Genomic DNA, 111,083 nt, shown 5'->3' on the forward strand with positions numbered 1-111,083 from the left:
GCTGGGCATCGGGAACGCGAACGAACTCGACGATAAAACGGAAGATCCCATAGAACAGGGCGAACATCCCCGAAACCGCCATGGTCGGCCGTGGCTTGCGCGAAAACAACCACAGGATGACGAACAGCGCGACACCTTCGAGGGCGAACTGGTACAGCTGCGAAGGATGACGCGGCAACTGCGATGGGTCGCTGAACGGCGGGAAGATCATGGCCCACGGCACGTCGGTCGGCTTGCCCCACAGCTCGGCATTGATAAAGTTACCGATACGCCCGGCGCCCAGGCCAATCGGCACCATCGGCGCGACAAAATCCATCAATTCGAAGAACGACTTGTTGTTGCGCTTGCCGAACCACCAGGCCGCCAGCATCACGCCGATAAACCCGCCGTGGAACGACATGCCGCCCTTCCACACCTCGAAAATCAGCGTCGGGTTGGCCAGGTACGCATTCAGGTCGTAGAACAGCACATAGCCCAGACGCCCGCCGACAATCACCCCCATGGACAGCCAGAAGACCATGTCGGAGAGCTTCTCCTTGGACCAGGTCGGGTCGAAACGGTTGAGCCGACGCGAAGCCAGCAGCCAGGCGCCGCCAATGCCGATCAGGTACATCAGCCCGTACCAGTGGATTTTCAGCGGACCGATGGCCAGCGCCACCGGGTCAATCTGCGGGTAAGGCAGCATTGCGACTCCTCGATACAGTAGAAAGTGCCAGCCGGGCCGCGATCTGTCGCAGCCCAGGCTGGTGGAACAGCCTGCTGTCCCACCATTAAGCCAATGTTGCGTGCGGGGGTCAGATCAGAAAGTTCAAACCAACGCAGAACAGCAAAGCCGCGAACAGCCGCTTCAACAAGCGCGGCGACAATTTATGGGCCAGGCGAGCGCCAAAACGTGCAAAAAACATACTGGTCAGCGCAATCCCCAGCACCGCCGGAAGATAGACAAAGCCCAGACTGTGGGCCGGCAGATGCGGGTTCTGCCAGCCCAACACCATAAAGCTCAAGGCACTGGCCAGGGCGATGGGCAGACCGCAGGCCGAGGACGTCGCCACCGCCTGCTGCATCGGCACGCTACGCCAGCTGAGAAAGGGCACGGTCAGTGAACCGCCGCCGATGCCGAAGATCGCCGAGGCCCAGCCAATCACCACGCCCGCCAGGGTCAGGCCCGGTTTGCCGGGTACCGTGCGACTGGCCTTGGGCTTGAGTTCGAAGGCCATCTGCGCAGCGATCACCAGGGCAAAGACGCCAATGATTTTCTGCAAATGCGGGCCGGCGATGGATTTGGCAGTCAGCGCGCCAAAAGCGGAGCCGATCAGGATCCCCAGGGTCATCCAGGCAAAAATCGGCCAGCGCACCGCGCCCTTGCGATGGTGCTCGCGGATGGCATTGATCGAGGTAAAGATAATCGTCGCCAGCGAGGTCCCGACCGCCAGGTGGGTGAGGATCGACGCATCGAAACCCTGCAAGGTGAAACTGAACACCAGCACCGGCACGATGATGATCCCACCGCCGACGCCAAACAGCCCAGCCAGCACGCCTGCACAGGCGCCCAGCAGCAAATAGAGCAGAAATTCCATGGATAGCCCCCAGACAAGACCGGCATGGTAACGGATGCATGGCCCCCGGCTCCACTGCACGGCGATGGATACCCGTCCGTTCTCTGAGTAAAGTGGGCAAAAACACAGAAGGACGACCTGATGTGCCTGATCGTTTTCGCCTGGCGTCCCGGGCATTCGCACCCTCTGATCGTCGCGGCCAACCGTGATGAGTTCTACGCCCGCCCCAGCCTGCCCCTGGCGCCCTGGCCGGAGGCGCCCCAAGTCCATGCCGGGCGCGATCTGGAGGCCGGCGGTAGTTGGCTGGGCGTCGGCGCCAACGGCCGCTTTGCCGCCCTGACCAACATCCGTGACCCGCACCAGCCTCCTGCACGGCGCTCACGGGGTGAGTTGGTGGCACGTTTCCTGAGCGGCGCCACGCCCATTGATGAGTACCTGGACGATATCGCTGGCCGGGCGCTGGAATATGCCGGCTTCAACCTGCTGCTCGGCACCGGCGGCGAGTTGTACTACTTCAACTCCCAGGCAACCCAGCCACAGCGCCTGGATGCGGGGGTCTACGGGCTGTCCAATGCCGGCCTAGACACGCCCTGGCCAAAATTGCTCAAGGCCCGCGCAGGTCTGGCCGCCCAGCTCGAAGATCCACAGCCCCAGGCCTTGCTCACGCTGTTGAGTGACCCACAGACCGCACCCTTTGCCGAACTGCCGGATACCGGCGTAGGCCTAGCGACCGAAAGCCTGTTGTCGAGCGTCTTTATTGCCAGCCCCAGCTATGGCACGCGCGCCAGTACCGCCCTGATCGTCCATGCCGACGGCACACGGCATCTGGTCGAACGCAGCTTCGGGCCCTATGGCGGGCGTCTGGGAGAGGTGGAACTGAAGGTCTGAACCTGCTCGCGCTGGATGGCGCGAGCAGGTGGACGAGGCTAGGGCTTGACCCCCGCCGGATTGATCATCCGCGACAGGCCGAGGTTTTTCAGGGCCAGTTGCAGGGTGCTGTGGATAACTTGCGGGTTATCGATGGTCATCACCTGCCCCAGCAACTCACGGGCCTTGCTCAGATTGATCTGGCGCAGCATCCATTTCACTTTCGGCAAGTTGGTGGCGTTCATCGACAGGCTGTCAAAACCCATCGCCATCAACAGCACTGCCGCGGCCGGATCACCCGCCATCTCACCGCAGATACTCACCGGCTTGCCTTCGGCATGGGCATCGCTGACCACGGTCTGCAAGGCCTGCAGCACCGCCGGGTGCATGTAGTCGTAGAGGTCGGCAACCCGTGGGTTATTGCGGTCCACGGCCAGCAGGTACTGGGTCAGGTCGTTGGAACCGACCGACAGGAAGTCCACCTGGCGGGCCAGCTCCTTGGTCTGATAAACCGCGGCGGGGATTTCGATCATCACGCCAATCGGCGGCATCGGTACGTCGGTACCTTCGTCGCGCACCTCGCCCCAGGCACGGTGGATCAAGTGCAGGGCCTCTTCCAGCTCGTGGATGCCGGAGATCATCGGTAGCAGGATGCGCAGGTTGTTCAGCCCTTCGCTGGCCTTGAGCATGGCCCGGGTCTGGACGAGGAAAATTTCGGGGTGGTCGAGGGTGACGCGAATACCACGCCAGCCGAGGAAGGGGTTGTCTTCTTTGATCGGGAAATACGACAGTGCCTTGTCGCCGCCAATGTCCAGGCTGCGCATGGTCACCGGTAGCGGATGGAAGGCAGCGAGTTGCTCGCGATAAATCGCCAGCTGCTCCTTTTCGCTTGGAAAGCGCTGATTGATCATGAAGGGCACTTCGGTGCGGTACAGCCCGACACCTTCGGCGCCCCGTTGCTGGGCCCGCGCTACATCCGCCAGCAGGCCGGTATTGACCCACAGCGGCATGCGGTGGCCGTCGAGGGTCACGCAGGGCAGTTCGCGCAGGGCATCGAGCCCCTGGGACAACTGTCGCTCTTCCTCGACAACCTCACCGTACTGTTTGCGCAGCACCTCGCTGGGGTTGGTGTAGACCTCGCCATGGTAGCCGTCGACGATCATCTCGATGCCGTCGACCTTGGAATATGGCAGGTCGACCAGGCCCATCACCGTCGGAATCCCCATGGCCCGGGCCAGGATCGCGACGTGGGAGTTGCCCGAACCCAGTACCGAGACCAGGCCCACCAGCTTGCCCTCGGGCACCTCGCCGAGCATGGTCGCGGTCAGCTCTTCACTGACCAGGATGGTGTTGTCTGGATAGACCAGCGTCTGCTGGCGCTCCTCCTGCAGGTAGGCCAGCAGGCGCCGGCCCAGGTCCTTGATATCCGAGGCCCGCTCGCGCAGATAGGCATCGTCCATCAATTCGAAACGGTTGACGTGGTCACTGACCACCTGGCGCAGCGCGCCCTGTGCCCACTGGCCGGTCTTGATCACTTCCTTGACTTCGCTGCCCAGGGACGCGTCATCCAACATCATCTGATACACGTCGAACAGCGCACGCTCTTCCGGACGCAGCTGGCTCGCCAGCTTGGTCGAAAGGGTGCGCATATCGTTGCGCACACCTTCCAGGGCCGTCTTGAACAGCGCCAGCTCGGCGTCGATATCGACAACGCTCTTGTCCGGCACCACGTCCAAGTCAGCCGGCGGCAGCATGACCACCGCCGTACCGACCGCCGCGCCGGGCGAACCTGGCACGCCGACAAACTTGGCCTCCTGGATACCCTTGCCCTGGCGCCCCAGGCCGCGGATCGAACCAGTGGCCTCGGCGTGGGCAATCACCCCGGCCAGTTGCGCACTCATGGTGACGAGAAAGGCTTCTTCGCCCTCATCGAACTGACGGCGTTCCTTTTGCTGGATGACCAACACCCCGACTACACGGCGGTGGTGGATGATCGGAGCACCCAGGAACGAGGCGTAGCGCTCCTCGCCGGTTTCGGCGAAGTAGCGATAGCGCGGGTGGTCGGCAGCGTTTTCCAGGTTCAACGGTTCTTCACGGGTCCCCACCAGGCCGACAAGGCCTTCGTTGGGTGCCATGCTGACCTTGCCGATCGAGCGCTTGTTCAAGCCCTCGGTGGCCATCAGGACAAAACGGTTGGTTTCGGGGTCGAGCAGATAGACCGAGCAGACCTGGCTGCCCATAGCCTCTTTGACACGCAATACAATAATCCCCAACGCCGCCTTGAGATCCTTGGCGGAGTTAACTTCCTGGACGATCTTGCGCAGCGTATTGAGCATGGCTCGGGGTCGAACTCCGTGTCAGTCGCGCGCTAAAAGGCGCGGGGCAAGCTCTTTGAGCGCGCGACGGTAGACCTCGCGCTTGAATGTGACCACCTGGCCCAACGGGTACCAGTAACTGACCCAGCGCCAGCCATCGAACTCAGGCTTGCCGGTCAGGTCCATCCGCACCCGCTGCTCATTGGAGACCAGGCGCAGGAGGAACCACTTCTGTTTCTGGCCGATACACAGCGGCTGGCTGTGCGTCCTGACCAGGCGTTGCGGCAAACGATAGCGCAACCAGCCCCGGGTACAGGCCAGAATTTGCACATCTTCGCGTTCCAACCCTACTTCTTCGTTCAACTCACGATACAGAGCGTCTTCCGGCGTCTCGTCAGGGTTGATCCCCCCTTGTGGAAACTGCCAGGCATCCTGATTGATACGGCGAGCCCACAGCACCTGGCCGGAATCATTCGTAAGAATGATCCCAACATTAGGTCGGAAACCATCGGGGTCGATCACGGCAACAACCTCGCAAACGCATGTCGCCGCATTGTTCCACAAAGCTTGTTAATGCAGCAACGAGGCTGCTTACCTTATGTGCACTCTTGTTAAAAGACCGTATTCTGAAGGCCTTTTTTACTGACTTTTCAGCGAGTAACCACGATGCGCCTGGCTTTATTCGACTTGGACAACACACTTTTGGGCGGCGACAGCGACCACGCCTGGGGCGACTACCTGTGCGAACGAGGCATTCTCGACCCCATCGCCTACAAGGCGCGCAACGACGAGTTTTACCAGGACTACCTGGCGGGCAAGCTTGACAATGCGGCTTACCTGAACTTTTGCCTGGAGATCCTTGGTCGTAGCGAAATGGCCCAACTCGACGAATGGCATCGCGACTACATGCGCGACTGCATCGAGCCCATCATGCAGCCCAAGGCTATTGAATTGCTGGCCAAGCACCGGGCCGCCGGCGATCACTTACTGATCATCACGGCCACCAACCGCTTCGTCACGGCGCCAATTGCCGAGCTTCTGGGCGTGGACACGCTGATTGCCACCGAATGTGAGATGCAGGACGGCCGCTACACGGGACGCAGCACCGATGTGCCGTGCTTTCGCGAAGGCAAAGTCACGCGCCTCAAGCGCTGGCTCGATGAGACCGGCCACAGCCTGGAAGACAGCTATTTCTACAGCGATTCGATGAACGACCTGCCTCTGCTGGAGCAGGTCAGCCATCCAGTGGCCGTGGACCCGGACCCGAACCTGCGGGCCGAAGCCGAGCGCCGTGGCTGGCCGGTCATCTCGCTGCGCGACTAGGGCCCAATGGCGGTCAAACCGGCTTGACCGCCATCAGCAGCCCAATCACCACCAGGGCCAGGCCACTGAACAGCGCCAGGCCCAAGGTCAGCTTCAGGCTGGCCGTGGGGGCGCCGTCTGCACGCAGACGATTGAGCCGTACCAGCAACCAGGCCCAGGCCAAGGCGGCAAAGACAAAAAGACTATTGGCCGCCAGCAGCCAGGTCTGGCCCAACGACCAGCCTGCGGTGTGAGCCAGCCACCAGGTCAGCACCGGCTGCGCCACCAGCCCCACGGCCATCAGCAACCAGGCAAACAACCACGGCCGCTGCAGCGTGCGGGCATGGATCGTCGTATCACCCGCCCGGCGTGCACGCCAGACGCCTATGCCCAAGCCCAGCGCACTGCCCAGCACCAGGAAGGTGGCCAGGCCGTAAAGCAGATTCAAGGTGGTCAAGGTGTCCATATTTATCGCTTCCTTACAGATTGACCCTCAGCGTAGCAGCCATCCGCCCGGCATTCAGCCGAGGAACAGACGGTACGCCGGGTTATCGCTTTCGTCCCAGTACGGGTAGCCGATCTTCGCCAGCGCCTGGGGCACCAAATGACGCTCGTCGGCCGGCACCTGCAATCCGGCGACCACCCGGCCATCGGCCGCACCATGGTTGCGGTAGTGGAACATCGAGATATTCCAACGCCCACCCAGCTTGTTGAGGAAGTTGAACAGCGCGCCCGGACGCTCCGGGAATTCGAAGCGCAGGATCACCTCATCGCTGACTTGCGCCGCGCGCCCACCGACCATATGACGGATATGCAGCTTGGCCAACTCGTTGTCGGTCAGGTCGGTCACCGGAAAGCCCTGCTCGCCAAGGCTGGCGATCAACGCGCTACGCGGATCACTCTCCGGGTGCGTCTGCACACCGACAAAGATGTGTGCCTCGCTGCCGGTGTTGTAGCGGTAGTTGAATTCGGTGATCTGGCGCTTGCCGATGGCTTCGCAGAACGCCTTGAAACTGCCCGGCCGCTCCGCAAGCGTCACCGCGAGAATGGCTTCGCGGCCTTCGCCCAGTTCGGCACGCTCGGCCACATGGCGCAGGCGGTCGAAGTTGACGTTGGCGCCCGAGTCGATGGCGACCAGAGTCTGCCCGCTCACGCCGCGCAACTCGACATACTTCTTGATCCCAGCGACGCCCAGCGCCCCGGCAGGTTCGGTAATCGAGCGGGTATCGTCATAGATATCCTTGATTGCGGCGCAGATCTCGTCAGTGCTGACGGTGATCACTTCATCGACGTAATCCTTGCAGATATCGAAGGTGTGCTGGCCGATCTGGGCCACTGCCACGCCGTCGGCAAAGATCCCCACGGCCGGCAACACCACGCGCTCGCCGGCGGCCATGGCGGCCTGCAGGCAGTTGGAGTCGTCCGGTTCGACACCGATGATCCGGATCTCCGGCCGCAGGTATTTCACGTAGGCGGCAATCCCGGCGATCAAGCCGCCGCCACCGACCGGGACAAAGATCGCATCCAGGCGGTCCGGGTGCTGGCGCAGGATCTCCATCGCCACGGTGCCCTGCCCGGCAATGGTGTGCGGGTCATCATAGGGATGGATATAGACATAGCCCTTCTCATCGACCAGCTTGAGCGAATAGGCCAGCGCCTCGGGGAAGGAGTCGCCATGCAGTACGACCCTTCCACCGCGCGAACGCACGCCCTCGACCTTGATTTCCGGCGTGGTCTTGGGCATCACGATCGTTGCCTTGACCCCCAGCACCTTGGCCGCCAGGGCCAGACCCTGGGCATGATTGCCAGCCGAGGCGGTCACCACGCCACAGGCACGCTCAGCGTCGCTCAGTTGCGTCAGCTTGTTGTAGGCGCCACGGATCTTGAACGAGTACACCGGCTGCAGATCCTCGCGCTTGAGCAGGATCCGGTTGCCCAAACGCTCGGACAATTGACGGGCAGGTTGCAGCGGGGTTTCTACGGCAACGTCGTAAACGCGCGAGGTAAGGATCTTCTTGACGTACTGTTCGAGCATCGGAAGGCATCGCTGAGCGGGAGGACAGAGACCGGGGAGTCTACCCCAGCGCCGCGCCCGCCCACCACAGCAAGTCCCGGCTTTTGGCCCGTCCGGCGGCCCGGGGCGCTGACTCGCGAAGGTGCCTCGCCTGACATCGCCCCGGGGCCTATAATGCCGGCCTTTCGCCCCTCGCCCGTTCCGGAGCCCGCATGAACCAGGATCAACTCAAACAGGCCGTAGCCCAGGCTGCCGTCGACTTCATCCTTCCCAAGCTCGACGACAAGAGCATCGTCGGGGTGGGCACCGGCTCCACCGCCAACTGCTTTATCGATGCCCTGGCGCTGCACAAAGGTGCATTCGACGGCGCCGTGGCCAGCTCCGAAGCCACCGCTGCGCGCCTCAAGGGCCATGGCATTCCAGTCTACGAGCTCAACACCGTCAGCGACCTGGAGTTCTACGTCGACGGCGCCGATGAGAGCGATGAGCACCTGAACCTGATCAAGGGTGGCGGTGCCGCCCTGACCCGCGAAAAGATCGTCGCGGCCGTGGCCAAGACCTTTATCTGCATCGCCGACGCCAGCAAGCTGGTCCCGGTCCTGGGGGCCTTCCCGCTGCCAGTCGAAGTGATCCCCATGGCCCGCAGCCACGTAGCCCGCGAACTGGTGAAGCTGGGCGGTGACCCGGTGTATCGCGAAGGCATAGTGACCGACAACGGCAACATCATCATCGACGTCTTCAACCTGCAGATCACCAACCCGGTGGAGCTGGAGCGCCAGATCAACGCCATCGTTGGCGTCGTCACCAATGGCCTGTTCGCGGCCCGCCCGGCCGACCTGCTATTGCTGGGCACCAGCGAAGGGGTAAAGACCCTCAAGGCCTGACCGCCGCCAAGCTCGCGCTACCACCCTTGGCGTTGTAGCCGCGAGCTTGCTCGCAAGCCTTGATCAAGGCTTGCGAAACACATAAAACAAATTCGGCTCGCTGACCAGGTACACCACTCCCGCGTCATCCATGGCGATCCCCTCGGCCTGCGGTACGCTGCGCTCCAGGCCATGACGGCCCTTGCGCAATGACAGGCTGCTCAGCGGCCGCCCATCGATATCCAGCTCCAGCACCAGCCGCGACTCATCGGACAGCGCCAGCAAATGCCCACTGCGCTCGTCGAACTGCAAACTGGAAAGATCGCGCACGAACAACCCGGCATCGCGCCTGGGGTTGTTGATCACATGCACCGAATAAGTGCGTCGCTCACCGTCATGGGGAAACCCCTGCACCTCGTAGATCACCATGGGATCACGCTCCTTGGCGACAAACAGGCGTTTGCCCCGCGCATCATAGGCCAGCCCCTCGAAACCTTTGTTGCCGCCCTGGTTCAACCCCAGCGTCAGTTGCTCGGCGTCCGCCGCATCGAGGAACCGGGTGCGTTCATCCAGATGAACCTTGATCAGGCGCTGGCCGCGCTCATCGGTGATGACATAAATGCCCTCGCTGATGAATTCCACCGCTTCCGGATCACCAAACCCGATCAATGGCACACGCCGCAGGATTCGCCCGTCCAGGGAGAGCTCGATCAATTCGGGGCTGTTGTTGGTGACGGTAAACAGGCTGTTGCGTACCGGGTCGAAGGTTAGCGCCGAGACATCATCGACCAGCCCCTCGATCACCCTGGCCTCAAGACTGACCCGATAGCCATCCAGGCCGATGGACTGCCCGTTTGCCGGTTGCCACAGACTCTGCCAGTTGAACCAGGCACGCTCGAACAGGCGATAGTGCTGCCCGGCCAGCAGCAGGCACGCGACCAGCAGGGTCGGCAGGGCAACAGTCAGGGAGCGACGCAAAACAGGGTGCATGACAGGCGGCTCACAGCAGAAACAGGACGCGCAGCTAAGCATGGGCGCATGAAGCCAAACTTAATCGGCCCTGGAATCAAGCTGGAGCAGGGATGGCCGGGTTATTTGCTCTTCTCGAAGCGATAAAACAGGTTCGATTCGCTGACCATATACAACACGCCCTGCTCGTCCATGGCCACGCCCTCGGCACGCGGGATCGTATCCGCCAGGCCATTGAAACCACCCAGCAGGGTCATGAAGCTGACCTGATCGCCGGTCTCGTCGAGTTCAAGCAACATATGCGAATCGGCTGACAGCACCAGCGCGTGGCCGGTCCGCGGGTCGATACTCAGGGCCGAAAGGTTGCGCAAATCGAGTTCATCGCTCGGCAGCCGCTGCTTGTCGCCCTTGAGGGTCCGGCTGCCATCGCTGCTCCAGGTAAACAGCGCCGGCGGGCGCTCCTCGCCCAGGATCAGCCGCTGATTGCGTGGGTCCCAGGCAACCGCCTCGAACGCCTTGTTCTGGTTCTTTGACGGACCAAGGTCGTACCGGGGAAAGTCAGCGATATTCAATTGGTGGGTATCGGCGGTCAGCGTGACGATCACCAGCAAATGCTGGCGCTCATCGACAATCGCGATCAGACCGTTCTCCAGCACTGCCACGCCTTCAGGATTGGCCCAGCCAACCAGAGGAATTTTGCGCAGCACGTCGCCCTGCAGGGTCAACTCGACCAGGAACGGGTTTTTACCCATGACCGCAAACAAGGTTTTGCTCAAAGGGCTATAGGACAGATCCGAAGCCTCGTCCTTCTCCATGCCGGGTAACCGCTTGGCATCGATCACCACCCGGTAGTCCGGCAACCAGATACTTTCCTGGCGCTCGACCGGCGTTTCGAAACGTTCGAGGACCCATAGGGCCCCGCGATCATCCCAGTGCATCAGCCAGGCCAGGCCATAAACCGCCATTCCCACCAGCAATAGCCAGGAATACCAGCGCAGCGCAAAACGCGACCGGCGGGCGGCATGGGGCTTGGAGATGAGCTGAGTGACCATGTAAGAAAGGCTCGTGGTTTTTGTCAGATTTAATAACACACAATATTCGCGAATATGCACCGCCAAGCAGCGAATTATCCGGATAAAGTGTAAAAAATATGAAAAAACAGAACCATTTCACCGGCAGGACTTCCCCGTTAGGGAGCCCGCCAGTGAAGGAGAAGGGCTAGCGTACGCGGCTGCTGAAGCGGCTGACACCTGGCAGTTCGAGCACCAGTTCATCGCCCACATTCAGCGGACCCACGCCCACCGGTGTACCGGTAAGAATCACGTCGCCGGCCTGCAGCGAGAAGCAGGCCGCCATGTGCTGGATCATCGGTACGATGGGGTTGAGCATGATGGCGCTGTTGCCATCCTGGCGCACCTCGCCATTGATGGTCAGGCGAATACCGATATCCGTCAGGTCGGGAAAGGTACTGCCCACTACAAAGGGCGCCAGAACGCAGGCACCATCAAACGACTTGGCGATTTCCCACGGCAAGCCTTTCTCTTTCAGCTTGGCCTGAACGTCACGCAGCGTCAGGTCCAATGCCGGGGCAAAGCCGGAAATGGCATCGAGCACCTCTTCCTGACTGGGCTTGGTCGACAACGGTTTGCCGATCAGTACGGCAATTTCCGCCTCATAGTGCACTGCACCCCGCTCAGTCGGAATACTGAAACCGTCCTCGATCGACACCACGCAACTGCCCGGCTTGATAAACAGCAGGGGCTCGCTAGGCACCGGGTTATCCAGCTCCTTGGCGTGCTCCGCATAATTGCGCCCGATGCACACCACCTTGCCGAGAGGAAAGTGGATGCGCGTGCCGTCGACATACTGGTGCTGATAGCTCATTACCGACTCCTGGTCTGGTCAATCGTCAGGTGCAACAGGTTCAAACCGCGAAAATCTTGCCCGGGTTCATGATCCCGTTCGGATCGAACACCGCCTTGATCGCCTTCATATATTCGATTTCAGCCGGCGAACGGCTGTATGTCAGGTAATCGCGCTTGGTCATGCCCACGCCATGTTCGGCGGAGATAGAGCCGTTGTATTTCTCGACCGTCTCGAACACCCACTTGTTCACCGTGGCGCACTTGGCAAAGAACTCGTCCTTACTCAGGTTATCCGGCTTGAGGATGTTGAGGTGCAGGTTGCCGTCGCCGATATGACCAAACCAGACAATTTCGAAATCCGGATAGTGTTTGCCGACGATATCGTCAATTTCCCGCAAAAATGCCGGCACTTTCGACACAGTTACCGAAATGTCGTTCTTGTACGGCGTCCAATGGGAGATGGTTTCGGAGATGTATTCGCGCAGCTTCCAGAGGTTCTGCAATTGCTGCTCGCTCTGGCTCATGACGCCATCGACTACCCAACCCTGCTCGACGCAATGCTCGAAGGTCGCCAGGGCATCGTTAGCCACTTCTTCGGTGGTCGCTTCGAATTCCAGCAGGGCATAGAACGGGCAGTCGGACTCAAACGGCGCAGGCACATCACCGCGCCCGAGGACCTTGGCCAAGGCCTTGTCGGAGAAAAACTCGAACGCAGTCAGGTCCAGCTTGCTTTGGAAGGCGTGCAGCACCGGCATGATCGAGTCGAAATCGGCCGTGCCCAGCACCATCGCCGTCAGGTTTTTCGGCGCCCGGTCCAGGCGCATGGTCGCCTCGACCACGAACCCCAGTGTGCCTTCACCGCCGATAAACAGCTGGCGCAGGTCATAGCCCGTGGCGTTCTTGATCAGGTCCTTGTTCAGTTCCAGCAGATCGCCCTTGCCGGTCACGACCTTCATGCCGGCCACCCAGTTGCGCGTCATGCCGTAGCGAATAACCTTGATGCCGCCGGCATTGGTGCCGATATTGCCGCCAATCTGACTGGATCCCGCGGAAGCGAAGTCTACCGGGTAGTACAGGCCCTGCTCTTCGGCGAGGTTCTGCAACTGCTGGGTGACCACGCCCGGCTGGCACACCACCGTACGGTCGGTCGCATTGAATGCGAGAACCTGGTTCATATAGTCGAACGAGACGACCACTTCGCCATTCGCCGCGACCGCGGCGGCCGAAAGCCCGGTACGACCGCCCGACGGAACCAGGGCGACCTTGTGCACGTTGGCCCAGCGGACGATAGCCTGGACCTGCTCGGTGGTCTTGGGGAAGACAATCGCCGTCGGGGCCGGCGCAAAATGCTTGGTCCAATCCTTGCCGTAAGCGTTCAGGGAGTCGGCATCGGTCAACACCTTGCCAGGCTCAACCAGGGTCTTCAGCTCATCAATCAAGGCGGGGTTGGTCATCGACAGAACTCTCGAACGATTCATGGTCACCCTGAGAACGCTTCACGTCGCAGGTATGGGTGTTTAGCGGGGCGCATATGCTAGCATACCGCCCCCGCAGGACAGACCCCCAAGGCGCTCTGCGGCGACGGCTGTCATGCCGCTCGGGTCAGCGTCTGCTGGCCACTTCCCTGCCATTTTTCTCCGGGACACAGGTTTACGCAGATGAGCAAGACTTCTCTCGATAAGAGCAAGATCAAGTTCCTTCTTCTCGAAGGCGTCCACCAATCGGCTGTCGACGTCCTCAAGGCCGCCGGGTACACCAGCATCGAGTACATCACCAGTTCTCTGCCGGAAGCCCAGTTGAAGGAAAAGATCGCCGATGCTCACTTCATCGGCATTCGCTCGCGCACCCAACTGACCGAAGAGATCTTCGATCACGCGAAGAAACTGGTCGCGGTCGGCTGCTTCTGCATCGGCACCAACCAGGTTGACCTCAACGCGGCGCGCGAACGCGGTATCGCGGTGTTCAACGCGCCGTACTCCAACACCCGTTCGGTGGCCGAACTGGTGCTGGCCGAGGCGATCCTGCTGCTGCGCGGCATCCCGGAGAAAAACGCTTCCTGCCACCGTGGTGGCTGGATCAAGAGCGCAGCCAACTCCTTCGAAATCCGCGGCAAGAAGCTGGGTATCGTCGGTTACGGTTCGATCGGCACGCAATTGTCGGTTCTGGCCGAAGGCCTGGGCATGCAAGTGTTCTTCTACGACACCGTGACCAAGCTGCCACTGGGCAACGCCACGCAGGTCGGCAGCCTGAACGAGCTGCTCGGCATGTCCGATATCGTCACCCTGCACGTCCCGGAAACAGCGGCGACCCAGTGGATGATCGGCGAGAAGGAAATCCGCGCCATCAAGAAGGGCGGGATCCTGATCAACGCCGCGCGCGGCACCGTGGTCGAGCTGGACGCCCTGGCCGACGCGATCAAGGACAAGCACCTGATCGGCGCCGCCATCGACGTGTTCCCGGTAGAGCCACGCTCCAACGATGACATCTTCGAAAGCCCGCTGCGCGGCCTGGACAATGTGATCCTGACCCCGCACATCGGCGGTTCCACTGCCGAGGCCCAGGCCAACATCGGTCTGGAAGTCGCGGAAAAGCTGGTCAAGTACAGCGACAACGGTACGTCGGTGTCCTCGGTCAACTTCCCGGAAGTGGCCCTGCCGGCTCACCCTGGCAAGCACCGCCTGCTGCACATCCACGAGAACATCCCGGGTGTGATGAGCGAGATCAACAAGGTTTTCGCGGAAAACGGCATCAACATTTCCGGTCAGTTCCTGCAGACCAACGAGAAAGTCGGTTACGTCGTCATCGACGTGGACGCCGAATACTCCGATCTGGCGCAAGAAAAGCTGCAGCACATCAACGGCACTATCCGTTGCCGCGTGCTGTTCTGATAAGCGCAGCTACGAGCGGCCAGTTATAAACGGCAAAGCTTCACCTGCCGCTAGAAGCGCGAAGCTGGCCGCTATGAAAAGGGAGCCCCGACAGGGGCTCCCTTTTTTTATTCCACCGTGACCGTGATTTTCTTGGACACGATGACCGGGTCGAACGGAACGTGGTTCTTGTCGCCCAGCTCCAGTTGCAGCGTGTGCTTGCCCGGGGTCAGGGTCACTTCGGTTTCGGTCTGGGCCTTGCCGAAATGCAGGTGCTGGGCATCCATCGGAATAGGCAGGTTTTCCGCCGGCAGCTGGTCGACATCGATCAGCAAGTGGTGATGGCCGGTGGCCGGGGTCTGGTCGCCTGCCGGGGCAAGGTTCATGCCTTCGACGCCAAACTTGACGGTAAAGGTCTTGCCAACCTTGGCGCCGTCGGCCGGTGACAGGATCGCTACACTGGCCCCAGCAGGCGCCGCCGTACGCGGCATCCCTTCTGCGGCGTGAACCAGCATCGAGCTGCTCAGGACAAGGGTGGCCAACGCTGCACGCGAGAATAGGCTTTTCATTTATTTCTCCAGTTTTTTCGCAAAATCTGTGTGGTTATGACAACTTGAGCGACAACTTAAGGTCTGTTCATAGTCCAAGCCAACGGCCAACCGGGCTGCCCCTATAAAACAAAACGAGTGGCCCTCGGGCCGCTCGACTGAATCACTTAGGAGAGACCATGCGCATTCTGCCTGGCCTGTTACTTTTATTGCCCCTGGCAAGCCCCTTTGCTCAAGCCGAATTGATAGACGATGTAAACGATCGTGGCGAACTGCGTATCGCCCTGGAGGCCAATACGCCGCCCTTCAACTACAAGGAAGGCGACGCCCTGACCGGGTTTGAAGTGGAGCTTGGCGAGTTGCTGGCCCAGGAACTGGACGTCAATCCTTCGTTTATCACCACCGACGCAGCTGACATGCTCGCCGGCGTGGAAAGCGGTAAATACGATGTCGCCATTAATCACATAGCACTGACCCCGCAATTGCGCGAACGTTTCGCCTTCAGCGAACCCTATAGCTATTCCTCGGCCCAATTGATTGTGCGCCAGGAAGAAAAACGCCCCCTGGGCACCCTTGAAGCCCTCAAGGGTCAGGCACTGGGCGTGGCCCAGGGCAGCCAGTTCGTCGATCAGGCACGCGCAGTGGAAGGCATAGACCTGCGCAGCTACGCGGACGCCCAGGAGCCGCTCAAGCAAGTGGCTGACAACCGCCTCGACGCCGCGCTGAGTGATCGCTTGCTGATTCCCTTTGCGATCCGCAACAGCCAACTGGCCGTCAAGGAAGGCGCCGACGTCGGACCGACGCTGAGCCTGGCCATTCCCTTCCAGAAGGGCAACCCAGCCTTTCAGACCAGTCTCGACGCGGCGCTGCAACGGATAAAGGCCGACGGAAGGCTTAAAGCCCTGTCGGAAAAATGGTTCGGCATGGATGCCACGACACCGCCGAGAACCTGAGCACGCTAGCCAGGATCGCTCTGGTCGAGGCGTTCCAGGGTTGCGGCGGCTTCCACCAGCTCCAGCTCGTTGAACACCTGGACCCCGGCCTGCTTCAACAATGCCGCCGTCACCCCTTCGCCATTGACCTTCACACCGCTGAAGGTCCCGTCGTAGGTCAGCAGATTGCCGCATGAGGGGCTGTTGGCCTTGAGCACCGCGACGCGAATGCCCTCGCGCTGGACCAGCGCCAGGGCCTGCCGGGCGCCATCCAGAAAGGCCGCGCTGACATCCTCGCCATCGCTGGCAATCACCCGGGCTCGCCCTTCCAGCACGTCACGACCCTGACCACCGGGGATTTCCGCCGCCGCCCGAGGTGTCGGCAGGCCGCCGGCCACCTCCGGACACAGCGCGACCACTCGGCCCTGGCCCTGCCACTCGGCCAGTTGCCCGGGGTGCCCGCTGCTGTTGCCGTCATATCGCACCCGATGCCCCAGCAGGCAGCGGCTGACCAGCACTTTATGGATCATCAGAACAGCTCGTTGCCACGGCGCCGGAACCAGCCGGTCACGGACAACCGATCCCGGGTCGCCGGAAGGACTTCATGGGGTAGCTCGCCCGACAGAAACACCACCAGGCAACCGCCCACCGGCAACACGTCGTGCTCGACCTCCTGCGCCAGAAACATGCGCAGTTGCCCTCCCTGCTCGGGCTCCCAGTCCTGGTTGAGGTAGATCACCGCTGAAACCGTCCGCCGGTCGTCGTCGCGAAAACGGTCGACATGCCGCCGATAGAAGGCACCTGGGGGATACAGCGCAAAATGGCTCTCGAAATCCTCGAGCCCCAGAAACAGCCCGCGGTTCAAGGCTTCGCGCAGGCTTTCCATCACCGCCAGATAGCGGTCGCACGGTTCGGCCTGGCCGGGTTCCAACCACTGGATATGATCGCCGCGAATCCCCTCGCGCACCTCCTGCGTCGGCCCGCGCCCCACGGCCGCAGGCGCAAGTTCACCCTCGGCCGCTCGGCGGCGACACTCGGCGGCCAGCTCCAGGGTCAAGGCCTCGGGCAGGAAAATATTCTGCTGCGACCAGCCGCAGGCGGCCAGGTCGTCGACAATTCGTAACAGCAGCGGGTGATCTGAGGGTATGTGCATGCCGCGCATAGTATCGACCCGCCTGGAAATCCGACAGAGCCACCTGTAGCGTCGATAGGAATTCTCGACAAGTCCCCCGCTCGCCGGGACAATGGCGACCTGCCGACAGGAGTCCTTATGCGTCGCTTGCTTTTTTCATTACTGATCTTCTGTTCGATTCCCGCCTGGGCAGATCCCCACGACCAGCTCTACAAGGTCGCCGGCTGGCCGGACCAGCGCGCGCACTTCAATGATGCCCTGAGCGCGGCCCAGCAGCGCTATCGCAACAGCTTGCCACCGGCGGTCTACCAGGCCCTGGTCGACAATAGCAGCCGGCGTTTCGCGCCCGAGGCCATGGACCAGCGTGCCGAGGCCAACCTGCGCCAGAACCTCGCCAACCCGACTCCCGCCCTCGCCTTCTTCCAGTCACCACTGGGCCGCAAGATCGTGGCCGCGGAACTGCTGGCCACCCGCCGTGACCAGTTGGCCAAGAATGCCAAGGGCCTGCCGCGTATCGAAGCCAGCGCCACGCGCAGCCTGCTGATCAATCACCTGTCCAATGCCTTGCCGGCCCGCGAAGCCGGGGCCGAGGTCAGCCTGGCCATCGCCGGGATCGCGGCCGACAGCCTCAGCTCGATGATTCCCGGCCTGCTCGGTGGCGGCCAGGCCCAGGGCCTGCTCAATGGCCAGCGCGAACGGCTGATGCAGCAGATCGGCAACGACCTGGACAACACCCTGCTCTATGTCTATCGCGACCTGTCCGACCCGGAGCTGGAGGAGTTTGTGACATTCGCCGAGTCGGCGGATGGCAAGCAGTACTATCAGGCCGCCCTGGCGGCAGTCCGCGCCGGTCTGGCGGTGGGCCAGGATACGTCCACCCTGGCGCCGTGAGCGCGCCTCACGACTCGGCGAGAGCGCGGGTCAGGAAGTCGAAGTAGCGCTCGCGCAAGGCTGGGATTTCATTGGCCAGATGATGCCGCGCCTCGGGCAGCAACAGCACTTGGGTCTCGGCGAACTTGCCCTGTAGCACCTGCAGGTTGTGCCGCCAGTCCACCGTCATATCCGCCTCGCCCTGGACAACCAGCGGACGCCGCTCGCTGCTTCCCGCCGCCTCGATGCGCGTGATCCAGTGTGCCAGCGCCCCGACCCAGGCCGTGGGCAGGCGTTGGGGCTGGAGCGGGTCGGCCAGTAGAAACGGCAGGAAGGCCGGATCGTTAGTGTTCTCGCTAAACCGGCGGGCAATCCCGCTGGCAAACGGGCGAACCAGGTAATAACTGAGCTTCGACCAGCCCCAGGCCCGTGGCCGGACCAACGGCGACAGCAGGATGGTCTGGCCCTGGGCCGGACTCTGCGCACCGTGGTTAAGCAGATGGTCGATGACAATCGCCCCACCGGTGCTCTGCCCGCACAAATGCCAGGGCTGCGGCAGATCCAGGCTGGTGGCTTCGGCAAACAGGCCCTGGAGCATCGCCTGGTACTCGGCGAAATCGCCAATGCTCGCCCGCGCACCACTGGACAGCCCATGCCCCGGCAGATCGCAGGCAATCACCACAAAACCGCGGTGCAGCGCCCACTCGATCACATGCCGATACAGGCCCATATGGTCGTAAAAGCCGTGCAACAGAAACAACGTCGCCACCGGCTTGGCCGGCCACCAGACCTGACTGACCAGCGTGTAGCCGGCCGCCTGGAAACACCCCAGACGCGAGGGGGCCAGGTCCAGGCCGTAGAAACGCTGGTACGCCTGCGCTTCGGCCGACAACGGCTGGGCCGCGGCCAGCGGTCGCAGGGTCGGGCGCAGTGAATCGGCGGCAAAGGCTTCAGGCATAAGGGTTTCCAGGCAACGGCGGATCAAAGGCGAACAAACATCACAGGGCTGCGATATTCATCTGTCGGCGCGGGCATGGCAAGCTACGCGCCCCTTGAGGACCCATCACCATGTTTCAGTCCTACCACCGCACCCTATTGAGCGGCCTGCTGGCCGTCATCTGCGCCATCGGCCTGTGGCAGGCCTATGACTGGTTCCAGGGCCGCTATATACGCGCGTTCAGCGACCAGACCGCGCTGTTCGCCGGCGATAGCCTGCAACTGCCCGCCCACCTGGCGGGCCCCGGCGCTATCCGCCTGGTGCATTTCTGGGACCCGGCGTGCCCGTGCAATGTCGGCAATCAGCAACACCTGGCCGAGCTGATCGAGCACTTTGCCCCTCAGGGCGTCGAGTTCTATGCCGTGCAAAAAACCGGCACCCATGGCCAACTACCCGCCACCCTGGGCGCCATCAAGCCGTTGGCCACCCTGCCCGGCGCCGAGCACCTGAGTGTCAGCCCGGCGGTGGCGATCTGGGACCGCCAGGGCCGGCTGGCTTACTTCGGCCCTTACAGCCAGGGGGCGACCTGCAACTCGAGTAACAGTTTTATCGAGCCGATCCTGCAGGCATTGAGTGAAAATCGTCCGGTCAATGCCACCCACACGATGGCCGTAGGTTGTTACTGCGCCTGGCAAAACACTGAACAACACTAAGGCAATTCGGACTTCCTGCGGATCTCACTCCCGGTGACGATTCCGGTCTGCGCGGGCCTGTGCTACACATTGGGTCGGGCCTCGCAGGTCGGGCCTCAGAGGCCCGATCTGCGAGGCCCGACCCATTGGACATCATCACCAGAACAAGGAGTCCTGTATGAAACGCCGCCTGAGCGTACTCGCCCTGCTGATCGCCGGCACCCTGGCCGTCGGGGGCTACGGGTACGTGCAGAGCAAGCAGCCGACCCGCCAGGGCCAGGTCACCCTCCCCAACCTGCAGGGTCCGGTCACCGTACGCTACGACGAACGCGGCGTGCCGCATATTCGCGCCGAAAACGAACTCGACCTTTACCGCGCCCTGGGCTACGTACAGGCCCAGGACCGGCTGTTCCAGATGGAAATCCTGCGGCGCCTGGCTCGCGGTGAATTGGCGGAAATTCTCGGGCCCAAGCTGGTCGACAACGACAAACTGTTCCGCAGCCTGCGCATCCGCGAGCGCGCCGATCAGTACCTGGCCAGCCTGGACCGCCAGTCACCGGCCTGGAAAGGCCTGCAGGCCTATCTGGACGGGATCAACCAGTATCAGGCGCAACATGCCAGCCCCATCGAGTTCGATGTCCTCGGCATCCCCAAGCGCCCGTTTACCGCCGAAGACACCTTCAGTGTCGCCGGCTACATGGCCTACAGCTTTGCCGCAGCCTTTCGTACCGAACCTTTGCTCACCTACGTGCGCGATCAATTGGGCAACGACTACCTGAAGGTCTTCGATATCGACTGGCATCCCCAGGGCGTACTGGCCACCGCGCCCGCGCTGACGACCGCTGATTGGCGCGGCCTGGGCGCCCTGGCCAAAGCCAGCGAAGCCGCGTTGGAGCACGCCGGGCTGCCGCAATTCGAGGGCAGCAATGCCTGGGCCGTGGCAGGTACACGCACCCAAAGCGGCAAGCCGCTGCTGGCCGGCGACCCGCATATTCGCTTCTCTACACCGGCGGTCTGGTACGAGGCCCACCTGTCCGCGCCAGGCTTCGAACTCTACGGCTACCACCAGGCACTCAACCCCTATGCATCACTGGGCAACAACCGTGATTTCGGCTGGAGCCTGACCATGTTCCAGAACGACGACCTCGACCTGATCGCCGAGAAGACCAACCCGGACCACCCCAATCAGGTCTGGTATCGCGACCAATGGGTCGAGATGAGCCACAGCCAGGAACAGATTGCGGTCAAGGGTGAGGCTGCAGTGACGCTGGACCTGCGCCGTTCGCCCCATGGCCCGATCGTTAATGACGCTCTGGGCAAGGCCGCCGGGCCCACCCCGATCGCCATGTGGTGGGGTTTTCTGGAGTCAGCCAATCCGATCCTCGAGGGTTTCTACGCCCTCAACCGCGCCGACACCCTGGCCAAGGTGCGCAGCGCGGCCGCGCAAATCCAGGCCCCGGGGTTGAATCTGGTCTGGGCCAATGCCAGTGGCGATATCGGCTGGTGGGCCGCCGCACAACTACCCAAACGGCCAGTCGGCGTCAACCCGGCGTTTATTCTCGACGGTGCCAGTGCCCAGGCCGATAAAGACGGTTTCTACCCGTTCAGTGCCAACCCCCAGGAAGAAAACCCGGCGCGCGGCTATATCGTCTCGGCCAATTTCCAGCCCCTGTCCCCCACAGGCATGGCGATCCCCGGCTACTACAACCTGGCCGACCGCGGCCAGCAACTGGACCGCCAACTCAGCGCACCGGGTGTGAAGTGGAATCTGGAGAACAGCCAGCCGCTGCAACTGGGCACGGCCACCGCCTATGGCCCGCGCCTGCTCAAGCCGCTGCTGCCGGTATTGCGCGAAGTGGTCAGCGATCCGGGCGAGCTCAAGCTGGTGGAACAACTCGCCACCTGGGCCGGCGACTATCCATTGCCATCGACCAGCGCCACCCTGTTCAACCAGTTGCTCTTCGACCTGGCCGATACCGCGATGCGCGACGAGTTGGGCGACGACCTGTTCGACACCCTGCTTTCGACCCGAGTGATCGATGCCGCGCTACCGCGCCTGGCCGAGTCGGTCGACTCGCCCTGGTGGGACAACCGCACCACCGAGGCCCGGGAAAGCCGCGCCGACACCGTAAAACTGGCCTGGCAGCGCAGCCTCGCCCATCTCAAGAGCCTTTACGGTAACGACCCGGCGCAATGGCGCTGGGGCCAGGCCCATACCCTGACCCACGAGCACCCGCTGGGCCGGCAGAAGCCCCTGGACCGGCTGTTCAATGTCGGCCCGTTCGCCGCACCCGGCAGCCACGAAGTGCCCAACAACCTGTCGGCCAGGATCGGCCCGGCTCCGTGGCCCGTCACCTACGGCCCCTCGACACGCCGGCTGATCGATTTCGCCGACCCGACCCATGGCCTGACCATCAACCCGGTCGGCCAGAGCGGCGTGCTGTTCGACAAACACTATGGCGACCAGGCCGAAACCTATATCGAGGGCGGCTACGAGCAGACGCATCTGGACGAAGAGGAAGTGAAGGCCAATACCCGCAGCCTGCTCAAACTGCTGCCACGACTTTGACCGCTGCGGCAGTGGCGCCGATCAGCCTGTTGAAATCGATGGCACCAAGGCGGCCTATCGCCCGTCGGACGACGGCAAGGAGCCGGTAGGGCTGGCAATTGCCCCAGCACTGCACCCGGCCGAGGCTCTGGTGACGACCAGGATCGCAAGGGACGTGGACTACTACACGGCCTTTCCCGGCGCCCAGCGCAAAGCGGTGGTGCATGCGCAGCCACGGCGAGAAGGATTCAAGGAGTGCTTTATCTGCGCATTTACCGACGGCTTGCGCCACCGCCCGCAGACCACGTTCGGCGCGGTGAAGGCCAACGTGCTCAAGGACCCGATGGCGAGCGTTACGCCGATCAACGTCGTCGACGTGATCTGCTGCTCGCCCTGGGCCCGGTAAAACCGGGAAGCCCTTGCAGGAGCGAGCGTGCTCGCTCCTGCATTCGGGATGGACTCAGGCCGATGCGCGACGCGGATCGGGTTGTTTCCACGAGTCCGCGGCGCTTTCCTCGATGGCCTGCTGGATGGCTTTCTTGCGACGCTCTTCGGCCTGGCGGCTAAAGTACCAGACCAGGAACGTCACCAGGGACACCACCAGCAGAATCAGGCTGGCCACGGCGTTGATCTCGGGCTTGACCCCCAGGCGTACCGCCGAGAACACTTCCATCGGCAGGGTCGTCGAGCCCGGCCCGGACACAAAGCTGGCCAGTACCAGGTCATCCAGCGACAGCGCAAAGGACATCATGCCCCCCGCGGCCAGCGACGGCGCGATCATCGGGATGGTGATCAGGAAGAACACCTTCCACGGCTTGGCACCCAGGTCCATGGCCGCTTCTTCGATGGACAGGTCCAGCTCGCGCAGACGGGCCGAGACCACTACCGCCACATAGGCCGCGCAGAACGTCGTGTGCGCGATCCAGATGGTGACCAGGCCGCGTTCCTGCGGCCAGCCGATCATCTGCGCCATGGCGACAAACAGCAGCAGCAGCGACAGACCGGTAATCACTTCCGGCATCACCAGCGGCGCCGTGACCAGGCCGCCAAACAGCGTACGGCCCTTGAAGTGGGTGATACGGGTCAGCACAAAGGCCGCCAGGGTGCCCAGCGCTACCGCCGCAATGGCGGTATAGCAGGCGATCTCCAGGGAACGCATCACCGAACCCATCAGTTGGCTGTTGTCCAGCAGGCCGACGTACCACTTGATCGACCAGCCGCCCCACACCGTCACCAGCTTGGAGGCGTTGAACGAGTAGATCACCAGGATCAACATCGGCAGATAGATGAACAGCAGCCCTACCACCAACATGAAACTCGAAAAACTGAAGCGCTTCATGCTTTGCCCTCCAGCTCTTTGGCCTGGCTACGGTTGAACAGGATAATCGGCACGATCAGGATCGCCAGCATCACCACCGCCAGTGCGGACGCCACCGGCCAGTCGCGGTTGTTGAAGAACTCTTGCCACAGCACCTTACCGATCATCAGCGTTTCCGGACCGCCCAGCAGCTCGGGAATCACGAACTCGCCCACCACCGGGATAAACACCAGCATGCAGCCGGCGATAATGCCGTTCTTGGACAGCGGCACGGTGATTTTCCAGAAGCTGTTGAACGTGCTCGAACCCAGGTCCGAAGCGGCTTCCAGCAGGCTGGTATCGTGCTTCACCAGGTTGGCGTAGAGCGGCAGGATCATGAATGGCAGGTACGAATAGACCACGCCGATATAGACCGCCAGGTTGGTATTGAGGATCTGCAGCGGCTCGTTGATCAGTCCCATGGACATCAGGAAGCCGTTGAGCAGCCCGTTGTTGCTGAGGATACCCATCCAGGCATACACGCGGATCAGGATCGCGGTCCAGGTCGGCATCATGATCAGCAGCACCAGGACGGTCTGCATTTCCTTGCGCGCCTTGGCAATGGCATAGGCCATCGGATAGCCGATCAACAGGCACAGGAGCGTGCTGAAGAACGCCATCTTCAACGAGCCGAGGTAGGCGGCGATATACAGCTCGTCGCCGGCCAGCATCGAATAGTTGCCCAGGTTGAGCAGCACCTGGATTTTCTCGTCGACGTAGCTATAGATCTCGGTGTACGGCGGAATCGCGACGTCCGCTTCAGCGAAGCTGATCTTCAGCACGATGAAGAACGGCAGCATGAAGAACAGGAACAGCCAGAGGAAAGGGATCCCGATGACCACATGACGGCCACCGGGCGTTATTCGTTGCAGCCGGCGTTTGAGTTTTCGCATGTTCATGAGCGCAGTACCACGCCGCTGTCGTCTTCCCACCAGACAAAGACCTGGTCATCCCAGGTCGGTCGCTGCCCCTGGCGCTCGGCGTTGGCGACAAACGACTGCACCAGCTTGCCGCACGGCAGCTCGACGTAGAACACCGAGTGGCCGCCCAGGTAGGCGATGTCATGCACCTTGCCGCGCGACCAGTTGTACTGGTACTCGGGCTGGGTGGTGGTGATCAGCAGCTTCTCGGGACGGATCGCATAGGTAATGCGCTTGTCCTGGACCGCCGTGGTCACGCCGTGGCCCACGTAGATATTGCGCTCCAGCTCCGGGCTGGTAATCAGCGCATGGCCTTCGGCGTCGTCCACCACTTCGCCTTCGAAGATGTTGACGTTGCCGATGAATTCGCAGACCAGGCGGCTGGTCGGCGTCTCGTAGATGTCGATCGGACTGCCGATCTGGGCGATCCAGCCCAAGTGCATGATCGCGATACGCTGGGCCATGGTCATGGCCTCTTCCTGATCGTGGGTCACCATGACGCAGGTCACACCCACGCGTTCGATGATCTCGACCAGTTCAAGCTGCATCTGTGAACGCAGTTTCTTGTCCAGTGCGCCCATGGGTTCGTCGAGCAGCAGCAGCTTCGGACGCTTAGCCAGGGAGCGGGCCAGGGCCACACGCTGGCGCTGGCCACCGGACAGTTGGTGCGGCTTGCGCTTGGCGTACTGGCTCATCTGCACCAGCTTGAGCATCTCGGCCACGCGGGCGTCGACCTCGGCCTTGGGAATCTTGTCTTGCTGCAGGCCGAAGGCGATGTTCTGCGCCACGGTCATGTGGGGGAACAGCGCGTAGGACTGGAACATCATATTGATCGGCCGCTCGTAGGGCGGCATATCGGTGATATCGACGCCATCGAGGAAAATCCGCCCTTCGCTTGGCCGCTCGAAACCGGCGAGCATGCGCAACAGGGTGGACTTGCCCGAGCCCGAACCACCGAGCAGGGCGAAGATCTCGCCCTTGTTGATTTCCAGGGACACATCGTCCACGGCAATCGTCTCATCGAACTTTTTTGTGACCCGATCGATCTTGACCAGCACCTGTTTAGGTGACCGATCGCCCTCGAGGGCTTTTTTGTAGGCGCCGGAGGCAACTGCCATTTACGAAACTCCCAACAGAATTTAGCAGCCCGGCCCTTTCGGCCAGGCTTCGGATAGTTTGACCCAGGGCTATTTGCCCGACTTGACCTTGGTCCAGCTGCGGGTCATCAAACGTTGTATTTTCGGTGGTAACTCTGAGTTGACGTAAAGCTTGTCCACTACCGCTTGCGGCGGGTAAACCGCCTCGTCGGTACGCACTGACGGGTCCATCAGTTCCCCAGCCTTGGGGTTCGGGTTGGCGTAGCCGACGTAATCGCTGACCTGGGCAATGGCCTCGGGTTGCAGCAAATAGTTGATAAAGGCGTGGGCTTCCTTGACGTTGCCGGCGTCCTTGGGAATCGCCAGCATGTCGAACCAGAGGTTGCCGCCTTCCTTGGGAATCACGTAGGCGATATTCACGCCCTTGCCGGCTTCGGCGGCGCGCGCCTTGGCCTGGAAGACATCGCCGGAGAAACCGGCGGCGACGCAGATCTCGCCATTGGCCAGATCGGAAATGTACTTGGAAGAGTTGAAGTAGGTCACATAAGGACGGACCGCCAGCAACTTGGCTTCGGCCTTCTTGTAGTCTTCAGGGTTCTGACTGTTGGGGTCCAGGCCCAAGTAGTTGAGCACTGCCGGTAGCATCTCGTCAGCGGAATCGAGGAAGGCCACGCCACAGCTCGACAGCTTCTTGATGTTTTCCGGTTCGAACAGCATCGCCCAGGAGTCGATCTTGTCGACGCCCAGCGCCGCCTTGACCTTCTCGACGTTATAGCCGATGCCGTTGGTGCCCCAGAGGTAAGGCACGGCGTACTGATTGCCCGGATCGTTTTTTTCCAGACGCTTGAGCAGTTCAGGGTCAAGGTTGGAATAGTGGGTCAGCAGCGCCTTGTCGAGCTTCTGGAACGCCCCCGCCTTGATCTGCTTGCCCAGGAAATGGTTCGACGGCACGACCACGTCGTAACCGGTCCGACCGGCCAGCAGCTTGCCTTCCAGGGTTTCATTGGAATCGAAGACGTCGTAGATCGGCTTGATGCCGGTGGCCTTCTCAAAGTCGACCAGGGTGGTCTGACCGATATAGTCCGACCAGTTATAAATGTGCACGGTAGGTGCTGCCTGCACGCTGATTGCGAGCGTCAGGCCTGCTCCCGCGAACAGGGCCTTGCGAAACAAAGAAGTAGACACGTGGAGGTCCTCTAAATAATTGGGCCCGAGTTGCCCGTGTCCCGCGGCAGTGACCTGCCCGACGACAAAACCGGCGCGCAACTTACCCTCGATAAACCGATCCAGCAAAACTTTCTAATAAAAAGTTGCCCTGTAGCCGCCGCCGCAGGCTGCGATAGGGCTCCAAGAGCCCTCCTGCGGTACCGAACACACGGGCCCCAAAGGCCCGACCGCCGTCTCGCAACGGCGGCTACAGAAGCGATCCGGCTTACTTACCAGATTTGATCTTGGTCCAGCTGCGCGTCAGGATCCGCTGGGTCGCGGCCGGCAAGTCGGCAATCGCGTAGAGCTTGGCCTGCACATCCTCAGGCGGGTAGATGCCCGGGTCGCTGGTGATTTCCTTGTCCACCAGCGGGGTCGCCGCGGCGTTACCGTTCGGGAAGCGTACGGCGTCGGTGATTTCAGCCATGATTTCCGGCTTCATCAGGAAGGTCATGAACTTGTAGGCGCCGTCGACGTTTTCAGCATCCTTGGGGATGGCGACCATGTCGTAGAAGCTGCCTGCACCTTCTTTAGGAATGTTGTAGCTGACCTTGACCTTGTCACCGGCTTCAGCGGCACGGGCCTTGGCCTGGTAGATATCACCCGAGTAACCGACGGCTACGCAGATATTGCCGTTGGCCAGGTCGGAGATGTACTTGGAGGAGTGGAAGTAGCCAATCGATGGACGGATCTTCAGGAACAGCGCCTCGGCCTCGGCCAGTTGCTTCTTGTCCTGGCTGTCGGTCGGGTAGCCCAGGTAATGAAGCGCGACCGGGATCATCTCGGTCGGCGAATCGAGGAAGCTGATACCGCAGGACTTCAGCTTGGCCGCATTTTCCGGCTTGAACAGCAGGTCCCACGAGTTGGTCGGCGCGTCAGGGCCGAAGGCCGCCTTGACCTTCTCGGCGTTGAAGCCGATGCCGATCGAGCCCCACATGTAGGGGAATGCGTGCTTGTTACCCGGGTCGCTGACCGAAACGGCCTTGAGCAGCGACTCATTCAGGTTCTTGTAGTTAGGCAGCTTGGACTTGTCCAGCTCCTGATAAACGCCAGCCTTGATCTGTTTGGCCAGGAAGTTGTTCGACGGCACGACGATGTCGTAGCCGGACTTGCCCGCCAGCAGCTTGGCTTCGAGGGTTTCGTTGCTGTCGAAGACGTCATAGACGACCTTGATCCCCGATTCCGCTTCGAATTTCTTGATGGTGTCCGGGGCGATGTAGTCGGACCAGTTATAGACGTGCAGGACTTTGTCATCAGCCTGGGCCGCGCTCGCCATCGCGCCCATCAGCGACATGGCGAGGAGGGTCTTGCCAGCGAACTTCATACCTAATGCCTTCATGCGTAATGCTCCAATTATTCTTCTTAACCACCTTGTTCAGCGGCCGGTTACCGGGCAACCAAAACGGTGGGTAGTCTGGCAAGTTCCGAGGCTGGCTTTCAAGGAAAGTCAGTCCTTTCTGATCTCGCTGTACGAAAGTGCCAATTTGGCACTTCCGTCCAGAGCCTAGCACTTAGCTTTGTAGCGCACTCAACGTCAGATCCAGACACTTACGTGCCTTGGCAACCAGCTCATCGATCTCCGCCGGGCTGATGACCAGCGGCGGCGCGATGATCATGGTGTCGCCTACGGCGCGCATGATCAGCCCATTGTCGAAGCAGAACTGCCGGCAGATCATGCCAACGCCCTTGCCCTCGTAACGTGCACGGGTTGCCTTGTCCTTGACCAACTCGATGGCACCCAGCAGACCCACACCGCGAACTTCACCCACCAGCGGGTGATCGTTCAGTTCCCGTAGACGCTTTTGCAAATACGGTGCCGCTTCGTTATGGACGCGCTCGATAATTTTTTCGTCGCGCATGATGCGGATGTTTTCCAGGGCCACGGCGGCGGCCACCGGATGCCCGGAATACGTGAAACCGTGGTTGAAATCGCCGCCTTCATTCAAGACCGCGACCACTTCATCGCGCACGATCAGGCCACCCATGGGGATGTAGCCCGAGGTCAGGCCCTTGGCGATGGTCATCATGTCCGGCTTGAGGTCGTAGAAATCGCTACCGAACCACTCACCGGTACGCCCGAAGCCACAGATCACTTCGTCGGCGACGAACAAGATGTCGTACTTGGCAAGGATCTCCTTGATGCGCGGCCAGTAGCTGTCCGGCGGCACGATCACGCCACCGGCGCCCTGGATCGGCTCGGCAATAAAGGCACCGACATTGTCCACGCCGATTTCGAGGATCTTTTCTTCAAGCTGGTTGGCCGCCCAGACACCGAACTCTTCGGGGCTCATGTCGCCACCTTCGCCAAACCAGTAAGGCTGGGCGATGTGAACGATACCCGGAATCGGCAGGTCGCCCTGTTCGTGCATATAAGTCATGCCGCCCAGGCTCGCACCGGCCACGGTGGAGCCGTGGTAGCCGTTCTTGCGGCTGATGATGACTTTCTTGTTGGGCTGACCCTTGATCGCCCAGTAATGGCGAACCATACGCAACATGGTGTCGTTGCCTTCGGAACCGGAACCGGTGAAGAACACGTGGTTCATGCCGGCCGGGGCGATATCGGCAATCGCCTTGGACAGTTCGAGCACCGGCGGGTGAGCGGTCTGGAAGAACAGGTTGTAATAAGGCAATTCGCGCATTTGCTGGCTGGCGGCTTCGGCCAGCTCGTCGCGGCCATAGCCGATGGCGACACACCACAGGCCCGCCATGCCGTCGAGGATCTTGTTGCCTTCACTGTCCCAGAGGTAGACGCCCTTGGCAGTGGTGATAATGCGTGGGCCTTTTTCTTTCAGTTGCTTGAAGTCACTGAACGGCGCCAGGTGATGGTCATTGCTCAAGGCTTGCCATTCACGGGTTTGCGGATTGTTGCTGGTCATGCGGATCTCCTTGCTAAGTGGCGACGCGGCGGCTGCAACCGCCGCGTCCGGCGTATCAGACAGCGAACAGTAGGAATTCCCGTTCCCACGAGCTGATAACGCGCTTGAAGTTTTCATGCTCGGCGCGCTTGACCGCGACGTAACCGCTAATGAATTTCTTGCCCAGGTACTTCTCGATGGTGGCGCTGTTTTCCATACGCTCCAACGCATCCTCAATGGTCAGTGGCAGGCGCAGGTTGCGGCGCTCGTAGCCACGGCCCACCACCGGTGCGCTCGGATTGATGCCCTCGACCATGCCGATAAAGCCGCACAGCAGGCTTGCGGCAATCGCCAGGTAAGGGTTGGCATCGGCACCCGGCAGGCGGTTTTCGACACGACGGTTCTGCGGGCCGGCATCCGGTACACGCAGGCCCACCGTGCGATTTTCTTCGCCCCATTCCACGTTGACCGGCGCCGAGGTATCGGGCAGGAAGCGGCGGAACGAGTTGACGTTGGGGGCGAACAGCGGCAGCAGCTCGGGGATAAACTTCTGCAGGCCGCCAATATGATTGAGGAACAGCTGGCTCATGGTCCCGTCTTCATTGGAGAAGACATTCTTGCCGGTCTCGATATCGATGATGCTCTGGTGCAGGTGCATGGCACTGCCCGGCTCACCCGTCATGGGCTTGGCCATGAAAGTGGCGGCCACATCGTGCTTGAGCGCGGCTTCACGCATGGTCCGCTTGAACACCAGGATCTGGTCGGCCAGGGACAGGGCGTCGCCGTGACGGAAGTTGATTTCCATCTGCGCCGTGCCGTCTTCATGGATCAGCGTGTCGAGGTCCAGCTCCTGCAGTTCGCACCAGTCATAGACGTCTTCGAACAGTGGATCGAATTCGTTGGCCGCTTCAATAGAGAAGGACTGGCGACCGGTTTCCGGACGGCCGGAACGCCCGATCGGCGGTTGCAGCGGGAAGTCCGGGTCTTCGCAGCGTTTGGTCAGATAGAACTCCATCTCCGGCGCGACGATCGGCTGCCAGCCCTTGTCGGCGTACAGCTTCAGGACTTTCTTGAGCACGTTGCGCGGCGACAGCTCGATGGGGTTGCCCTGCTTGTCGTAGGTGTCGTGGATCACCTGGGCCGTTGGCTCGATGGCCCAGGGCACCAGAAACACGGCGTTCTGGTCGGGACGACAGATCATGTCGATATCGGCCGGGTCCAGGAGTTCGTAATAGATGTCGTCTTCGACATAGTCGCCGGTGACCGTCTGCAGCAGGACGCTTTCGGGCAGGCGCATGCCTTTTTCGGCAATAAATTTGTTGGTCGGCGAGATCTTGCCCCGGGTGATACCGGTCAGGTCGCCAATCATGCATTCGACTTCTGTGATCTTGTGGTCTTTCAACCAATCGGTGAGCTGGTCGAGGTTGTTACTCATAAATGCCTCTGGGCTGAGTTTTCCGACTTATCTATATAAGTCGGGCGTTGCTTGACGCATCCGCGTCGCGTTGGGCGGCCCGCTTGCGGCAGGCCTCACCAAATGCCTGGAATACTGCCAGGTAATGAGGGTTGGACTGTACCTGCCATTCGGGGTGCCACTGCACACCCAAAGCAAAAGTCTTGCCTTGTGTAACCGAGAGCCCCTCGATCAAACCGTCAGGTGCTACCGCCTCGACACGCAGGCCCGGCGCCAGCCGGTCGATACCCTGGGCATGAATCGAGTTGACCTGGATCTGCTCCGGCAGGCCCAACCCGGCCAGCACGCCGCCCGGCATGATCTGCACGGCGTGGGCCGGCCCGTACTGGACCTCCAGCGGCTGGCTATCGTCCTCACGATGATCCATAAAGGTTCCAACCTCGTGAACCTTTTGATGCAGGCTGCCGCCGAAGGCCACATTCATCTCCTGGAAGCCGCGGCAAATGCCGAGCACCGGCACGCCCGCCGCAATGGCAGCGCGTAGCAGGGGAAGGGTGGTGGCATCGCGTGCAGAATCATGAGCAGTGCCCGGCGCGCTGGCCGGTCCGCCATACAAATGCGGTTCTACGTTGGAAGGGGAGCCGGTAAAAAGAAGACCGTCCAGACCGTCAAGAATATCGAGCGGATCCAGCAATGGAGCCAGTGACGGAATGATCAATGGCAAGCCCTTGGCAGCGACGGCCACTGCACGGACATACTTGTCGCCACTGATGTGATAAGCATGCAGGCCGATCTGCTTGGAGCAGGCGGTGACGCCGATTAACGGCAGGCGAGACATGAAGCACCCCGGTATTATTGCTGTTATGGGTTTGAATCGAGCTTAGCCTTGTTCATTTTTTTCCACAACACCCCCGTAAAAAATACAACACGGCCCGCTCAAGCCCGCGAGAACCAGACCCGAACGGACGGAAAAACCGCGCCAATTTGCCGCAAAAATGCCATCGCGGCGCTTTTTTAGGGCAAAAAAGCCCTCGCTTGACTTCGGCAGGCCGTTCGGGTTGACTGAAACCCGAAGAGTTCAATGATTGATATTTTTAACAACAAAGGTGTTGCATCATGTCGGTACCCCCGCGTGCCGTTCAGCTTAACGAAGCGAACGCGTTCCTTAAGGAACATCCTGAGGTTCTGTACGTTGACCTTCTGATTGCGGATATGAATGGTGTGGTGCGCGGCAAGCGCATTGAACGCACCAGCCTCCACAAGGTTTACGAGAAAGGCATCAACCTGCCAGCCTCACTTTTTGCCCTGGATATCAATGGCTCGACGGTGGAAAGCACCGGCCTGGGTCTGGATATCGGTGATGCAGACCGAATCTGTTATCCAATCCCCGACACCCTGTGCAATGAACCCTGGCAAAAGCGCCCCACCGCGCAACTGCTGATGACCATGCACGAACTAGAAGGCGAACCTTTCTTCGCCGACCCCCGCGAAGTTTTGCGACAAGTCGTAACCAAGTTCGACGATCTCGGCCTGACCATCTGCGCCGCCTTCGAACTGGAGTTCTACCTGATCGACCAGGAGAACGTGAACGGTCGCCCTCAACCACCGCGCTCACCAATTTCCGGAAAACGCCCGCACTCGACACAGGTCTACCTGATCGACGACCTCGACGAATATGTCGACTGCCTCCAGGACATTCTGGAAGGTGCCAAGGAACAAGGCATCCCGGCTGACGCCATCGTCAAGGAAAGTGCCCCGGCGCAGTTCGAAGTGAACCTGCACCACGTGGCCGACCCTATCAAGGCCTGCGACTATGCAGTCCTGCTCAAGCGCCTGATCAAGAACATCGCCTACGACCATGAAATGGATACCACCTTCATGGCCAAGCCTTACCCGGGCCAGGCGGGCAACGGTCTGCATGTCCATATCTCGATTCTCGACAAAGAAGGCAAGAACATCTTTGCCAGCGAGGATCCCGAGCAGAACGCCGCACTGCGTCACGCGATCGGCGGTGTGCTCGAGACCCTACCAGCGCAGATGGCGTTCCTTTGCCCGAACGTCAACTCGTACCGGCGTTTCGGCGCGCAGTTCTACGTACCGAACTCGCCGTGCTGGGGCCTGGACAACCGGACCGTGGCAATTCGCGTCCCAACCGGTTCCTCCGATGCCGTGCGCATCGAACACCGGGTCGCCGGGGCCGATGCCAACCCGTACCTGCTGATGGCTTCGGTCCTGGCGGGCGTGCACCATGGCCTGACCAACAAGATCGAGCCAGGCGCTCCGGTCGAAGGCAACTCCTACGAGCAGAACGAACAGAGCCTGCCGAACAACTTGCGCGATGCCCTGCGCGAGCTCGACGACAGCGAAGTCATGGCCAAGTACATCGATCCGAAATACATCGATATCTTTGTCGCCTGTAAGGAAAGTGAGCTGGAAGAGTTCGAACACTCCATCTCCGACCTCGAATACAACTGGTACCTGCATACCGTGTAAAGCGGTTGTCGACCGACCAAAAACGCCGCCGGCCTCAAGCCGGCGGCGTTTTTTTTTGCAACGGCACCCGGCGCTAGGTCGCGTACAATGCCGGCTGCCTTTTCAGGAGACGGCCATGTCGCGCCCCGCCCCCATTCGCAAACCCCGTGCACGCAGCCAGGCCAGGATCGACTCCATCCTTGATGCGGCCCGCACGCTGCTTGCCGCCGAAGGCGTGGCCAGTCTATCGATCTACAGTGTGGCCGAGCGGGCGCAGATCCCGCCGTCGTCGGTCTATCATTTTTTCGCCAGTGTCCCGGCGCTGCTGGAAGCCTTGACCAGCGACGTGCACGCGGCCTTTCGCGCCTGCCTGCAGGCGCCGATCGACCATGGACAGTTGAGGGGCTGGCAGGATCTCTCGCGCCTGGTGGAACAACGCATGCTGCAGATCTATGGCGAAGATGCCGCTGCCCGCCAGTTGATCCTGGCCCAGCACGGCCTGACCGAAGTCACCCAGGCCGACCGTCAGCACGACATTGAGCTGGGCGACCTGATGCACAAGCTGTTTATCCGTCATTTCGAATTGCCGGTGCTGCCCGCTGATGTCGATGTCTTTGCCCTGGCCATGGAGCTGGGTGATCGCGTCTACGCCCGCTCCGTGCAGTTGCACGACCAGATCACGCCACGCATGGCCGAAGAAGGCATGCGGGTTTTCGATGCCTACCTGGGGCTGTATCTGCCCCCTTATCTGCCAAAACGCGAACGACCTCTCTAGCGCCTAAAAAGACCGCGAGCACGCCCACGCCAGCAGGCCTGGGCGGCCGTTAGAACGGCGCATCCCCGAGGATCGTCGCCCGATGCATCACCCGCCGCTGCGGCCGGTAATCATCGACCGCGTAATGCTGGGTCACGCGGTTATCCCAAAACGCCACGTCGTCCTGCTGCCAGCGCCAGCGAATGGTGTATTCAGGACGCGTCGCGTGGTTGAACAGCAGCCGCAGAATCGTCTCGCTCTCGCTTTCCGACAGTTCGTTGATCCGCGTGGTAAAGCCTTCATTGACGAACAACGCCTTGCGCCCACTGACCGGGTGCGTGCGGACCACCGGGTGGGACAGCGGCGGGTTGGCCTTGCGCGTCTGTTCCCAGCGCGCCAGGTCTTCGGCAGTGCTGCCAAAACGCTCGACGGGAAATGACCGGGTGAAATCATGGCGCGCCGTCAGACCGTCGAGCAACACCTGCAACGGCTTGGAGAGCCCTTCGAAGGCCGCGATGCCACTGGCCCACAATGTATCGCCGCCAAAGGCCGGCAGTTGCTTGGCGCTGAGTACCGAACCCAGGGCTGGCGTGGCCAAAAAGGTCACATCGGTATGCCAGATCGCGTTGTCGCGGACATCGGTCACGGCCGTATCGAGTACCAGCACCTCGGGCTGCTCCGGTACATTCGGGAAGATCGGATGGATATGCAGATCGCCGAAGTTGGCCGCGAACCGTGCCTGAGCCTGAGGCGTCAGCGGCTGCTCACGAAAGAACAGCACCTGATGCTCAAGCAGGGCCTGTTCGACTTGGTCGCGCTGGGGACGGGTGAGGGACTGGTTCAGGTCGATCCCCTCGACCTGCGCGCCAAGGGCGCTGCTCAGGGGGGTGATGATCAGGCTCATGCTTTTTATCCACTGGGGCGCCGAATCGTCGGCGTGGTCAATTAGATTGGGTTCAATGCTTCGGTCAGTGACTCTGGCCGTGCCAGGGCACCAGCTTGCGTTGCAGAGCACGCAGGCCCATTTCCATGGCAAAGGCGATCAGGGCAATCACCAGGATCCCCAGCAGCACTACATCGGTAACCAGAAACTGCGCCGCCGACTGGACCATAAAGCCCAAGCCACTGGTGGCCGCGATCAGCTCGGCTGCCACCAGGGTCGACCAGCCCACACCCAGGCCGATGCGCAATCCGGTCAGGATCTCCGGCAAGGCACTGGGCAGGATCACATGGCGAATCAATTGGGCCCGGCTGGCGCCCAGCGACTGCGCGGCACGGATTTTCGCCGGGTCAACGGTTCGCACGCCGGTGGCCGTCGCGATGGCAATGGGGGCGAAAATCGCCAGGTAGATCAGCAGGACTTTCGACAACTCGCCAATTCCGCACCAGATCACGATCAGCGGCAGATAGGCCAATGGCGGGATCGGCCGGTAGAACTCGATCAACGGATCGAGGATGCCGCGGGCAATGCGGTTGCAGCCGATGGCGATACCCACCGGCACCGCAGTCAACACGGCAAAGCCCAATGCCAGGCCAATTCGCCCCAGGCTCGCGCCAAGGTGCTGCCAAAGCGTGGCGTCCATGTAGCCCTGGGTTACCAGTAGCCAGCCCTTGGCCAGGACCGCCGACGGCGGCGGCAGGAACAGCGGCTCGATCAGTTGCGTCGCAGTCACCGCCCACCACAGGGCAAGTAATGTCATCAGGGTCAGCACGCTGATCCAGCGCGTGCTCAACGCGCGACGCTGCGCCGCCTTGGGCGCGGTGGCCGACGTGGTCGCCGATGCGGCCGGCAAAGGAAAACTGCTCATGCGGACTCCTGCCGTGCTGCACTGCTACGTTGGGAAAAGACCCGCGCCAGCACATGCTCGCGAGTTTCAATAAACTGCGGATCGGACTTGATCGCCCGAGCCGATTCGCCCGCGCTGTAGCGCCGACCGAAATCCAGTTGCAGATGCTCCACCACCCGCCCCGGCGTCGGTGCTAGCAACACCAGATCGGTGGCCAGGAACACCGCCTCTTCAATATCGTGGGTAATCAAAAATACCGGCTTGGCCGTGCGCCGCCACACCTGCAGCAGCAACTCCTGCATCTGCTCGCGGGTAAACGCATCCAGGGCGCCAAAGGGCTCATCCATCAACAGCACTCGCGGATCGGCGGCCAGTGCACGGGCCAAGCCAACACGCTGTTTCTGGCCACCGGATAATTGCCAGATCCGACGGCTGTCAAAGCCTGCCAGATCGACCAGGGCCAACATCTCCTGCGCGCGGATCTCGCGCTGCTGACGCCCGACACCGGCCAACTCCAGACCAAAGGCGACATTGGCCAGCACGTCCTGCCAGGGCAACAGCGCATCGTCCTGGAACACCACGCCACGCTCGGCACTCGGCCCTTTTACCGCGACGCCATCCAGCGTGATGCGCCCCGCACTGGGCTCGACAAACCCGGCAATCAGATTGAGCAGCGAGGTCTTGCCACTGCCCGACGGACCGAGTGCAACCAGCAATTGCTCGGGGCCCAGACTGAGGGAAATATCCGTGAGTACCGGTTCGGCGGCGCCGGGGTACTGTGCGCTGATGCGCTCCAGTTGTAACAAGGCCATGGCCGTGTGCTCCGTAGGCTGAATCAGTTGGCAATAAACTTCGCGCTGACATACGGCGCGTAGTCCGCCAGCACCGCGTCGACTTTGCCCTGGGCCTTGAGGAAGGCTGCGGTATCGGTAATGGCTTGTGTCGTCGGCGCACCCAGCACGCTCACCTGATCGGCTGCCAGCGGGTAGACGTTGCCCTGCAGCAGCAGAGGAATATCTGCCGCCTTGGCCCCGGACAGCTTCACCACCTTGTCGATGTTCGCCTGATTGGCCAACCAGGCCTGGGGCGCCTTGGCGTAGTCGGCGTAGGCATCGAGCGTGACCTTGGCAAATGCCCGGACAATTTCCGGATGCTTGGCCGCAAAATCCTTACGCACGATCCAGGCATCGAACGTGGGCGCACCCAGCTTGCTCAGCTCGCCGGAAGTAATCAGTACCTGACCGTTTTCCTTGGCCACGCCCAGGGCCGGGTCCCAGACATAGGTCGCATCAATATCGCCACGCTTCCAGGCGGCAATAATGGCCGGCGGCGCGAGATTGAGAATCTGCACCTTCGCTGGATCGATATTCCAGTGTTTCAGCGCCGCCAGCAGGCTGTAGTGGCCGGTGGAAACGAACGGTACGGCAACCTTCTTGCCGATCAGGTCCTGAGGCGTCTTGATCCCGGAACCGTCACGGGCCACCAGCGCCTCGGCAGCGCCGATCTGCGTTGCGATCAGGAAGGTTTCCACCGGCACCTTGCGGGTGATGGCGGCGGTCAGCGGGCTGGAGCCGAGGTAGCCGATCTGCACATCGCCCGAAGCAATGGCGGCAATGACATCGGCGCCATTATCGAACTTGCGCCAATCGATCTTGGCCTGGGTGGCCTTTTCATAGGCGCCGTCAGCCTGCGCGACCTTTGCCGGGTCGACAGTCGTCTGGTAGGCGACCGTCAGATCGGCCGCCTGGGTGAAAAAACTGGCCCCGGCCAGGGTCAGGGCCGCCAGCAGGCGGAGTGGGGAAGGCAGATTCATCAGGGAAACTCCTCAACAGGATGGCCGGGGGATCGGCGTGTTGAAGAGACTAAATGATCTAAGAAATACAAAATAAATAACTTATTTGCATTAGCTTATGAGCTTGAGTTGGGCAACCCGACGATCGCGAGCCCGCTCGCGCCTACCCAGGATGCCAGCGGGCCCGACTACTACTTGAGGAGGTACGTTAAGGAGGCCTTGCCTGGCTACGCAACCCCGCAAGCATTGATCTGTGCCGAAACAATAAAAGCCATGACCGGTAAATTACCCGCCAGCGTCAACAGGCAATCACCTTGGGGAACGCGCCTGCGAAACCGAACCGGCCGAAATAGAGAACTCATGATTTGACGACGCAGGAGCCCTTTGGACATGATGCGCCGCTTTCGAAGAACCGTTTGAGCCCCCCATGCTCGAACGCCAAGCGCTCATAGAAGCGCCGAAGCTTTCCCCAGGCTCCCGCCAGTGAGCACTTTCGCTGAGGAAAGGTGATTTTTTACATATTCATTTAAAGTATTAAAACAGAATAAATAATTCTTTTTGGATTTAAGAAAAAAGCCATTACCCTGCGAAAACCTAAATCGCGGCGGTTAGACAAAGGTCGTAGAAACGATTGGTTACGATTGACTTATCGGTCACGGTCTGGCGCTAATCGCGCACCCAAGGCAGTGGAGCGCAGACCCCACGCCCGGCAATACAAAAATTAGAAATGAGAGGAGCGAAACAATGAAGAAGTCCACCTTGGCCCTGGCTGTGGCCGTAGGGGTTTTGACCCAACAAGCAAGTGCTGCCGGTTTTGTCGAAGACAGCAAGGCAAGCATCACCGCACGTAACTTCTATATCAACACCGATAACCGCGACAATCTGGCGGGGTCGACCAACAACAAGCCGTCGAAGCAGGAAGAATGGGGCCAAGGCTTTATCTTCAACTTCACTTCCGGCTACACCGAAGGCACCGTAGGCTTCGGTCTCGACGCCATCGGCCTGCTGGGGATCAAGCTGGACTCCGGTAAAGGTACCGCCTACAACAAGGACAGCGTCGCCAAGGGCGGTACTGTCTTCCCAAGTGATAGCGACGGCCGCGCTGTCGACGACTTCAGCAGCCTGGGCCTGACCGCCAAGGTCAAGGTCTCCAAGACCGAAGCGCGCCTGGGTACCCTGCAGCCAAAGCTGCCGGTCGTGACCACCAACGACGGTCGCCTGCTGCCACAGACCTTTGAAGGTGGCCAAGTCACCTCCAATGAATTCGACAACCTGACCCTGGTGGGCGGTAAGCTCGAACACGCCAAGGGCCGGAACTCGACCAACGATGACTCGCTGACCATTGCCGGCTCCAACGGCAACCCGGCCACCGCGAAAGCCAACCGTCGCAGCAACGCCTTCTACTACGGTGGTGCGGACTACAAGATCAGCAAGGATCTGTTGGCTCAGTACTACTACGGCAATCTGGAAGACTTCTACAAGCAGCACTTCCTGGGCTTGACCCACAGCTGGGATCTGCCAGTCGGTAACCTGAAGTCCGATCTGCGCTACTTCTACAGTGATTCCGATGGCAAGAACGGCAGCCAGGAAGGTCGCATCGCGGGCTACCGTGCCAGCGGCTATCAGAACAATGGCGGCGAAGTGGACAACCGCACCTGGAGTGCGAAATTCACCTACAGCCTCAAAGGCCATGCACTGACCGCCGGCTACCAGCGCGTCAACGGCACCAGCGACTTCCCGTTCCTGAACCAGGGCGACGGTGCCAGCAGCTACCTGATCACCGACGTGCAGATCGGCAAGTTCCAGCGCGCAGGTGAACGCACCTGGCTCGCCGGCTACGGCTATGATTTCGCTGCCATCGGCGTGCCAGGCCTGACCACCTCCGTGCTGTACCTCAAGGGTGACAACGTCAACGCTCCTGGCTCCGATCGCTCCGAGTGGGAACGTGACTTCTCCGTGGGCTATGTCGTTCCGGAAGGCACCTTCAAAGGCCTGGGCCTGGCCTGGAAAAACGCCAGCCTGCGCTCTGATGCCGTCAACCAGCGCGATCAGGATGAAAACCGTCTGATCGTCAGCTACACCCTGCCGCTGTTGTAATAGCGGTCATGACCCCATCCGCCGCAACGGCGGGTGGGTTTTTTATTTCTGACAGAATCTTCATCTTTATCCTGCATATCTCTGCCAATCCCTCCTACAACTCCCCTTGAAATCCCGTCCTAGAATCCTGTGCGTGCTGCCCAACCCCCTGGTGCGACCGATCACTCTTCATATTCAATAAAGCTATAAACAAATCCTTATTTATTCTTTTTAAATAGTCCAGTATCCGGGCAGAGTAAGCCCATTACGCACTTATCGCGCACTCATCAGGAGCCACACCATGAGCATCAGACTCGGCGACATCGCCCCCGATTTCGAGCAGGACTCCAGCGCCGGCAAGATCCGCTTCCACGAGTGGCTCGGTGACAGCTGGGGCATCCTGTTCTCCCACCCCGCCGACTTCACCCCGGTGTGCACCACCGAGCTGGGCTTCACCGCCAAGCTCAAGGATGAGTTCGACAAACGCGGCGTCAAGGCCATTGCCCTGTCCGTCGACCCTGTGGATTCGCACCACAAGTGGATCGAGGACATCAATGAAACCCAGCACGCAATCGTCAACTTCCCGATCCTGGCCGACGCCGACCGCAAGGTCTCGGACCTCTACGACCTGATCCACCCCAATGCCAGCGACACCCTGACCGTGCGCTCGCTGTTCGTGATCGATCCGAACAAAAAGGTCCGCCTGACCATTACCTACCCCGCCAGCACCGGGCGAAACTTCAATGAAATTCTGCGCGTGATCGACTCTCTGCAACTCACCGACAACTACAAGGTGGCCACTCCCGCCAACTGGCAGGACGGTGACGAGGTCGTGATCGTGCCGTCGCTCAAGGACGAAGATGAAATCAAGCGACGCTTCCCCAAGGGCTACCGTGCGGTGAAACCTTACCTGCGCCTGACGCCACAGCCCAACCGTTAACTCAAAGGCCTTGCAGGAGCGAATGTGCTCGCGCCTGCAAGGCCGTATCCACCTCCACAAAGCAGGGGTTTCGGGCCGTTTCGACGGCCTATTTTTTTGCCCGCAAGAAAGCTATTCGCATATTCTATTAAGGAATAAACAAATGAATAAATATGATTTATAGATATATAAATCTACTGATAAGGTCTCCTCCATCACCGCGAGATCGCAGCCCGCGAATCGCTGACACAACGCTTAAGGAATCGTCCCATGCTGGTCGTGACACTCGGAGGAAGCCCCAGCCAGCGATCACGCTCCGGGGTATTGCTGGAACGGGCCAGGCACTGGCTGCAGCAACAAGGCGTGGAAGTGGTGAGCTACCAGGTCCGCGACTTTCCCGCCGAAGACCTGCTCCATGCCCGCTTCGACAGCCCGAAGATCATCGACCTGCTGCAACAGGTTGAACAGGCCGATGGCCTGGTCATCGCCACACCGGTGTACAAGGCCTCCTTTGCCGGTGCCTTGAAAACCGTGCTCGACCTGCTGCCCGAACGCGCCCTGAGCCACAAGGTGGTACTGCCCATGGCCACCGGCGGCAGCATCGCCCACATGCTGGCGGTCGACTACGCGCTCAAGCCGGTGCTGTCGGCGCTCAAGGCCCAGGAGATGCTCCACGGGATCTTTGCCGAAGACAGCCAGATCGCCTACGGCGAAGGCACCGCCCAGGCCCAACTGGTCCCGGTACTCGAACAACGCCTCAACGAAGCGCTGGAACAGTTCTACAGCGCCCTGGCCCGCCGGCCCAAGCCGCTGGACCCAACGCTGCTGAACGAACGCCTGCTCAGTGCTCGCTGGAGCATCTGAGTACCCACTCAACGTTTTCGCTTTACCCACCTTACTCGACCGCTAACGGCCAAGCAGGTGCAACCCGAACCCAAGCAAAAAGGAGAGCGCTATGCGCACTGTCATTTTGCGTCGCGGTCTGGTCGCGCTGTTTGCTGCGGCTGTGTCCTTCGGCGCCATCACCCAAGCCCAGGCCGTCTCGAACCCGCAGAGCACCCTGCGCATCGGCTATCAGAAATACGGCACCCTGGTACTGCTCAAGGCCAAGGGCTCCCTGGAAAAACGCCTGGCCGCCCAGGGCGTGCAGGTGCAATGGACCGAATTCCCCGGCGGTCCGCAGTTGCTCGAAGGGCTGAACGTCGGCTCCGTCGACTTCGGTGTGACCGGCGAAACACCACCGGTGTTTGCCCAGGCCGCCGGCGCCGACCTGCTCTACGTGGCCTATGAACCACCGGCACCGACCAGCGAAGCGATCCTGGTGCCCAAGGACTCGCCGATCAAGTCGGTCCAGGACCTCAAGGGCAAGAAAGTCGTCCTCAACAAGGGCTCCAACGTGCACTACCTGTTGGTGCGCGCTCTGGAAGACGCGGGCCTGAAATACAGCGACATCCAAACCATCTTCCTGCCTCCGGCCGATGCCCGCGCCGCCTTCGAACGCGGTAGCGTCGATGCCTGGGTGATCTGGGACCCCTACCAGGCCGCCGCCGAACAGCAACTGCAAGCCCGCACCCTGCGTGATGGCAGCGGTATCGTCGACAACCACCAGTTCTACCTGGCGACCAAACCTTATACCCAGCAGCACCCCGAGGTGGTCAAGGCACTGATCGAGGAGGTGCGCGCGGTCGGCGAATGGTCCAAGGCCAACCCGCAGGAAGTCACTACCCAAGTGGCCCCGCTGCTCGGCCTGCCGACCGATATCACCCTGACCTCGGTCAAGCGCCAGGGCTACGGCGCGCACTTCCTGACCCCGGAAGTGGTGAGCGCCCAGCAGAAAATCGCCGACACCTTCTACCAGCTCAAGCTGATCCCCAAGCCGTTGAGCATCAAGGACGTGATCTGGACACCGCCGGCTGCTGTGGCCAAAGCCCCGTAATTTCGCGCTGCATTGCTGAGGAGACAACTCCATGAGTCTGAACATTTTCTGGTTTCTACCCACCCACGGCGACGGCCATTACCTTGGCACCGCCGAAGGCGCCCGCGCCGTCGATCACGGTTATCTGCAGCAAGTGGCCCAGGCCGCCGACCGCCTCGGTTTCGGCGGTGTATTGATCCCCACCGGCCGCTCCTGCGAGGACTCCTGGCTGGTCGCCGCCTCGCTGATCCCCGTGACCCAACGCCTGAAGTTCCTGGTTGCCCTGCGTCCCGGGATCATTTCCCCGACCGTGGCGGCACGCCAGGCAGCCACCCTCGATCGTCTCTCCGGCGGCCGGGCCCTGTTCAATCTGGTGACCGGTGGCGACCCCGAGGAACTGGCCGGCGATGGCCTGTTCCTCAACCATGAGGAGCGCTACCAAGCCTCGGTGGAATTCACCCGCATCTGGCGTCGCGTGCTGGAAGGCGAAACCGTCGACTACGACGGCGAACATATCAGCGTCAAAGGCGCCAAGCTGCTCTATCCACCCCTGCAGCAACCGCGCCCGCCCCTGTACTTTGGCGGCTCCTCGGAAGCGGCCCAGGACCTCGCAGCCGAACAGGTCGAGATGGTCCTGACCTGGGGCGAACCACCGGCCGCCGTCGCCGAGAAAATCGAACAGGTACGGGCCAAGGCCGCCAAGCTGGGGCGCACCGTACGTTTCGGCATTCGCCTGCACGTGATCGTCCGCGAAACCACCGCCGAGGCCTGGCAGGCCGCCGAGAAACTGATCTCCCATCTGGACGACGAGACCATCGCCCGGGCCCAGGCTTCGCTATCGCGCTTCGACTCCGTTGGCCAACAGCGCATGGCCGCCCTGCACGGCGGCAGCCGCGCCAACCTGGAAGTCAGCCCCAACCTGTGGGCCGGTGTCGGCCTGGTACGGGGTGGGGCAGGCACCGCGCTGGTCGGCGACGGCCCAACGGTGGCGGCACGGGTCAAGGAGTACGCAGACCTGGGTATCGACACCTTTATCTTCTCCGGTTACCCCCATCTGGAAGAGTCATATCGCGTGGCCGAACTGCTGTTTCCGCACCTGGACGTCGAGCGGCCGGAGTTACCGAAAAACACCGGTTATGTCAGCCCGTTTGGCGAAATGGTGGCCAACGACATTCTGCCCAAAGCCGCCTCCCAGAGCTGAGACACGACCATGACGAGCCTGAGCAAACTCAGCCATAAACTCGCGCCCTGGGCCTTGCCCCTCTTGTTGCTGGCGACCTGGCAACTGGCGGTTTCCGCCGGCTGGCTGTCGACCCGTATCCTGCCGGCACCGAGTGCCGTCATTGCCGCCGGCGTCGAGTTGGTGCGCAGCGGTGAAATCTGGAAACACCTGGCGATCAGCGGCTGGCGCGCCGGGATCGGCTTCCTGATCGGCGGCGGCATCGGCCTGGCCCTGGGCTTTATCACCGGCCTGTCGAAGTGGGGCGAACGCCTGCTCGACAGCTCGGTGCAGATGATCCGCAACGTGCCGCACCTGGCGCTGATCCCGTTGGTGATCCTGTGGTTTGGTATCGACGAGTCGGCGAAGATTTTCCTGGTGGCCCTGGGCACCCTGTTCCCGATCTACCTCAATACCTACCACGGCATCCGCAACGTCGATCCGGCGTTGGTGGAGATGGCCCGCAGCTATGGCCTCAGCGGCTTCAGCCTGTTTCGCCAGGTGATCCTGCCGGGCGCCCTCCCCTCGATTCTGGTTGGCGTGCGCTTCGCCCTCGGCTTTATGTGGCTGACCCTGATCGTCGCGGAAACCATTTCGGCCAGCTCCGGCATCGGCTACCTGGCGATGAACGCCCGTGAATTCCTGCAAACCGATATCGTCGTCCTGGCCATCGTGCTCTACGCCGTACTCGGCAAACTGGCCGATGTCGCCGCACGGGCCCTGGAACGGGTTTGGCTGCGCTGGCACCCGGCCTATCAAACAGCCAAAGGCGGTGGCGCATGACAGCTCAACAACCCCCACGCCTGCTACGCGGCCTGCCGCTGGCGGTGCGCAAACTGCAAAAGACTTTCGGCGAACGCCAGGTGCTGCGCGATATCGACCTGCATATCCCGGCCGGGCAATTTGTTGCCGTGGTCGGGCGCAGCGGTTGCGGCAAAAGCACCCTGTTGCGCCTGCTGGCCGGCCTCGATCAACCCACGGCCGGCGAGCTGTTGGCCGGCTCCGCCCCCTTGGGCCTGGCCCTGAACGACACCCGCCTGATGTTCCAGGAAGCGCGTTTGCTGCCTTGGAAAAAAGTCATCGACAACGTCGGGCTCGGGCTCTCGGGCAACTGGCGGCCACAGGCCCTGCAAGCATTGGACGCGGTAGGCCTGGCCGACCGAGCCGATGAGTGGCCGGCCGCCTTGTCCGGTGGCCAGAAACAGCGCGTGGCCCTGGCCCGCGCCCTGATTCACCAGCCGCGCCTGCTGCTGCTCGACGAACCGCTGGGCGCGCTGGATGCCCTGACGCGGATTGAAATGCAGCAACTGATCGAACGGCTCTGGCAGCAACACGGCTTCACCGTATTGCTGGTAACCCACGATGTCAGCGAAGCCGTGGCCATTGCCGATCGGGTCATCCTGATCGAGGAAGGCCAGGTCGGTCTCGACCTCACCGTCGACCTGCCGCGCCCACGTGCACGCGGCTCGCACCGTCTCGCGGCACTGGAGACCGAAGTCCTCAACCGCGTCCTGGCACTGCCCGGCTCGCCGCCGGAACCGGAACCCGTGTCCCCTCTCCCGACGCAATTGCGTTGGGCCCAGTAACCCAAAGCCTACCCCTTACCCAACGACAGGAATCAATGCCATGACCATCAAAGCCATCAACGTTCGCAACCAGTTCAAAGGCACCATCAAGGAAATCGTCGAAGGCGACGTGCTGTCGGAAATCGACGTGCAAACGGCCTCCGGCATCGTCACCTCGGTGATCACCACCCGTTCGGTCAAGGAACTGGAACTGGTGATCGGTAGCGAAGTGATCGCCTTTGTAAAATCCACCGAGGTCTCGATCGCCAAGTTGTAAGCGATGCGTCACACACAACCCCGGGGGCGATGTCCTTCGGGGTTTTTCGCTTTTGGGGCCAAGAACAGACGTTGTCTTATCGGATGAGATGGTTTCATTTGTCCGAAACCTCTCCCAACCCGCTGTTCGCTGGCACCACCTACAACACCCGCCTAGGCTTTGCCGTCATCACCGCCGCTTGAAAGCGGCCACTTTCCACGGGGCCTGCATCGCTTGAACGTATCTCAACTGAGATACACCGTTCAGCCCATCGATCATTCCATCGGCAGGAGCACTTACCATGACGGCCCAGACCTCGATGACTCACGTCCGCCTCGATACCCAGCTCAAGACCCAGGCCAGCGAAACCCTCGCCGCCGTTGGCATGACCCTCTCCGATGCCGTGCGCATCCTGCTGACCCGCGTGGTCAGCGAAGGCGCACTGCCACCCGGCCTGACCTGCGATCCGCAGACCTACGACGCCTGGTTCCGGACCAAGGTAAGGGAAGCCCTGGCTGATCCACGCCCCGCCATCGACCACGACCCGTTGATGGATGAGGTCCAGGCGCTGATCGATAAAAAGCACCATGCTCGCGGTTGAGTGGAATCAGCAGGCCCGAGTCGACCTGTTGGCGATCATTGAGCCTATCGCCAGCAGCCACCCTGGCGCCGCGCAACGCTTCAAAGTCGAGATACAGGCAAAAACCGCGCGCGTGGCACGCCATCCACGATTGCATCGCGTGGGACGAGTCGAAGGCACACGTGAGCTGGTCGTGCGACCCAGCTATGTACTGGTGTACATAGAGCAACCCGGATCCATTTGCATACTGCGGCTCCTGCATACCGCTCGGCAGTGGCCCGCCCTGTAAACCCAGCAGCACGCCCGCTCAAGGCTTCGCTGGCGCCCCCTCTCACTTGCGCCAGACACTCGCCAGCCAGGGCTGCTGCTCGCGCGGCAGGCCAGCGGGCCGGAAGTAATGTTCCAGTTCGACAAACCCCGCAGCAATCAGTAGCGCCTGCCACGCAGTCAAATCGTGGTAGGCCCCGTAACGCTCGCCATTCCAACCTTCCTGGTTATCGCCCCGTGGATTGGAGCTGAACAGCACACCCCCCGGTTTGAGCGTTGCCCATAACTGGCGCAGGACCCTGGGCAATTCCTGGCTCGGCACATGGAACAGCACGGCATTGGCAAAGATGCCGTCAAAGCGTTCGGATGGCAGGTCGAGTTCAAGAAAATTCTGCTGCCAGACTTCACAACCGCTGTCATCACGGGCCATCTGGGCGAAGCGCGGTGTGCCATCCAGGCCGATCGCACAATGCCCCAGCTCGGTAAACCGGCGCAGGTCACGGCCCGGCCCGCAGCCGAAATCCAGAATGGCAAAGGGTGCTTCACCACGGATATGGCGCAACAGCGCGGCAATATTCTGGCTGACATCATGGTCGCGCGTGCCTTCGCGAAACCCCTCGGCGCTCTGCTCGTAATGGCCCAGGGTCGTGCGGGTAATCTGCTCAAGATCGGGGGCGGCGAGTTTCATAAGCGCGTGGCCTCGGCAAGAAAGAAAAACCGCCACTATACCGGCTCCGCTCCCGCGCATTGGCGGGCATCGCTTATGCCAGAAAGTGCTACGGCACGTAGAAAGCGTTCTAGAACGCTATCACCACACATCCCGTAAAGTATCCCCATTCAGGGCGGTCGGGCAGTTCCACCGCTAGCGTCGGGAGACATAAACGTGAGCGAAGGTTCGGGCCATTGGCAGCTACAGAGTATTGTCAGCCAGTTGCGTGACGCGCGGGATCAATGGCGCGCCCAGAACGGCCGGGCCGGCGGCGAACAGGGAGGACGGGAGCTGCCTTCGCGCCAGGCCATGGCGCAGATCCTCGAAGCCCTCTGCGGCGCCCTGTTCCCCATGCGCCTGGGCCCGGTGGACCTGCGGGAGGAAAGCGAGGACTTCTACGTGGGTCACACCCTGGACACCACCCTCAATGCCCTGCTGGTCCAGGCGCGGCTGGAACTACGCTATGTCGCCCGCCAACGCGGCGAGCCGGAGCAACCCGTCGATGCTCGGGCCATTTTGCTGATCCAGGATTTCGCCAAGGCGCTGCCCGGCCTGCGCAGCCTGTTGGACAGCGACGTGTTGGCGGCCTACCACGGCGATCCGGCCGCGCGCAGCGTCGATGAAGTGCTGCTGTGCTATCCGGGGATTCTGGCGGTGATTCACCATCGCCTGGCCCACCACCTGTATCGCGCCGGCCTGCCCTTGCTCGCGCGGATCAGCGCGGAGATTGCCCATTCGGCCACCGGCATCGATATCCACCCAGGCGCGCAGATCGGCGCGAGTTTCTTTATCGACCACGGAACCGGCGTGGTCATCGGCGAGACGGCGATCCTCGGTGAGCGGGTGCGGATCTACCAGGCCGTCACCCTGGGGGCCAAGCGCTTCCCGGCTGACGAGTCGGGGCAGTTGCAAAAGGGCCAGCCGCGCCACCCGATTGTCGAAGACGATGTGGTGATCTATGCCGGCGCGACCATTCTGGGGCGCATCACCATTGGCAAGGGTTCGACCATTGGCGGCAATGTCTGGCTGACCCGCAGCGTAGCGGCGGGTAGCAACCTGACCCAGGCCAACCTGCAGCACGATGACGGCACCCAGAAATAACCACAGCCTGGAGCCGTTGCTGCCTGACGGACGGACGCGCAGCATTGGTAAAGCACCAGAGGGCAATGTTCCAGGCACCACCATCATGCGCTGCGCACTCGGCCACAGGGCCGCGCGCCGCCATTGAAGCCACTCGCTATAGCCGCCACAGGCCGTCGTTTGCACACGCAAGAGCGCGCTGCATCCAGCATCTGGCCGCACCTGAGCTAGCGTACAAGCAAGACCGCCAGGCCCTGCGATTAGTCCTCACGGCCTTTTCATGTTTAACTTGAACACTCGTTCAAGTTAAACCGGCAGTTCGCTGCCCGCTCACAACAGGAGGCTTGCCTTTGCTGAGTCCGACACCTTCAGCCACCTTCCATCCTGATGAGGCGCACCCGATATGAGTGCTTCCAGCCTCCCCACCAGCGGCCTGGTCCGCATGAATCCGCCGGTGTTCTACTTCGCCGCGAGCTTTATCCTGATCTTCGGCCTGGTGGTGATCGCCATGCCCCAAGCCGCCGGCCAATGGCTACTGGCCGCGCAAGACTGGGCGGCCAATACGGTCGGTTGGTATTACCTGCTGGCTATGACCCTGTACCTGGTCTTCGTGGTGGTCACCGCCTTGTCCGGCTACGGCAAGATCAAGCTCGGTGCCGACCACGACGAACCCGAGTTCAGTTACCTGTCCTGGGCCGGCATGCTGTTCGCGGCCGGGATCAGTATCACGCTGTTCTTTTTCTGCGTCTCCGAACCCCTGACCCATATGCTCCAGCCGCCCCAGGGCGAAGCCGGCACCGCCGAGGCTGCACGCCAGGGCATGCAGTTGCTGTTTCTGCACTGGGGCCTGCACGGCTGGGGCGTGTTCGCGTTTGTCGGCATGGCCCTGGCCTATTTCGCCTACCGCCACAACCTCCCCCTGGCCCTACGCTCAGCGCTGTATCCGCTGATCGGCAAACGCATCAACGGCCCCATCGGCTATGCGGTGGACGGCTTCGGTATCATCGCCACGGTGTTCGGCCTGGGCGCTGATATGGGCTTTGGCGTACTGCATCTCAACGCCGGGCTCGACTACCTGTTTGGTATTGCCCATACCCAATGGGTCCAGGTCGGCTTGATCAGCCTGATGATGGGCGCGGCGATCATCGTGGCAGTGGCCGGCGTCGACAAAGGCGTACGGGTGATGTCCGATATCAACATGCTGCTGGCCTGCGCCCTGCTGCTCTTCGTATTGTTCGCCGGCCCTACCCAGCACCTGCTCAACACCCTGGTGCAGAATATCGGTGACTACCTCGGCGCCCTGCCGATGAAGAGCTTCGACCTCTATGCCTACGACAAGCCCAGCGACTGGCTCGGTGGCTGGACGGTGTTCTACTGGGCCTGGTGGATTGCCTGGTCGCCCTTTGTCGGGCTGTTTATCGCCCGGATCTCCCGCGGTCGAACCATCCGTGAGTTTGTCTTCGGCGTCCTGCTGATACCCCTGGGCTTTACCCTGGCGTGGATGTCGATTTTCGGCAACAGCGCCATCGACCAAGTGCTGAACCACGGCATGAGTGCCCTGGGCATGAGCGCCCTCGACAACCCGTCGATGACCCTCTACCTGCTGCTGGAAACCTACCCCTGGAGCAAGCCCGTGATCGCGGTCACGGTGTTTATCAGCTTTGTGTTTTTCGTCACGTCCGCCGACTCCGGCACCGTCGTGCTGTCGACCCTGTCGGCACGGGGCGGCAACGCCGACGAGGATGGCCCGAAATGGCTGCGGGTGTTCTGGGGCGCGATGACCGCGCTGGTCACCAGCGCGCTGTTGTTCTCCGGCAGTATCGACGCGCTGAAATCTGCGGTGGTGCTGACTTCCCTGCCGTTCTCGCTGATCCTGCTGCTGATGATGTGGGGGCTGCACAAGGCCTTCTATCTCGAATCGCAGAAGAAGATCGCCCAGATGCATTCCCTGGCCCCGGTGTCCGGTTCACGCCGCGGCGGTTGGCGTCAGCGCTTGAGCCAGGCGGTGCATTTCCCGTCGCGCGACGAGGTCTACCGCTTCCTCGACCAGACGGTACGCCCGGCCATCGAGGAAGTCAGCGCGGTGTTTGTCGAAAAAGGCCTGAACGTCGTCACCCAGCCGGACCCGGCCAATGACAGTGTCAGCCTGGAAATCGGCCACGGCGACCAGCATCCCTTTATCTATCAGGTGCAGATGCGTGGCTACTTCACCCCTTCGTTCGCCCGCGGCGGCATGGGCCCCAAGGAGTTACGCAACCGGCGTTACTATCGCGCCGAAGTCCACCTGAGCGAAGGCAGCCAGGACTATGACCTGATGGGCTACACCAAAGAGCAGATCATCAACGACATCCTCGACCAGTACGAACGCCATATGCAGTTCCTGCACCTGGTGCGCTAGCAGCACTCGAACCGGCCAGTGCCCCCGCCTAGTCTTCGAACAGGATGGGGCACTTGTCCGGGCCTTCGAGCTTCTTCAACTCGTCGACGACCTGCGGTCGAGCGCGGCGCAGCACCAGGCAGCGATGGTGCTGGGCTAACCGACGCGCTTCCTGGTGCAGCATTTCCACGCCCGAATAGTCGATAAAGTTGATGTGCTGCGCCTCGATGACCACGCGCGGGCCCTGCAAACGCTGCAGGCGCACCTGCAGGTAATGGCTGGCGCCGAAGAAAATCGAGCCGCCAACCCGCAGGACATCATCGTCCCCATCACGCCAATGCTGGACCCGAGGCTGGGAGGTGCGCTTGAGGTAGAAAAACAGCGAGGCCAGCACGCCGGCATAGATCGCGGTCTGCAATTCCAGCAACAGGGTCGCTACACAGGTCAGGGCCATCACCACAAACTCGGCATGGCTGACGCGAAACAGCGCGCGAATGCCGCGATGGTCGATCAGCCCCCAACTGATCAGCAGAATGCTCCCGGCCATGGCCGGGATCGGAATATGGGCGATCAGCGCCGAGCCGCACACGGCAAACAGTGCCACCCAGAGCGCGGAAAACACCCCGGCCAGGGGCGAACACGCGCCCCCCTCGTAGCTCAACCCCGAACGGGTAAAGGAGCCAGATGACAGATAACCGGAAAACAACCCGCCGACCATGTTCGACAGGCCCTGGGCACGCACTTCCTGGTTGGCATCGATCAACTGTTGGGAACGGGCCGCCAGTGAGCGGGCAATCGACAGGCTGGTCACCAGCCCGAGCATGCCCACGGCCACGGCACTGGGCAGCAGGCGCAGGATCATGTCCAGGTCCAGCGGTAGCGGGCTGAAGGGCGGCAGGCGTCCCACAAAGGACTGCACCAGTTGCACATGGCCAAAGGTGCCGGGCAGCAGCCAGACCATCAGGCTCGCCAGCCCCAGGGTCAATAACAGCGTCGGCCAGCGCGGCAACAGTTGCTTGAACAACGCGCCGACCACGACCGTCCCCAGCCCCAGCAGCATCGACGGCATATCCAGTTGATCGAGATGTGCGACCAGCGCCAGCAGGCTGTTCAGCGCCGTGGCCTGGTTCGGCACACTGAGCCCGAGCAGGTTCGGCAACTGGCCCAAGGCGATGACCACCGCCGCCCCCAGGGTGAACCCGAGCACCACCGAGTGGGAGACAAAATTCACCAGCGCCCCAAACCGCAACATCCCGAGCAGCCACTGGAAGACCCCGGCGATAAACGTCAGCAGCAGGATCAGGCTGATGTAGTCCTGGCTCCCGGGCACGGCCAGCGGGCTGACGCTGGCGAACAGGACGATGGAGATGGCCGCGGTCGGCCCACAGATCAGATGCCAGGACGATCCCCAGAGGCAGGCGATCAGGACCGGAATGATCGCTGCATACAAACCGTACTCGGGCGGCAGGCCGGCGATCAGGGCATAGGCGATGGATTGTGGCAGGGCGAGAATGGCACCGCTGAGGCCGACCATCAGGTCGCGCCCGACACTGAGGCGTGTCTGACGCGGCAGCCAGGTGAGAAACGGCAGGAGTGTACGAAGATCAGGCCAGCCCATGGAGCGCTCGTTCGGGGGAAGATAAAGGCGTCAGGGTGCGATGTCTGCCACCAGGGTGCAAGCGTCTGGCCTTGTGCGTTGATGTCTGGCGGGCACCCGCGCACAGGGCCAATAGGGAGCTCGACGCCTAGAGCCGGGCCTTGACCGCCGCCAGGCCATCCTGCCCGTCCAGGGTCTTGACCCCCTCCAGCCATTGATCCAGCACCGCCGGATTGGCCTTGACCCACGCTTTGGCGGCATCGCCATAGCTGATCTTGCGATTGACCACATCGGCCATGATCGCGTTTTCCATCTCCTGGGTGAACGCCAGATTGCCCAGCAGCTTGCCGACATTCGGGCAGGCCTGTGCATAACCCTGGCGAGTCAGGGTGTAGACACTGCCGCTCTGGCCAAAATAGGCCTCGCCCCCCTTGAGGTAGCGCATCTTGAGTTGCACGTTCATCGGGTGCGGGGTCCAGCCGAGAAAGGTGACGAAGCGCTGTCTCTTCACCGCCCGCGCGACTTCGGCCAGCATGGCCTGTTCACTGGATTCCACCAGCTTCCACTGGCCCAACTCGAAGTCGTTTTTCTTGATGATGTCCTGCAACGAGGCATTAGCCGGGGCGCCGGAGCCAATACCGTAGATTTTCCTGTCGAATTTTTCGGCAAATGTGTTCAAGTCGGCGAAGTCATGTACACCCGCGTCCCAGACGTAGTCCGGCACTGCCAGGGTGAACTCGGTGCCCTCAAGGTTTTTGGCAAATTGCGTCACTTCGCCAGTGGCAATGAACTTGTCATAGAAGCCCTGTTGCGCCGGCATCCAGTTGCCCAGAAAGACATCCACCTGGCCATCCTTGAGCCCGCCAAAAATGATCGGCACCGCCAGGATGTCGACCCTGGCCTTGTAGCCCAGGCCGTCGAGCAGCAGCCCGGCAATGGCATTGGTCGCGGCAATATCACTCCAGCCCGGATCCGCCATCTTGACGGTCGCACTGCAGCCCTCTTCGGCCTGGGCCGCCAGGCTGCTCAATGTCAGCAGCGCAACGCCCAGGACTGTGGATAACTTATGCATGGCCTTCCCCTTTTTGCTTATTGGTTTTGGCAGGGTTGTGGGTAACGTGCCTTGCGCTCCAGATCATCGAGGTCGATATGGTTGCGCATGTACTGCTGGCTGGCGTCGACCAGCGGCTGGTGATCCCAGCTCTTGAGCGTGCCACGGCTCAGCGCCTGGGCGACAAAACGTCGTCGACGCTGGCTGGCGAGTACCTGTTGGTGAATCAGTGGGATGTTCCATTTGGCCCGGGCCTCGGAAAGAAAAGCCTCGAACAGGGCCCGATGTTCGGGCGACTGGCTGAGCTCCGCCAGTTCGCCGGGGTCGTTGCGCACATCGAACAGCAGGCAGGGATCGTCTTCGCTGTAGATAAATTTGTAGGCGCCGCGACGGATCATCATCAGCGGGCTGACGGTGCCTTCGGCCATGTACTCGCCAAACACTTCGTCATGCCCGCCCTCGCCACGCAAGTGCGGAACCAGGGAGCGGCCATCCAGTGGCAGCCCGGGTTGCAATTGGCCACCCGCCAGTTCGACCAGGGTCGGCAGCAGATCGGCGGTGGACACTGCCGCACTTACGCGCCCGGGCGCAAACTGCCCTGGCGCGCACACCAGCAGCGGGACCCGCGCGGCCATTTCGTACCAGTGCATTTTGTACCAGAGCCCGCGCTCGCCCAGCATATCGCCATGATCGCCGGAGAAGACGATCAGGGTGTCGTCGGCCATCCCCGTGTCCTCCAGGGTTTGCAGGAGCTTGCCGACATTGCTGTCGATATAACTGCAGGCCCCGAAGTAGGCACGCCGGGCCGCGCGGATCTTATCCACAGGCAGGGGTTTGTCCCATAGGTCGTAAACCTTGAGCAACCGCTGGGAGTGGGGGTCGAGGCTGGCCTGAGGCGGGGTGTGGGGCAGTGGAATTTCGTCGTCGCGATACAGGTCCCAGAAAGCCTTGGGAATGGTGTACGGATCGTGGGGATGGGTCATCGAGACGGTCAGGCAAAACGGCTGGTCGCCGGCCTGGCGCACATGGTCGAACAAATACTGCCGGGCCTTGAACACCACCTCTTCATCAAAATCCAATTGGTTGGTGCGCACGCAGGGCCCGGCCTGCAGGACCGACGCCATATTGTGGTACCAGCTTGGCCGCACATCCGGCTCGTCCCAGTTCACTGCCCAGCCGTAGTCGGCGGGATAGATATCGCTGGTCAGGCGTTCTTCATAGCCATGCAACTGGTCCGGGCCGCAGAAATGCATCTTGCCCGACAGGGCCGTGCGATAGCCCAGGCGACGCAGGTAGTGGGCATACGTCGGGATATCGGCAGGGAAATCGGCGGCATTGTCGTAGGCGCCAATCTGACTGGGGAGCTGGCCGCTGACCAAGGTGAAACGCGATGGCGCGCACAGCGGGCTGTTGCAGTAGGCCGCGTCGAACACCACGCCCGTGGCAGCCAGCCGGCTGAGATGGGGCATGCGGATGGGCGAGGCGCCGTAGAACGGTAACAAGGGCGCGGCCATCTGGTCGGCCATGATGAAAAGAATATTCTTGCGTTTCATCTGATCGCGGCATTCCATAGTCAATAGTTATGCGGTGGTGCTGAACCTGAGAATGGAGCCCCTGGCTATAGTGGTAAAGCCCACGGCCGGCAATGACTAGGATAAGTACAGCTTATGTTTGATGCGCTTGGAAACATGTCCCTGGACCTGCTGCGAGTCTTCGAAGCGGCTGCCCGCCATCGCAGCTTCACTGCCGCCGCCATGGAGCTGGGCACCACCCAGCCGGCCATCAGCCAGCAGATCAAGCGACTGGAAGAACAACTGGCCACGCGCTTGTTCGACCGCATCTACCGGGGCATCGAGCTGACCGATGCCGGACTGTTGCTGTTCGAACAACTGCAGCCGGCGCTCCAACAGATCGAGCTCGGCTTGAATGCCGTCACCGGCCAGCACCAACATGAAGTGCTGCAGGTGGCCACTGACTTTGCCTTTGCGGCCTACTGGCTGATGCCGCGCCTGCACCGTTTCCACGCGGCCCACCCGCTGATCGACGTCAGCCTGGTCACCAGTGAACGTAACCACCACATGCTGCGCAGCGACATCGATGTCGCCGTGCTGTTTGGCGACGGGCGTTTCAAACAGGGTGAAAGCCGCTGGTTGTTCAACGAAGAAGTGTTCCCGGTGTGCAGTGCCGGGCTGCTCAAGGACCGCGCATTACCACTCCCGTCCGAGGCCTTGCTGGAACTGCCCTTGCTGAATCTGCGCAGCGAGAACGGCAACCAGTGGTTCGACTGGAATGGCGTTTTCCGCCAACTGGGACTGCATACACCTCCCACCCCGGGCCAGCTGCGTTTCGACAACTACACGCTGCTGATCCAGGCGGCGATTGCTGGCCAGGGCGTGGCGATTGGCTGGCGGCATCTGGTGGATGACCTGCTCGAACAGGGCTATCTGTGCCGGCCCATCAAGGAAACGGTGACCTCGACGTACGCCTATTACGTGGTCCTGCCACCGCGCAAGCGCCGCGGCGCGCTGATCCAGCTGTTCGTCGACTGGTTGCAGGCAGAACAGGCGAGCAATGCCCAGTCCCTCAAGGGCGTGGCGTTGCCGGCGGTAGCGGTGTAAGTCGTCGCGCTTGTTTGCAGTGGAAAATCCGCTGGTTTGGCGACGGTCTGGGGCGACTCATGGCACCATGTACGCAGATTTTTGGCGTGAGCCACCGTTTCCCGGGGCTCCTGAGGATATTCGGTGTGCCCCCTGGAAAGAGCCACGGGGGTCGACCTGCTGTGAGGGTATTGCGATGCAACGTATCAAGGGCTACCACGCCCATGTCTACTTCGATGCCTCGACCATCGACCAGGCCCGGACGCTGTGCGAACTGGCGGCAAAAACCTTTCCCTTGAGCATGGGCCGAGTACACGAGCGCCCAGTGGGGCCGCACCCGGACTGGAGCTGTCAATTGGCGTTCGCGCCGGAGTATGTCGGCGTGGTCATGCCCTGGCTGGCGTTGAATCGCAAGGGCCTGGTGGTGTTCATGCACCCGTTGACCGGCGACGAGCTGGCCGACCACCGCGACCACGCGATCTGGATGGGCGCCATCCGCCCGCTGGATTTGTCGGGGTTCTAAACGCGCCCGAGCCGCTGCCGCAGACTACCCCCCGCCGCGATCGCGGCGTCATTACCATCGCTGAAGGGCCAGCGGCCCTCTAGCCACCTCGCGGCAGCAGCGACTGCCGCTCAAGCCCCATCAATACAACACCCCATCAAGCACTACATAGACCAACCCGCTACCTATGGCGATCAACACGATATCGCTGCCGGCCCGGCGCCATTCGTAGCCGTGGTACACCGGCAGGCGCGACAACGCCCGACTATCCAGCCGTTCGCCGTAGTACCCCGGGGGCAACGGCTGGCCACGCACGATGCGGACATTGCGCGGCGGTGGCGCGCCACGGTGGAAGTGCTCACGGTCATCGCGGATCATCTGGCGCACCGGGCCAAAGTCCTGGGGCGGCTGGCGCCAGTTCGGGCCATTTTGCCCACCCGGGCTAGCATGTCCCTGCTGCTGCCCGCCACGCCCCTGCTCGCCTCGATTGCCACCCCAGCCACCCGGCTGGTCCGGCGGCGCAGCCTGGGCCAGGGCGCTGGCACCGAGCATCAGTACGGCTAAAGACGCAATCAACCGTTTGGGCATGTTCATTCGTTATTCCTCAGAAACCAGACAGCAAAAAGGGGTTCAGAAAGATGATTCTGAACCCCTCATTCTTGCTACTTAGTCTGTAGGACGAAGCTTAGATTCCTCTGTATCAGGAACTTTACCTTCAGCTGACGCGGGCTTTACGCACGCCCTCTGCCAGTGCCGCACACAGCCCCAACACGCCGTCGACGGCCTGCTGGGCGGACTCAGCGGCGGCGATCTGATCGATCAACGCCGAACCGACCACCACACCGTCTGCCAGACGGGCAATGGCAGCGGCCTGCTCCGGCGTGCGGATGCCGAAACCAATGCTGATCGGCAACGCGGTATGGCGCCGCAGACGCGCGACGGCTTCCTCGACATGCTCCAGGGTCGCGGCACCGGCGCCGGTCACACCCGCCACCGAGACGTAGTAGACAAAGCCGGAGCTGCCGTTCAGTACAGTCGGCAGGCGTGCATCATCGGTGGTCGGCGTGGTCAGGCGGATAAAGTCCAGGCCGGCGGCCTGGGCCGGGTCGCACAGCTCGGCGTTATGTTCCGGCGGCAGGTCGACCACGATCAGGCCATCGACCCCGGACTCCCGCGCTTCGGCGATAAAGCGCGGCACGCCGTAGTGGTGGATCGGGTTGAAATAGCCCATCAGCACAATCGGCGTGTCCTGGTTATCGACCCGGAACTCGCGGACCATCTGCAGGGTTTTCGCCAGGTTTTGCCGGGCCGCCAGGGCACGGATATTGGCCAGTTGGATCGCCGGGCCATCGGCCATCGGATCGGTAAAGGGCATGCCCAGTTCGATCACATCGGCACCTGCCGCCGGCAGCCCCTTGAGGATTGCCAGCGAAGTGTCATACCCCGGGTCGCCAGCGGTAACAAAGGTCACCAGGGCCGCACGGTTCTGTTGCTTGAGTTGGGCAAAACGCGTTTGCAGGCGGCTCATCAGTGTTTCTCCTGCTGGGACTGTTGCATGTGGTGCATCACGGTCTGCATATCCTTGTCGCCACGGCCGGACAGGTTGACCACCATCAGGTGATCCTTGGGCAGCGTCGGCGCGAGCTTGAACACTTCAGCCAGGGCATGGGCGCTTTCCAGGGCCGGGATAATGCCTTCGAGGCGGCAGCACTGGTGGAACGCGGCCAGGGCTTCGTCATCGGTGATCGAGGTGTATTCGACCCGGCCGATATCGTGCAACCAGGCATGCTCCGGGCCGATGCCCGGGTAATCCAGGCCAGCGGAAATCGAGTGGGCGTCGATGATCTGGCCATCGTCGTCCTGAAGCAGGAAAGTCCGGTTGCCGTGCAGCACGCCCGGCACGCCGCCGTTCAGGCTCGCGGCATGCTTGCCGGTCTCGATGCCATGACCGGCGGCTTCGACGCCGATAATCCGCACGCTGCTGTCATCGAGGAACGGGTGGAACAGCCCCATGGCGTTCGAACCACCGCCGATGCAGGCCACCAGGCTGTCGGGCAGACGACCTTCGTGGGCCTGCAACTGTTCGCGGGTTTCCTTGCCGATCACCGCCTGGAAGTCACGAACCATCGCCGGGTAAGGGTGCGGGCCCGCCACGGTGCCGATCAGGTAGAAGGTGCTGTCGACATTGGTCACCCAGTCACGCAGCGCTTCGTTCATCGCGTCTTTGAGGGTGCCGGTGCCGGCAACCACCGGGATCACTTCGGCGCCCAGCAGCTTCATGCGGAACACGTTGGCCTGCTGGCGCTCGATATCGGTGGTGCCCATGTAAATCACGCAATCGAGGCCGAAGCGCGCCGCCACGGTGGCGGTCGCTACGCCGTGCATGCCCGCGCCGGTCTCGGCGATGATGCGTTTCTTACCCATGCGCCGGGCCAGGAGGATCTGGCCGATGCAGTTGTTGATCTTGTGCGCGCCGGTGTGGTTCAGCTCTTCACGCTTGAGGTAAATCTTCGCCCCGCCGCAATGCTCGGTCAGGCGCTCGGCGAAATACAGCGGGCTCGGGCGGCCGACATAATCGCGCTGGAAGTAGGCCAGCTCTTCGATAAAGGCCGGATCGACCTTGGCCGCTTCGTACTCACGGTTCAGATCGAGAATCAACGGCATCAGGGTTTCCGCGACATAGCGGCCACCAAAGTCGCCGAACAGGCCGTTGGCATCAGGGCCGTTACGCAGATTGGACTGGGTCATGGGACGCTCCAGGCGAAGGGTGAAGAGGTTTCGATGGGGCCACTCTAACCATGACAGGCGCGGAAGAAAACCGATAAGATCGCCGCAACCTGTCAGGAAAACTCACAGATACCATGAGCCACGACCTCCCGCCCCTCAATGCCCTGCGCGCGTTCGAAGCCACTGCCCGCCTGAACAGCGTCAGCCAGGCTGCCGAGCAGCTGCACGTCACCCACGGCGCCGTCAGCCGGCAATTGAAGGTGCTTGAAGAACACTTGGGCCTGAGCCTTTTCATCAAGGACGGCCGTGGACTTAAACTCACAGATTCCGGCATCCGACTGCGCGATGCCAGCAGCGAAGCCTTCGAGCGCCTGCGCAGCGTGTGCGCCGAGCTGACGCAAAGCACGGCCGACGCGCCTTTTGTGCTGGGTTGCTCCGGTAGCTTGCTGGCGCGCTGGTTTATTCCGCGGCTGGGACGCCTGAATGCCGAGCTGCCGGACTTGCGCCTGCACCTGTCGGCCAGCGAGGGCGACCTGGACCCGCGCAAGCCCGGGCTCGATGCCCTGCTATTGTTCGCCGAGCCACCTTGGCCTGCGGACATGCAAGTCTATGAATTGGCCAGCGAGCGAATCGGTCCGGTGCTGAGCCCGCGCTTTGCCCGCTATGAGACATTGCGCCAAGCGCCGGCCGTGGCCTTGAAAAGCGAAGCACTCTTGCACACCACCTCGCGGCCGCAGGCCTGGCCCAGCTGGGCGCGGCACAATGGGATCGACGCGGGGGAATTGAAATACGGGCAAGGATTCGAGCACTTGTATTACCTGCTCGAAGCCGCCGTGGCAGGACTGGGCGTAGCTATCGCGCCGGAGCCGCTGGTCGCGGACGATTTATGCGCCGGTCGGCTGGTCGCGCCGTGGGGTTTCAACGAAACCCCGGGGCGACTGGCACTGTGGCTGCCCAAGCGCGCCGCGGACGGGCGCGCCGGGCAGTTGGCGCAATGGTTACAGCAGGAACTGCAGGCCGCCGCCGAGGGCTAGCCCGGCGATTCAGCCGCGGCGCTGCTTAATCGCCGCGCTTGCACAGCAGATAGGCCGCCAGCAGGCCCAGGGCCCCGACGGCAACGCCCGCGGTCGTCCAGGGGTGTTCCTGGGCGTAGTCGCGGGTGGCGATCCCGGTTTCGCGGGTTTTGGTCTTGACCTCTTCATAGGCGTCGCTCAGCAGATGGCGCGAGTGCTTGAGAGCATTCTCGGCATTGCTTTTCAGGGCCTTGAGGGTTTTGCGCGACTCGTCCGAGGCGTCGTCCTTAAGGCTTTCCAGGGACTTGAGCAGGCTCTCGATCTCCGCTTCCATGCTTTCCAATGAGGCTTTGCGTAACGAATTACTGGCCATGTCGGCTCTCCTACAGTTGGGTGACGTGTGAGGGTTCCGACTGCACGCACCGCTGAAAGTGCCATCTATCGAAACCCATCCCGGAGTTCTCCCTTCCAAGTATTCGCAGGATTCGCTGCTAGGCTTTGATTTACGACAAAAGGAGAGCGATATGAGCGATCACCACACGTACAAGAAAGTCGAACTGGTCGGTTCCTCCCCCACCAGCATCGAGGACGCGATCAACAACGCGCTGGCCGAGGCGAGCAAAAGCATCAAGCACCTGGAATGGTTCGAAGTGACCGAAACCCGCGGGCACATCAAGAACGGCAAGGCCGCGCACTTCCAGGTCACCCTCAAGGTTGGCTTTCGCATTGCCGATAGCTGAGTTTGGGCTAGGCTTCTGAACTTGTACGCTGGCCGAATGCCATAGGAAGTGGCAAAGCGCTATTTAACCTCGGCCACGTCCGTGCGGGCGTCGACGCCTACCTTTGTGATCTGACCAAGGAATGTGAGCGATGAAGAAAATTGTATTGGCGATTGGGTTATTGAGCCTGGCGGGAACCGCGATGGCGGCCGGCAAGCCCTGTGAAGAGCTGAAAAGCGAAATCGCTGCGAAGATCGAGGCCAATGGCGTCAAGCACTACACGCTGCAAGCCGTCAAGAAAGGTGAGTCGGCTGACGGCAAGGTCGTTGGCAGTTGCGAGGGCGGCACCAAGGAACTCGTCTACAAACGCGGCTAAAGCGCATACAAAAACGCCGGCCCCGGGAGCGATACTCCCGGGGCCGGCGTTTTTTTGGACTCAGCCCTGCATGACCTGCGCCAGCAGCTCGTAGGAGTGAATCCGATCGGCATGCTCGTAGAGGTCGCAGGTGAAGATCAGTTCATCGGCCTGGGTCTGCTCGATCAGCACCTCAAGCTTGGCCTTGATCTTCGCCGGGCTGCCCACCATGGCCAGGCCGAGGAAGCTGGCCACCGCGTCTTTTTCATGGGGCAGCCAGAGACCGTCCATGGTTTTCACCGGTGGCCGCTGGACCAGACTCTGCCCACGCATCAACGCCAGGATGCGCTGGTACACCGAGGTGGCCAGATAGTCCGCCTGCTCGTCGGTATCCGCAGCGACCAGCGGCACGCCCAGCATCACATACGGCTTGTCGAGCACGGCTGAAGGCTTGAAGTGATTGCGGTACACGCGAATCGCTTCATGCATGTAGCGCGGCGCAAAGTGCGAAGCGAAGGCATAGGGCAAGCCGCGTTCACCGGCCAACTGGGCACTGAACAGGCTGGAGCCCAGCAGCCAGACCGGCACCTGGGTCCCGGTGCCCGGCATGGCAATCACCCGTTGGTCGGACGTTCGTGGGCCAAGGTAGGCCATCAGCTCCGCCACATCTTCGGGGAAATCGTCGGCACTGCCCGAGCGCTCACGGCGCAAGGCGCGGGCGGTCATCTGGTCGGAGCCCGGCGCGCGCCCCAGGCCCAGGTCGATGCGACCCGGGTAGAGGCTTTCGAGGGTGCCGAACTGCTCGGCGATCACCAGTGGCGCGTGATTGGGCAACATCACGCCGCCGGAGCCGACACGGATGGTCGACGTCCCGCCCGCCAGGTAGCCGATCAGCACCGAGGTCGCCGAACTGGCGATACCGTCCATATTGTGATGCTCGGCGACCCAGAAGCGGTTGTAGCCGAACTTCTCGACATGCTGCGCCAGGTCCAGGGAATTGCGCAGGGACTGCGCCGGGCTGCCATTGGCGCGCACGGGCACCAGATCCAGGGTGGAGAATTTGATGTCGGACAAACGAGTCATGGGCCTGCTACTCCGGTGGGGTACACGGCAGTGGGGTACGCAGGCTCGCCTTGGCGACGAAAAACCTGCCAGTGAATGTGCAATATGGGCATATACCCGAGATTCAAGGGCCAATGCGTTTTTTGCCGTGTTGACCGCTCTTCGTGCGGTCGGGCTGAACTTTGCAGCGACGTCTATCCTCAGAACCCTAGTCAGCGCGTGAACCCTTCACGCCGCAGTTCGAGGAGAGACAGATGAGTATCAAGAAAAAGGCATCAGCTCACTGGGAAGGCGATCTGAAGACCGGCATCGGCCATATTTCCACCGAGACCGGGGTGCTGCGCGAAGCGCCCTACGGTTTCAAGGCCCGCTTCGAAGGCGGTCGGGGCACCAATCCCGAGGAGTTGATCGGCGCGGCCCATGCCGGCTGCTTCTCCATGGCCCTGTCGATGATACTCGGCGAAGCGGGGCTCAAGGCCGAGAGCATTGATACCGAGGCCCAGGTCACTCTCGATCAGGTCGATGGCGGCTTTGCCATCAGCGCAGTCCACCTGGTGCTCAAGGCGAAAATCCCTGGCGCCAGCCAGCAGCAATTTACCGAGCTGACCCAAAAGGCCAAGGAAGGTTGTCCAGTTTCCAAAGTACTGAACGCGAAGATCACCCTGGAGGCGAGCCTGATCGGCTGACGGATACTCCCGCTCCGTGACTGGGGCGGGTTTCCCTGCGCTCTGTCAGAACTTGCCTTTGGCGTCTGTGGTCGAATCATTGTTCGCAGCCCATAGCGCCGACCTCCCGGTGCGCTGCGACAAGGGAGCCACGCACATGAAACATTTCGCCCTGGGGTTTATCTGCTGCGCCCTGGCCACTTCGGCCCTGGCCGCGCCCAAGCCCTGTGAAGCACTCAAGACCGAGATCGAGACCAAGATCCAGGCCGCCGGTGTGGCGTCCTACACCCTGGAAATCGTCAGCAACGACGATGTAAAGGACAAGAACATGGTCGTGGGCAGCTGTGAAAATGGCAGCAAGAAAATCATCTACCAGAAGAACGACGAGTAACCCGGGCTACGGCAGGCAGCGAGCCAGGCGCTCGCGGGCGACGACCTGGCCACTGGCGTCATACAGCCGCGCGCTGGGCGTCATCACAATGGACCGTGCTTCAAGCCGATAACGCTGGCCAGCCTGGAAGTCATCATAGCGTACCGTCAGGTAGCACAAGCGCTCGCTGGGCTCGGTATCGATCCCCATGCCGCTGCTGTAGATCTCAAAATCAAAACGCACCTGCAACTCATGGCTGCCGGGGCTGACCTGGAAATAACGACCGTCATCGAGTTTGCGATTGTCCAGGCGTTCGGCCATGACCAGCTTGCCGGTCATGGTCGACAAGTCGACCCAGGCCATCTGCGGATCGACCTCGGGCAAGGGGCTGGCGCAGCCACTCAGGGCAGCCAGGGCAAGCAGGATCAGGGGTTGGCGCATAACGCTGTCCAGGTGGGTTCAAGCCTTAAGCATAGCCTTGATCGCCACGACTGGCAGCCTCGCGGCCTGGCAGGCTAGTCTCTGTGTCTGCTGCCCTGGATCCCCCGAATCGTGAATAAACCCCTCGCAAGCCGTCTTTCCCTTCTCGCCTTGCGCACCGCGCTGACGGGGGCCCTGGCCCTATGGCTCGGTGGCTGCTCCAGCCTGGGTTACTACAGCCAACTGGGCAGTGGCCAATGGCGACTGCTGCAGGCACGCGAGCCGGTGGCGGCAGTGATTGACGACCCCACCCGCGACCCGCGCCTGCGTGCACAACTGGCCCAGGCCCAGAAGGCGCGGGACTTCGCCAGTGCACAGTTGCACCTGCCGGACAACCGCAGCTACCGGCTCTATGCCGATATCCAGCGGCCGTACGTGGTGTGGAATGTATTCGCCACTCCGGAATTTTCCCTGAGCCCGCAAACCCATTGCTTCCCCATTGCCGGCTGCGTCGCCTACCGCGGCTACTACAGCCAGGGCGCGGCCCGCGGCGAGGCGGCGCTGCAACGCCAGCAGGGCATGGATGTGTATATCGGCGGAGTCGAGGCCTATTCGACCCTGGGCTGGTTCGACGACCCGATCCTCAGTTCGATGCTCACCTGGGGCGACGAACGCCTGGCCAGCCTGATTTTCCATGAGTTGGCCCACCAGCGTTTCTATGTGCAGGACGACACCGAGTTCAATGAGTCCTTCGCCCATTTCGTCGAACAGGAGGGTAGCCGCCAATGGCGCGCCGCCCGCGGTTTGCCACCATTGCAAATTGACCAGGCGCGCCAGCGCGAGCAATTTATCCAGCTGATTCTCGACGCCCGCGAACGCTTGCACACGCTCTATGGCCAACCCTTGGCGCCCGCGCAGATGCGGGCGGGCAAGCAAGCCGAGTTCGCCCGTTTGCGCACGGACTACCAACAACTGCGCGACAACCAATGGGCAGGAGACAAACGCTACGATGCCTGGGTGTATACGCCGCTGAACAACGCCAAGCTGCTGCCCTTCGGCCTTTATGACAAATGGGTGCCAGCCTTTGCCGCCCTGTTCCAGCAGGAACAGGGCGACTGGCAGGCGTTCTATCGCGCCGTGGAAACCCTCGGCGCATTACCCATGCGCGAGCGCAAGAGCGCGCTGCAACACCTGGCTCAGACGCAGAAAAACGCGCCGTAACCCTTGACTCGCGATCACAGCCGGCGGCGGCCTGCGTTCACCCGCGAATAAACGCCTGGTGCAACTCGGCCAGGGTCTGGAAGTGATAAGCCGGCTGCTCGGCCGCCAGCTCTTCGGCGCTGCCAAAGCCATAGCCCACCGCCGCGGCGTCCAGGCCATTGCGGGCCGCGCCGATCAAGTCGTGCTTACGGTCGCCGATCATCAATGTCTCACGCGGGTCCAGGCCTTCTTCGCTCAGCAGATGGGCAATCAGCTCGACCTTGTCGGTGCGCGTTCCATCCAGTTCGCTGCCATAAATCACCTTGAAGTGGCGGGCAAAGTCGAAATGCCGGGCGATCTCGCGGGCAAATACCCACGGCTTGGAGGTGGCGATATACAGCTGCCGGCCCTGCCCGCCCAGGGTTTCCAGCAAGGGCGTTACGCCTTCGAACACCTGGTTTTCATAGAGCCCATTGACCTTGAAGCGCTCGCGATAAAAATTTACCGCGTCCCAGGCTTTCGCCTCGTCAAAGCCATAGAACTGCATAAAGGCCTGCAACAGCGGCGGGCCGATAAAGTGTTCGAGCTTGCGCAAGTCGGGCTCTTCGATACCCAGCTTGCCCAGGGCGTACTGGATCGAACGGGTGATGCCCTCACGCGGGTCGGTCAGGGTGCCGTCGAGGTCGAAGAGAATCGTCTGGTAGTGCATGCAATATCCTGGTCTGTATAAAAAACGCTCAATCGATCCGGTCATAGCCTTCGGCCAGGTGCTGATCCTTGAGCTTCACGTAATTCGCGGCGCTGTAGGTGAAAAAGGCTTTTTCCTTATCTGTCAGGGCACGGGCCTGCTTGACCGGGCTGCCGACATAGAGAAATCCGCTGGCCAGGCGCTTGCCCGGCGGCACCAGGCTGCCAGCCCCCACAATCACATCGTCTTCGAGCACGGCACCGTCCATCACAATGCTCCCCATACCGATCAGCACCCGGCTGCCCACCTGGCAGCCATGGAGCATGACTTTATGGGCGATGGTCACATCGTCGCCGATCAGCAAGGGAAAACCTTCGGGATTGAACGGCCCGGCATGGGTGATATGCAGCACGCAGCCGTCCTGTACGCTGGTGCGCGCGCCGATGCGGATCCGATGCATATCGCCCCGAATGGTGGTCAGCGGCCAGACCGAGCTGTCGGTACCGATCTCGACATCGCCGATCACCACCGCCGAGCGGTCGACGAAGGCCCGTTCGCCGAGCACAGGCGTGTGGTTTTGATACTTGCGAATAGCCATGATCGACTTCCTCTATTTTGCTGATAGCTGCGGTGAGCGCCGATTGTAATTAAGATGCTCCCATGTTTCTTCCAGCCAAGGTGCCAAACCGTGAGCGTGAACAACCCTCTTCTGCAGCCCTACGACCTGCCGCCGTTCTCGGCGATCCGTGCCGAGCACGTGCAGCCGGCCATCGAACAGATCCTCGCCGACAACCGCGCGGCCATCGCCACGATCCTCGCCAGCCAGGGCCAGCAACCGAGCTGGGCCGGCCTGGTCCTGGCCATGGATGAGCTCAATGATCGCCTGGGCGCCGCCTGGAGCCCGGTCAGCCATCTGAATGCGGTGTGCAACAGCGCTGAACTGCGCGAAGCCTATGAGGCGTGCCTGCCCGCCCTGAGCGCCTATGCCACCGAGATGGGCCAGAACCGCGCATTGTTCCAGGCCTTCGAAGCCCTGGCCAATAGCCCTGAAGCCGCCGGCTTCGATGTGGCGCAGAAAACCATCCTCGAACACTCGCTGCGCGACTTCCGTCTGTCGGGCATCGACCTGCCGCCGGCCGAGCAGAAACGCTATGCCGAGGTACAAAGCAAGCTGTCCGAGCTGGGCAGCCGTTTCTCCAACCAATTGCTCGATGCAACCCAGGCCTGGACCAAGCACGTCACCGACGAAGCCGCCCTGACCGGTCTGACCGACTCGGCCAAGGCCCAGATGGCCGCTGCGGCCGAAGCCAAGGGCCTGGATGGCTGGCTGATCAATCTGGAATTCCCCAGCTACTTTGCAGTAATGACCTACGCCCACGACCGAGCCCTGCGCGAAGAAGTCTACGCGGCGTACTGCACCCGCGCCTCGGACCAGGGCCCGAATGCCGGTCAGAACGATAACGGCCCGGTGATGGAAGAGATCCTCGACCTACGCCAGGAATTGGCCAAGCTGCTGGGTTTCACCAGTTTTGCCGAGTTGAGCCTGGCCACCAAAATGGCCGAATCCAGCGACCAGGTGCTGAGTTTCCTACGGGACCTGGCCAAGCGCAGCAAACCCTTTGCCGCCCGGGACCTGCAACAGCTCAAGGCCTATGCCGCCGAGCAGGGTTGCGCGCAGTTGCAGAGCTGGGACAGCGGTTTCTACGGCGAGAAGCTGCGTGAGCAGCGCTACAGCGTGTCCCAGGAAGCCCTGCGCGCCTACTTCCCGATCGACAAAGTGTTGGGCGGCCTGTTCGCCATTGTCCAGCGCCTGTATGGCATCGAGATCGCCGAGCAGAAAGGCTTCGATACCTGGCACCCGGATGTCCGCCTGTTTGAAATCAGCGAGAACGGCCAGCCGGTAGGGCGTTTCTTCTTCGACCTGTATGCGCGCGCCAACAAGCGTGGCGGCGCCTGGATGGACGGTGCCCGCGACCGCCGCCGTACCGCCGACGGCGTGCTGCAACGCCCCGTGGCCAACCTGGTGTGCAACTTCACGCCGGCGGTCGCCGGCCAGCCGGCCCTGCTGACCCATGATGAAGTCACCACCCTGTTCCACGAGTTCGGCCACGGCCTGCACCACCTGCTGACCCGCGTCGAGCATGCCGGGGTTTCCGGGATCAATGGCGTGGCCTGGGATGCCGTCGAGCTGCCTAGCCAGTTCATGGAAAACTGGTGCTGGGAGCCCGAAGGCCTGGCGCTGATCTCCGGCCATTACGAAAGCGGCGAACCGCTGCCTCAGGATCTGCTGGAAAAAATGCTCGCGGCGAAAAACTTCCAGTCCGGCCTGATGATGGTGCGCCAGCTGGAGTTCTCGCTGTTCGACTTCGAGTTGCACGCCACCCATGGCGATGGTCGCAGCGTGCGGCAGGTACTCGAAGGTATCCGCGACGAAGTCTCGGTCATGCGCCCACCGGCCTATAACCGCTTCCCGAACAGCTTCGCGCATATCTTCGCCGGCGGTTACGCGGCGGGGTACTACAGCTACAAGTGGGCAGAAGTGCTGTCGGCAGATGCCTTTTCGCGCTTCGAAGAAGAAGGCGTACTCAATGCCGAGACCGGTCGCGCGTTCCGCGAAGCGATCCTGGCCCGTGGTGGCTCCCAGGCACCGATGGTGTTGTTCGTCGACTTCCGTGGACGCGAGCCGTCCATCGATGCCCTGCTGCGTCACTGCGGCCTGAGCGAAGAGGCAGCAGCATGAGCGACGCCCCTGTGACCAAGACCAAGAAGCGCTTTATCGCCGGGGCGGTCTGCCCGGCGTGCAGCGAGCCAGACAAACTGATGATGTGGAACGAGAATGACGTACCCCATCGCGAGTGCGTGGCCTGCGGGTATGCCGACACCCTCAATGAACAGGGCCTGTCGGTGCCCAAGGAGCTGGGGACGCGGGTCAATGTGGCGACGCCCAAGCCGGCGGACAGCAAGGTGCAGACTGTGCAGTTCTTCCCCAATCCCAAGCTGAAAAAACCCCAGGACTGACCTCGCGCCTTCAAGAGAACCGAAGGACGAACCCGCTTATCCAGGCCTAAAAAACCGCTCATCCAGAGCGGTTTTTTTCAGCCTGCCGCTTACGCCCCGGCGGACTTGAGCCAGCTTTTCAACGCACAGGTGGCGTAGGGGCTGGTACTGCACGCGCCGCTGGCCAGCGCTTCGCGTAGTTTGTCGACATCGGCATGCATCATGTAGCGAATGCTGTCCTTGAAATGGTCATTTTCGCCAAACCCGCCCTGAGTCATTTCACTGATGGCTTCATCCTTGCTCCAACCCTGGATCACCACGCGGTACATGGCCGCAATCAGCCCCGTGCGATCGGAGCCATGCTTGCAATGCATCAGCACCGGGCCTTCGGCTTCAGCCGCACGAATGGCGCGCAAGGCGGCAATGATGTCGGCATCGTCGACGTGGTTGGTCCGATAAGGCTGCTGCACCCGCGTGATATTGCCAGGTGGCAGCCAGCTGTCGTCCGACTCCGGAAGAAAGTTGACCACGGTGCCGATCTGCAACGACTGCAGCAGGGCGACGGCCTTGGCATCGGGCAAGGCACTGCGATACAGCGTCGGGGTCATCTGGTGCAGGTTGTATTGGGTACCCACGGGCTGGGCCCATTGGACCGGGCGCTCGGCACCGGCCTCGTCAGCCTGGGCACCCGGTGTTGTCCATAGCAGGGCGAGCATCAGGAAAATGGCAAGGCGGCGTAGTCTGGGCATGCTGGGAGTAACCGAGGCAGTGATGGACAAGGCCCGCAGCTTCGATGAGGCACGGTCAAAGGACTGTGAGGGCTTTGTCAAAAACTCATGAAGAGCGATCTCGGCCAAGTGACCCAGCGGTGCTAGGCAGGGTCGCACGGCTCGTATACTGTATATAAACACAGCATACGAGATGCTTCCCATGAACACGGCTCTACCACCCCGGGGTCGCGGTACCGGTCACAATCCGCACAACCGTTTTGCCCCGCGTCGCTCCCAGGCCGAGGACGATGGCTGGTACCAGGAAGCACCGCTGACCCAGGGCACCGAAGTGCGGATCGAAACGGCCAAGACCATCATCACCCGCAACAGCTCGCCGGACCTGCCGTTTGACCGCTCGATCAATCCTTATCGCGGTTGCGAGCACGGTTGCATCTACTGCTATGCCCGCCCCAGCCACGCCTACTGGGACCTGTCGCCAGGGCTCGATTTCGAAACCAAGCTGATCGCCAAGACCAATGCCGCTGCCGTACTTGAGCAGCAGCTGTCCAAACCCGGCTATCGCTGCGCGCCGATCAACCTGGGCTCCAATACCGACCCCTACCAACCCATCGAGCGCGAACAGAAGATCACCCGGGGCCTGCTCGAAGTGCTGCTGCGTTATCGCCACCCGGTGACGATCGTGACTAAGGGCTCATTGATTCTGCGCGACCTCGACCTGCTGGCCGAACTGGCCGAGCAGCGCCTGGTGGCCGTGATGATCAGCCTGACCACCCTGGACGACGAGCTCAAGCGCATTCTCGAACCACGCGCTGCGGCGCCCAAGGCACGCCTGCGGGCGATCCGGGTCATGCGCGAGGCCGGAATACCGGTCGGGGTGCTGTGCTCGCCGATGATTCCGATGATCAATGACAGCGAGTTGGAGCGCCTGCTCGGCGAGGCCCACGCAGCCGGAGCGCAGAGCGCGGCGTACATGCTGCTACGCCTGCCGCTGGAGGTCGCGCCGCTGTTCGAGGAGTGGCTCGCCGCCCATTACCCACAGCGAGCGGCGCACGTACTGAGCCTGGTTCGCCAGTTGCGCGGGGGCGACCTCTACGACAGCCGCTTCGGCGCACGCATGCGGGGCGAAGGGCCTTTTGCCGATCTGCTGGCCCAGCGCTTCGCCGTGGCGATCAAGCGACTGGGGCTCAATCGACGGCAGGGCTTCAATCTCGACTGCAGCGCCTTTTGTCCGCCGGGAGGGCAGATGTCGCTGCTCTGAACGCTGAATGGGCACGGGCGGTCTATCGAAACCGGGGACGGATCTATACTGTAGCCGCCGTCAGGCAATGCCTTGTTACGGCCGATTGTGCCGTACCTTTCCATTTGTTGAAGAGAGTGAATCATGAGTGACCAGGACTCGCGGCCTACAGCCGAGCCGCAAACCGCCCAAACCGATGCTGAAACCGCCGACATTGCGCTGCGGCATATCGTTGACGGTTTCCTGCACTTTCGCCATGAGGTCTTTCCACAACAGGAAGAACTGTTCAAGAAGCTCGCCACTGCCCAACGGCCTCGCGCGATGTTTATCGCCTGCGCCGATTCACGCATCGTGCCCGAGCTGATTACCCAGAGCTCCCCCGGCGACTTATTTGTGACGCGTAACGTCGGCAATATCGTGCCGCCCTATGGGCAGATGAACGGCGGTGTCTCCACGGCCATCGAATACGCGGTGCTGGCGCTGGGCGTGCACCACATCATTGTCTGCGGGCATTCCGATTGCGGGGCCATGCGTGCGGTACTCAACCCGCAGAGCCTGGAGAAGATGCCGACGGTCAAGGCCTGGCTGCAGCACGCCGAAGTGGCGAAAACGATGGTCCAGGAAAACTGCAACTGCGCCGACGAAAGCGAAAGCATGCACGTGCTCACCGAAGAGAACGTGATTGCCCAACTGCAACACCTGCGCACTCATCCGTCGGTGGCTTCGCGCATGGCCAATGGGCAGCTGTTTATCCATGGCTGGGTCTACAGCATCGAGACCAGCGAGATCAAGGCGTACGACGCCGACAAGGGCTGCTTCCTGCCGCTGGACGGCCCGCTGCCAATTCCCATGGCCACACCCAAGGCCCGCTTCTAATCCCGGTCCTCTGTAGGAGCGAAACAACTCACTCCTACAGGGTTTCCAAGGGGATCAAGCCGCAGGTTGGTCCAGCTCCAGCTCGACCCCGAGTTGGCGTGATAGGCACGGCCAGCGCTTCCAGGCAGCTTGCGTATCCGGGCTGTTGAGACGCTCGCGATAGCTCTCTACCGACTCCAGCGCAAAACTCTCCTCATTGAGCATTTCATCGATCGCATGGTGCACCGCTTCGTCCAGCTGGTTGGCGAAGGCTTCGCCGATCAGTTGGTGAGCGATCAGGTTGGCCACGGTGGTGTCCAGCGGGATCAGCGGCAGCCCGAAGTGCTTGATATAGAGATCGTTGATCTCCTCGACCAGGCGATGCGCCAGGTAGGCTTCGTCCAACAGGCTGTCGAGGCCTTCGTGCCCGGCCATGATCGCCGGCGGCTGGCTAAAGAAATGCTCGGCAATCTTGAGCACCGGCTTGATCTGCGACTCGATACCGGCTTCACGGGCCACTTCGTTGGCGGCGTCCAGGAGGTCCGGGACCTGGTCGATATAGGCGGCGACAAAACGAGTCATCACACCCTGGGCATCGACATCGGGCACCTGGATCGCAGGGTGCAGGTGGGGCAACTGGCTTTCCAACTGGCGCGTCAGCTGGCCGGTACTGGCCTCGTGCTGATGGGCTCGAAGGATCTGCTCACGCAATGCTGCGGTGTTCATGACAGCTCCAGAAACGGCAAGGAAATAGGGAAAATACAAGGTAGCTGGCTTACGAAGCCGTCTAAGACGTATTTGTCATAATTATTTCATGGTTATAGGCATGCGTTATATCCAATTGCCATCATCCATCTGCCGTTTGTCGTGATTTACCGGTCGAACCCGGGGGTTTTTCCAACTGCGGGCGATTTTCCCGATCGCGTTGCGAGGTACGAGTCGCTGTCTATACTCGGGTCTGTATGAAGTGAACTGATGATGTCCGACTGCATGTGCAGCCTTGGCTCGGCAGGAAGTTTCGTAGTCTTACAGCCGCTCCCTTGGACGCAGGTGAAAGCCGGCGGGATAACAAGAACGATAAGGGGAACCCGCAATGATGCGACATCCACGAGTCTGGATGGGCCTCCTGTTGTGGTCGATATTCAGCCAGGCGCAGGCCGCCTGGACAGTGAATATGGCGCCTGGAGCGACCGAGGTGAGCCACGCGGTATTCGACCTGCACATGACCATTTTCTGGATCTGTGTGGTCATCGGTATCGTGGTCTTCGGCGCCATGTTCTGGTCGATGATCATGCACCGTCGCTCCACCGGCCAGGTGGCAGCGAAATTCCATGAAAGTACGACGGTCGAGATTCTCTGGACCGTGGTGCCCTTCCTGATTCTGGTGGCCATGGCCGTTCCGGCCACGAAGACCCTGATCAATATCTACGACAGCAGTGAATCGGATGTGGACATCCAGGTCACCGGCTATCAGTGGAAATGGCACTACAAATACCTGGGCCAGGATGTCGAGTTCTTCAGCAACCTGGCCACGCCCGCCGAGCAGATCCATAACCAGGCGACCAAGGGTGAGCACTACCTGCTGGAAGTCGATCAACCGCTGGTGCTGCCGGTCGGGGCCAAGGTGCGCTTTCTGGTGACTGCCGCCGACGTGATCCACTCCTGGTGGGTACCGGCCTTTGCGGTCAAGCGCGATGCGATCCCGGGCTTCGTCAACGAAGCCTGGACCCGGGTCGAGAAGCCCGGCCTCTATCGCGGGCAGTGCGCCGAATTGTGCGGCAAGGACCATGGCTTCATGCCGATCGTGGTCGAGGTCAAGTCCAAGGCCGACTACGACACCTGGCTGGCCGAGCGTAAGGAAGAAAGTGCCAAGCTCAAGGAGCTGACCAGCAAGGACTGGACCCTGGACGAGCTGGTCGCCCGTGGCGACAAGGTCTATCACACCACCTGCGTCGCCTGCCACCAGGCCGAAGGCCAGGGCCTGCCACCGATGTTCCCGGCCCTCAAAGGCTCGAAGATCGCCACCGGGCCGGCCGCCGATCACCTGAGCCTGGTTTACCACGGCAAACCCGGTACCGCCATGGCTGCTTTCGGCAAACAACTTTCGGAAGTCGATATCGCTGCCGTCGTGACCTACGAACGCAATGCCTGGGGCAACAACAAGGGCGACATGGTGACGCCCAAAGACGTTCTGGCGCTGAAACAGGCAGAAAGCCAATGAGCCCGCCCATCGCGTTGTTCCGCCACCGGGCCGGGCTTGATGCCGGCCGCCGCCTCGTATTTGCGATTGCAGGAGACAGGACATGAGTGCAGTGATCGATGACCACGGTCATGCCGGCCATGACCACGCCCACGGTCCCGCCAAGGGCTTGATGCGCTGGGTGCTGACCACCAACCACAAAGACATCGGGACCATGTACCTGTGGTTCAGCTTCGCGATGTTCCTGCTCGGCGGCTCGTTCGCCATGGTGATCCGCGCCGAGCTGTTCCAGCCCGGCCTGCAGATCGTCGAGCCGGCGTTCTTCAACCAGATGACCACCATGCACGGCCTGATCATGGTGTTCGGGGCCGTGATGCCGGCCTTTGTCGGCCTGGCCAACTGGATGATCCCACTGATGATCGGCGCGCCGGACATGGCCCTGCCGCGCATGAACAACTTCAGCTTCTGGCTGTTGCCGGCAGCGTTTCTGCTGCTGGTCTCGACCCTGTTTTCACCGGGTGGCGGGCCGAACTTCGGCTGGACCTTCTACGCCCCGCTCTCCACCACCTACGCACCGGAAAGCGTGACGTTCTTTATCTTCGCCATCCACCTGATGGGGATCAGCTCGATCATGGGCGCGATCAACGTGGTCGCGACCATCCTCAACCTGCGTGCCCCGGGCATGACGCTGATGAAAATGCCGCTGTTCGTCTGGACCTGGCTGATCACCGCGTTCCTGCTGATCGCGGTAATGCCGGTGCTGGCCGGTTGCGTGACCATGATGCTGATGGATATCCACTTCGGCACCAGCTTCTTCAGTGCCGCCGGGGGCGGTGATCCGGTCTTGTTCCAGCACGTGTTCTGGTTCTTCGGCCATCCCGAGGTGTACATCATGATCCTGCCGGCCTTTGGCGCCGTCAGCTCGATTATCCCGACCTTTTCCCGCAAGCCGCTGTTCGGCTACACCTCCATGGTCTACGCGACGGCGAGCATCGCCTTCCTATCGTTTATCGTCTGGGCGCACCATATGTTCGTGGTGGGCATCCCGCTGGTGGGTGAGCTGTTCTTCATGTACGCCACGCTGCTGATCGCGGTGCCGACCGGGGTCAAGGTGTTCAACTGGGTCAGCACCATGTGGCAGGGTTCGCTGACCTTCGAGACGCCGATGCTGTTCGCGGTGGCCTTCGTGATCCTGTTCACCATCGGCGGTTTCTCCGGCCTGATGCTGGCCATCGCCCCGGCGGACTTCCAGTACCACGACACCTATTTCGTGGTCGCGCACTTCCACTACGTCCTGGTGCCGGGAGCAATCTTCGGGATCTTCGCCTCGGCCTATTACTGGCTGCCCAAGTGGACCGGGCATATGTACGACGAAACCCTGGGCAAGCTGCACTTCTGGCTGTCGTTCGTCGGCATGAACCTGGCGTTCTTCCCAATGCACTTTGTCGGTCTGGCCGGCATGCCACGCCGGGTGCCGGACTACAACCTGCAGTTCGCCGACTTCAACATGGTCTCATCGATCGGTGCCTTTACCTTCGGCGCCACGCAGATCTTCTTCCTGTTTATCGTGATCAAGTGCATCCGTGGCGGCCCGCCAGCACCGGCCAAGCCCTGGGACGGTGCCGAAGGCCTGGAGTGGAGCGTCCCCTCGCCCGCGCCTTACCACACCTTCACCACCCCGCCGCAAGTGAAGTGAGGAGCCGCTGATGGCCGACTCGACCCCGATCAGGCGCCTGGTAACACGGCTGCTGTTGCTGGTGGTGACCATGTTCGCCTTCGGCTTTGCCCTGGTGCCGATCTACGACGTGATGTGCAAGGCGTTCGGCATCAATGGCAAGACCGCCGGGCAATACGCAGGCCAGCAGGTGGTCGATCCGAGTCGGCAGGTGCGGGTGCAGTTTCTGTCGACCAATGCCATCGACATGGTCTGGGAGTTCCATTCCAAAGCCGATGAAATCTCGGTCAATCCAGGGGCGGTCAACGAGATGGTGTTTATCGCCTACAACCCCACCGACAAGCCGATGACCGCCCAGGCGATCCCGAGTATTTCCCCGGCGGAAGCGGCGATGTACTTCCACAAGACCGAGTGCTTCTGCTTTACCCAGCAAGTGTTGCAACCGGGGCAGCGAATCGAGATGCCGGTGCGCTTTATCGTCGACCGCGACATGCCCAAGGATGTGAAACACCTGACGCTGGCCTACACGCTGTTCGATATCACCGCTCGCCAGCCGCCTGTTGCACGGACAGGTGGCTAGGCCATCAAAGCGTGCCCGATAAGGAGAACAATAAATGGCAACTCATGAGCACTACTACGTACCCGCCCAGAGCAAATGGCCAATCATTGCCACGGTCGGCATGCTGATCACGGTGGTCGGCCTGGGTACCTGGTTCAACGACCTCAAGGCCGCACGCCCGGACTCCCATGGGCCGCTGATTTTCTTCGTCGGCGCCCTGTTCCTGGCCTACATGCTGTTCGGCTGGTTTGGCGCGGTGATCAAGGAAAGCCGTGCCGGCCTCTACAGCCCGCAGATGGACCGCTCGTTTCGCTGGGGCATGACCTGGTTCATCTTTTCCGAGGTGATGTTCTTTATCGCCTTCTTCGGGGCGCTGTTCTATGTGCGGCACATGTCTGCGCCCTGGCTGGCGGGCGAAGGCGCCAAAGGCATCGCCCATATGCTCTGGCCACAGTTCGAGTTCGCCTGGCCACTGCTCAACAACCCCGATCCCAAACTCTTCCCGGCGCCCAAAGGCACCATCAGCCCCTGGGGCCTACCGCTGCTCAACACCATCCTGCTGGTCAGCTCCAGCGTGACCATCACCATCGCCCACCATGCCCTGAAAAAGGGCCATCGCGGCGCGCTGAAGCTCTGGCTGGCGCTGACCGTGCTGCTGGGCCTGGCGTTCCTGGGCTTCCAGGCCGAGGAATATATCCACGCCTACCATGAACTGGGCCTGACCCTAGGCTCGGGCGTCTACGGCGCGACCTTCTTCATGCTCACCGGCTTTCACGGCGCCCACGTCACCATCGGCACACTGATTCTGTTCGTGATGCTGATGCGCGTGATGCGCGGGCACTTCAATGCCGAACACCAGTTCGGCTTTGAGGCAGCCAGTTGGTATTGGCACTTTGTCGATGTGGTCTGGATCGGCCTGTTTGTTTTCGTCTACGTGCTCTGAGGATTACCAGGGCGCGTGGGAAACCAGTTGGCCACTGAAAAAGCCCCAGCTGATCAGGGCCAGGGTGATGACGGCCAGGGCGACGCGCACGGTCAGGGCCCGCAATAGACGGGTGGAGCCGGCGTCGTCCTTGACCAGAAAGAACAAGCCGCTGAACAGGCTGGCGACCGTGGCGAACAGCATCAGGACGATTGCCGCTTTCAACATGGCGAGACTCCGGGGGAGAGGCGATGCCCATCAGTATAGCGAGCCAGGTACCCACCGAACGGTTGCGGCCATGAGCCGATTCCAGCCCGGTGTCGTGCCGTCCCTGATCGTGCTGTTGCTGCTGCCGCTGCTGGTGTTTCTCGGCTTCTGGCAACTGGGCCGAGGCGAACAGAAACACCTGTTGCTCGACAGCTACGTCACGCGCTTTGCTGCCGCGCCCATTACCGCGGAGGCCTTGCACACCCTGACGGACGCGGCTTATCGCCGGGTCGTCCTGCTGGGGCATTTCGACGCCGAGCACAGCCTGCTGCTGGATAACCGCAGCCGCGATGGCCAGGCCGGCGTCGAGTTGCTGCAACCCTTTCTCGACCACGCCAGCGGGCTCTGGGTCCTGGTCAATCGCGGCTGGCTGCCGTGGCCGGACCGGCGTATCGCGCCGGCTTTCGACACGCCGAGCCAACCTCTGCGCCTCACGACCTGGGTGTATGTGGCACCCGGGGCGACCTTCCAATTGCATGCCGATCCGCTCCAGAAAGACTGGCCCAGGCTGGTGACGGCGCTGGACCCGGCACGACTCTGGAACGAGCTGGGCCGCGAAGGCTTTGCCTATGAACTGCGGGCACAAAGTGGCCCGGCGACCTATCGCACCGACTGGGCAGTGGTCGCCATGGCCCCGGAAAAACACCTCGCCTACGCCGTGCAATGGTTCGCCATGGCGCTGGCACTGCTGCTTCTCTACCTCTATCTCGGATGGCACAACGCAAGGGAGAAAAACCATGGACACGGCCATGAATCCACCCGCTAGCCCGACGGCGCCGGACCCGCGACGACGCGCCCGCGGGCGCCTGCAACTGGTCCTGATTCTGTTGATGGTCATCGGCCCAATGGTCCTGGCCACCGGCATGTACAAACTGCAGTTCTGGGTGCCCGACAGCCGCAGCTATCACGGTGAAATGATCGGCAACGGCCAGACCCGCGCCGAGCTGGGGGTCACCGCCGACGAGGACCGCTGGCAGATCCTGGTCAGCGCTCCCCAGGCCTGCGATGCCGACTGCCAGCAGTTGGTCTACCTGGCGCGCCAGATCCAGATCGGCCTGGGCCGCGATGCGTCCCGGGCCAGCCATGCCCTGGCCAGCGCCCAGCCCCTGAGTGCCGAATACGAAGCCCGGCTGCAACGCGAGTATCCGCAGTTGCAGCGCTACCCGCTGGATCTGCCGGCCTACACCCGGGGGCTCGGCGCCAGCGGCGCGGCTGGCCAACAGCCGCAGCTATGGCTGGTCGATCCCCACGGCAACCTGGTGCTGCGCTATGACGCCAGGGTCAAGGGCAAGGATCTGCTCAACGACCTGCGCCACCTGCTGAAACTGTCGAACATCGGATAAGGGCATTCCCATGGCCAGACCTGGATTTCGTCTTGCGTTGCTTGCCACCCTGCTGGCACTGGTGGTGGTGTTGCTCGGTGCCTATACCCGGCTGACCCATGCCGGCCTCGGCTGCCCGGACTGGCCCGGCTGCTACGGTTTTATCAGCGTACCCAAGAGCGAAGCCCAACTGGCCCATGCCGAACTGCATTTTCCCGAGGCCCCGGTGGAAGCCCACAAGGGCTGGAATGAAATGATCCACCGCTACTTCGCCGGCGGCCTGGCGCTGACCATCGCCTTTCTCGCCGGCCGCGCCTGGCGCCAGCGCAAGGACGGCAGCGGCCAACCCTTGAAGCTGCCGCTGTTCCTGCTGGCCGTGGTCATCGCCCAGGCCGCGTTTGGCATGTGGACAGTGACGCTCAAACTCTGGCCACAAGTCGTCACGGCCCACCTGTTGGGTGGCTTTGCCACCTTGAGCCTGCTATTCCTGCTGACCCTGCGCCTGTCCGGCGTACTACCGGCGCTGGCCGTACCCAAGCGGTTGCAACGCTGGGCCACCGCGGGCCTGGTGCTGGTCATCGCCCAAATCGCCCTGGGGGGCTGGGTCAGCTCCAACTATGCGGCGGTGGCCTGTATCGACCTGCCGACCTGCCACGGCCAGTGGTGGCCCGAGGTCGATTTCGCCAACGGCTTTCACCTGACCCAGCATATCGGCCCCAACTATCTGGGCGGGCAACTGGACAGCGATGCACGCACCGCCATCCATCTGACTCACCGCATCGGCGCCCTGCTGGTGACCCTGGTCCTGCTCGGGCTGGCCTGGCAGTTGCGTGGGGTCGGCATGACTCGCCTGGCCGGGCTGCTGCTGGTGGCCCTGGCGGTGCAGATCAGCCTGGGGCTGAGCAATGTCTATTTCCACCTGCCCCTGCCGGTCGCCGTGGCCCATAACGCTGGCGGCGCCGCGTTGCTGCTGAGCCTGGTACTGATCAATTACTACGCGCGCACGGCGCTGGTCCGTGTTCGTCAGCCCGCCACGGTGGGCTGGCGCTTTCATCCACGTAAACAGACGGCCGGCCCAATCACGATAAAAGGAGAAATGCCATGGCGACTCTGATTGGCGAACGTCACAGCCAGGCGATCTGGCGTGACTATCTGGAGCTGACCAAACCCAAGGTGGTGGTGCTGATGCTGATCACCTCGCTGGTCGGCATGTTCCTCGCGACCCGCGCCGGGGTGCCGTGGACGGTGCTGGTGTTCGGCAACCTGGGCATTGGCCTGTGCGCCGGGGGCGCGGCCGCGGTCAACCATGTGGTCGACAGGCGCATCGATGCCGTCATGGCCCGCACCCACAAACGGCCCCTGGCTGAAGGCCGGGTTTCACCGACAGCGGCCTTGGGCTTTGCCTTGCTGCTGGCGGTGAGCGGGCTGGTGTTGCTGCTGGCGTTCACCAACCCGCTGACCGCCTGGCTGACCCTGGCGTCACTGCTCGGTTACGCGGTGATCTACACCGGTTTTCTCAAGCGTGCGACGCCCCAGAACATCGTGATCGGCGGCCTGGCCGGCGCTGCGCCGCCGCTGCTGGGCTGGGTGGCTGCGACCGGGCATATCAGTGCCGAGCCACTGCTGCTGGTGCTGATTATCTTTGCCTGGACGCCGCCGCACTTCTGGGCCCTGGCGATCCATCGCAAGGAAGAATACGCCAAGGCCGATATCCCGATGTTGCCGGTGACCCACGGCGAGCACTACACCAAGGTGCATATCCTGCTCTACACCTTCGCCCTGCTAGCGGTCAGCCTGTTGCCCTATGCAATCCACATGAGTGGCCTGCTGTACTTGGTTTGCGCCCTCGCCCTGGGCGCCCGCTTTCTGCATTGGGCCTGGGTGCTGTACCGTGGCAGTCAGCCGCACGCGGCGATCAACACCTTCAAGTACTCTATCTACTACTTGTTCCTGCTGTTTATCGCGCTGCTTGTCGACCACTACCTAGTGTTGAATCTATGACTCGAACTCAGAAAACCGTCTTTATTCTGGTCGCCGTAGTGGCGGTCATCCTCGGGCTCACGGTGCAGCGGGTGCTGTCCGGCAAGGGCCAGGGCGACCCCACCGCCCTGATCGATGCAGGGATCATCCTGCTGCCGCAGAGCCGCCAGTTGCCCGACCTGAAGATGCTCGACCAGGAGGGTCAGCCGGTAGCCGTCAACCAGTTGAAGGACAAATGGAGCCTGCTGTTCTTCGGCTATACCTTCTGCCCGGATATCTGCCCGACCACCCTGGCCCAGTTGCGTCAGATCAAGAGCGAACTGCCCAAGGAACAAGTCGACAAACTGCAGATCGTCCTGGTCAGCGTCGACCCCAATCGCGATACCCCGCAACAGCTCAAGCAGTACCTGAGCTACTTCGACCCCGAGTTCAAGGGCCTGACCGCGACCTCTCTGGGCGACCTGCAAAAGCTCGCCAATGCCGTAAGCATTCCCTTTATCCCGGCCGATACCAGCAAGCCCAACTATACGGTCGACCACAGCGGCAACCTTGCGCTCCTTGGCCCGGATGGCACCCAGCGCGGGTTTATCCGCGCACCGCTGAACAACCAGAAGCTGCTGGCCCAACTACCCGGCCTGCTGGCCCGTCCCTGATCGCCTAGTCCGCCTGACCGCGGCCCCGCCCAGGGCCGCGTGAGCGCCTACACCAGCCCGCCATTGGCCCGCAGGATCTGCCCATTGACCCAGCCCGCCGCCGGGCTGACCAGGAAGGCGATAATACTGGCAATGTCCTGAGGCTGGCCGAGGCGTTCGAGGGGTGGCATCTTGGCGAAGGCCTGGATCTGCTCCGCACTCTTACCGTGCAGAAACAACTCGGTGGCCACCGGCCCGGGGGCGACGGCATTGACGGTAATCCTCCGGCCCCGCAGCTCCTTGGCAAACACCTGGGTCAAGGACTCCACCGCCGCCTTGCTGGCGATGTACACCGCATACCCAGGCAGGTTGAGCCCGACGGTACTGCTGGAAAAATTGACGATCCGGCCGCCCTCATTCAGCCGCTTCGCGGCTTCGCGCAAGGTATTGAAAGTGCCCCGGGTATTGATCGCGAAGGTCTGCTCAAACAGCTCGTCACTGTGTTCGGCCAACGGCAATACCTTGAGAATACCGGCGTTGTTGATCAGCACGTCGACGCGGCCCAACTGCGCTTCGACCTGTGCGAACAACTCCCGGACCGCCGCCGAATCGGCAACATCGGCCTTGAACGCAAGCGCCCGGTGCCCGGCCTGCTGCAGCTCGGCGGCCAAGGCCGAGGCCTCGCTGGCGCTACTGGCGTAGTTGATGGCCACGGCAAAGCCGTCCTCGGCCAGTTGACGCGCGATCACCGCGCCAATACCACGGGAGGCACCGGTGACCAGCGCGACTTTGAGGGGAGCAGTCATGGTGTAGTCCTTGAGCAAAGGGGAGAGGCCGACAATTTCACCGATTTGCCCAGGGCAATAAAGCCCGGCCAGCTGACATCACTGTTCGCAAAATCCCAATAATCGAAGCGCCCTCGTACCGTCGTACGAGGGCGTGATCGTCAGGCGGCTTTTGCCGGTTCCTTGATCCGGTACCAGGCCACATACAGCGCCGGCAGGAACAACAGCGTCAGCAGGGTGGCGACGATAATCCCGCCAATCATCGCGTAGGCCATCGGCCCCCAGAAGACTTCCCGGGCGATGGGGATCATCCCCAGGCTGGCGGCGGCAGCGGTCAGCAAAATCGGCCGACGCCGATGCTCGGTGGCTTCGACCACCGCATCCCAGGGCTGATAACCCTCACGCTCGAAGGCATCGATCTGGGTCACCAGGATCACCGAGTTGCGGATGATGATCCCGATCAGCGCCAGGATCCCCAGGATCGCCACAAAGCCCATGGGCGTTCCGGTCGGCACCAGTGCCAGCACCACACCGATCAGGCCTAGCGGCGCAACACTGGCCACCAGGAACATCTTCTGCACGCTGTGCAGCTGGATCATCAGGAACGTCGCCATCAGGAACAACATCAGCGGCACCACCTTGGCAATCGGCCCCTGGGCCTTGCCGCTTTCCTCTACGGTGCCGCCGGTCGCGACCTTGTAGCCCACCGGCAGGCTGGCGGCAAACTCGTCGATCTTCGGCTTCAGTTGCTTGACCAGGTCGGTCGGCTGAATCTCGCCGTTCACCGCAGCCTTGAGGGTGATGGTGGGCTTGCGGTCACGACGCCAGACCAGCGGCTGCTCCAGTTCGTAGCGCACCGTGGCGAAGGCCAGCAATGGAATCGAGGTGCCGTTGGGGGTGACGATCTGCAAGTTCTGCAGGGTTTCCGGTGAGCCACGCTCGCTGTCCACCGCCCGGCCGACCACGTTGATCAGGTAGATATCGTCCTTGACCTGGGTCACTGGGGCGCCGCTGACAATGCTGTTCATCAGTTTGGCCACATCCTCCGAAGACAGCCCCAACTGACGCGCCTTGTCCTGGGCAATATCAATGCGCAACACCTTGCCCGGCTCGTTCCAGTCATAGATGGTTTCGCCGACATTGGGGTTTTCATCCAGCACCTTGGCCAAGGCCAGGGCGTGCTTGCGCACCTGGTCGATATCCGGCCCGCTGATCCGGTACTGCAGAGGCCGGCCCACCGGCGGGCCCATTTCCAGGGTCTGGACAAAGCTACCAATGCCGACAAAGTCCTCGCGCAGGCGTTTGTTCAGGCGTTCGATCAAGCCCGCGCGCTGCTCCAGGCCCTTGCTGACAATCACCAACTGGGCGTAATAGGGGTTCTGCAATTGCTGGTCGAGGGGCAAGTAGAAACGGATCGCGCCCTCACCGATATAGGTGCTCCAGTGCTCGATATCCGGGTCATCCTTGAGGGTCGCTTCCAGGCGGTCGACGGCCCTGCGCGTCTCCTCGATAGAAGCATTTTGCGGCAGGTTGAGGTCCACCAGGACCTCCGGCCGGTCGGACGACGGGAAGAACTGGTTCTGCACAAACCGCATGCAGAACACCGACAGTACGAAAATCAGCAGGGTAATACCGATACACAGCCAGCGATTGCGCATCGACCACAGCAGCCCGCTGTTGAACGCCCGGCCAATGCGCCCCGGCTCTGCGGAATGAGGCTTGATGTTCTGGCTGAGGATGTGCACGCCGAGGACCGGGGCAAACAGCACCGCGACCACCCACGACACCAGCATCGCCACCGCGATCACCGCAAACAGGGTGAAGGTGTACTCGCCGGCCGAACTGGCATTGAGACCGATGGGCACGAAACCGGCCACGGTCACCAAGGTCCCGGTCAGCATCGGGAAGGCCGTTGAGGTGTAGGCAAAGGTCGCCGCCTGTTCCTTGGTATCGCCCAGCTCCAGGCGCGTGACCATCATCTCCACGGTGATCATGGCGTCGTCCACCAGCAGCCCCAGGGCGATAATCAAGGCACCCAGGGAAATCCGCTGCATGGTGATGCCGCTGTACTCCATAAAGACAAAGACCAGCGCCAGCACCAGCGGGATCGAACAGGCCACTACCAGCCCGGCACGCAGGCCGAGGCTGATAAAGCTGACGACCAGGACGATGATCACCGCTTCGAACAAGGCCCCGGTAAAACCGCCGACCGCCTTCTCTACCACCACGGCCTGGTCCGAAACGTTGTGCACGCCCACGCCGACCGGCAGGTCGGCCGTCAGGCTGGCCATGCGCGCGTGCAGGTCGCGGCCGAACTCCTGGATATTGCCACCCGGCTTCATGGCCACGGCCAGGCCGATGGCCGGCTGGCCATTGAAGCGAAACTGCGGGGTCGGCGGGTCGACATAGCCACGACTGATCTCGGCGATATCTGCCAACCGGTAGAAACGGTCGTTCAGTTTCAGGTTAACCGTCTCCAGGTCTTTTTCCGACGCGTACTGCCCGCTGGTGCGCACGGAAATTCGCTCCGGCCCAGCCTCGATCACCCCGGCCGGGGTCACCGCGTTCTGTTGTTGCAGGCTCTCGACGACCTGGCGCTGGTCAATGCCCAAGGCCGCCAGCTTACGGGTGGAGAAATTCAGGTAGAGCACTTCGTCCTGCTCGCCAATCATCTCGACCTTGCCCAGGTTGGGCACATCGCGAATCCCGGCCCGGACCTGCTCGACATAATCGCGCAGTTGGCGCATCGACAGGCCATCGCTGGTAAAGGCGAAGACCGAGCCATAGACATCACCGAACTCATCGTTGAAGCCCGGCCCCTGGATACCCTGGGGAAAGCTGCCGCGGATATCGTCGATCTTCTTGCGCACCTGGTACCAGATCTGCGGAATGTCCTTGCCGCTGGTGGTGTCGCGCAGATACACGTAGACCGTCGATTCACCGGGGCGGGTGTAGCTTTTCACGTAATCCAGCGAATCGAGTTCCTCAAGTTTTTTCTCGATCCGGTCGGTGACCTGTTCCAGGGTTTCATCCACCGTGGCGCCGGGCCATTTGGTCTGGATGATCATGGTCTTGATGGTAAAGGACGGGTCTTCCTCGCGGCCCAGGTTGAAATAGGAAAACACCCCCATCAACAGGGCGACAAACATCAGGTACCAGACGAACGACTGGTGTTTGAGGGCCCACTCGGACAGGTTGAAACTCCCTTTCATTGCGGGCTTTCCTCATTGATTTTGACTTTCTGTCCGGGCTTCAGGCTATTCACCCCGGCGCTGACCACACGCTCGCCCGCCTTGACTCCGGACGCCAGGAGCATGCGACCGGCGTTGCGGCTCAACACCTTGACCGCGCGCGGGGAGACCGTCTGGGTCTGGCTGTCGATCAGCCAGATCCGTGTCTGCCCGTCGACCTCCTGCAGTGCCGACAACGGCAGCTCGGTGCGCGGTTCGATGGCCGTGCTGAGGGTTACGCTGATCGAGGTGCCGAGGCGAAACGCCGCCGGTGTCTGGTCCAGGGTCAGCCGCGCACGGCGAGTGCGCGTTGCACTGTCGGCCTGGGGTTCGATTTCACGCAGATGGGCCCGGGTGTTGACCCCTGGATCCAGCTGGCCGGCCACCAGGAACTCGACCCCTGCCGCCAGTTCATCGGCCAGGGTCGTGGGCAAGTCGATCACCGCTTCCTTGATATCCGGGCGCGCCAGGGTCACCACTTCCTGGCCGGCGCTGACCACCTGCCCGGCTTCGGCACGCCAATCGGTGACCACGGCCGCATGATCGGTGCGCAGTTCGCTGTAGGCCAACTGGTCGCGTGCCTGGCTGACGGCGGCCTTGGCCTGGGTCAGGGAGGCCGCGGTGGTCTTCAGTTCGGTCTGGGCGATATCGAGCTGGGCCTGGGCGCCTACACCGCGCTGGAACAGTTCCAGCTGGCGTCGGGCATTGGCCTGGGCATTGATCAACTGGGCCTGGACCCGCGCCAAGTCACCCTCGGCCGCGCGCAACTGGTTGCGCTGGTCGGTCGGATCAAGGGTGGCAAGCAGAGCGCCCTTTTCCACCTCGCTGCCGACATCCACGTTGCGCCGGGCAATGCGCCCCGCCACCCGAAAGCCCAGGGTGCTTTCATAGCGCGCCTGGATGGTCCCGGCGAAACGCCCGAGGCTCTGCTCGATCTCGGGCCGAACTTCGACAAAAACCACCGGCCGCACCGGATCCGGTGGCGGTTGTTCCTTCGAGCAGGCGGCCAGGGTCAGGCAGCCGAGCAGGATCCATGGCGTCGGCTTCATGGCTGTTTTTCCGGTGAGGGGCTGGCTGATACCGCGGAGCGATCGGCGATTTCCACCCGACTGCCGGGGTGCAGCAGTTGCCCGCCGGCCACCACCACCCGCTCGCCCGTCTCAAGGCCCGCGCTAAGGATCACCTGGCCAGTCAGGTAGCGGCTCACCTTGACCGGTTGCAGCCGCGCCTTGTCGTGTTCATCCAGTACCCAGACCGCCGGCTCGCTGACATCCTTGGTCAACGCCGACCAGGGCAGCGCGATACCGGCCTTGGTCGGCGCTGACAGCGTCGCGCTGACCACCGCCCCCAGGTCCATGCCGGCCGGCAGCGTTTCGAGGGCGACCTTGACCTGCAGGGTACCGCTCTGCGCCGAAACGGCCGGGGTCACTTCACGGACCTGGCCTTGGGTCCGGATCGACGGATTGTCCAGCAGGGTCACCTGGATCGGCGCATCCCCGGGCGGCTCGACCAGCAGCGACTCATAGACATTGAACACTGCATCGCGCCCGCCATCGCGGGCCAGGCTGAAGATCGGCATGGTCGCCTGCACCACCTGCCCGACCTCGGCCTGGCGCGCGGTTATCACCCCGGGGGCCTCGGCGACCAGGGCGGTGTAGCTCAATTGTTCACGGGCATTGGCCAACTGCGCCTGGGCAGCCACCAGGGCGCTTTTGCTGCTCAGCAGCCCGGCCTGGGCCGCGTCGTATTCACTCTGGCTGGTGTAGCCCTTGGGCAGCAGCTTGCGCTGGCGCTCAAAGGCCGCGCTGGTCTGCTGCACCCGCGCCTGGGCCGCGCTGACTTCGGCCTGGGCGCTGTCGACATTGGTCTGTAGATCCTTGGGGTCGAGGCGGGCCAGCACCTGTTGCGCAGACACCCGATCACCGACATCCACCAGGCGCTGAATGATCTTGCCACCGACGCGAAAGGACAGATCGGTCTGGACCCGTGCCTGGATATCGCCGGTCATGGTGACGAGGTTGGCAAAATCGCCTCGCTGCACTTCCTGGACCAGGACGCGCGGCCGCGTCGGCTCCTGCGGCGGCGCCTTGCCGCAACCGACCAGTAGCGCGACCAGCGCCAAGCCCATCCTCCCCTTGAATCGCCACCGCGTCATGCAGGCTCCTTTTTTGTGCCAGAGACGTTACGACTGTTAGCGTAGATCAGGGTTCATGATCTGCCTGACACGGCGACGACACTCGCAGGCAAGCTTGTGCAGGCGGTGATCCGGAGGCCCCTAAAAGGGCGGTTTTCAGGCAATGGACTACAGAAAACTCTTTCTGACGTGTGGGATGGATCTTTTACTCAGAACCGCGCTCCTATTCTCGAGAATCTTGGCCACACTCACCCAGCGCCGCATTCACGAGGAAGCCCGAGCATGTACAAGCAACCCCGTTTGCCTCACACCCGACCACCGGAAAAGCTCGACCCCGAGAACGTGCTCAAGCTGCTGGTCGCTCTGCGCCGGGCCGTCAAGCCACAACCGAATGAAACACCGCTCGCCTGATTTTTCAGGCAACACAAAAAACGCCGAGGGCTGGTAGCAGCCGTCGGCGTTGAAGTCTTGAAGGGTGTGGCGAATCAGAACGCCGGCAGTACCGCGCCGCTGTACTTCTTCTCGATAAAGGCTTTGACCTCGGGACTGGTCAGAGCCTTGGCCAGTTTCTGGATCGCCGCGCTGTCCTTGTTGTCCGGACGGGCCACCAGGAAGTTAACGTAAGGCGAATCGGCACCTTCGATGATCAAGGCATCCTTGGCCGGGTTCAGGCCGGCTTCCAGCGCATAGTTGGTGTTGATCATGTCCAGGTCGACCTGATCCAGCACGCGTGGCAGCAAGGCCGACTCCAGCTCCTTGAACTTCAGGTTTTTCGGGTTGGACTTGATGTCCTTGGGCGTAGCTAGAGCGTTCTTGGGATCCTTGAGTTCGATCAGCCCGGCCTTTTGCAGCAGCAGCAAGGCACGGCCGCTGTTGCTGCCCTCGTTGGGAATCGCCACGGTGGCGCCGTCCTTGAGTTCAGCCAGGCTTTTGACTTTCTTCGAGTAGCCGCCAAACGGCTCGACGTGTACGCCGATCACGGTCACCAGGTTCGTGCCCTTGCCTTCGTTGAAGTTCTTCAAGTACGGCAGGGTCTGGAAGTAGTTGGCATCCAGGCGCTTCTGGTCGACCTGGACATTGGGCTGGACGTAGTCGGTGAAGACCTTGATTTCCAGGTCCACGCCTTCCTTGGCCAAGGTCGGCTTGATCAGCTCGAGGATCTCGGCATGGGGAACCGGCGTCGCGGCTACTACCAGTTTATCGTTGGCCTGGGCCAGGCCGGCGGTCAGGGCTGCCGCCAGTGCGGTAAACAACAGAACCTTTTTCATGCAGTGTCCTTATCGAAAATCACGGTCATCAGCGACGACAGCTTCAAGTGGGGTGCCGATGACCTGATGTCAGCGGCGTGGGGCGGACAATAACGATATTTTTTATTCCCGAACAATATCTTTTATTCACTTTGATATTCCATTTTGCTCATACAGCGCTGCACCCGCGCTGCACCTACAAGGTCGCCAGCAGGCGCTTGAGGGCCGCGCGCTCTTCGGGCGAGCCCTGAGCAATCAGGCGTTCCACCCGGGCCAGGGCCGATACCTGTTCCGGTAGGTTCAGATGCTCGGGCAGGATCTCCTCGCCAGTACTGACCAGCAAGGCAAAGTGAATGACGTTTTCCAGCTCGCGGGTATTGCCCTGCCAGTCGTGGCGCTCCAGCACCCGCTGCGCGCTTTCACTGATCAGGGGCACCGCCAGGTTCAGGCGCTGGCTGTAGATCCCCAGGAAATACTCGGCCAGCGGCAGGATGTCGCCGACCCGCTCGCGCAAGGCCGGCAGGTCCAGCCGCCCTTCGCTGAGGTAGTGATAAAGACGTTCATGGAACTTGCCGGCGCTGACCGCCTGGGCCAGATCGATACTGGTCGCGGCCACCAGGCGCACATCGACCGGGCTAGGCTGCTGGGCCCCTACGCGGGTGACTTCGTGATTCTCCAGGGCGGCCAGCAATTTGATCTGGATCGGCAGGGGCAGATCGCCGATTTCATCCAGGTACAGGGTGCCGCCGTTGGCCGAGCCAAACCAGCCGGCGCGACTGCTCGCCGACCCGGCATGCGCCCCCGGGGCATGACCAAACAGCTCGGCATCGGCATAAGTCGGGCTGATCGCCCCGCAGTTGACCGAGACAAACAAGCCACCGCGATCACTGGCCCGGTGGATATGCCGGGCCAGCAGCTCCTTGCCGCTGCCGGTTTCACCACGAATCAACACCGGCAGGGCCTTGGGCGCCAGGTGCTCGAGGTCTTCACGCAGTTGCCGCGAACGCGGGTCGACAAACACCAGCGCCTTGGCGCGAATGCTCAGCGGGCTTTTCTCCGCGTCGGGAAAGGTCAGCAGCGGCTGGCCGAAGGTTTCATGCAGGCTCATGGCAGACTCCCGCCGAGCCCCGTCCGCAGACGGGGAGGCGTTGAACAGAAGGGAAAAGGTAATCAGGCGCGAAGCAGGGAATGCTGTTCCATGCGGGTTTGCAGCCGGTACAGATAGGCGAACCCCTGCTCCCAGCGCTGGTGGCCGGACTTGACGTTGATATGCCCGGCACCACTGATAATCCCGGCTTCGGCACCCCAGTCACGGGCCAGCTCGAGGGCACGCGGGGCGCTGACGGCGGCATCGTTGTCGGAAGCAATGACCTGGCTGGGAAAGGGCAGCAAATGCCGCGGAATCGGGGCGAAATTGCGCAACGCCGGAGCGCATGCAGGGCGTTCGACATCGGCCGGAGCCACCAACAGGGCGCCGCGAACCTGGCGCAGCAAATGCAGCGGCGCGCTCGCGGCCCAGTGGGCGACGGTGATGCAGCCCAGGCTGTGGGCAATCAGAATCACCGGCGTGCTGTCGGCGACGATCGCCTCGGCCAGTGCCGCCACCCAGTCTTCGCGGCGCGGGGTCAGCCAGTCGGCCTGCTCCACCCGCGCGCTGTTCGGCAGGCTGTTTTGCCAATGGCTTTGCCAGTGATCTTCGCTAGACCCTTGCCAGCCCGGCACAATCAGATAGCGAATCGACTCATTGCGCATGGGGTGCGCCTCCTGCAGCGTGTGCGTTGAGGAGAAGTATAGGCAGGGGATATATATTCGTTAAGGAATAAGAAGCTATTTATTAATCACTGTTAGCTATATAAGAAAAATAAACAAGAAGACAAAAAAAAGGGCCGCACCCTGCCAAGGAGACGGCCCGTAAAAAACGATAAAGGGCTCAACGTGCGGTAATCACCGACAGTTTGGTAATCCCGGCCCGCTCGATGGACGCCATGGCTCGCGCCACTTCGCCGTAGTTCACACCATTGTCAGCCTGCAACTGCACACGCAGTTCAGGGTCCCTGGCCTTGGCCGACTGGAGATTGAATTCGAGCAGCCCGGGCTCGATTTCATCCTTGTTGATAAACACCTTGCCGCTGCCATCGATGCTGACCACCAGCGGGTCCTTCTGCTCCACCGGTGCCACGGCCTCGGTCTTGGGCAGATTGATCGGAATGGCGTTGGTCAACAGAGGCGCCGTGACGATAAACACCACCAGCAACACCAGCATCACGTCCACCAACGGGGTAACGTTGATCTCGCTCAGCACCTCGTCGCTGTCCTGGGTAGAGAAGGCCATATCAGGACGCCTCCTTCACTTTCTGCGCATTGCCCAGGGCCGCGGCTTTCTGGGCCGCTGGATGGACCAGCACGCGGAACGAACTCTTCTGCGCCAGGCTGTAGAAGTCGTGGGCAAAGTCATCGAGATCGGCTGCGGTCAGCTTCAGGCGACGCAGGAAATAGTTGTAAACCAGCACGGCCGGCACTGCGACGGCAATCCCCACGCCCGTCGCTACCAGGGCCGCGCCAATCGGGCCAGCCACAGTTTCCAGGCTCGCCGAACCGGCTGCGCTGATGCCCTTCAACGCTTCCATGATCCCCCAAACCGTCCCGAACAGGCCGATAAACGGCGAGGTGCTGCCAATACTGGCGACCACGGCCAGGCCGGTTTCCAGGGAACGTCGTTCGCGTACGATCTGCTGGCGCAGGGCACGCTCCAGACGGTCCTGATGGTTGATGGCCTGGCTCAGGTCCGCCGCAGGGGCCGTGTCGCCAACCTGGATCGCGGCATAACCGGCCTGGGCCACGCGGGCAGCGGCACCGGGGTAGGTCTCGCTCAGCTCAGCCGCCGAGTCGAGACTGGATGCGGCCCAGAAGTGTTGGTGAAACTTGCGGTCCTGGGCCCTGAGGCGGGCGAACTGCACACCCTTGAACAGGGCAAGGCCCCAGGTGGCGACCGAAAAGACCACCAGCAGCCAGATCACCGCGCTTTCGATGGATTCGAGTGGAGATGCCAGTAACGTCATGATGTATTCCCTCTGTGAAGTCGATCAGCGCGTCTGATCAGTGAATCTTGAAGTCGATGGGCACACTGACCCAGCCGACCTGGGCCACATCGCCCTGCTTGGCCGGGACAAAACTCCAGCGCTTGACCGCTGCCAGGGCGGCATCGTCGAGCTGCTGGCGCCCGCTGCTTTTCTGAATCTGAATCTCGCCCGGCTTGCCGCTGGCCAATACCTGAACCCGCAACAGCACCGTGCCTTCCCACCCCCGACGCTGGGCCAGCTCCGGGTACTGCGGCGCCGGGTTTTTCAGGTAGGCGGCATTGGCCGAAGCCGGTGTTACCGGGGCCGGAGCTGGAGCCGGCGGCGCAACAGGTGCTGGCGCAGCCACCGGCTGGGGCGGGGCCGGCGGTTGCTCGATCGGCTTGGGCACCGGTTTGGGCGTCGGTTTTGGCTTGGGCTTGGGCACCGGTTTGGGCGGTGGCGGCTTGACCGCCAATTCGTCCTCCACGGGTGGCGGCGGCTCCACGACCGGCTCAGGCACAGGTGGTGTTTCAGGCGGCGGTGGCGCCGGCTGGGAAAATTCGATGGTCATCGGCGGAATTTCCGGCGGCACGAGCGGCACCGGGGTGTCCTGACGATTGACCCAATAGATCACCGCACCGTGCAGTACCAGCGCCAGCAGCCCCAGCAACCAACCTTCACGGCGACTGAGAATACCCTTGGGGTTTCTCTGCAAACGCAGTTGGCCCAGCGGCGTGCGATACGGCCGGCCAAGGTCGACCAACTCGCCGCTCGGTGCCTGGCGCCATAGCACCTCATGGGCACTGGCAGCGGTCTGGACATTGCCCATTGATTCACTCCTGCGGTCTTCAACCAGAAACCGAGGCACCTTCGCGGCAACCTCGTGGGGTGAATCATCGACGGGAGGTTCTTATCTCTTAAAGTATTTTTTAAAGTTATTGATAGACCAAAATGACATATATAACCCCACAGAAAGCGGCCAGGCCCCGCCGTGCAAGGGCTGGCGCGGCACGCCTGAAAGCCCATGCCTTCCAGGCATTGAAAATATTGCCAAAAGGCATCGTTTTCTCCCTGTGCACGCTGGGTAGAAGCGTGTTTCTACCGCATTTTCCAGCGCTAAAACCCGGCGCCTACTGGACGGCGATAGCCCGGGGCAACATGGCTCTATTTATATTCTTTTTTGATCTATCAATTTAAAATCATATTCATTGACGGAATATAAAGCTGTCTTTAAAACGTCAACGTTCTCCCCTACAGAGATCGGGTTCGCCTTCGATTCCCGGGACGTTTTTATGGATCTTCGCCAACTGCGCTACCTGGTTGCCCTTAATGAACACCGCAGCTTCGTTCGCGGCGCCGAGGCCATGGGCATTACCCAGCCGGCCTTCAGCCGCAGCATCCAGGGCCTGGAACAGGAGCTGGGTTGCCTGCTGGTCGAGCGGGGGCACAAAGAGCTGCGCCCGACACCCCAGGGCCAGGTCGTGCTGCAACATGCCCTGAGCCTGTTGCAGGGTGCAGCGCGCTTGAGCAGTGAGGTCGCGCGCATGGGGCAGCTCGACGCTGGCGAACTGCGCTTTGGCTGCCATCCGGCTGCGCTGGCGTTGGTGCCCGAAGCCGTGGCGGGGTTTATCCAGGCCTACCCCAACGTGCGCACCGGTTTTGAGGTGGACAATGACGAGCGACTGGGGCGACGCCTGATGCGCGAGGAGATCGAGTTCTTTGTCGGCGACCTGCGCCCTTTCGAAGCCGATCCCAACTTTCAGACGCTGGCACTGACACCTCGCCGAAGCGTGTTTTTCTGCCGGCCCGGGCATCCGTTACTGACCAAGGACAGCCTGTCCACCAACGATCTGTTTGCCTATCCGCTGGCCACCGCGCAGCTGGCACCGGGGACCCGCAAACGGCTGGCCAATCTGAGTGGACGTACCGATTTTGCACCGGCCATCGAGACCGAGTACTTCCCCGCGCTGGTGGACATCGTCCGGCGCAGCGACGCGATTGGCCTGGGCAGCGAAGTCGGCTTTCTTGAAGCCAGTGCCCAGGCGCCGCTGATGCGCCTGCAGTGGCGTAACCTGGCGACCAATATCGATAGCCTGCACAGCCACTGCGCGATTGTCAGCCGGGCCGGCTTCCGCCTTTCGCCCGCGGCCCGGGCGATGGTGGATCGCCTGGTGGCGCTGGATCACCAAAGGCCCTCGGGCGCCTCATAGCAGCCGCCCGCCGGCGGCCTCGAGGGGGCTACGAACTAGACGCGTCCAGGGACGCATAGCCCGGCTGCGCTGCACGCGTAAAGCGATTGGCCCGGGTGAAGGTGCCCAGGTCATTGAAGCGCACCCCCATCTCGGCCATCACCTTATGCGCCACCGGAGCGGTCAGCTGACGCAGATAAAAGGGTTCCTTGACCACAAAATGATGGATGCCATGGGTGCTGCCAAAGTTGAAGCAGAACGCCTGCAAGGGCCACATCCACCAGGGGTTGAGCACCTGGGTCTGCTGAATCACGTTGCCGGCCTCGACATCGCCGTAGTAGTGCATGTTCGAGCTGACAAAGTGCAGGCAAAAAGTACGCAGCACATTGGGGCCGATAATCACCACCACCGCGATATCAATCACCTGCATCACTGCCAGGGTCGTGGCCGACCACTCGATGGGCGCGCCCAGCAGCCCGGCGATGACATTGGCGCCGTGGAATCCGAGAAACACATACCACGCGCCCCAATGCAGCAATGCCAGGGGCGCATACACCAGCAACGTGCGCAAAATGATCTGCCCGCGGCGCCTCCAGGTCCTGGCCCGCAACACGCGAATCAGCGAGGACATCATGTTGTCCCCCACCATCAGCAATCGGGCGAAGCCCCAGGGCTCGCCATTGGTGATCGCCCGTTCCTCCAGATCGGCCTCGGTCCCGGAGACCTTGTGGTGGTTGAGGTGCAAATGGCGGCGAATCCACGGGTTGATGGTGCTCGGTCGCGCGAGCCAGACCAGTGCCAGCATCAGGTTGTGGGGCACGCGCTGTTTGCGAAAGTACATGCTGTGGATCAGGTCGTGTTCCAGCTCATGGGTCAGCGACGCGAAGAACGCATTGAGCAGCAGGCAGGCCCACCAGGCCAGGTGACCGCTGATATACAGCGCCGCCGAGCCGACCATCGCCGTCAATGCCAGGGCCAGGATTCCAGCTCCCAGGGCATCCTGATGCTGGAGCCAGGGGTAGCGTTGGCGCAGCTCCATGCCCCTGGCCATCACCACTTCACGAATATGCGCAGCACGCTGTTGCGGGCTCAGGTGTTCGGGACTTGCGCAAATACCCTGCATGCTTCCATCCTCTGGTTATTGATGTTCGCATCCTGCCCCACACGCCTGGCCGGGGGCGTAGCCGCGAACGCCAACCTGTTGACCGGATGCGCCAATCGCCATGCCCGAACCGACTTCCCTCTCCAGTTGGACCCGCGCCCTGCGCAAGCAGCTCGACGCACTGAACCTCGACAGCGCGGCGCTGTGCCGCCAGGCCGGGCTCGATCCGCAGTGGATGGAGGATCCCAACGCCCGCTACCCGCTGTCGGCCACCACCCGCCTGTGGCAACTGGCGGTCGAGGCCAGCGGCGATCCGGCCATCGGCCTGCGGGTGTCGCGGTTTGTCAGCCCCACCACCTTCCACGCCCTGGGGTATGCGCTGGTCGCCAGCGGCAGCCTGCGCGAAGTGTTCGAGCGCATCGTGCGTTATCACCCGGTGGTCAGCGATGCGCTGCTGCTGGAACTTGGTCTGGTCGGCGAGCGCTATCGCTTCTGCCTGCGGGTGCCGCCAGGCAGCCCGGAACCGGCACCGGAGGCCATCGATGCCTTTGCCGCGATCTATGTGCGGACTTGTCGCAATCGCCTGGGCCGCGACTATGCACCGCTCGCGGTGTTTCTGCGCCGGCCCGCACCGGCCGATCCCCAGCCCTGGCATGCGGTCTTTCGCGCGCCCATCGAGTTTTCGGCCGCCGAGGACCGGCTGGAGTTTGCCCGCGCGGACTTCGACAGCCATCTGGACGATGCCAACCCGGAGCTGGCCGAACATAACGAAGCCGTGCTGAAACGGACCCTGGCCCAATTGCAGCCCTTGACCTGGGAACGGCGCGTGCGCCGGGCCATCGAGGCCCAGTTGCCGGAAGGCGAGCCCGGGGCCGAAAGAATTGCCCAGACCCTGAACCTGAGCCTGCGCAGCCTGCAACGGCACCTGGCCGATGAAGGCTGTCGCTATGACACACTGCTCAATGAGTGCCGGGAAAATCTCGCCCTGCTCCATCTGCGCGACCCGCAGTGCTCCCTGAGCGAAATCAGCTACCTGCTCGGCTTTGCCGATACCAGCAGTTTCAGCCGGGCCTTCAAACGCTGGACGGGGCTCACGCCCGGGCAGTTTCGCGACGGGCTGCGCTAACCCCTTCAGACCCGGGCAAAACCCAACTCGAACAAGGTGCCCTCTGCGTCGCTGCTGACCCGAACCTGCCCCCCGTGCAGGTCCATGATCGATCGCACGATCGCCAGCCCCAGGCCACCGGAGTCGCCGGGTTCGGCACGGGATGGGTCGACACGATAGAAACGGTCAAACAGCTTGCCCAGGTGTTGCGGCGCAATCGGCTGGCCAAAGTTATGCACCTGCAACCAGCACCCTTGGGGCGTATCCACCCGCCGTAGGGTGATACTCGACCCCGCCTCGGCATGGCGCACGGCATTGGCCAGCAAATTACCCAGCGCCCGCTGAAGCAATTGTCGATCAGCCAGCCACTCGCCGTGCAACTGATTTACCAGGCGCAACTGGCGGTCGTCGGCCAAGGCCTCGAAGTAATCGCAAAGCTCGTTGCCCAACGCTTCCAGCCCCAGCATCTGGGGCTCCAGAACCCGTTCCGCCTGCTCGGCACGTGCCAGAAACAGCAGGTTTTGCGCCATGCGGGTCAGCCGCTCGAACTCTTCCATATTCGAGGCCAGCAGCTCCTGGTACTCCGCCGCACTACGTGGCTGATTGAGCGCCAGCCCATTACTGCCCAACAGGTTGTGCAGAGGGGTACGGATCTCATGGGCCAGGTCGGCGGAAAACTGCGACAGGCGCTGAAAGCTCTCATCGAGCCGCGCCAGCATGCTGTTGAGCGCCTGCACCGGCTCCTGCAATTCCGCCGGCGTACCGCGACTGTCCAGCCGCCGGTCCAGATTGCGCAGGTCGATGCCACGTACCGACTCGGCCAACTCACGCAACGGCCGCAGCCCTCGACGCAACAGCAACAGCCCCAGCCCGAAGGCCAGCACCGCCCCCAGGCCGACCGCCAGGTACAGGCGCAGCCGATAGCTGGCGAGCATCTGTTCGCGTTCGACCAGGCGTTTGCCGGCCACCACGGTCAGCGGCTCACCCGCCGGCCCCCGGGCTTGAGCCGCCAGCAGCGCCAGGCCGGAGCCATCGGCATCCTGCCCGCTCACGACATCCGCACGCCGTGGCGCCCGCGTCACCGGGATTGGCGCCAGCTGCGGCAGTTGCTGGCGGTGCGGGTTGATCTCGATCACCGTCGAGCCATCGGCGCGCTGCACCCGCAGCAGGCTATCAAGATTGCCCAACATGTTCTGATACAGCCGCGGGCGCTCCTGCAGCGCCTCCAGGCTGTCACTGTCCTGGAGCAACGCGCGCACCTGCTCCAGCCGGCCGAGCAAGGCCTGGTCGTCGCGAAAGGCGATTTCCGCCGCCAGGGAGCGGTAGAGAAACAGCCCGATACCGCTCAGGACCAAGGCGCTGACCAGAGCAAAGGCCAGGGCCAGGCGCCAGGCAATCGACTTAGTCATCCAGCGCTTCCAGGCGATAACCGACACCGCGTACGGTGTGGATAAGTTTGGGCATGAACGGGTCGTCGACCTTGGCGCGCAAGCGGCGAACCGCGACCTCGACCATATTGGTGTCGCTGTCGAAATTCAGGTTCCAGACTTGGGAGGCAATCAGGGTACGCGACAGCACTTCCCCCGGACGACTGGCCAACAATTGCAGCAGGGCGAACTCTTTGTTAGTCAGGGCAATCCGCTGGCCGCCACGGCTGACGCGCCGACGCAGCACGTCGACCTCCAGGTCGGCAATGCTGTACGACTCGGCTTCGCGCAGCGGGCCACGGCGCAACAGCGTCCGCACGCGGGCCAGCAACTCGGCGAAGGCAAAGGGTTTGAGCAGGTAGTCATCGGCGCCCAGTTCCAGGCCGCGCACTCGATCTTCAATCGCATCGCGGGCGGTCAGAAACAGCACCGGTGTCGCGGCCCGCTGGCGGATCAGTTGCAGCAGTTGCCAACCGTTGAGGCCAGGCAACATGACGTCGAGGATGATCAGGTCGTAGGCCTGCTGCTCGATAAAGTAACGGCCGTCGAGGCCGTTGAGTGCCACATCCACGGCAAATCCGGACTCGCCCAGGCCTTTGGCCAGAAAGTTCGCGGTCTTGGCTTCGTCTTCCACTATCAGCAAACGCATGACATACCTCAATGATCGTGCGCACAGGCTAGGCGCCCTGGCCCGGGTTGCCCATTACAAACTTGTAATGCAACTGACGGGGTTCTGACGAACCACCCTGGTTAGGGTGGCGACCTCAACTTCCCGGAGCCCGCCATGATCCACAAACCCCTTCTGTTCGGCCTGGCCCTGGCCGCCAGTGTCTACGCCTACGCGGCCCCAGAACTGCCACGCCACGCCGATCTCGATCTGCGTACCGCGCGCCAACTGGCCGACGCGGCACTGGCCCACTGCAGCGCGGCCATCACCGTGCTCGACCGAGGCGGCAATCTGCTGCTGGCCCTGCGCGCGGATGAGGTTGGCCCACACAACAGCCTCGCCAGCCAACGCAAAGCTTATAGCGCGCTATCGACCAAGACCGCGACCCGGCTTCTGGCCGAACGCGCCCAGGCCAACCCCGAAGCCGCCAACCTCAACACCCTGGCCGAATTGCTGCTGTTGGGCGGCGGCATCCCTCTGTTTGCCGGCCAGGAACTGGTGGGCGGCCTGGGAATCGCCGGTGCCGGCGGCGCGCCGCAAGACGAAGCATGCGCCTTGAGCGCCGCACAACAGCTTGGCCTAGCTACTAGCCGCTAATTTATTGACCCAGGAGATCCCCATGAACACTGTGAAAACCACCCTGGCCGCCCTTGGCCTGTGCAGCCTGTCGAGCCTGGCCCTGGCGGCCGGCAACCCATTGAGCGTGCATGTGCTAAATCTGGAAAACGGCCTGCCATCGCCCGGCGTCGAGGTCACCCTGGAAAAACACCAGGGCGCCAATTGGCAGCTTTTAGCCCAAGGCACCACCAACGAACAGGGGCGTATCACCGAGCTCTTTCCCAGCCAGCAACCCTTCGAAGCCGGCGAGTATCGCGTGGTATTCAAGACCGGTGCCTACTTCAAGCAGGCCGGGCGCGAGACCTTCTTCCCGCAAATCCCGGTGATCTTCCAGGTCAAGCAGACCGACCAGCACTACCATATCCCGCTACTGCTCAGCCCCTACGGCTTTTCGACCTACCGCGGTTCCTAGGGCAGCCCGGCCGCAGCGCGCAAGCGTTGCGCATCGAGGATGGTGATCTCGCCGTAATGCAACTGCACGACGCCCTGGCCCTGTAGTTCCTTGAGCAGTTGGTTGGTGGTCTGGCGCGACAGCCCGAGCATCGACGCCAACTGCTCCTGGGGCAGCTGCAACACCCGACGCGAATGCTCGATCTCACCATAGCCCTCGGCAATCATCAGCAAGCGGTGGGCCAGGCGTACCGCAGCCGGCATCAGGGTCATCTGCTCCAGATTGATAAAGGTCAGGCGCAACTTGTGGCTCATCAGCAAGGCCAGTTGGCGCCAGTGTTCGGGGTGCTTGTCGAGCCACTGCAACATCGCGGCCTGGGGCACCTGAAGCAGGAGCGCAGGGCCAACGGCATAGGCATCGTGGGTGCGCGGCTGGCCGTCGAATAGGCAGATTTCACCAAACCAGTGCGGCGCTTCGATCAGGCTCAACAGGGCTTCCTTGCCCTGCTCGTTGACGGTGCCGATACGCACCGCACCTTCGAGCACCGCGTACAAGCCGCACGGCGGATCGCCCCGCTGGAACAGCCGCTGCCCCGCGCTCAGGTGCCGCTCCCGGGCCAGACCCAGCAAGCTATCCTGAAATACCAGGGGCAAATGGCTGAACCACTGGCCGTTGCCCAGGCCGGTGCGCCATGCCTGTCTGTCCATGCTCTCTCCGCAACACTGATTGTCGGCTAACTGACAGAGCGAACATGTCGCCCAAGGCATGATCCGTCAACCTACAGGAGGAATAACAATGAAAAACCTCGTCGACCATCTCAGCCAGTACGCCGCCTATCACCGTGATCCGCGCAATATCGCGACCCACTTCATCGGCATCCCGATGATCGTGCTGGCCGTGACCATCCTGCTGTCGCGCCCCGGCTGGGCCGTCGCCGGGCTGACACTCAGCCCGGCGGTGCTGGTGGCGCTGGCCTCGGCCTGGTTCTACCTGCGCCTGGAACTGGCGCTGGGCGTGTTGATGAGCGGCCTGCTGGCGTTATCCGTCTGGGCCGGCCAGGCGCTCGCCGGCCAAAGCACGCTGGTCTGGCTGAGCAGCGGCCTTGGCCTGTTTGTGATCGGCTGGGTCATCCAGTTTGTCGGGCACTATTACGAAGGGCGCAAGCCGGCGTTTGTCGACGATATCAGCGGGCTGATTGTCGGCCCGCTGTTCGTGGTGGCCGAACTGGCGTTTCTGCTGGGCTTGCGCCAGGCGCTCAAGCACGAGATCGAACTGCGCGCCGGACCGGTTCGTGCACCTTCGACCGGTCATTCCGGACCGCTGTGAAGCCCGTTCAGCGCCTGTAGTTCGAGACCTGTAGTTCGAGACCTGTAGGCGCAAGCGCCTACAGGCGGTTCGGCGGGTTAGATATTCGCCTGTTTCTGCCAGACCTTGGGCTTGAAGAACAGCGTCTCGCCACGGGCCAGACCAACCAGGCTGTCATGGTCCTTGACCACTTCGGCTTCGATCAACTCGCTCTGGCCTTCGACCTTCAAGGTCACCCGTGTGGTGGCTCCGAGTGGGCGGATATCGCGCACTTCGGCCGCATGGTGGTCTTCCAGTTCATGACGCGACAACGACACTTCATGGGGCCGGAACAGCACGTGCTGGTCTTCGCCCAGGTGCAGGCGGTTGGAGTCGCCCAGGAAGTGATAGACGAAATCGCTGGCCGGGTTCTCGTAGACATCGCCCGGCGAGCCGATCTGCTCGATCACGCCCTTGTTCATCACCACAATGCGGTCAGCGACTTCCATCGCCTCTTCCTGATCGTGCGTCACGAACACCGAAGTCAGGTTGATATCTTCGTGCAGGCGCGCCAGCCAGCGGCGCAGCTCCTTGCGGACCTTGGCATCGAGGGCACCGAACGGTTCGTCCAGCAGCAACACCTTGGGCTCCACCGCCAGGGCCCGGGCCAGGGCGATCCGCTGGCGCTGGCCACCGGAGAGCTGCTCCGGGTAGCGATCGGAGAGCCAGTCGAGCTGGACCATATTCAACAGCTCGTGAACTTTGGTCGCGATCTGGCTTTCATTCGGCCGCTCTTTCTTGGGCTTCATGCGCAGGCCGAAGGCCACGTTGTCGAACACGGTCATATGGCGGAACAGCGCATAGTGCTGGAACACAAAACCGACGTTGCGATCACGCACGTCGTGCCCGGAGACGTCTTCGCCATGGAACACGATGCTGCCGTCATCCGGGGTTTCCAGGCCGGCGATAATACGCAGCAGCGTGGTCTTGCCGCAGCCGGACGGCCCCAGCAACGCCACCAGCTCACCGCTCTGGATATCCAGGTTGATGCTGTTCAGGGCCTTGAAGGCATTGAAGTTCTTGCTGACATTACGGACTTCGATCGACATGACTTATTCCTCCGCGGCGCTGGCGCGCAGGCGATTAATACGGGACTCGCTCCACTGCTTGAGCAGCAGGATAAAGAGCGCCAGGATCAGCAGCAGGCTCGCGACGGCGAATGCGGCAACGTGGTTGTACTCGTTGTAGAGAATCTCGACATGCAGGGGCAGCGTATTGGTCACCCCACGGATATGCCCGGAGACGACCGACACGGCACCAAACTCGCCCATCGCCCGCGCGGTACAGAGCACCACGCCGTAGATCAGGCCCCACTTGATGTTGGGCACGGTGACATGCCAGAACATCTGCCAGCCATTGGCGCCCAGCAGGCGCGCCGCTTCTTCTTCCTGGGTGCCTTGCTCCTGCATCAGCGGGATCAGCTCACGCGCGACAAAGGGCACGGTGACAAAGATGGTCGCCAGCACGATGCCCGGCAGGGCAAAGACGATCTGGATATCGTGATCCTGCAGCCACGGGCCGAACAGGCCCTGGGCGCCGAACATCAACACATAGACCAGACCGGCGATCACCGGCGACACCGAGAACGGCAGGTCGATCAGCGTCACCAGCATGCTCTTGCCGCGAAAACTGTACTTGCTCACGCACCAGGCGGCGCTGACACCGAACACCAGGTTCAACGGCACCGAGATCGCCACGGCGATCACCGTGAGTTTCAGGGCCGAAAGCGCATCGGGTTCAAAGATGGCGGTGAAGAAGGCGCCCACCCCCAGTTTCAGGCCCTGGGACACCACGATAAACAGCGGCAACAACAGAAACAGCGCGAAAATCAGCCAGCCAAGGCCGATCAGGATGCGCCGCGAAGTGGCACTGCCGCGGCGGGCGGCATTGGCCGAAGACGCGGCGCTAATCGATGATTGGGACATGTTCCGGGCCTCCTTATGGGGTTTCGATGCGGCGTTGCAGCAGGTTGATCAGCAGCAACAGGACAAAGGAAACCACCAGCATCAGCACGCCAATGGAGGTAGCGCCGGTGTAGTCGTACTGGTCCAGCTTGACCATGATCAGCAGCGGCAGGATCTCGGTCTTCATCGGCATATTGCCGGCGATAAAGATCACCGAGCCGTACTCGCCCACACCCCGGGCAAAGGCCAGGGCAAAGCCGGTCAGCCAGGCCGGCAGCAGCGCCGGTACGAGAATATGGCGGAACACCTGCAACGGCTTGGCGCCCAGGCAGGCGGCGGCTTCTTCGACTTCCCGGGGGATATCGGCCAACACCGGCTGTACCGTGCGCACCACAAACGGCAGGGTGACGAAGGTCAGCGCCAGGGTAATGCCCAGGGGCGTGTAGGCGATCTTGAAGCCCAGGTCGGCGGCAAACTGCCCGACCAGGCCGTTGGGCGCGTACAACGCCGTCAGCGCGATACCGGCTACGGCGGTCGGCAGGGCAAACGGCAGATCGATCATCGCATCGATGATCTTGCGTCCCGGAAAGGTGTAGCGCACCAGGATCCACGCCAGCAGCGTGCCGATAATGCCGTTGATGATGGCGGCATAGAACGCCGTGCCGAAGCTCAGCTTCAAGGCGGCAATCACCCGTGGCGCCGAGATGATGGTCCAGAACTGGTCCCAGGTGAGCTGGGAGGCATGCACGAACATGGCCGCCAGCGGTATTAGCACAATGAGGCTGAGGTACACCAAGGTGTAGCCCAGCGTCAGCCCGAAGCCGGGTATGACGGGGGAGATACGACGCGACATAAAAGTCCTTGGTTGACACGCAAAGCCCGGAAACGAATCCGGGCCCATTGCTCTAGCTATTCAGCGATACCGGCAGGCTCGCCACGTAGGGTTACTGCGCCTGGTAGATCTGGTCGAACACGCCACCGTCATTGAAAAATTTCGGCTGCGCAGTTTTCCAGCCGCCGAAGTCTTTGTCGATAGTTACCAGTTCCAGTTTCGGGAACTGCTGGGCGTACTTGGCCGCGACGCTCTCATCACGCGGGCGATAGAAGTTCTTCGCCGCGATCTCCTGGCCAGCCGGGCTGTACAGGTGCTTGAGGTAGGCTTCGGCGATCTGCTCGTTGCCTTTTTTCTGGGCATTCTTGTCGACAACAGCCACTGGCGGCTCGGCGAGGATCGACAGCGAAGGCACGACGATATCGAATTTATCGGCGCCGCCATCTTCCTTGAGTGCCAGGAAGGCTTCGTTTTCCCAAGCCAGCAGCACGTCACCCTGACCGTTGTTGACGAAAGTGATGGTCGAGCCACGAGCCCCGGTATCCAGCACCGGTACGTGTTGGAACAACTCCTTCACGTATTCCTGGGCCTTGGCTTCACTCCCGCCATTGGCTTTCAGGCCGTAGGCCCAGGCGGCCAGGAAGTTCCAGCGCGCACCACCGGAGGTTTTCGGGTTCGGGGTGATGACTTCCACGCCGTTCTTGGTCAGGTCGCCCCAGTCCTTGATGCCCTTGGGGTTGCCCTTGCGCACTAGGAACACGATGGTCGACGTGTAGGGCGTGCTGGCCTGCGGCAGACGCTTCTGCCAATCCTCGGGCAGGGTCTTGCCGAGCTTGGCGATCTCATCGATATCGCCGGCCAGGGCCAGGGTCACCACGTCGGCTCGCAGGCCATCGATCACCGCACGGCCCTGCTTGCCCGAACCACCGTGGGACTGCTGGATCTTGACGTTGTCGCCCGCATGATCCTTCTTCCAGAAGCTGATGAACTCGGCGTTGTATTCCTGGTACAGCTCACGGGTCGGGTCGTAGGACACGTTGAGCAGCTCATAATCCTTGGCAACGGCGGAACCGGCAAAAACGGCGCTGGCGAGAGCGGCCAGGGCATAACGGCGAATAGACATGGTGAAGCTCCTGAATTCTTTGAGAGGGCGGTTTTCTTATTGGCGCTTCAGGCCCGCATTCGTGCTTGAACGCTGTGGTGCTTGCTGAAAGTCATGAAGTACGCCCTCCGGTGGTCCAGTCGGGTGCCGAGGCTTAGCTGGGCTTGTTGCCAGGGTTTTGCAGACGGAATTTTTCCTTGCGCTCAATCTGCACGACCTGGGCGTTGTGGACCGTGATTTCCACCGATCCAAACCGCAGGTCGCGCAGCGCGCTCTGAATTTCACGCAGGATGCTTGCTTCGTCCTGGCCGTCAACACTACGCAGGGATGCGCTCATGGTCGTGCTCCTGAAATGAGGTGTGCCCGGCAGTGGGGCACTGCTGATGGCGTAGGGCAATCTTATTCAGGGCGAGTTATTCTTAAAAATACTATTTAAGAATGTTTATATAACCAAAATAAAAATCACCGCCGACTTGCAGCCGCGAGCTCGTGCGCGATGGCGCCAAGCCCGCCAAAAGCGCAATCGCGAGTCAGCCCGCACCTGCAGAAATGAGGGATTACAAGCGGATCTGCGGGGCGCAATCCCAGTCGAGCTGCGCCGCCGGCACCGGCCGGCTGAACCAGTAGCCCTGGCCGAGTTCGCAATGCTGTTCGAGCAGGAAGCGCGCCTGCTCGACGGTTTCGATGCCTTCGGCGTGGACCTGCATGCCCATGCTCTGGGCGAGGGCGATGACGACGCGCACAATCGCCGCATCATCGTCGTCACACGGCAGGCCGGCGACAAAGCCCTGGTCGATCTTGAGCTTCTGTACCGGCAGGCGCTTGAGGCGCAACAACGACGAGTAGCCAGTGCCGAAATCATCGATGGCCAGGCTCAGCCCCAGTTCGCGCAGGCGGTGCAACTGCTCCAGCGCCACTTCCGGATCGTCCATTACCGCACTTTCAGTGACCTCCAGCTCCAGCAGCGACGGGTCCAGCCCGGTATCGTGCAGCACCTTGGCCACTTGCTGGTACAGCTCGTGCCGGCCGAACAGGCGGCTGGAGATATTCACCGCGACAAACGACAGCTGCCGGCCTTCAGCCTGCCACTGGCCCATCTGCCGACAGGCGTTTTCCAGCACCCAGGCATCGATCTCGGCAATTAGCCCGGTCCGCTCGGCAATCGGAATGAACTCGCCCGGCGGCACCAGCCCGCGTTGTGGGTGCTGCCAGCGCACCAGCGCCTCGACGCCGATCAGCCGGCTGTCACGCAGGTCATGTACGGGCTGGTAGTAGACCCGCAACTCTTGCTGCTCCAGGGCGCGCCGCAACTCGGTCGCCAGTTCGATCCGGTTCTGGGCATGGGCGGTCAGCTCTTCGGTGTAGAGCGCATAGCCTTCGCGGCCCGAACTCTTGGCCTTGAACAGCGCGGAGTCGGCGTTACGCAGCAACTGCTCGGCATTCAATGCATCGCTGGGGAACAGGCTAATACCAATACTCGCGCTGACAAACAACTGGTGCTCGTCGAGGGGAAAGGGCTCTTTCAGGCAATCGAGAATCTTCTGCGCCAACCCCGCTGCCTGCACCACTTGCGAGCAGTCTTCGACCAGCACGGCAAATTCGTCGCCGCCCAGGCGTGCCAGGGTGATGCCTGTATCAACCAGGTTTTGCAGGCGCTCGCCCACGGCCTTGAGCAGTTGGTCGCCCACATTGTGGCCCAGGCTGTCATTGATGATTTTGAAGTGATCCAGGTCGATCAACAACAGCGCACACCCGCGCTTGTGCTGCTGCGCTGCGGCTAGAGCCTGCTCGGTACGGTCGGTGAACAGCAGGCGGTTGGGCAGGTCAGTCAAGGGATCGTGATGCGCCAGGTGCGCCAGTTCGTGCTGGGAATGCTTGATCGCGCTGATATCGGAGAACACCGCAACGTAATGGCTGAGCATGCCGCGATCATCGTGAATCACCCGGATACTCTGCCATTGCGGGTAGATTTCACCGCTCTTGCGACGGTTCCAGATCTCGCCGCTCCACTGCCCGTCCTTTTCCAGGGCGTCGAACATCACCTGGTAGAACTCGGCCGAATGCCGGCCGGATTTAAACATGCTCGGCTGGCGCCCCAGCACTTCCTCGCTCTGGTAGCCGGTAATCTGCACAAAAGCCCGGTTTACATGGACGATCAAGCCGTACTTATCGCTGACCAGCACGCCTTCACGGGTACAGTCGAACACCGCAGCCGCCTGGCGCAGGCGTTCGCGATCCACCCGCTGGAGCTTCAAGCGCGCGCCGATCCCGAGAAAATTGAACAGGCGTGCGCGCGCCACAAAGATCAGCCCGGCACTGAATGCCGCCCAGACATAGCCGTTGATCAGTTGCCAGTGCAGCAACTCATCGGCGTCATCGAACAGATCGCCCAGCAAATGGCTGCTCAACTGGAGCCAGAAGATGGATAAAAGCAGATAGAGAAGAGCTGCGCGCAAGGCATCACGATAAGAAACTGACATATGACAGTGAAAGCCCCTACGAAAAGATCGGCATTATAGTGTAAGAAACATCCAGCGACTCTTATCTCTAAGGCCTACTGGTTTTATCCGTAGGCATGGGGATAATACAGCCCTGCTGTTTCTTAACGACGAGGGCTACACAGCCTATGTGGTACAACGGTTTTCTCGATCTGTCGGCCTGGCAACTGGTGGCAGTCACCCTGTTGATGACCCATGTGACCATTGTCGGGGTCACGGTCTACCTGCACCGTTATTCGGCTCACCGCTCGCTGGAACTCAATGCCGGCCTCAAGCACTTCTTCCGTTTCTGGCTGTGGCTGACCACAGCGCAGAATACCCGCGAATGGACCGCGATCCATCGCAAACACCATGCCAAATGCGAAACCGTCGATGATCCGCACAGTCCGGTCATCAAGGGCCTTTCCACGGTGCTGCGCACCGGGGCCGAGCTTTACCGCGCCGAGGCGCAAAACCCCGAGACGCTGCGCATCTACGGCAAGAACTGCCCCGAGGACTGGATCGAGCGCAATCTCTATTCGCGCTTCCCCCTGGGCGGCGTCGCCTTGATGGCGGTCATCGACCTGCTGCTGTTTGGTGCAATCGGCATCACCATCTGGGCCATCCAGATGATGTGGATTCCCGTTTGGGCTGCCGGCGTAATCAACGGCCTGGGACATGCGGTCGGCTACCGTAACTTCGAATGCCGCGATGCCGCGACCAATCTCGTGCCCTGGGGCATCTTGATCGGTGGTGAAGAACTGCACAACAACCATCACACCTACCCCAACTCGGCCAAGCTCTCGGTGAAAAAATGGGAATTCGACCTGGGCTGGGCCTGGATCAAAGTCTTCAGCTTCCTGGGCCTGGCCAAAGTCCAGCGGGTCGCGCCTATCGCGCATCAAGTCGAAGGCAAGGGGCACCTGGACATGGACACCGCCATGGCCATCCTCAACAACCGCTTTCAGATCATGGCCCAGTACCGCAAGCTGGTGATTGCCCCCCTGGTGCAGCAGGAGCTGGCCAGGGTCGATCACTCGGTCCGCCACCAGTTCCACCGTGCCAAGCGCCTGCTCTCGCGGGAAACCAGCCTGCTGGAAGATCGCCATCACCAGCGCATCCAGACCATGCTCGAGCACAGCCAGGCACTCAAGGTAATTTACGAAAAACGCCTGGCGCTGCAACAGATCTGGGTCAAGACCAGCGCAAATGGCCATGACCTGCTGGCCGCCATCAAGGACTGGGTCCATGAAGCCGAGGCCAGTGGCATCCACTCGCTGCGCGACTTCGCCAACCAGCTGAAAACCTACTCGCTGCGCCCCTCCGCTGCCTGAAACCGTTGATCGGCGCGCCCTGCTCCAGGGCGCGCGCTTCGGAACTTCACCCCGAATCGTCTATCTGACCTAGCAATTCGCCATCCTGGCGGGCTTTACCTTGGCCGCGTCGGCTTGACTGCATGGCGCAGCGTTCGAGATCAGTGTCGATGGTCAACACTCCCACAAATCCGCCGTCTTCCCCGCCATGGCCGGAAGCGGCGCAAACGCTGCTGGCCTTGATGCACGCCCAGGGCGAGGTCGCACGTCTGAGCGAGCGCGAGCAATTGCTCAGCTCCTTGCTGGTCAGTGTCAATGCCGTGCTCTGGGCCTTCGACTGGGAGGCCCGGCAGGTGCTGTATGTCAGCCCGGCCTATGAACGCATTTTTGGGCGCTCCGCCGGCCTGCTGCTGGCCGACGTCAATGAGTGGCGCGACAGCATCTACCCCGACGACCTCGACTATGCCGAGCGCAGCCTGGCCAGCGTACTGGAGAAAGGCGCAGTGGAGGACCGCGAGTACCGCATCATCGCCGCCGACGGCCAGGTGCGCTGGCTGAGCGACAAATGCTTCGTCAACCGCCAGGCCCAGCCCTTGGAGCGCTTGATCATCGTCGGGATCGCCGAAGACATCACCGAGAAAAAGCGCCTGGAAACCGAGCTGCAACGCCTGGCGACCACCGATGTGCTGACCCAAAGCAGCAACCGCCGACACTTCTTCGAATCTGCCCATCGCGAATTCGAACAGGCTCGCCTGCAAGGTCTGTCGCTGTCGTTCCTCTTGCTGGACATCGACGATTTCAAACAGGTCAATGACCGATATGGTCATCCGGAAGGCGACCAGGTGCTGCAACGCATCGCCGAAAGCGGGCGGGCGGTATTACGCCGTGGCGACCTGTTTGGCCGGATCGGCGGCGAAGAGTTTGCGGCGGTCTTCCCCGGCTGTCCGCCGCAGGTGGCCCAGCAGATCGCCGAGCGGCTGCAGCGGGAAATCCAACGGTTGAGCTTCACCCACGACGGACAGGCCTATGGGGTAACAGTCAGCCAGGGCCTGACCAATATGACCGAGGCCGACAAGAGCCTCGACAACCTGTTTGCCCGCGCCGATGAAGCGATGTACCAGGCCAAGCGCCAGGGCAAGAATCAGATTGTGCTGGCCTGACGCGTTATCGGCGCCAGGACTCTTGGGGGACGTCGCTAGTTCTTGCGCAGGCGCGTCAGTTCCGGCAAGCCGATTTTCAGCAGCCGTGCAGTACGTCCCTGGCTGATCTCCTCGACCCCTTCATTGGGCCTGAGCCGCGCCAGTTGCGCGGCCAGGTTCAGCGCCAGCGCTTCGCGCGAATAGACGCCACCGCCCAGCTGATACACCGCGGCGATCAACTCACGCAACGCCAGCGGCAAACGCCAGCGCGTGCGCAATGCCGAGCCATAGCCGGCGCCAAACTCGTACAACGCCTCACCTATCGCTTCGTCGTCCAGCTCGCCACCGGCCTGCAGCCATTCCTGCAGGCACCGCAGCAACGCCAGGTCACCCAAACGGTGCAGCATGCCGGCGCAGTAGCAAAGCTCCTGATCCAGATCCAGCAGGCGCGCCAGAGTCCGGGCATATTCGGCGGTGTGCAGCGACAACTCCCAGTAACGCTCGGCGTAATCGCCCAGGCTGGCATCGCTCAGCCGCGCACTGCGCTTGAGCGCCAGGCCGAGAATCAGATTCATGCTCTGCGCAGCCCCCAGGCGATGCAGCGCCTGGGACAGAGTCTGCACCGCGCTGCCCAGGTGCTGGGCAGCGCTGTTGGCCGCAGCGATCAATACGGCATTGATCTGCGGATCGGTGCGCAGCTCTTCTTCAAGCATCTTCAGATCCAGCCCCTGGGCGTTCAGGCTGCGCTTGACCGCCACCTGCACATCGGCCAGCAAGGGCGCGCCATCGGCAGAGACCCGCCGCAGTTCGAGGAATTTCTGCAGGCTCATGCCCGGGGCCAGGCTCGGGATTTCGCAGGACACCTGCTCACCGTCGCTGAGCAGCAGATCCTGCAGCCGCTGGGTCAGGCTTTCAATATTCAGGGGCTTGGTCAGGTAGGCCGTCGGCGCCAGGGGCAGGATCTCGCGCACACTCGCAATATCACTGCGCGAACCCAGCAGGATAAACGGCAACGGTGGCTGGCGTTTTTTCTGGCGCATGTTGCGCAGCAAGCTCAAGCCATCGACACCGGCCAGCTCCCAATCGGCGATCACCAGGTCATAGGGCTTTTCATTCAGCAGTTCCAGAGCCTGCCGACCATCCAGGCACACATCCAGCCGCGCATCGCAGCGAACATTGAGCAACACCTGCTGGAGCAGGTCTCGGGACCAGGGGTCTTCCTCGGCAATCAGCACCCGCGGTACCGCCGGTAAATCCACAACACTCATGCAACACTCTCCGAGGGCAATGCCTGCACCTTAGTCAAAGGCGCGGCGGGCATACAGCCCAAAGCCGAGTTGCTTCGATAAAAGTCGAAAAAAAACCCGCCGAAGCGGGTTTTTTGTCGAGCGGGTCACAGATCAGGCAAGTTCAGCGAAGCACTCTTCGATGATTGCCAGGCCTTTGTCCAGTTGCGCGTCCGGCGCGGTCAGCGGAACCAGTACGCGCAGAACGTTGCCGTAGGTGCCGCAGGACAGCAGGATCAGCCCCTTATCACGCGCCTTGGCGACGATCTGGGCCACGGCTGCAGCGTTCGGCTTGTGGATATCACCGCCTTCGCACAGTTCGATCGCGATCATCGCGCCCAGACCACGGACATCACCGATAACCGGGTACTTCGCCTGGATCTTGCGCAGACCACCGACCAGACGCTCGGCCACCGCCTTGCAACGGTCCAGCAGGTGCTCTTCCTCGAAGATTTCCATCACGGCCAGGGCCGCCGCACAGGCAATCGGGCTACC

The 111,083-nt window shown here is 61.9% G+C and carries 115 protein-coding genes (2 of these 115 cut by a window edge); 52 read left to right on the plus strand and 63 right to left on the minus strand.

The window, feature by feature from the left end; genetic code table 11:
• Both lgt and NPS46_RS13055 read right to left on the minus strand, forming a co-directional pair.
• Positions 1–685, minus strand: the 5' portion of a protein-coding gene (gene lgt, locus NPS46_RS13050; protein WP_274107743.1) for a prolipoprotein diacylglyceryl transferase. Its footprint begins 128 nt before the window's first position; only the first 685 of its 813 coding nucleotides appear in the window; its start codon is at positions 683–685; its stop codon lies off the left edge, out of view.
• A 109-nt stretch (positions 686–794) separates the two neighbouring features.
• Entirely contained in the window at positions 795–1,577 is a 783-nt protein-coding gene (locus NPS46_RS13055; protein WP_274107746.1) for a sulfite exporter TauE/SafE family protein, read from the minus strand.
• 120 nt (positions 1,578–1,697) lie between these two features.
• Between NPS46_RS13055 and NPS46_RS13060 the strand changes: the two genes are divergently transcribed.
• A complete protein-coding gene (locus NPS46_RS13060; RefSeq protein WP_274107747.1) occupies positions 1,698–2,444 on the plus strand; it encodes an NRDE family protein in 747 nt (248 codons plus the stop codon).
• Positions 2,445–2,482: 38 nt separating this feature from the next.
• Here NPS46_RS13060 and ptsP read toward each other — a convergent pair whose 3' ends face one another.
• Together ptsP and NPS46_RS13070 are read right to left on the minus strand one after the other, a co-directional pair.
• Positions 2,483–4,759, minus strand: a complete 2,277-nt coding sequence (ptsP, locus tag NPS46_RS13065) for a phosphoenolpyruvate--protein phosphotransferase (RefSeq protein ID WP_274107749.1) — start codon at positions 4,757–4,759, stop codon at positions 2,483–2,485.
• Positions 4,760–4,780: 21 nt separating this feature from the next.
• On the minus strand, positions 4,781–5,260 hold the full coding sequence (locus tag NPS46_RS13070) for an RNA pyrophosphohydrolase (RefSeq protein ID WP_133100907.1): 480 nt from the start codon (positions 5,258–5,260) through the stop codon (positions 4,781–4,783).
• Between the two features lie 144 nt (positions 5,261–5,404).
• Between NPS46_RS13070 and NPS46_RS13075 the strand changes: the two genes are divergently transcribed.
• Entirely contained in the window at positions 5,405–6,061 is a 657-nt protein-coding gene (locus tag NPS46_RS13075) for an HAD family hydrolase (protein ID WP_274107752.1), read from the plus strand.
• A gap of 13 nt (positions 6,062–6,074) precedes the next feature.
• On the opposite strand, the gene NPS46_RS13080 is transcribed toward NPS46_RS13075, so the two are convergent.
• Positions 6,075–6,506 (minus strand): DUF2269 family protein, encoded by a 432-nt coding sequence (locus tag NPS46_RS13080; RefSeq protein WP_274107755.1) that lies wholly within the window; start codon positions 6,504–6,506, stop codon positions 6,075–6,077.
• A gap of 54 nt (positions 6,507–6,560) precedes the next feature.
• Entirely contained in the window at positions 6,561–8,075 is a 1,515-nt protein-coding gene (gene ilvA, locus NPS46_RS13085) for a threonine ammonia-lyase, biosynthetic (protein WP_274107757.1), read from the minus strand.
• 191 nt (positions 8,076–8,266) lie between these two features.
• Here ilvA and rpiA point away from each other — a divergent pair, with 191 nt between their 5' ends.
• Positions 8,267–8,938, plus strand: coding sequence for a ribose-5-phosphate isomerase RpiA (gene rpiA, locus NPS46_RS13090; RefSeq protein WP_274107759.1), 672 nt, complete (start codon positions 8,267–8,269; stop codon positions 8,936–8,938).
• Between the two features lie 63 nt (positions 8,939–9,001).
• On the opposite strand, the gene NPS46_RS13095 is transcribed toward rpiA, so the two are convergent.
• The 4 genes from NPS46_RS13095 to NPS46_RS13110 all read right to left on the minus strand — a co-directional run bounded on the left by NPS46_RS13095 (position 9,002) and on the right by NPS46_RS13110 (position 13,205).
• Positions 9,002–9,907 (minus strand): SdiA-regulated domain-containing protein, encoded by a 906-nt coding sequence (locus tag NPS46_RS13095; protein ID WP_274107761.1) that lies wholly within the window; start codon positions 9,905–9,907, stop codon positions 9,002–9,004.
• A 101-nt stretch (positions 9,908–10,008) separates the two neighbouring features.
• The gene (locus NPS46_RS13100; protein WP_274107763.1) at positions 10,009–10,938 is read right to left on the minus strand and encodes an SdiA-regulated domain-containing protein; all 930 of its coding nucleotides are present in this window, start codon (positions 10,936–10,938) and stop codon (positions 10,009–10,011) included.
• Between the two features lie 166 nt (positions 10,939–11,104).
• Positions 11,105–11,770 (minus strand): fumarylacetoacetate hydrolase family protein, encoded by a 666-nt coding sequence (locus NPS46_RS13105; RefSeq protein WP_274107764.1) that lies wholly within the window; start codon positions 11,768–11,770, stop codon positions 11,105–11,107.
• Positions 11,771–11,810: 40 nt separating this feature from the next.
• On the minus strand, positions 11,811–13,205 hold the full coding sequence (locus NPS46_RS13110) for an FAD-binding oxidoreductase (protein ID WP_274107767.1): 1,395 nt from the start codon (positions 13,203–13,205) through the stop codon (positions 11,811–11,813).
• A 204-nt stretch (positions 13,206–13,409) separates the two neighbouring features.
• Here NPS46_RS13110 and serA point away from each other — a divergent pair, with 204 nt between their 5' ends.
• Positions 13,410–14,639 (plus strand): phosphoglycerate dehydrogenase, encoded by a 1,230-nt coding sequence (serA, locus tag NPS46_RS13115; protein ID WP_274107769.1) that lies wholly within the window; start codon positions 13,410–13,412, stop codon positions 14,637–14,639.
• Between the two features lie 107 nt (positions 14,640–14,746).
• Here the strand turns inward: serA and NPS46_RS13120 are convergent, their stop codons facing one another.
• The gene (locus NPS46_RS13120; protein ID WP_274107771.1) at positions 14,747–15,187 is read right to left on the minus strand and encodes a DUF4399 domain-containing protein; all 441 of its coding nucleotides are present in this window, start codon (positions 15,185–15,187) and stop codon (positions 14,747–14,749) included.
• Positions 15,188–15,345: 158 nt separating this feature from the next.
• On the opposite strand from NPS46_RS13120, the gene NPS46_RS13125 reads away from it, so the two are divergent.
• A complete protein-coding gene (locus tag NPS46_RS13125) occupies positions 15,346–16,119 on the plus strand; it encodes a transporter substrate-binding domain-containing protein (RefSeq protein WP_274107773.1) in 774 nt (257 codons plus the stop codon).
• Positions 16,120–16,124: 5 nt separating this feature from the next.
• Here NPS46_RS13125 and NPS46_RS13130 read toward each other — a convergent pair whose 3' ends face one another.
• Positions 16,125–16,625, minus strand: coding sequence for a DUF523 domain-containing protein (locus tag NPS46_RS13130; protein ID WP_274108075.1), 501 nt, complete (start codon positions 16,623–16,625; stop codon positions 16,125–16,127).
• Positions 16,626–16,627: 2 nt separating this feature from the next.
• Complete coding sequence (locus NPS46_RS13135) at positions 16,628–17,260, minus strand: 2OG-Fe(II) oxygenase (RefSeq protein WP_274107775.1); 633 nt, start codon at positions 17,258–17,260, stop codon at positions 16,628–16,630.
• A gap of 108 nt (positions 17,261–17,368) precedes the next feature.
• Here NPS46_RS13135 and NPS46_RS13140 point away from each other — a divergent pair, with 108 nt between their 5' ends.
• Positions 17,369–18,121, plus strand: coding sequence for a DUF2059 domain-containing protein (locus tag NPS46_RS13140; RefSeq protein WP_274107777.1), 753 nt, complete (start codon positions 17,369–17,371; stop codon positions 18,119–18,121).
• A gap of 7 nt (positions 18,122–18,128) precedes the next feature.
• On the opposite strand, the gene NPS46_RS13145 is transcribed toward NPS46_RS13140, so the two are convergent.
• A complete protein-coding gene (locus NPS46_RS13145) occupies positions 18,129–19,058 on the minus strand; it encodes an alpha/beta hydrolase (protein WP_274107779.1) in 930 nt (309 codons plus the stop codon).
• A 110-nt stretch (positions 19,059–19,168) separates the two neighbouring features.
• On the opposite strand from NPS46_RS13145, the gene NPS46_RS13150 reads away from it, so the two are divergent.
• From NPS46_RS13150 to NPS46_RS13160, 3 genes are all read left to right on the plus strand, one after another.
• Complete coding sequence (locus NPS46_RS13150) at positions 19,169–19,750, plus strand: DUF6436 domain-containing protein (protein ID WP_274107781.1); 582 nt, start codon at positions 19,169–19,171, stop codon at positions 19,748–19,750.
• Between the two features lie 157 nt (positions 19,751–19,907).
• Complete coding sequence (locus NPS46_RS13155; protein WP_274107783.1) at positions 19,908–22,298, plus strand: penicillin acylase family protein; 2,391 nt, start codon at positions 19,908–19,910, stop codon at positions 22,296–22,298.
• 154 nt (positions 22,299–22,452) lie between these two features.
• On the plus strand, positions 22,453–22,683 hold the full coding sequence (locus tag NPS46_RS13160) for a hypothetical protein (protein ID WP_425312733.1): 231 nt from the start codon (positions 22,453–22,455) through the stop codon (positions 22,681–22,683).
• A 54-nt stretch (positions 22,684–22,737) separates the two neighbouring features.
• Here the strand turns inward: NPS46_RS13160 and NPS46_RS13165 are convergent, their stop codons facing one another.
• From NPS46_RS13165 to NPS46_RS13200, 8 genes are all read right to left on the minus strand, one after another.
• The gene (locus tag NPS46_RS13165) at positions 22,738–23,616 is read right to left on the minus strand and encodes an ABC transporter permease subunit (RefSeq protein WP_274107785.1); all 879 of its coding nucleotides are present in this window, start codon (positions 23,614–23,616) and stop codon (positions 22,738–22,740) included.
• Entirely contained in the window at positions 23,613–24,533 is a 921-nt protein-coding gene (locus tag NPS46_RS13170; protein WP_274107787.1) for an ABC transporter permease subunit, read from the minus strand. The genes NPS46_RS13165 and NPS46_RS13170 overlap by 4 nt, the downstream gene beginning before the upstream one ends.
• The gene (locus NPS46_RS13175; protein WP_274107789.1) at positions 24,530–25,672 is read right to left on the minus strand and encodes an ABC transporter ATP-binding protein; all 1,143 of its coding nucleotides are present in this window, start codon (positions 25,670–25,672) and stop codon (positions 24,530–24,532) included. The genes NPS46_RS13170 and NPS46_RS13175 overlap by 4 nt, the downstream gene beginning before the upstream one ends.
• Before the next feature lie 69 nt (positions 25,673–25,741).
• Positions 25,742–26,836: a polyamine ABC transporter substrate-binding protein gene (locus NPS46_RS13180; protein WP_274107791.1), complete on the minus strand. Its 1,095-nt coding sequence runs from the start codon at positions 26,834–26,836 to the stop codon at positions 25,742–25,744.
• Positions 26,837–27,083: 247 nt separating this feature from the next.
• Positions 27,084–28,181 carry a polyamine ABC transporter substrate-binding protein gene (locus NPS46_RS13185; protein WP_274108077.1) on the minus strand — a complete coding sequence of 366 codons (1,098 nt, stop codon included), beginning with the start codon at positions 28,179–28,181 and terminating at the stop codon, positions 27,084–27,086.
• A 187-nt stretch (positions 28,182–28,368) separates the two neighbouring features.
• Positions 28,369–29,733 carry an aspartate aminotransferase family protein gene (locus NPS46_RS13190; protein WP_274107793.1) on the minus strand — a complete coding sequence of 455 codons (1,365 nt, stop codon included), beginning with the start codon at positions 29,731–29,733 and terminating at the stop codon, positions 28,369–28,371.
• A 55-nt stretch (positions 29,734–29,788) separates the two neighbouring features.
• On the minus strand, positions 29,789–31,147 hold the full coding sequence (locus NPS46_RS13195) for a glutamine synthetase family protein (RefSeq protein ID WP_274107795.1): 1,359 nt from the start codon (positions 31,145–31,147) through the stop codon (positions 29,789–29,791).
• A gap of 31 nt (positions 31,148–31,178) precedes the next feature.
• On the minus strand, positions 31,179–31,964 hold the full coding sequence (locus tag NPS46_RS13200; protein WP_274107797.1) for a gamma-glutamyl-gamma-aminobutyrate hydrolase family protein: 786 nt from the start codon (positions 31,962–31,964) through the stop codon (positions 31,179–31,181).
• A 278-nt stretch (positions 31,965–32,242) separates the two neighbouring features.
• Between NPS46_RS13200 and NPS46_RS13205 the strand changes: the two genes are divergently transcribed.
• A complete protein-coding gene (locus NPS46_RS13205; RefSeq protein ID WP_019410790.1) occupies positions 32,243–33,619 on the plus strand; it encodes a glutamine synthetase family protein in 1,377 nt (458 codons plus the stop codon).
• Positions 33,620–33,734: 115 nt separating this feature from the next.
• Positions 33,735–34,373, plus strand: a complete 639-nt coding sequence (locus tag NPS46_RS13210) for a TetR/AcrR family transcriptional regulator (RefSeq protein ID WP_274107800.1) — start codon at positions 33,735–33,737, stop codon at positions 34,371–34,373.
• A 49-nt stretch (positions 34,374–34,422) separates the two neighbouring features.
• On the opposite strand, the gene tauD is transcribed toward NPS46_RS13210, so the two are convergent.
• The 4 genes from tauD to tauA all read right to left on the minus strand — a co-directional run bounded on the left by tauD (position 34,423) and on the right by tauA (position 37,952).
• Positions 34,423–35,256: a taurine dioxygenase gene (gene tauD / locus NPS46_RS13215; protein WP_274107802.1), complete on the minus strand. Its 834-nt coding sequence runs from the start codon at positions 35,254–35,256 to the stop codon at positions 34,423–34,425.
• Between the two features lie 64 nt (positions 35,257–35,320).
• Positions 35,321–36,160 (minus strand): taurine ABC transporter permease TauC, encoded by an 840-nt coding sequence (gene tauC, locus NPS46_RS13220; RefSeq protein WP_274107804.1) that lies wholly within the window; start codon positions 36,158–36,160, stop codon positions 35,321–35,323.
• Complete coding sequence (tauB, locus tag NPS46_RS13225; protein ID WP_274107806.1) at positions 36,157–36,951, minus strand: taurine ABC transporter ATP-binding subunit; 795 nt, start codon at positions 36,949–36,951, stop codon at positions 36,157–36,159. The genes tauC and tauB overlap by 4 nt, the downstream gene beginning before the upstream one ends.
• Before the next feature lie 23 nt (positions 36,952–36,974).
• The gene (gene tauA, locus NPS46_RS13230; protein ID WP_274107808.1) at positions 36,975–37,952 is read right to left on the minus strand and encodes a taurine ABC transporter substrate-binding protein; all 978 of its coding nucleotides are present in this window, start codon (positions 37,950–37,952) and stop codon (positions 36,975–36,977) included.
• 723 nt (positions 37,953–38,675) lie between these two features.
• Between tauA and NPS46_RS13235 the strand changes: the two genes are divergently transcribed.
• The 10 genes from NPS46_RS13235 to NPS46_RS13280 all read left to right on the plus strand — a co-directional run bounded on the left by NPS46_RS13235 (position 38,676) and on the right by NPS46_RS13280 (position 46,750).
• Positions 38,676–40,028 carry an OprD family porin gene (locus NPS46_RS13235; protein WP_274107810.1) on the plus strand — a complete coding sequence of 451 codons (1,353 nt, stop codon included), beginning with the start codon at positions 38,676–38,678 and terminating at the stop codon, positions 40,026–40,028.
• A 280-nt stretch (positions 40,029–40,308) separates the two neighbouring features.
• Positions 40,309–40,947: a peroxiredoxin gene (locus NPS46_RS13240; RefSeq protein WP_274107812.1), complete on the plus strand. Its 639-nt coding sequence runs from the start codon at positions 40,309–40,311 to the stop codon at positions 40,945–40,947.
• Positions 40,948–41,196: 249 nt separating this feature from the next.
• Positions 41,197–41,790 (plus strand): NADPH-dependent FMN reductase, encoded by a 594-nt coding sequence (ssuE, locus tag NPS46_RS13245; protein WP_274107814.1) that lies wholly within the window; start codon positions 41,197–41,199, stop codon positions 41,788–41,790.
• 91 nt (positions 41,791–41,881) lie between these two features.
• Entirely contained in the window at positions 41,882–42,862 is a 981-nt protein-coding gene (locus tag NPS46_RS13250) for a sulfonate ABC transporter substrate-binding protein (protein ID WP_274107816.1), read from the plus strand.
• Positions 42,863–42,893: 31 nt separating this feature from the next.
• Positions 42,894–44,042 (plus strand): FMNH2-dependent alkanesulfonate monooxygenase, encoded by a 1,149-nt coding sequence (ssuD, locus tag NPS46_RS13255; protein WP_274107818.1) that lies wholly within the window; start codon positions 42,894–42,896, stop codon positions 44,040–44,042.
• A 9-nt stretch (positions 44,043–44,051) separates the two neighbouring features.
• Positions 44,052–44,843 carry an aliphatic sulfonate ABC transporter permease SsuC gene (gene ssuC / locus NPS46_RS13260; protein ID WP_274107820.1) on the plus strand — a complete coding sequence of 264 codons (792 nt, stop codon included), beginning with the start codon at positions 44,052–44,054 and terminating at the stop codon, positions 44,841–44,843.
• Complete coding sequence (gene ssuB, locus NPS46_RS13265; RefSeq protein ID WP_274107822.1) at positions 44,840–45,646, plus strand: aliphatic sulfonates ABC transporter ATP-binding protein; 807 nt, start codon at positions 44,840–44,842, stop codon at positions 45,644–45,646. The genes ssuC and ssuB overlap by 4 nt, the downstream gene beginning before the upstream one ends.
• Positions 45,647–45,686: 40 nt before the next feature.
• Positions 45,687–45,902, plus strand: coding sequence for a TOBE domain-containing protein (locus NPS46_RS13270; protein WP_003213899.1), 216 nt, complete (start codon positions 45,687–45,689; stop codon positions 45,900–45,902).
• 280 nt (positions 45,903–46,182) lie between these two features.
• Positions 46,183–46,482, plus strand: a complete 300-nt coding sequence (locus tag NPS46_RS13275; protein ID WP_274107824.1) for a type II toxin-antitoxin system RelB/DinJ family antitoxin — start codon at positions 46,183–46,185, stop codon at positions 46,480–46,482.
• Positions 46,469–46,750: a type II toxin-antitoxin system RelE/ParE family toxin gene (locus NPS46_RS13280; protein ID WP_274107826.1), complete on the plus strand. Its 282-nt coding sequence runs from the start codon at positions 46,469–46,471 to the stop codon at positions 46,748–46,750. Before NPS46_RS13275 ends, NPS46_RS13280 begins: the two co-directional genes overlap by 14 nt.
• Before the next feature lie 42 nt (positions 46,751–46,792).
• On the opposite strand, the gene NPS46_RS13285 is transcribed toward NPS46_RS13280, so the two are convergent.
• Complete coding sequence (locus tag NPS46_RS13285; protein ID WP_274107828.1) at positions 46,793–47,416, minus strand: class I SAM-dependent methyltransferase; 624 nt, start codon at positions 47,414–47,416, stop codon at positions 46,793–46,795.
• 195 nt (positions 47,417–47,611) lie between these two features.
• Here NPS46_RS13285 and epsC point away from each other — a divergent pair, with 195 nt between their 5' ends.
• Together epsC and betT are read left to right on the plus strand one after the other, a co-directional pair.
• A complete protein-coding gene (epsC, locus tag NPS46_RS13290) occupies positions 47,612–48,538 on the plus strand; it encodes a serine O-acetyltransferase EpsC (protein ID WP_274107840.1) in 927 nt (308 codons plus the stop codon).
• 421 nt (positions 48,539–48,959) lie between these two features.
• Positions 48,960–50,915 carry a choline transporter BetT gene (gene betT / locus NPS46_RS13295; protein WP_274108079.1) on the plus strand — a complete coding sequence of 652 codons (1,956 nt, stop codon included), beginning with the start codon at positions 48,960–48,962 and terminating at the stop codon, positions 50,913–50,915.
• Positions 50,916–50,943: 28 nt separating this feature from the next.
• Here betT and NPS46_RS13300 read toward each other — a convergent pair whose 3' ends face one another.
• The 3 genes from NPS46_RS13300 to betC form a co-directional block, all read right to left on the minus strand.
• Positions 50,944–52,512, minus strand: a complete 1,569-nt coding sequence (locus tag NPS46_RS13300; RefSeq protein WP_274107842.1) for a SulP family inorganic anion transporter — start codon at positions 52,510–52,512, stop codon at positions 50,944–50,946.
• A gap of 127 nt (positions 52,513–52,639) precedes the next feature.
• A complete protein-coding gene (gene choX, locus NPS46_RS13305) occupies positions 52,640–53,563 on the minus strand; it encodes a choline ABC transporter substrate-binding protein (RefSeq protein ID WP_274107844.1) in 924 nt (307 codons plus the stop codon).
• A 17-nt stretch (positions 53,564–53,580) separates the two neighbouring features.
• Complete coding sequence (betC, locus tag NPS46_RS13310; RefSeq protein WP_274107846.1) at positions 53,581–55,095, minus strand: choline-sulfatase; 1,515 nt, start codon at positions 55,093–55,095, stop codon at positions 53,581–53,583.
• Positions 55,096–55,209: 114 nt separating this feature from the next.
• Between betC and NPS46_RS13315 the strand changes: the two genes are divergently transcribed.
• Positions 55,210–56,160 carry a choline sulfate utilization transcriptional regulator gene (locus NPS46_RS13315; protein WP_274107848.1) on the plus strand — a complete coding sequence of 317 codons (951 nt, stop codon included), beginning with the start codon at positions 55,210–55,212 and terminating at the stop codon, positions 56,158–56,160.
• Positions 56,161–56,335: 175 nt separating this feature from the next.
• Positions 56,336–56,662: a DOPA 4,5-dioxygenase family protein gene (locus NPS46_RS13320; protein WP_274107850.1), complete on the plus strand. Its 327-nt coding sequence runs from the start codon at positions 56,336–56,338 to the stop codon at positions 56,660–56,662.
• A gap of 120 nt (positions 56,663–56,782) precedes the next feature.
• Here the strand turns inward: NPS46_RS13320 and NPS46_RS13325 are convergent, their stop codons facing one another.
• The 3 genes from NPS46_RS13325 to trpB form a co-directional block, all read right to left on the minus strand.
• Positions 56,783–57,235, minus strand: coding sequence for an anti-virulence regulator CigR family protein (locus tag NPS46_RS13325; RefSeq protein WP_274107852.1), 453 nt, complete (start codon positions 57,233–57,235; stop codon positions 56,783–56,785).
• A 121-nt stretch (positions 57,236–57,356) separates the two neighbouring features.
• Positions 57,357–58,169: a tryptophan synthase subunit alpha gene (gene trpA / locus NPS46_RS13330; protein WP_274107854.1), complete on the minus strand. Its 813-nt coding sequence runs from the start codon at positions 58,167–58,169 to the stop codon at positions 57,357–57,359.
• Complete coding sequence (gene trpB / locus NPS46_RS13335; RefSeq protein ID WP_274107856.1) at positions 58,169–59,389, minus strand: tryptophan synthase subunit beta; 1,221 nt, start codon at positions 59,387–59,389, stop codon at positions 58,169–58,171. The genes trpA and trpB overlap by 1 nt, the downstream gene beginning before the upstream one ends.
• A gap of 113 nt (positions 59,390–59,502) precedes the next feature.
• Between trpB and NPS46_RS13340 the strand changes: the two genes are divergently transcribed.
• A complete protein-coding gene (locus NPS46_RS13340; protein ID WP_274107858.1) occupies positions 59,503–60,402 on the plus strand; it encodes a LysR family transcriptional regulator in 900 nt (299 codons plus the stop codon).
• A gap of 25 nt (positions 60,403–60,427) precedes the next feature.
• Here the strand turns inward: NPS46_RS13340 and NPS46_RS13345 are convergent, their stop codons facing one another.
• A complete protein-coding gene (locus NPS46_RS13345; protein WP_274107860.1) occupies positions 60,428–60,754 on the minus strand; it encodes a DUF883 family protein in 327 nt (108 codons plus the stop codon).
• 151 nt (positions 60,755–60,905) lie between these two features.
• Between NPS46_RS13345 and NPS46_RS13350 the strand changes: the two genes are divergently transcribed.
• Together NPS46_RS13350 and NPS46_RS13355 are read left to right on the plus strand one after the other, a co-directional pair.
• Positions 60,906–61,121 carry a dodecin gene (locus NPS46_RS13350; protein WP_274107862.1) on the plus strand — a complete coding sequence of 72 codons (216 nt, stop codon included), beginning with the start codon at positions 60,906–60,908 and terminating at the stop codon, positions 61,119–61,121.
• 130 nt (positions 61,122–61,251) lie between these two features.
• On the plus strand, positions 61,252–61,476 hold the full coding sequence (locus tag NPS46_RS13355; protein WP_274107864.1) for a DUF1161 domain-containing protein: 225 nt from the start codon (positions 61,252–61,254) through the stop codon (positions 61,474–61,476).
• A 60-nt stretch (positions 61,477–61,536) separates the two neighbouring features.
• Here the strand turns inward: NPS46_RS13355 and NPS46_RS13360 are convergent, their stop codons facing one another.
• Positions 61,537–62,538, minus strand: a complete 1,002-nt coding sequence (locus NPS46_RS13360; protein ID WP_274107866.1) for an LLM class flavin-dependent oxidoreductase — start codon at positions 62,536–62,538, stop codon at positions 61,537–61,539.
• Between the two features lie 233 nt (positions 62,539–62,771).
• Here NPS46_RS13360 and NPS46_RS13365 point away from each other — a divergent pair, with 233 nt between their 5' ends.
• Entirely contained in the window at positions 62,772–63,203 is a 432-nt protein-coding gene (locus NPS46_RS13365; protein WP_274107868.1) for an OsmC family protein, read from the plus strand.
• Between the two features lie 136 nt (positions 63,204–63,339).
• Entirely contained in the window at positions 63,340–63,573 is a 234-nt protein-coding gene (locus tag NPS46_RS13370; RefSeq protein ID WP_274107870.1) for a DUF1161 domain-containing protein, read from the plus strand.
• Positions 63,574–63,579: 6 nt separating this feature from the next.
• Here NPS46_RS13370 and NPS46_RS13375 read toward each other — a convergent pair whose 3' ends face one another.
• Positions 63,580–63,993 carry a hypothetical protein gene (locus tag NPS46_RS13375; protein ID WP_274107872.1) on the minus strand — a complete coding sequence of 138 codons (414 nt, stop codon included), beginning with the start codon at positions 63,991–63,993 and terminating at the stop codon, positions 63,580–63,582.
• Between the two features lie 108 nt (positions 63,994–64,101).
• On the opposite strand from NPS46_RS13375, the gene NPS46_RS13380 reads away from it, so the two are divergent.
• Complete coding sequence (locus NPS46_RS13380; RefSeq protein WP_425312741.1) at positions 64,102–65,193, plus strand: aminopeptidase; 1,092 nt, start codon at positions 64,102–64,104, stop codon at positions 65,191–65,193.
• A gap of 37 nt (positions 65,194–65,230) precedes the next feature.
• On the opposite strand, the gene NPS46_RS13385 is transcribed toward NPS46_RS13380, so the two are convergent.
• Positions 65,231–65,881 (minus strand): HAD family hydrolase, encoded by a 651-nt coding sequence (locus tag NPS46_RS13385; protein WP_274107876.1) that lies wholly within the window; start codon positions 65,879–65,881, stop codon positions 65,231–65,233.
• A gap of 28 nt (positions 65,882–65,909) precedes the next feature.
• Positions 65,910–66,458 carry a gamma carbonic anhydrase family protein gene (locus NPS46_RS13390; protein ID WP_274107878.1) on the minus strand — a complete coding sequence of 183 codons (549 nt, stop codon included), beginning with the start codon at positions 66,456–66,458 and terminating at the stop codon, positions 65,910–65,912.
• 54 nt (positions 66,459–66,512) lie between these two features.
• Between NPS46_RS13390 and prlC the strand changes: the two genes are divergently transcribed.
• On the plus strand, positions 66,513–68,600 hold the full coding sequence (prlC, locus tag NPS46_RS13395; RefSeq protein ID WP_274107880.1) for an oligopeptidase A: 2,088 nt from the start codon (positions 66,513–66,515) through the stop codon (positions 68,598–68,600).
• The gene (locus NPS46_RS13400; RefSeq protein ID WP_274107882.1) at positions 68,597–68,878 is read left to right on the plus strand and encodes a YheV family putative zinc ribbon protein; all 282 of its coding nucleotides are present in this window, start codon (positions 68,597–68,599) and stop codon (positions 68,876–68,878) included. Before prlC ends, NPS46_RS13400 begins: the two co-directional genes overlap by 4 nt.
• An 89-nt stretch (positions 68,879–68,967) precedes the next feature.
• On the opposite strand, the gene NPS46_RS13405 is transcribed toward NPS46_RS13400, so the two are convergent.
• Entirely contained in the window at positions 68,968–69,606 is a 639-nt protein-coding gene (locus NPS46_RS13405) for a dual specificity protein phosphatase family protein (RefSeq protein ID WP_274107883.1), read from the minus strand.
• 181 nt (positions 69,607–69,787) lie between these two features.
• Here NPS46_RS13405 and NPS46_RS13410 point away from each other — a divergent pair, with 181 nt between their 5' ends.
• Both NPS46_RS13410 and NPS46_RS13415 read left to right on the plus strand, forming a co-directional pair.
• On the plus strand, positions 69,788–70,846 hold the full coding sequence (locus tag NPS46_RS13410; RefSeq protein ID WP_274107884.1) for a PA0069 family radical SAM protein: 1,059 nt from the start codon (positions 69,788–69,790) through the stop codon (positions 70,844–70,846).
• Positions 70,847–70,969: 123 nt separating this feature from the next.
• A complete protein-coding gene (locus tag NPS46_RS13415) occupies positions 70,970–71,701 on the plus strand; it encodes a carbonic anhydrase (RefSeq protein WP_274107886.1) in 732 nt (243 codons plus the stop codon).
• 54 nt (positions 71,702–71,755) lie between these two features.
• Here NPS46_RS13415 and NPS46_RS13420 read toward each other — a convergent pair whose 3' ends face one another.
• Positions 71,756–72,406, minus strand: coding sequence for a hypothetical protein (locus NPS46_RS13420; protein WP_274107888.1), 651 nt, complete (start codon positions 72,404–72,406; stop codon positions 71,756–71,758).
• Positions 72,407–72,773: 367 nt separating this feature from the next.
• Between NPS46_RS13420 and coxB the strand changes: the two genes are divergently transcribed.
• The 4 genes from coxB (at position 72,774) to NPS46_RS13440 (ending at position 77,057) form a co-directional block, all read left to right on the plus strand.
• Positions 72,774–73,901, plus strand: a complete 1,128-nt coding sequence (gene coxB, locus NPS46_RS13425) for a cytochrome c oxidase subunit II (protein ID WP_274107891.1) — start codon at positions 72,774–72,776, stop codon at positions 73,899–73,901.
• 82 nt (positions 73,902–73,983) lie between these two features.
• On the plus strand, positions 73,984–75,576 hold the full coding sequence (gene ctaD / locus NPS46_RS13430) for a cytochrome c oxidase subunit I (protein ID WP_274107893.1): 1,593 nt from the start codon (positions 73,984–73,986) through the stop codon (positions 75,574–75,576).
• Positions 75,577–75,586: 10 nt separating this feature from the next.
• A complete protein-coding gene (locus tag NPS46_RS13435) occupies positions 75,587–76,135 on the plus strand; it encodes a cytochrome c oxidase assembly protein (RefSeq protein WP_274107895.1) in 549 nt (182 codons plus the stop codon).
• A 34-nt stretch (positions 76,136–76,169) separates the two neighbouring features.
• Positions 76,170–77,057, plus strand: a complete 888-nt coding sequence (locus NPS46_RS13440; protein WP_274107897.1) for a cytochrome c oxidase subunit 3 — start codon at positions 76,170–76,172, stop codon at positions 77,055–77,057.
• Positions 77,058–77,060: 3 nt separating this feature from the next.
• Here NPS46_RS13440 and NPS46_RS13445 read toward each other — a convergent pair whose 3' ends face one another.
• Positions 77,061–77,264 carry a twin transmembrane helix small protein gene (locus NPS46_RS13445; protein ID WP_274107899.1) on the minus strand — a complete coding sequence of 68 codons (204 nt, stop codon included), beginning with the start codon at positions 77,262–77,264 and terminating at the stop codon, positions 77,061–77,063.
• A 70-nt stretch (positions 77,265–77,334) separates the two neighbouring features.
• On the opposite strand from NPS46_RS13445, the gene NPS46_RS13450 reads away from it, so the two are divergent.
• From NPS46_RS13450 to NPS46_RS13470, 5 genes are read left to right on the plus strand one after another with little or no spacing between them, the layout of a single operon-like run.
• Positions 77,335–78,069, plus strand: coding sequence for an SURF1 family protein (locus NPS46_RS13450; RefSeq protein WP_274107900.1), 735 nt, complete (start codon positions 77,335–77,337; stop codon positions 78,067–78,069).
• Positions 78,041–78,646: a hypothetical protein gene (locus NPS46_RS13455; protein WP_274107901.1), complete on the plus strand. Its 606-nt coding sequence runs from the start codon at positions 78,041–78,043 to the stop codon at positions 78,644–78,646. Before NPS46_RS13450 ends, NPS46_RS13455 begins: the two co-directional genes overlap by 29 nt.
• Before the next feature lie 10 nt (positions 78,647–78,656).
• A complete protein-coding gene (locus NPS46_RS13460) occupies positions 78,657–79,739 on the plus strand; it encodes a COX15/CtaA family protein (protein WP_274107902.1) in 1,083 nt (360 codons plus the stop codon).
• The gene (gene cyoE, locus NPS46_RS13465) at positions 79,727–80,626 is read left to right on the plus strand and encodes a heme o synthase (protein WP_274107904.1); all 900 of its coding nucleotides are present in this window, start codon (positions 79,727–79,729) and stop codon (positions 80,624–80,626) included. The genes NPS46_RS13460 and cyoE overlap by 13 nt, the downstream gene beginning before the upstream one ends.
• On the plus strand, positions 80,623–81,258 hold the full coding sequence (locus NPS46_RS13470; protein WP_274107906.1) for an SCO family protein: 636 nt from the start codon (positions 80,623–80,625) through the stop codon (positions 81,256–81,258). Before cyoE ends, NPS46_RS13470 begins: the two co-directional genes overlap by 4 nt.
• Positions 81,259–81,305: 47 nt before the next feature.
• Here the strand turns inward: NPS46_RS13470 and NPS46_RS13475 are convergent, their stop codons facing one another.
• The 4 genes from NPS46_RS13475 to NPS46_RS13490 all read right to left on the minus strand — a co-directional run bounded on the left by NPS46_RS13475 (position 81,306) and on the right by NPS46_RS13490 (position 87,407).
• Positions 81,306–82,043, minus strand: coding sequence for an SDR family oxidoreductase (locus NPS46_RS13475; protein ID WP_274107908.1), 738 nt, complete (start codon positions 82,041–82,043; stop codon positions 81,306–81,308).
• A 140-nt stretch (positions 82,044–82,183) separates the two neighbouring features.
• Positions 82,184–85,234 (minus strand): efflux RND transporter permease subunit, encoded by a 3,051-nt coding sequence (locus NPS46_RS13480; protein ID WP_274107910.1) that lies wholly within the window; start codon positions 85,232–85,234, stop codon positions 82,184–82,186.
• Positions 85,231–86,301 (minus strand): efflux RND transporter periplasmic adaptor subunit, encoded by a 1,071-nt coding sequence (locus NPS46_RS13485; protein ID WP_274107912.1) that lies wholly within the window; start codon positions 86,299–86,301, stop codon positions 85,231–85,233. Before NPS46_RS13485 ends, NPS46_RS13480 begins: the two co-directional genes overlap by 4 nt.
• Positions 86,298–87,407: an efflux RND transporter periplasmic adaptor subunit gene (locus NPS46_RS13490; RefSeq protein ID WP_274107914.1), complete on the minus strand. Its 1,110-nt coding sequence runs from the start codon at positions 87,405–87,407 to the stop codon at positions 86,298–86,300. Before NPS46_RS13490 ends, NPS46_RS13485 begins: the two co-directional genes overlap by 4 nt.
• A gap of 261 nt (positions 87,408–87,668) precedes the next feature.
• Here NPS46_RS13490 and NPS46_RS13495 point away from each other — a divergent pair, with 261 nt between their 5' ends.
• Complete coding sequence (locus tag NPS46_RS13495; protein WP_274107916.1) at positions 87,669–87,797, plus strand: hypothetical protein; 129 nt, start codon at positions 87,669–87,671, stop codon at positions 87,795–87,797.
• 74 nt (positions 87,798–87,871) lie between these two features.
• Here NPS46_RS13495 and NPS46_RS13500 read toward each other — a convergent pair whose 3' ends face one another.
• The 6 genes from NPS46_RS13500 to NPS46_RS13525 all read right to left on the minus strand — a co-directional run bounded on the left by NPS46_RS13500 (position 87,872) and on the right by NPS46_RS13525 (position 92,521).
• Positions 87,872–88,654 carry a MetQ/NlpA family ABC transporter substrate-binding protein gene (locus NPS46_RS13500; RefSeq protein ID WP_274107918.1) on the minus strand — a complete coding sequence of 261 codons (783 nt, stop codon included), beginning with the start codon at positions 88,652–88,654 and terminating at the stop codon, positions 87,872–87,874.
• A gap of 175 nt (positions 88,655–88,829) precedes the next feature.
• Positions 88,830–89,741 carry a sigma 54-interacting transcriptional regulator gene (locus NPS46_RS13505; RefSeq protein WP_274107920.1) on the minus strand — a complete coding sequence of 304 codons (912 nt, stop codon included), beginning with the start codon at positions 89,739–89,741 and terminating at the stop codon, positions 88,830–88,832.
• A gap of 62 nt (positions 89,742–89,803) precedes the next feature.
• Positions 89,804–90,385, minus strand: a complete 582-nt coding sequence (locus NPS46_RS13510) for an alpha/beta hydrolase (protein ID WP_274107922.1) — start codon at positions 90,383–90,385, stop codon at positions 89,804–89,806.
• 178 nt (positions 90,386–90,563) lie between these two features.
• On the minus strand, positions 90,564–90,965 hold the full coding sequence (locus NPS46_RS13515; protein ID WP_274107924.1) for an ExbD/TolR family protein: 402 nt from the start codon (positions 90,963–90,965) through the stop codon (positions 90,564–90,566).
• A gap of 1 nt (position 90,966) precedes the next feature.
• Positions 90,967–91,692: a MotA/TolQ/ExbB proton channel family protein gene (locus tag NPS46_RS13520; protein ID WP_274107925.1), complete on the minus strand. Its 726-nt coding sequence runs from the start codon at positions 91,690–91,692 to the stop codon at positions 90,967–90,969.
• A 37-nt stretch (positions 91,693–91,729) separates the two neighbouring features.
• A complete protein-coding gene (locus tag NPS46_RS13525; protein WP_274107927.1) occupies positions 91,730–92,521 on the minus strand; it encodes an energy transducer TonB in 792 nt (263 codons plus the stop codon).
• Positions 92,522–92,984: 463 nt separating this feature from the next.
• Between NPS46_RS13525 and NPS46_RS13530 the strand changes: the two genes are divergently transcribed.
• Positions 92,985–93,902 carry a LysR family transcriptional regulator gene (locus NPS46_RS13530; protein ID WP_274107929.1) on the plus strand — a complete coding sequence of 306 codons (918 nt, stop codon included), beginning with the start codon at positions 92,985–92,987 and terminating at the stop codon, positions 93,900–93,902.
• Between the two features lie 28 nt (positions 93,903–93,930).
• Here the strand turns inward: NPS46_RS13530 and NPS46_RS13535 are convergent, their stop codons facing one another.
• Positions 93,931–95,004 (minus strand): fatty acid desaturase, encoded by a 1,074-nt coding sequence (locus NPS46_RS13535; protein WP_274107930.1) that lies wholly within the window; start codon positions 95,002–95,004, stop codon positions 93,931–93,933.
• A gap of 100 nt (positions 95,005–95,104) precedes the next feature.
• Between NPS46_RS13535 and NPS46_RS13540 the strand changes: the two genes are divergently transcribed.
• Positions 95,105–96,109, plus strand: a complete 1,005-nt coding sequence (locus tag NPS46_RS13540; RefSeq protein ID WP_274107931.1) for an AraC family transcriptional regulator — start codon at positions 95,105–95,107, stop codon at positions 96,107–96,109.
• Between the two features lie 5 nt (positions 96,110–96,114).
• Here the strand turns inward: NPS46_RS13540 and NPS46_RS13545 are convergent, their stop codons facing one another.
• Both NPS46_RS13545 and NPS46_RS13550 read right to left on the minus strand, forming a co-directional pair.
• Positions 96,115–97,497, minus strand: coding sequence for a heavy metal sensor histidine kinase (locus NPS46_RS13545; protein WP_274107933.1), 1,383 nt, complete (start codon positions 97,495–97,497; stop codon positions 96,115–96,117).
• Positions 97,490–98,164, minus strand: coding sequence for a heavy metal response regulator transcription factor (locus NPS46_RS13550; RefSeq protein ID WP_274107935.1), 675 nt, complete (start codon positions 98,162–98,164; stop codon positions 97,490–97,492). The genes NPS46_RS13545 and NPS46_RS13550 overlap by 8 nt, the downstream gene beginning before the upstream one ends.
• Positions 98,165–98,299: 135 nt before the next feature.
• Here NPS46_RS13550 and NPS46_RS13555 point away from each other — a divergent pair, with 135 nt between their 5' ends.
• Positions 98,300–98,779, plus strand: coding sequence for a GlcG/HbpS family heme-binding protein (locus NPS46_RS13555; RefSeq protein WP_274107937.1), 480 nt, complete (start codon positions 98,300–98,302; stop codon positions 98,777–98,779).
• 22 nt (positions 98,780–98,801) lie between these two features.
• A complete protein-coding gene (gene uraH / locus NPS46_RS13560) occupies positions 98,802–99,212 on the plus strand; it encodes a hydroxyisourate hydrolase (protein WP_274107939.1) in 411 nt (136 codons plus the stop codon).
• On the opposite strand, the gene NPS46_RS13565 is transcribed toward uraH, so the two are convergent.
• A complete protein-coding gene (locus NPS46_RS13565) occupies positions 99,209–99,898 on the minus strand; it encodes a Crp/Fnr family transcriptional regulator (RefSeq protein ID WP_274107941.1) in 690 nt (229 codons plus the stop codon). The genes uraH and NPS46_RS13565 overlap by 4 nt on opposite strands.
• Positions 99,899–99,986: 88 nt before the next feature.
• On the opposite strand from NPS46_RS13565, the gene NPS46_RS13570 reads away from it, so the two are divergent.
• Positions 99,987–100,517: a DUF962 domain-containing protein gene (locus NPS46_RS13570; RefSeq protein ID WP_274107943.1), complete on the plus strand. Its 531-nt coding sequence runs from the start codon at positions 99,987–99,989 to the stop codon at positions 100,515–100,517.
• A gap of 77 nt (positions 100,518–100,594) precedes the next feature.
• Here NPS46_RS13570 and NPS46_RS13575 read toward each other — a convergent pair whose 3' ends face one another.
• The 6 genes from NPS46_RS13575 to dibA form a co-directional block, all read right to left on the minus strand.
• Positions 100,595–101,584, minus strand: a complete 990-nt coding sequence (locus NPS46_RS13575; protein WP_274107945.1) for a sulfate/molybdate ABC transporter ATP-binding protein — start codon at positions 101,582–101,584, stop codon at positions 100,595–100,597.
• A gap of 3 nt (positions 101,585–101,587) precedes the next feature.
• On the minus strand, positions 101,588–102,460 hold the full coding sequence (gene cysW / locus NPS46_RS13580; RefSeq protein WP_274107947.1) for a sulfate ABC transporter permease subunit CysW: 873 nt from the start codon (positions 102,458–102,460) through the stop codon (positions 101,588–101,590).
• 13 nt (positions 102,461–102,473) lie between these two features.
• On the minus strand, positions 102,474–103,292 hold the full coding sequence (cysT, locus tag NPS46_RS13585) for a sulfate ABC transporter permease subunit CysT (RefSeq protein ID WP_274107949.1): 819 nt from the start codon (positions 103,290–103,292) through the stop codon (positions 102,474–102,476).
• Between the two features lie 91 nt (positions 103,293–103,383).
• Positions 103,384–104,394, minus strand: a complete 1,011-nt coding sequence (locus NPS46_RS13590) for a sulfate ABC transporter substrate-binding protein (RefSeq protein WP_274107951.1) — start codon at positions 104,392–104,394, stop codon at positions 103,384–103,386.
• A gap of 133 nt (positions 104,395–104,527) precedes the next feature.
• The gene (gene oscA / locus NPS46_RS13595) at positions 104,528–104,710 is read right to left on the minus strand and encodes a sulfur starvation response protein OscA (RefSeq protein WP_274107953.1); all 183 of its coding nucleotides are present in this window, start codon (positions 104,708–104,710) and stop codon (positions 104,528–104,530) included.
• Positions 104,711–104,930: 220 nt separating this feature from the next.
• The gene (gene dibA, locus NPS46_RS13600; RefSeq protein WP_274107955.1) at positions 104,931–106,853 is read right to left on the minus strand and encodes a phosphodiesterase DibA; all 1,923 of its coding nucleotides are present in this window, start codon (positions 106,851–106,853) and stop codon (positions 104,931–104,933) included.
• Between the two features lie 146 nt (positions 106,854–106,999).
• On the opposite strand from dibA, the gene desA reads away from it, so the two are divergent.
• Both desA and NPS46_RS13610 read left to right on the plus strand, forming a co-directional pair.
• Positions 107,000–108,184, plus strand: coding sequence for a delta-9 fatty acid desaturase DesA (gene desA, locus NPS46_RS13605; RefSeq protein ID WP_274107957.1), 1,185 nt, complete (start codon positions 107,000–107,002; stop codon positions 108,182–108,184).
• Positions 108,185–108,333: 149 nt separating this feature from the next.
• Entirely contained in the window at positions 108,334–109,323 is a 990-nt protein-coding gene (locus tag NPS46_RS13610; protein WP_274107959.1) for a GGDEF domain-containing protein, read from the plus strand.
• 35 nt (positions 109,324–109,358) lie between these two features.
• Here NPS46_RS13610 and NPS46_RS13615 read toward each other — a convergent pair whose 3' ends face one another.
• Together NPS46_RS13615 and gabT are read right to left on the minus strand one after the other, a co-directional pair.
• On the minus strand, positions 109,359–110,570 hold the full coding sequence (locus tag NPS46_RS13615; protein ID WP_274107961.1) for a response regulator: 1,212 nt from the start codon (positions 110,568–110,570) through the stop codon (positions 109,359–109,361).
• A gap of 132 nt (positions 110,571–110,702) precedes the next feature.
• Positions 110,703–111,083, minus strand: partial view of a 4-aminobutyrate--2-oxoglutarate transaminase gene (gene gabT, locus NPS46_RS13620; protein WP_274107963.1) — the 3' end only. Its footprint extends 900 nt past the window's final position; the window shows 381 of its 1,281 coding nt (coding positions 901–1,281); its start codon lies off the right edge, out of view; the stop codon is at positions 110,703–110,705.

The organism is Pseudomonas putida, from assembly GCF_028682395.1.
Classification (GTDB): Bacteria; Pseudomonadota; Gammaproteobacteria; order Pseudomonadales; family Pseudomonadaceae; genus Aquipseudomonas; species Aquipseudomonas putida_AB.

Excerpts from the sequence above, each read along its gene's own strand:
- NPS46_RS13275 (WP_274107824.1), top strand. The coding sequence starts at position 46,183 with ATGACGGCCCAGACCTCGATGACTCACGTCCGCCTCGATACCCAGCTC.
- NPS46_RS13170 (WP_274107787.1), bottom strand. The coding sequence starts at position 24,533 with ATGAACATGCGAAAACTCAAACGCCGGCTGCAACGAATAACGCCCGGT.
- rpiA (WP_274107759.1), top strand. The coding sequence starts at position 8,267 with ATGAACCAGGATCAACTCAAACAGGCCGTAGCCCAGGCTGCCGTCGAC.
- NPS46_RS13175 (WP_274107789.1), bottom strand. The coding sequence starts at position 25,672 with ATGGCAGTTGCCTCCGGCGCCTACAAAAAAGCCCTCGAGGGCGATCGG.
- NPS46_RS13405 (WP_274107883.1), bottom strand. The coding sequence starts at position 69,606 with ATGCCCAGACTACGCCGCCTTGCCATTTTCCTGATGCTCGCCCTGCTA.
- NPS46_RS13510 (WP_274107922.1), bottom strand. The coding sequence starts at position 90,385 with ATGCGCAATGAGTCGATTCGCTATCTGATTGTGCCGGGCTGGCAAGGG.
- NPS46_RS13280 (WP_274107826.1), top strand. The coding sequence starts at position 46,469 with ATGCTCGCGGTTGAGTGGAATCAGCAGGCCCGAGTCGACCTGTTGGCG.
- NPS46_RS13415 (WP_274107886.1), top strand. The coding sequence starts at position 70,970 with ATGAGTGACCAGGACTCGCGGCCTACAGCCGAGCCGCAAACCGCCCAA.
- NPS46_RS13475 (WP_274107908.1), bottom strand. The coding sequence starts at position 82,043 with ATGACTGCTCCCCTCAAAGTCGCGCTGGTCACCGGTGCCTCCCGTGGT.
- NPS46_RS13500 (WP_274107918.1), bottom strand. The coding sequence starts at position 88,654 with ATGAAAAAGGTTCTGTTGTTTACCGCACTGGCGGCAGCCCTGACCGCC.
- choX (WP_274107844.1), bottom strand. The coding sequence starts at position 53,563 with ATGCATAAGTTATCCACAGTCCTGGGCGTTGCGCTGCTGACATTGAGC.
- ptsP (WP_274107749.1), bottom strand. The coding sequence starts at position 4,759 with ATGCTCAATACGCTGCGCAAGATCGTCCAGGAAGTTAACTCCGCCAAG.
- NPS46_RS13410 (WP_274107884.1), top strand. The coding sequence starts at position 69,788 with ATGAACACGGCTCTACCACCCCGGGGTCGCGGTACCGGTCACAATCCG.
- cysW (WP_274107947.1), bottom strand. The coding sequence starts at position 102,460 with ATGTCCCAATCATCGATTAGCGCCGCGTCTTCGGCCAATGCCGCCCGC.
- NPS46_RS13390 (WP_274107878.1), bottom strand. The coding sequence starts at position 66,458 with ATGGCTATTCGCAAGTATCAAAACCACACGCCTGTGCTCGGCGAACGG.
- cysT (WP_274107949.1), bottom strand. The coding sequence starts at position 103,292 with ATGTCGCGTCGTATCTCCCCCGTCATACCCGGCTTCGGGCTGACGCTG.
- NPS46_RS13200 (WP_274107797.1), bottom strand. The coding sequence starts at position 31,964 with ATGTCTCGCCTGCCGTTAATCGGCGTCACCGCCTGCTCCAAGCAGATC.
- ssuB (WP_274107822.1), top strand. The coding sequence starts at position 44,840 with ATGACAGCTCAACAACCCCCACGCCTGCTACGCGGCCTGCCGCTGGCG.
- serA (WP_274107769.1), top strand. The coding sequence starts at position 13,410 with ATGAGCAAGACTTCTCTCGATAAGAGCAAGATCAAGTTCCTTCTTCTC.
- NPS46_RS13515 (WP_274107924.1), bottom strand. The coding sequence starts at position 90,965 with ATGGCCTTCTCTACCCAGGACAGCGACGAGGTGCTGAGCGAGATCAAC.
- NPS46_RS13470 (WP_274107906.1), top strand. The coding sequence starts at position 80,623 with ATGACTCGAACTCAGAAAACCGTCTTTATTCTGGTCGCCGTAGTGGCG.
- NPS46_RS13235 (WP_274107810.1), top strand. The coding sequence starts at position 38,676 with ATGAAGAAGTCCACCTTGGCCCTGGCTGTGGCCGTAGGGGTTTTGACC.
- NPS46_RS13110 (WP_274107767.1), bottom strand. The coding sequence starts at position 13,205 with ATGACCAACCCCGCCTTGATTGATGAGCTGAAGACCCTGGTTGAGCCT.
- NPS46_RS13550 (WP_274107935.1), bottom strand. The coding sequence starts at position 98,164 with ATGCGTTTGCTGATAGTGGAAGACGAAGCCAAGACCGCGAACTTTCTG.
- NPS46_RS13555 (WP_274107937.1), top strand. The coding sequence starts at position 98,300 with ATGATCCACAAACCCCTTCTGTTCGGCCTGGCCCTGGCCGCCAGTGTC.
- NPS46_RS13610 (WP_274107959.1), top strand. The coding sequence starts at position 108,334 with ATGGTCAACACTCCCACAAATCCGCCGTCTTCCCCGCCATGGCCGGAA.
- NPS46_RS13440 (WP_274107897.1), top strand. The coding sequence starts at position 76,170 with ATGGCAACTCATGAGCACTACTACGTACCCGCCCAGAGCAAATGGCCA.
- NPS46_RS13480 (WP_274107910.1), bottom strand. The coding sequence starts at position 85,234 with ATGAAAGGGAGTTTCAACCTGTCCGAGTGGGCCCTCAAACACCAGTCG.
- NPS46_RS13450 (WP_274107900.1), top strand. The coding sequence starts at position 77,335 with ATGAGCCGATTCCAGCCCGGTGTCGTGCCGTCCCTGATCGTGCTGTTG.
- desA (WP_274107957.1), top strand. The coding sequence starts at position 107,000 with ATGTGGTACAACGGTTTTCTCGATCTGTCGGCCTGGCAACTGGTGGCA.
- betT (WP_274108079.1), top strand. The coding sequence starts at position 48,960 with ATGAATCCGCCGGTGTTCTACTTCGCCGCGAGCTTTATCCTGATCTTC.
- NPS46_RS13285 (WP_274107828.1), bottom strand. The coding sequence starts at position 47,416 with ATGAAACTCGCCGCCCCCGATCTTGAGCAGATTACCCGCACGACCCTG.
- NPS46_RS13150 (WP_274107781.1), top strand. The coding sequence starts at position 19,169 with ATGTTTCAGTCCTACCACCGCACCCTATTGAGCGGCCTGCTGGCCGTC.
- ctaD (WP_274107893.1), top strand. The coding sequence starts at position 73,984 with ATGAGTGCAGTGATCGATGACCACGGTCATGCCGGCCATGACCACGCC.
- NPS46_RS13360 (WP_274107866.1), bottom strand. The coding sequence starts at position 62,538 with ATGACTCGTTTGTCCGACATCAAATTCTCCACCCTGGATCTGGTGCCC.
- NPS46_RS13365 (WP_274107868.1), top strand. The coding sequence starts at position 62,772 with ATGAGTATCAAGAAAAAGGCATCAGCTCACTGGGAAGGCGATCTGAAG.
- NPS46_RS13100 (WP_274107763.1), bottom strand. The coding sequence starts at position 10,938 with ATGGTCACTCAGCTCATCTCCAAGCCCCATGCCGCCCGCCGGTCGCGT.
- NPS46_RS13400 (WP_274107882.1), top strand. The coding sequence starts at position 68,597 with ATGAGCGACGCCCCTGTGACCAAGACCAAGAAGCGCTTTATCGCCGGG.
- NPS46_RS13445 (WP_274107899.1), bottom strand. The coding sequence starts at position 77,264 with ATGTTGAAAGCGGCAATCGTCCTGATGCTGTTCGCCACGGTCGCCAGC.
- NPS46_RS13520 (WP_274107925.1), bottom strand. The coding sequence starts at position 91,692 with ATGACGTTACTGGCATCTCCACTCGAATCCATCGAAAGCGCGGTGATC.
- NPS46_RS13250 (WP_274107816.1), top strand. The coding sequence starts at position 41,882 with ATGCGCACTGTCATTTTGCGTCGCGGTCTGGTCGCGCTGTTTGCTGCG.
- betC (WP_274107846.1), bottom strand. The coding sequence starts at position 55,095 with ATGAAACGCAAGAATATTCTTTTCATCATGGCCGACCAGATGGCCGCG.
- ssuE (WP_274107814.1), top strand. The coding sequence starts at position 41,197 with ATGCTGGTCGTGACACTCGGAGGAAGCCCCAGCCAGCGATCACGCTCC.
- ssuC (WP_274107820.1), top strand. The coding sequence starts at position 44,052 with ATGACGAGCCTGAGCAAACTCAGCCATAAACTCGCGCCCTGGGCCTTG.
- ssuD (WP_274107818.1), top strand. The coding sequence starts at position 42,894 with ATGAGTCTGAACATTTTCTGGTTTCTACCCACCCACGGCGACGGCCAT.
- coxB (WP_274107891.1), top strand. The coding sequence starts at position 72,774 with ATGATGCGACATCCACGAGTCTGGATGGGCCTCCTGTTGTGGTCGATA.
- NPS46_RS13615 (WP_274107961.1), bottom strand. The coding sequence starts at position 110,570 with ATGAGTGTTGTGGATTTACCGGCGGTACCGCGGGTGCTGATTGCCGAG.
- tauA (WP_274107808.1), bottom strand. The coding sequence starts at position 37,952 with ATGAATCTGCCTTCCCCACTCCGCCTGCTGGCGGCCCTGACCCTGGCC.
- NPS46_RS13525 (WP_274107927.1), bottom strand. The coding sequence starts at position 92,521 with ATGGGCAATGTCCAGACCGCTGCCAGTGCCCATGAGGTGCTATGGCGC.
- NPS46_RS13120 (WP_274107771.1), bottom strand. The coding sequence starts at position 15,187 with ATGAAAAGCCTATTCTCGCGTGCAGCGTTGGCCACCCTTGTCCTGAGC.
- NPS46_RS13385 (WP_274107876.1), bottom strand. The coding sequence starts at position 65,881 with ATGCACTACCAGACGATTCTCTTCGACCTCGACGGCACCCTGACCGAC.
- NPS46_RS13370 (WP_274107870.1), top strand. The coding sequence starts at position 63,340 with ATGAAACATTTCGCCCTGGGGTTTATCTGCTGCGCCCTGGCCACTTCG.
- NPS46_RS13540 (WP_274107931.1), top strand. The coding sequence starts at position 95,105 with ATGCCCGAACCGACTTCCCTCTCCAGTTGGACCCGCGCCCTGCGCAAG.
- NPS46_RS13535 (WP_274107930.1), bottom strand. The coding sequence starts at position 95,004 with ATGCAGGGTATTTGCGCAAGTCCCGAACACCTGAGCCCGCAACAGCGT.
- NPS46_RS13590 (WP_274107951.1), bottom strand. The coding sequence starts at position 104,394 with ATGTCTATTCGCCGTTATGCCCTGGCCGCTCTCGCCAGCGCCGTTTTT.
- NPS46_RS13240 (WP_274107812.1), top strand. The coding sequence starts at position 40,309 with ATGAGCATCAGACTCGGCGACATCGCCCCCGATTTCGAGCAGGACTCC.
- cyoE (WP_274107904.1), top strand. The coding sequence starts at position 79,727 with ATGGCGACTCTGATTGGCGAACGTCACAGCCAGGCGATCTGGCGTGAC.
- NPS46_RS13505 (WP_274107920.1), bottom strand. The coding sequence starts at position 89,741 with ATGAGCCTGCATGAAACCTTCGGCCAGCCGCTGCTGACCTTTCCCGAC.
- NPS46_RS13060 (WP_274107747.1), top strand. The coding sequence starts at position 1,698 with ATGTGCCTGATCGTTTTCGCCTGGCGTCCCGGGCATTCGCACCCTCTG.
- tauC (WP_274107804.1), bottom strand. The coding sequence starts at position 36,160 with ATGAGCAGTTTTCCTTTGCCGGCCGCATCGGCGACCACGTCGGCCACC.
- ilvA (WP_274107757.1), bottom strand. The coding sequence starts at position 8,075 with ATGCTCGAACAGTACGTCAAGAAGATCCTTACCTCGCGCGTTTACGAC.
- NPS46_RS13575 (WP_274107945.1), bottom strand. The coding sequence starts at position 101,584 with ATGTCGATCGAAGTCCGTAATGTCAGCAAGAACTTCAATGCCTTCAAG.
- NPS46_RS13270 (WP_003213899.1), top strand. The coding sequence starts at position 45,687 with ATGACCATCAAAGCCATCAACGTTCGCAACCAGTTCAAAGGCACCATC.
- NPS46_RS13340 (WP_274107858.1), top strand. The coding sequence starts at position 59,503 with ATGAGCCACGACCTCCCGCCCCTCAATGCCCTGCGCGCGTTCGAAGCC.
- NPS46_RS13530 (WP_274107929.1), top strand. The coding sequence starts at position 92,985 with ATGGATCTTCGCCAACTGCGCTACCTGGTTGCCCTTAATGAACACCGC.
- NPS46_RS13205 (WP_019410790.1), top strand. The coding sequence starts at position 32,243 with ATGTCGGTACCCCCGCGTGCCGTTCAGCTTAACGAAGCGAACGCGTTC.
- NPS46_RS13105 (WP_274107764.1), bottom strand. The coding sequence starts at position 11,770 with ATGAGCTATCAGCACCAGTATGTCGACGGCACGCGCATCCACTTTCCT.
- NPS46_RS13055 (WP_274107746.1), bottom strand. The coding sequence starts at position 1,577 with ATGGAATTTCTGCTCTATTTGCTGCTGGGCGCCTGTGCAGGCGTGCTG.
- NPS46_RS13300 (WP_274107842.1), bottom strand. The coding sequence starts at position 52,512 with ATGGGCTGGCCTGATCTTCGTACACTCCTGCCGTTTCTCACCTGGCTG.
- tauD (WP_274107802.1), bottom strand. The coding sequence starts at position 35,256 with ATGAGCCTGATCATCACCCCCCTGAGCAGCGCCCTTGGCGCGCAGGTC.
- uraH (WP_274107939.1), top strand. The coding sequence starts at position 98,802 with ATGAACACTGTGAAAACCACCCTGGCCGCCCTTGGCCTGTGCAGCCTG.
- NPS46_RS13095 (WP_274107761.1), bottom strand. The coding sequence starts at position 9,907 with ATGCACCCTGTTTTGCGTCGCTCCCTGACTGTTGCCCTGCCGACCCTG.
- NPS46_RS13485 (WP_274107912.1), bottom strand. The coding sequence starts at position 86,301 with ATGAAGCCGACGCCATGGATCCTGCTCGGCTGCCTGACCCTGGCCGCC.
- NPS46_RS13545 (WP_274107933.1), bottom strand. The coding sequence starts at position 97,497 with ATGACTAAGTCGATTGCCTGGCGCCTGGCCCTGGCCTTTGCTCTGGTC.
- NPS46_RS13190 (WP_274107793.1), bottom strand. The coding sequence starts at position 29,733 with ATGACCAGCAACAATCCGCAAACCCGTGAATGGCAAGCCTTGAGCAAT.
- dibA (WP_274107955.1), bottom strand. The coding sequence starts at position 106,853 with ATGTCAGTTTCTTATCGTGATGCCTTGCGCGCAGCTCTTCTCTATCTG.
- NPS46_RS13455 (WP_274107901.1), top strand. The coding sequence starts at position 78,041 with ATGGACACGGCCATGAATCCACCCGCTAGCCCGACGGCGCCGGACCCG.
- NPS46_RS13460 (WP_274107902.1), top strand. The coding sequence starts at position 78,657 with ATGGCCAGACCTGGATTTCGTCTTGCGTTGCTTGCCACCCTGCTGGCA.
- NPS46_RS13355 (WP_274107864.1), top strand. The coding sequence starts at position 61,252 with ATGAAGAAAATTGTATTGGCGATTGGGTTATTGAGCCTGGCGGGAACC.
- NPS46_RS13125 (WP_274107773.1), top strand. The coding sequence starts at position 15,346 with ATGCGCATTCTGCCTGGCCTGTTACTTTTATTGCCCCTGGCAAGCCCC.
- oscA (WP_274107953.1), bottom strand. The coding sequence starts at position 104,710 with ATGAGCGCATCCCTGCGTAGTGTTGACGGCCAGGACGAAGCAAGCATC.
- NPS46_RS13195 (WP_274107795.1), bottom strand. The coding sequence starts at position 31,147 with ATGAGTAACAACCTCGACCAGCTCACCGATTGGTTGAAAGACCACAAG.
- NPS46_RS13145 (WP_274107779.1), bottom strand. The coding sequence starts at position 19,058 with ATGCCTGAAGCCTTTGCCGCCGATTCACTGCGCCCGACCCTGCGACCG.
- NPS46_RS13320 (WP_274107850.1), top strand. The coding sequence starts at position 56,336 with ATGCAACGTATCAAGGGCTACCACGCCCATGTCTACTTCGATGCCTCG.
- NPS46_RS13490 (WP_274107914.1), bottom strand. The coding sequence starts at position 87,407 with ATGACGCGGTGGCGATTCAAGGGGAGGATGGGCTTGGCGCTGGTCGCG.
- NPS46_RS13350 (WP_274107862.1), top strand. The coding sequence starts at position 60,906 with ATGAGCGATCACCACACGTACAAGAAAGTCGAACTGGTCGGTTCCTCC.
- NPS46_RS13075 (WP_274107752.1), top strand. The coding sequence starts at position 5,405 with ATGCGCCTGGCTTTATTCGACTTGGACAACACACTTTTGGGCGGCGAC.
- tauB (WP_274107806.1), bottom strand. The coding sequence starts at position 36,951 with ATGGCCTTGTTACAACTGGAGCGCATCAGCGCACAGTACCCCGGCGCC.
- NPS46_RS13140 (WP_274107777.1), top strand. The coding sequence starts at position 17,369 with ATGCGTCGCTTGCTTTTTTCATTACTGATCTTCTGTTCGATTCCCGCC.
- NPS46_RS13080 (WP_274107755.1), bottom strand. The coding sequence starts at position 6,506 with ATGGACACCTTGACCACCTTGAATCTGCTTTACGGCCTGGCCACCTTC.
- NPS46_RS13135 (WP_274107775.1), bottom strand. The coding sequence starts at position 17,260 with ATGCGCGGCATGCACATACCCTCAGATCACCCGCTGCTGTTACGAATT.
- NPS46_RS13210 (WP_274107800.1), top strand. The coding sequence starts at position 33,735 with ATGTCGCGCCCCGCCCCCATTCGCAAACCCCGTGCACGCAGCCAGGCC.
- NPS46_RS13435 (WP_274107895.1), top strand. The coding sequence starts at position 75,587 with ATGGCCGACTCGACCCCGATCAGGCGCCTGGTAACACGGCTGCTGTTG.
- prlC (WP_274107880.1), top strand. The coding sequence starts at position 66,513 with ATGCTCCCATGTTTCTTCCAGCCAAGGTGCCAAACCGTGAGCGTGAAC.
- NPS46_RS13325 (WP_274107852.1), bottom strand. The coding sequence starts at position 57,235 with ATGAACATGCCCAAACGGTTGATTGCGTCTTTAGCCGTACTGATGCTC.
- trpA (WP_274107854.1), bottom strand. The coding sequence starts at position 58,169 with ATGAGCCGCCTGCAAACGCGTTTTGCCCAACTCAAGCAACAGAACCGT.
- NPS46_RS13495 (WP_274107916.1), top strand. The coding sequence starts at position 87,669 with ATGTACAAGCAACCCCGTTTGCCTCACACCCGACCACCGGAAAAGCTC.
- NPS46_RS13155 (WP_274107783.1), top strand. The coding sequence starts at position 19,908 with ATGAAACGCCGCCTGAGCGTACTCGCCCTGCTGATCGCCGGCACCCTG.
- NPS46_RS13565 (WP_274107941.1), bottom strand. The coding sequence starts at position 99,898 with ATGGACAGACAGGCATGGCGCACCGGCCTGGGCAACGGCCAGTGGTTC.
- NPS46_RS13345 (WP_274107860.1), bottom strand. The coding sequence starts at position 60,754 with ATGGCCAGTAATTCGTTACGCAAAGCCTCATTGGAAAGCATGGAAGCG.
- NPS46_RS13420 (WP_274107888.1), bottom strand. The coding sequence starts at position 72,406 with ATGAACACCGCAGCATTGCGTGAGCAGATCCTTCGAGCCCATCAGCAC.
- NPS46_RS13185 (WP_274108077.1), bottom strand. The coding sequence starts at position 28,181 with ATGAAGTTCGCTGGCAAGACCCTCCTCGCCATGTCGCTGATGGGCGCG.
- NPS46_RS13570 (WP_274107943.1), top strand. The coding sequence starts at position 99,987 with ATGAAAAACCTCGTCGACCATCTCAGCCAGTACGCCGCCTATCACCGT.
- NPS46_RS13315 (WP_274107848.1), top strand. The coding sequence starts at position 55,210 with ATGTTTGATGCGCTTGGAAACATGTCCCTGGACCTGCTGCGAGTCTTC.
- NPS46_RS13165 (WP_274107785.1), bottom strand. The coding sequence starts at position 23,616 with ATGAAGCGCTTCAGTTTTTCGAGTTTCATGTTGGTGGTAGGGCTGCTG.
- NPS46_RS13375 (WP_274107872.1), bottom strand. The coding sequence starts at position 63,993 with ATGCGCCAACCCCTGATCCTGCTTGCCCTGGCTGCCCTGAGTGGCTGC.
- trpB (WP_274107856.1), bottom strand. The coding sequence starts at position 59,389 with ATGACCCAGTCCAATCTGCGTAACGGCCCTGATGCCAACGGCCTGTTC.